This window comes from Pseudomonas mercuritolerans, from assembly GCF_025706525.1.
GTDB classification, from domain to species: domain Bacteria; phylum Pseudomonadota; class Gammaproteobacteria; order Pseudomonadales; family Pseudomonadaceae; genus Aquipseudomonas; species Aquipseudomonas mercuritolerans.
Genome location: NZ_JAMSHA010000002.1, coordinates 685067 through 799268 on the forward strand (window position 1 = coordinate 685067; position 114202 = coordinate 799268).

Annotated in this window: 104 protein-coding genes and 1 pseudogene (2 of these 105 cut by a window edge); 45 read left to right on the top strand and 60 right to left on the bottom strand. The window is 60.2% G+C overall.

From position 1 onward, the window contains the following. On the bottom strand, nucleotides 1-534 hold the 5' portion of the coding sequence (gene rsmG, locus ND528_RS07895; RefSeq protein ID WP_263470040.1) for a 16S rRNA (guanine(527)-N(7))-methyltransferase RsmG. Its footprint begins 111 nt before the window's first position; the window shows 534 of its 645 coding nt (coding positions 1-534); its start codon is at nucleotides 532-534; its stop codon lies beyond the left edge, outside the window. Beyond that, nucleotides 531-2429, bottom strand: a complete 1899-nt coding sequence (gene mnmG, locus ND528_RS07900; RefSeq protein ID WP_130900233.1) for a tRNA uridine-5-carboxymethylaminomethyl(34) synthesis enzyme MnmG — start codon at nucleotides 2427-2429, stop codon at nucleotides 531-533. Before mnmG ends, rsmG begins: the two co-directional genes overlap by 4 nt. 570 nt (nucleotides 2430-2999) lie before the next feature. Here mnmG and ND528_RS07905 point away from each other — a divergent pair. The 3 genes from ND528_RS07905 (at nucleotide 3000) to ND528_RS07915 (ending at nucleotide 7007) form a co-directional block, all read left to right on the top strand. Next, entirely contained in the window at nucleotides 3000-3506 is a 507-nt protein-coding gene (locus tag ND528_RS07905) for a sigma-70 family RNA polymerase sigma factor (RefSeq protein ID WP_263470041.1), read from the top strand. Further along, nucleotides 3506-4456: a FecR domain-containing protein gene (locus ND528_RS07910; RefSeq protein ID WP_263470095.1), complete on the top strand. Its 951-nt coding sequence runs from the start codon at nucleotides 3506-3508 to the stop codon at nucleotides 4454-4456. Before ND528_RS07905 ends, ND528_RS07910 begins: the two co-directional genes overlap by 1 nt. 115 nt (nucleotides 4457-4571) lie before the next feature. After that, on the top strand, nucleotides 4572-7007 hold the full coding sequence (locus ND528_RS07915; protein WP_263470042.1) for a TonB-dependent siderophore receptor: 2436 nt from the start codon (nucleotides 4572-4574) through the stop codon (nucleotides 7005-7007). 41 nt (nucleotides 7008-7048) lie between these two features. Here ND528_RS07915 and mnmE read toward each other — a convergent pair whose 3' ends face one another. From mnmE to rpmH, 5 genes are all read right to left on the bottom strand, one after another. Then, nucleotides 7049-8416, bottom strand: coding sequence for a tRNA uridine-5-carboxymethylaminomethyl(34) synthesis GTPase MnmE (gene mnmE / locus ND528_RS07920; protein ID WP_263470043.1), 1368 nt, complete (start codon nucleotides 8414-8416; stop codon nucleotides 7049-7051). An 81-nt stretch (nucleotides 8417-8497) separates the two neighbouring features. Further along, a complete protein-coding gene (yidC, locus tag ND528_RS07925; RefSeq protein WP_263470044.1) occupies nucleotides 8498-10177 on the bottom strand; it encodes a membrane protein insertase YidC in 1680 nt (559 codons plus the stop codon). A 2-nt stretch (nucleotides 10178-10179) separates the two neighbouring features. Continuing rightward, complete coding sequence (gene yidD / locus ND528_RS07930) at nucleotides 10180-10425, bottom strand: membrane protein insertion efficiency factor YidD (protein WP_027901580.1); 246 nt, start codon at nucleotides 10423-10425, stop codon at nucleotides 10180-10182. After that, a complete protein-coding gene (rnpA, locus tag ND528_RS07935) occupies nucleotides 10418-10819 on the bottom strand; it encodes a ribonuclease P protein component (RefSeq protein ID WP_024014946.1) in 402 nt (133 codons plus the stop codon). Before rnpA ends, yidD begins: the two co-directional genes overlap by 8 nt. Nucleotides 10820-10835: 16 nt before the next feature. Beyond that, nucleotides 10836-10970, bottom strand: a complete 135-nt coding sequence (rpmH, locus tag ND528_RS07940; RefSeq protein WP_003213577.1) for a 50S ribosomal protein L34 — start codon at nucleotides 10968-10970, stop codon at nucleotides 10836-10838. Nucleotides 10971-11536: 566 nt separating this feature from the next. Between rpmH and dnaA the strand changes: the two genes are divergently transcribed. The 4 genes from dnaA to gyrB are packed head-to-tail and all read left to right on the top strand — an operon-like array spanning nucleotide 11537 to nucleotide 17744. Beyond that, nucleotides 11537-13060 (top strand): chromosomal replication initiator protein DnaA, encoded by a 1524-nt coding sequence (dnaA, locus tag ND528_RS07945; RefSeq protein ID WP_130903171.1) that lies wholly within the window; start codon nucleotides 11537-11539, stop codon nucleotides 13058-13060. Nucleotides 13061-13099: 39 nt separating this feature from the next. Further along, a complete protein-coding gene (gene dnaN, locus ND528_RS07950) occupies nucleotides 13100-14203 on the top strand; it encodes a DNA polymerase III subunit beta (protein ID WP_016772390.1) in 1104 nt (367 codons plus the stop codon). A gap of 14 nt (nucleotides 14204-14217) precedes the next feature. Next, entirely contained in the window at nucleotides 14218-15321 is a 1104-nt protein-coding gene (gene recF / locus ND528_RS07955) for a DNA replication/repair protein RecF (RefSeq protein ID WP_016772389.1), read from the top strand. A gap of 5 nt (nucleotides 15322-15326) precedes the next feature. Beyond that, the gene (gene gyrB, locus ND528_RS07960; protein ID WP_024014948.1) at nucleotides 15327-17744 is read left to right on the top strand and encodes a DNA topoisomerase (ATP-hydrolyzing) subunit B; all 2418 of its coding nucleotides are present in this window, start codon (nucleotides 15327-15329) and stop codon (nucleotides 17742-17744) included. A gap of 72 nt (nucleotides 17745-17816) precedes the next feature. Here the strand turns inward: gyrB and ND528_RS07965 are convergent, their stop codons facing one another. Together ND528_RS07965 and ND528_RS07970 are read right to left on the bottom strand one after the other, a co-directional pair. Further along, a complete protein-coding gene (locus ND528_RS07965; protein WP_263470045.1) occupies nucleotides 17817-19103 on the bottom strand; it encodes a CgeB family protein in 1287 nt (428 codons plus the stop codon). Further along, nucleotides 19057-19776 carry a response regulator transcription factor gene (locus tag ND528_RS07970; protein WP_130911441.1) on the bottom strand — a complete coding sequence of 240 codons (720 nt, stop codon included), beginning with the start codon at nucleotides 19774-19776 and terminating at the stop codon, nucleotides 19057-19059. The genes ND528_RS07965 and ND528_RS07970 overlap by 47 nt, the downstream gene beginning before the upstream one ends. Nucleotides 19777-19940: 164 nt before the next feature. Between ND528_RS07970 and ND528_RS07975 the strand changes: the two genes are divergently transcribed. Beyond that, the gene (locus ND528_RS07975; RefSeq protein WP_263470046.1) at nucleotides 19941-21476 is read left to right on the top strand and encodes a sensor histidine kinase; all 1536 of its coding nucleotides are present in this window, start codon (nucleotides 19941-19943) and stop codon (nucleotides 21474-21476) included. A 170-nt stretch (nucleotides 21477-21646) separates the two neighbouring features. On the opposite strand, the gene ND528_RS07980 is transcribed toward ND528_RS07975, so the two are convergent. The 4 genes from ND528_RS07980 to glyQ all read right to left on the bottom strand — a co-directional run bounded on the left by ND528_RS07980 (nucleotide 21647) and on the right by glyQ (nucleotide 26059). After that, on the bottom strand, nucleotides 21647-22426 hold the full coding sequence (locus ND528_RS07980) for a lysophospholipid acyltransferase family protein (RefSeq protein ID WP_137214499.1): 780 nt from the start codon (nucleotides 22424-22426) through the stop codon (nucleotides 21647-21649). Nucleotides 22427-22510: 84 nt separating this feature from the next. Next, nucleotides 22511-23050: a D-glycero-beta-D-manno-heptose 1,7-bisphosphate 7-phosphatase gene (gene gmhB, locus ND528_RS07985; protein ID WP_263470047.1), complete on the bottom strand. Its 540-nt coding sequence runs from the start codon at nucleotides 23048-23050 to the stop codon at nucleotides 22511-22513. Nucleotides 23051-23054: 4 nt separating this feature from the next. Further along, nucleotides 23055-25109, bottom strand: a complete 2055-nt coding sequence (glyS, locus tag ND528_RS07990) for a glycine--tRNA ligase subunit beta (protein ID WP_263470048.1) — start codon at nucleotides 25107-25109, stop codon at nucleotides 23055-23057. Then, complete coding sequence (gene glyQ / locus ND528_RS07995) at nucleotides 25106-26059, bottom strand: glycine--tRNA ligase subunit alpha (protein WP_003187265.1); 954 nt, start codon at nucleotides 26057-26059, stop codon at nucleotides 25106-25108. The genes glyS and glyQ overlap by 4 nt, the downstream gene beginning before the upstream one ends. A gap of 81 nt (nucleotides 26060-26140) precedes the next feature. On the opposite strand from glyQ, the gene ND528_RS08000 reads away from it, so the two are divergent. Next, entirely contained in the window at nucleotides 26141-26698 is a 558-nt protein-coding gene (locus ND528_RS08000) for a DNA-3-methyladenine glycosylase I (RefSeq protein ID WP_125916983.1), read from the top strand. Nucleotides 26699-26739: 41 nt separating this feature from the next. Next, nucleotides 26740-27627, top strand: coding sequence for a lysophospholipid acyltransferase (locus ND528_RS08005; RefSeq protein ID WP_263470049.1), 888 nt, complete (start codon nucleotides 26740-26742; stop codon nucleotides 27625-27627). Between the two features lie 57 nt (nucleotides 27628-27684). On the opposite strand, the gene ND528_RS08010 is transcribed toward ND528_RS08005, so the two are convergent. The 5 genes from ND528_RS08010 to def form a co-directional block, all read right to left on the bottom strand. Continuing rightward, nucleotides 27685-27999 (bottom strand): tetratricopeptide repeat protein, encoded by a 315-nt coding sequence (locus ND528_RS08010; protein ID WP_263470050.1) that lies wholly within the window; start codon nucleotides 27997-27999, stop codon nucleotides 27685-27687. 149 nt (nucleotides 28000-28148) lie between these two features. Beyond that, a complete protein-coding gene (gene trkA, locus ND528_RS08015) occupies nucleotides 28149-29525 on the bottom strand; it encodes a Trk system potassium transporter TrkA (protein WP_016772381.1) in 1377 nt (458 codons plus the stop codon). 21 nt (nucleotides 29526-29546) lie between these two features. Then, the gene (gene rsmB, locus ND528_RS08020; RefSeq protein ID WP_263470051.1) at nucleotides 29547-30857 is read right to left on the bottom strand and encodes a 16S rRNA (cytosine(967)-C(5))-methyltransferase RsmB; all 1311 of its coding nucleotides are present in this window, start codon (nucleotides 30855-30857) and stop codon (nucleotides 29547-29549) included. Further along, nucleotides 30854-31813 carry a methionyl-tRNA formyltransferase gene (fmt, locus tag ND528_RS08025; protein ID WP_263470052.1) on the bottom strand — a complete coding sequence of 320 codons (960 nt, stop codon included), beginning with the start codon at nucleotides 31811-31813 and terminating at the stop codon, nucleotides 30854-30856. The genes rsmB and fmt overlap by 4 nt, the downstream gene beginning before the upstream one ends. 57 nt (nucleotides 31814-31870) lie before the next feature. Next, nucleotides 31871-32377, bottom strand: a complete 507-nt coding sequence (gene def / locus ND528_RS08030) for a peptide deformylase (protein ID WP_016772378.1) — start codon at nucleotides 32375-32377, stop codon at nucleotides 31871-31873. A gap of 159 nt (nucleotides 32378-32536) precedes the next feature. On the opposite strand from def, the gene ND528_RS08035 reads away from it, so the two are divergent. The 4 genes from ND528_RS08035 to ND528_RS08050 all read left to right on the top strand — a co-directional run bounded on the left by ND528_RS08035 (nucleotide 32537) and on the right by ND528_RS08050 (nucleotide 36288). Next, entirely contained in the window at nucleotides 32537-33562 is a 1026-nt protein-coding gene (locus tag ND528_RS08035) for a LysM peptidoglycan-binding domain-containing protein (protein WP_133335465.1), read from the top strand. An 84-nt stretch (nucleotides 33563-33646) separates the two neighbouring features. Continuing rightward, complete coding sequence (dprA, locus tag ND528_RS08040; protein ID WP_263470053.1) at nucleotides 33647-34744, top strand: DNA-processing protein DprA; 1098 nt, start codon at nucleotides 33647-33649, stop codon at nucleotides 34742-34744. A 55-nt stretch (nucleotides 34745-34799) separates the two neighbouring features. Next, complete coding sequence (locus ND528_RS08045) at nucleotides 34800-35357, top strand: L-threonylcarbamoyladenylate synthase (RefSeq protein WP_137214509.1); 558 nt, start codon at nucleotides 34800-34802, stop codon at nucleotides 35355-35357. A 163-nt stretch (nucleotides 35358-35520) separates the two neighbouring features. Beyond that, nucleotides 35521-36288, top strand: coding sequence for a hypothetical protein (locus tag ND528_RS08050; RefSeq protein WP_241662912.1), 768 nt, complete (start codon nucleotides 35521-35523; stop codon nucleotides 36286-36288). Nucleotides 36289-36467: 179 nt separating this feature from the next. On the opposite strand, the gene ND528_RS08055 is transcribed toward ND528_RS08050, so the two are convergent. Then, on the bottom strand, nucleotides 36468-37445 hold the full coding sequence (locus ND528_RS08055) for a quinone oxidoreductase family protein (protein ID WP_137214511.1): 978 nt from the start codon (nucleotides 37443-37445) through the stop codon (nucleotides 36468-36470). Nucleotides 37446-37595: 150 nt separating this feature from the next. Between ND528_RS08055 and hemF the strand changes: the two genes are divergently transcribed. Both hemF and aroE read left to right on the top strand, forming a co-directional pair. Continuing rightward, nucleotides 37596-38510 carry an oxygen-dependent coproporphyrinogen oxidase gene (gene hemF, locus ND528_RS08060; protein ID WP_263470054.1) on the top strand — a complete coding sequence of 305 codons (915 nt, stop codon included), beginning with the start codon at nucleotides 37596-37598 and terminating at the stop codon, nucleotides 38508-38510. Between the two features lie 9 nt (nucleotides 38511-38519). Continuing rightward, the gene (aroE, locus tag ND528_RS08065; RefSeq protein ID WP_263470055.1) at nucleotides 38520-39341 is read left to right on the top strand and encodes a shikimate dehydrogenase; all 822 of its coding nucleotides are present in this window, start codon (nucleotides 38520-38522) and stop codon (nucleotides 39339-39341) included. Between the two features lie 75 nt (nucleotides 39342-39416). Here the strand turns inward: aroE and ND528_RS08070 are convergent, their stop codons facing one another. From ND528_RS08070 to betC, 3 genes are all read right to left on the bottom strand, one after another. Then, entirely contained in the window at nucleotides 39417-40985 is a 1569-nt protein-coding gene (locus tag ND528_RS08070) for a SulP family inorganic anion transporter (protein WP_263470056.1), read from the bottom strand. Between the two features lie 256 nt (nucleotides 40986-41241). After that, nucleotides 41242-42162, bottom strand: coding sequence for a choline ABC transporter substrate-binding protein (choX, locus tag ND528_RS08075; protein WP_130910444.1), 921 nt, complete (start codon nucleotides 42160-42162; stop codon nucleotides 41242-41244). A gap of 16 nt (nucleotides 42163-42178) precedes the next feature. Next, nucleotides 42179-43693, bottom strand: coding sequence for a choline-sulfatase (gene betC / locus ND528_RS08080; protein ID WP_263470057.1), 1515 nt, complete (start codon nucleotides 43691-43693; stop codon nucleotides 42179-42181). 114 nt (nucleotides 43694-43807) lie between these two features. On the opposite strand from betC, the gene ND528_RS08085 reads away from it, so the two are divergent. Beyond that, nucleotides 43808-44758 carry a choline sulfate utilization transcriptional regulator gene (locus tag ND528_RS08085; RefSeq protein ID WP_263470058.1) on the top strand — a complete coding sequence of 317 codons (951 nt, stop codon included), beginning with the start codon at nucleotides 43808-43810 and terminating at the stop codon, nucleotides 44756-44758. A 23-nt stretch (nucleotides 44759-44781) separates the two neighbouring features. On the opposite strand, the gene ND528_RS08090 is transcribed toward ND528_RS08085, so the two are convergent. Beyond that, entirely contained in the window at nucleotides 44782-45447 is a 666-nt protein-coding gene (locus tag ND528_RS08090; RefSeq protein ID WP_016772367.1) for an NAD(P)-dependent oxidoreductase, read from the bottom strand. Between the two features lie 81 nt (nucleotides 45448-45528). Between ND528_RS08090 and ND528_RS08095 the strand changes: the two genes are divergently transcribed. Next, nucleotides 45529-45855, top strand: coding sequence for a DOPA 4,5-dioxygenase family protein (locus tag ND528_RS08095; protein ID WP_263470059.1), 327 nt, complete (start codon nucleotides 45529-45531; stop codon nucleotides 45853-45855). A gap of 28 nt (nucleotides 45856-45883) precedes the next feature. Here ND528_RS08095 and ND528_RS08100 read toward each other — a convergent pair. From ND528_RS08100 to ND528_RS08110, 3 genes and pseudogenes are all read right to left on the bottom strand, one after another. After that, nucleotides 45884-46042, bottom strand: a pseudogene (locus tag ND528_RS08100) (GFA family protein); the annotation flags it as partial. 33 nt (nucleotides 46043-46075) lie between these two features. Beyond that, nucleotides 46076-46582 (bottom strand): hypothetical protein, encoded by a 507-nt coding sequence (locus tag ND528_RS08105; protein WP_263470060.1) that lies wholly within the window; start codon nucleotides 46580-46582, stop codon nucleotides 46076-46078. After that, nucleotides 46579-47592 (bottom strand): AAA family ATPase, encoded by a 1014-nt coding sequence (locus ND528_RS08110; RefSeq protein WP_263470061.1) that lies wholly within the window; start codon nucleotides 47590-47592, stop codon nucleotides 46579-46581. The genes ND528_RS08105 and ND528_RS08110 overlap by 4 nt, the downstream gene beginning before the upstream one ends. Nucleotides 47593-48021: 429 nt before the next feature. Between ND528_RS08110 and ND528_RS08115 the strand changes: the two genes are divergently transcribed. The 9 genes from ND528_RS08115 (at nucleotide 48022) to ND528_RS08155 (ending at nucleotide 58550) form a co-directional block, all read left to right on the top strand. Next, entirely contained in the window at nucleotides 48022-49329 is a 1308-nt protein-coding gene (locus ND528_RS08115) for a CitMHS family transporter (RefSeq protein ID WP_263470062.1), read from the top strand. Between the two features lie 85 nt (nucleotides 49330-49414). Further along, nucleotides 49415-50182 carry a TerC family protein gene (locus tag ND528_RS08120; protein ID WP_071173939.1) on the top strand — a complete coding sequence of 256 codons (768 nt, stop codon included), beginning with the start codon at nucleotides 49415-49417 and terminating at the stop codon, nucleotides 50180-50182. 327 nt (nucleotides 50183-50509) lie between these two features. After that, on the top strand, nucleotides 50510-52168 hold the full coding sequence (locus ND528_RS08125; RefSeq protein WP_263470063.1) for a Na/Pi cotransporter family protein: 1659 nt from the start codon (nucleotides 50510-50512) through the stop codon (nucleotides 52166-52168). Between the two features lie 181 nt (nucleotides 52169-52349). After that, the gene (locus ND528_RS08130) at nucleotides 52350-53744 is read left to right on the top strand and encodes a M16 family metallopeptidase (RefSeq protein ID WP_263470064.1); all 1395 of its coding nucleotides are present in this window, start codon (nucleotides 52350-52352) and stop codon (nucleotides 53742-53744) included. A 211-nt stretch (nucleotides 53745-53955) separates the two neighbouring features. After that, nucleotides 53956-54984, top strand: a complete 1029-nt coding sequence (locus tag ND528_RS08135; RefSeq protein ID WP_024014974.1) for a DUF5924 family protein — start codon at nucleotides 53956-53958, stop codon at nucleotides 54982-54984. Nucleotides 54985-55038: 54 nt separating this feature from the next. Continuing rightward, on the top strand, nucleotides 55039-56187 hold the full coding sequence (locus ND528_RS08140; RefSeq protein ID WP_130910438.1) for an ABC transporter permease: 1149 nt from the start codon (nucleotides 55039-55041) through the stop codon (nucleotides 56185-56187). Continuing rightward, entirely contained in the window at nucleotides 56184-56987 is an 804-nt protein-coding gene (locus ND528_RS08145) for an ABC transporter ATP-binding protein (protein ID WP_016772360.1), read from the top strand. Before ND528_RS08140 ends, ND528_RS08145 begins: the two co-directional genes overlap by 4 nt. Nucleotide 56988: 1 nt before the next feature. Next, nucleotides 56989-57927 (top strand): MlaD family protein, encoded by a 939-nt coding sequence (locus ND528_RS08150; RefSeq protein WP_263470065.1) that lies wholly within the window; start codon nucleotides 56989-56991, stop codon nucleotides 57925-57927. After that, on the top strand, nucleotides 57924-58550 hold the full coding sequence (locus tag ND528_RS08155; protein WP_122692261.1) for an ABC-type transport auxiliary lipoprotein family protein: 627 nt from the start codon (nucleotides 57924-57926) through the stop codon (nucleotides 58548-58550). The genes ND528_RS08150 and ND528_RS08155 overlap by 4 nt, the downstream gene beginning before the upstream one ends. 115 nt (nucleotides 58551-58665) lie before the next feature. Here ND528_RS08155 and ND528_RS08160 read toward each other — a convergent pair whose 3' ends face one another. The 5 genes from ND528_RS08160 to ND528_RS08180 form a co-directional block, all read right to left on the bottom strand. Continuing rightward, nucleotides 58666-59895 carry a nucleoside recognition domain-containing protein gene (locus ND528_RS08160; protein ID WP_263470066.1) on the bottom strand — a complete coding sequence of 410 codons (1230 nt, stop codon included), beginning with the start codon at nucleotides 59893-59895 and terminating at the stop codon, nucleotides 58666-58668. A gap of 202 nt (nucleotides 59896-60097) precedes the next feature. Further along, nucleotides 60098-61429, bottom strand: a complete 1332-nt coding sequence (gltP, locus tag ND528_RS08165; RefSeq protein ID WP_197889884.1) for a glutamate/aspartate:proton symporter GltP — start codon at nucleotides 61427-61429, stop codon at nucleotides 60098-60100. A 715-nt stretch (nucleotides 61430-62144) separates the two neighbouring features. Continuing rightward, entirely contained in the window at nucleotides 62145-62609 is a 465-nt protein-coding gene (locus ND528_RS08170; protein ID WP_263470067.1) for an inhibitor of vertebrate lysozyme family protein, read from the bottom strand. Nucleotides 62610-62611: 2 nt separating this feature from the next. Then, on the bottom strand, nucleotides 62612-62776 hold the full coding sequence (locus tag ND528_RS08175) for a DUF1328 domain-containing protein (protein WP_003177151.1): 165 nt from the start codon (nucleotides 62774-62776) through the stop codon (nucleotides 62612-62614). Between the two features lie 74 nt (nucleotides 62777-62850). Beyond that, nucleotides 62851-63135 carry a hypothetical protein gene (locus tag ND528_RS08180; protein ID WP_024014979.1) on the bottom strand — a complete coding sequence of 95 codons (285 nt, stop codon included), beginning with the start codon at nucleotides 63133-63135 and terminating at the stop codon, nucleotides 62851-62853. Between the two features lie 428 nt (nucleotides 63136-63563). Between ND528_RS08180 and algB the strand changes: the two genes are divergently transcribed. Further along, nucleotides 63564-64910 carry a sigma-54-dependent response regulator transcription factor AlgB gene (gene algB / locus ND528_RS08185; RefSeq protein ID WP_024014980.1) on the top strand — a complete coding sequence of 449 codons (1347 nt, stop codon included), beginning with the start codon at nucleotides 63564-63566 and terminating at the stop codon, nucleotides 64908-64910. A 10-nt stretch (nucleotides 64911-64920) separates the two neighbouring features. Continuing rightward, entirely contained in the window at nucleotides 64921-66711 is a 1791-nt protein-coding gene (locus ND528_RS08190) for an ATP-binding protein (protein ID WP_071173949.1), read from the top strand. Here the strand turns inward: ND528_RS08190 and ND528_RS08195 are convergent. The 7 genes from ND528_RS08195 to ND528_RS08225 form a co-directional block, all read right to left on the bottom strand. Then, nucleotides 66708-68321: an EAL domain-containing protein gene (locus ND528_RS08195; RefSeq protein ID WP_263470068.1), complete on the bottom strand. Its 1614-nt coding sequence runs from the start codon at nucleotides 68319-68321 to the stop codon at nucleotides 66708-66710. The genes ND528_RS08190 and ND528_RS08195 overlap by 4 nt on opposite strands. 75 nt (nucleotides 68322-68396) lie before the next feature. Next, nucleotides 68397-69179 (bottom strand): N-acetylmuramoyl-L-alanine amidase, encoded by a 783-nt coding sequence (locus ND528_RS08200; RefSeq protein WP_137214532.1) that lies wholly within the window; start codon nucleotides 69177-69179, stop codon nucleotides 68397-68399. Between the two features lie 101 nt (nucleotides 69180-69280). Next, nucleotides 69281-71296, bottom strand: a complete 2016-nt coding sequence (locus ND528_RS08205) for a GGDEF domain-containing protein (RefSeq protein WP_263470069.1) — start codon at nucleotides 71294-71296, stop codon at nucleotides 69281-69283. Then, on the bottom strand, nucleotides 71293-72171 hold the full coding sequence (locus tag ND528_RS08210) for an endonuclease/exonuclease/phosphatase family protein (RefSeq protein WP_024014985.1): 879 nt from the start codon (nucleotides 72169-72171) through the stop codon (nucleotides 71293-71295). Before ND528_RS08210 ends, ND528_RS08205 begins: the two co-directional genes overlap by 4 nt. Before the next feature lie 14 nt (nucleotides 72172-72185). After that, nucleotides 72186-72827: a thiol:disulfide interchange protein DsbA/DsbL gene (locus ND528_RS08215; protein WP_137214536.1), complete on the bottom strand. Its 642-nt coding sequence runs from the start codon at nucleotides 72825-72827 to the stop codon at nucleotides 72186-72188. A 199-nt stretch (nucleotides 72828-73026) separates the two neighbouring features. Then, the gene (locus ND528_RS08220) at nucleotides 73027-73638 is read right to left on the bottom strand and encodes a c-type cytochrome (protein ID WP_122506337.1); all 612 of its coding nucleotides are present in this window, start codon (nucleotides 73636-73638) and stop codon (nucleotides 73027-73029) included. A gap of 30 nt (nucleotides 73639-73668) precedes the next feature. Next, a complete protein-coding gene (locus ND528_RS08225; RefSeq protein WP_016772347.1) occupies nucleotides 73669-73974 on the bottom strand; it encodes a c-type cytochrome in 306 nt (101 codons plus the stop codon). Between the two features lie 191 nt (nucleotides 73975-74165). On the opposite strand from ND528_RS08225, the gene yihA reads away from it, so the two are divergent. Continuing rightward, nucleotides 74166-74810: a ribosome biogenesis GTP-binding protein YihA/YsxC gene (gene yihA / locus ND528_RS08230; protein ID WP_263470070.1), complete on the top strand. Its 645-nt coding sequence runs from the start codon at nucleotides 74166-74168 to the stop codon at nucleotides 74808-74810. Nucleotides 74811-75223: 413 nt separating this feature from the next. On the opposite strand, the gene polA is transcribed toward yihA, so the two are convergent. Then, nucleotides 75224-78028 carry a DNA polymerase I gene (gene polA, locus ND528_RS08235; protein ID WP_263470071.1) on the bottom strand — a complete coding sequence of 935 codons (2805 nt, stop codon included), beginning with the start codon at nucleotides 78026-78028 and terminating at the stop codon, nucleotides 75224-75226. A gap of 74 nt (nucleotides 78029-78102) precedes the next feature. Here polA and ND528_RS08240 point away from each other — a divergent pair, with 74 nt between their 5' ends. Then, on the top strand, nucleotides 78103-78393 hold the full coding sequence (locus tag ND528_RS08240; protein ID WP_024014988.1) for a DUF2782 domain-containing protein: 291 nt from the start codon (nucleotides 78103-78105) through the stop codon (nucleotides 78391-78393). Nucleotides 78394-78451: 58 nt separating this feature from the next. Then, on the top strand, nucleotides 78452-79405 hold the full coding sequence (locus ND528_RS08245; protein WP_263470072.1) for a homoserine kinase: 954 nt from the start codon (nucleotides 78452-78454) through the stop codon (nucleotides 79403-79405). A gap of 128 nt (nucleotides 79406-79533) precedes the next feature. Here the strand turns inward: ND528_RS08245 and ND528_RS08250 are convergent, their stop codons facing one another. Next, complete coding sequence (locus tag ND528_RS08250; RefSeq protein ID WP_263470073.1) at nucleotides 79534-80454, bottom strand: zinc ABC transporter substrate-binding protein; 921 nt, start codon at nucleotides 80452-80454, stop codon at nucleotides 79534-79536. A gap of 66 nt (nucleotides 80455-80520) precedes the next feature. On the opposite strand from ND528_RS08250, the gene ND528_RS08255 reads away from it, so the two are divergent. From ND528_RS08255 to ND528_RS08270, 4 genes are read left to right on the top strand one after another with little or no spacing between them, the layout of a single operon-like run. Beyond that, nucleotides 80521-81003, top strand: coding sequence for a Fur family transcriptional regulator (locus ND528_RS08255; RefSeq protein ID WP_024014990.1), 483 nt, complete (start codon nucleotides 80521-80523; stop codon nucleotides 81001-81003). Beyond that, complete coding sequence (gene znuC, locus ND528_RS08260; RefSeq protein ID WP_101159662.1) at nucleotides 81003-81788, top strand: zinc ABC transporter ATP-binding protein ZnuC; 786 nt, start codon at nucleotides 81003-81005, stop codon at nucleotides 81786-81788. The genes ND528_RS08255 and znuC overlap by 1 nt, the downstream gene beginning before the upstream one ends. Next, the gene (gene znuB, locus ND528_RS08265) at nucleotides 81781-82569 is read left to right on the top strand and encodes a zinc ABC transporter permease subunit ZnuB (RefSeq protein ID WP_016772340.1); all 789 of its coding nucleotides are present in this window, start codon (nucleotides 81781-81783) and stop codon (nucleotides 82567-82569) included. The genes znuC and znuB overlap by 8 nt, the downstream gene beginning before the upstream one ends. Nucleotides 82570-82606: 37 nt before the next feature. Beyond that, nucleotides 82607-83320 carry a PA5502 family lipoprotein gene (locus ND528_RS08270; RefSeq protein ID WP_263470074.1) on the top strand — a complete coding sequence of 238 codons (714 nt, stop codon included), beginning with the start codon at nucleotides 82607-82609 and terminating at the stop codon, nucleotides 83318-83320. Between the two features lie 94 nt (nucleotides 83321-83414). Here ND528_RS08270 and katE read toward each other — a convergent pair whose 3' ends face one another. Then, complete coding sequence (gene katE, locus ND528_RS08275; protein WP_263470075.1) at nucleotides 83415-85556, bottom strand: catalase HPII; 2142 nt, start codon at nucleotides 85554-85556, stop codon at nucleotides 83415-83417. A gap of 262 nt (nucleotides 85557-85818) precedes the next feature. On the opposite strand from katE, the gene ND528_RS08280 reads away from it, so the two are divergent. From ND528_RS08280 to ND528_RS08290, 3 genes are all read left to right on the top strand, one after another. Continuing rightward, entirely contained in the window at nucleotides 85819-86826 is a 1008-nt protein-coding gene (locus tag ND528_RS08280; RefSeq protein WP_016772338.1) for a methionine ABC transporter ATP-binding protein, read from the top strand. Further along, on the top strand, nucleotides 86826-87500 hold the full coding sequence (locus ND528_RS08285; protein WP_016772337.1) for a methionine ABC transporter permease: 675 nt from the start codon (nucleotides 86826-86828) through the stop codon (nucleotides 87498-87500). The genes ND528_RS08280 and ND528_RS08285 overlap by 1 nt, the downstream gene beginning before the upstream one ends. Before the next feature lie 65 nt (nucleotides 87501-87565). Further along, on the top strand, nucleotides 87566-88336 hold the full coding sequence (locus ND528_RS08290; protein ID WP_130911862.1) for a MetQ/NlpA family ABC transporter substrate-binding protein: 771 nt from the start codon (nucleotides 87566-87568) through the stop codon (nucleotides 88334-88336). Nucleotides 88337-88589: 253 nt separating this feature from the next. Here the strand turns inward: ND528_RS08290 and ND528_RS08295 are convergent, their stop codons facing one another. Genes ND528_RS08295 through ND528_RS08315 form a run of 5 tightly spaced genes read right to left on the bottom strand, consistent with a single transcriptional unit; the run spans nucleotide 88590 to nucleotide 92498 of the window. Next, nucleotides 88590-89225 (bottom strand): SCO family protein, encoded by a 636-nt coding sequence (locus ND528_RS08295; protein ID WP_024014996.1) that lies wholly within the window; start codon nucleotides 89223-89225, stop codon nucleotides 88590-88592. After that, complete coding sequence (gene cyoE, locus ND528_RS08300) at nucleotides 89222-90121, bottom strand: heme o synthase (RefSeq protein ID WP_263470076.1); 900 nt, start codon at nucleotides 90119-90121, stop codon at nucleotides 89222-89224. Before cyoE ends, ND528_RS08295 begins: the two co-directional genes overlap by 4 nt. Further along, complete coding sequence (locus ND528_RS08305; protein WP_263470077.1) at nucleotides 90109-91188, bottom strand: COX15/CtaA family protein; 1080 nt, start codon at nucleotides 91186-91188, stop codon at nucleotides 90109-90111. Before ND528_RS08305 ends, cyoE begins: the two co-directional genes overlap by 13 nt. Before the next feature lie 10 nt (nucleotides 91189-91198). Continuing rightward, nucleotides 91199-91792, bottom strand: a complete 594-nt coding sequence (locus tag ND528_RS08310) for a hypothetical protein (RefSeq protein ID WP_056791251.1) — start codon at nucleotides 91790-91792, stop codon at nucleotides 91199-91201. Next, nucleotides 91758-92498: an SURF1 family protein gene (locus ND528_RS08315; protein ID WP_263470078.1), complete on the bottom strand. Its 741-nt coding sequence runs from the start codon at nucleotides 92496-92498 to the stop codon at nucleotides 91758-91760. Before ND528_RS08315 ends, ND528_RS08310 begins: the two co-directional genes overlap by 35 nt. 70 nt (nucleotides 92499-92568) lie before the next feature. On the opposite strand from ND528_RS08315, the gene ND528_RS08320 reads away from it, so the two are divergent. Then, nucleotides 92569-92772 (top strand): twin transmembrane helix small protein, encoded by a 204-nt coding sequence (locus ND528_RS08320; RefSeq protein WP_130911866.1) that lies wholly within the window; start codon nucleotides 92569-92571, stop codon nucleotides 92770-92772. A 90-nt stretch (nucleotides 92773-92862) separates the two neighbouring features. Here ND528_RS08320 and ND528_RS08325 read toward each other — a convergent pair whose 3' ends face one another. From ND528_RS08325 to coxB, 4 genes are all read right to left on the bottom strand, one after another. Next, nucleotides 92863-93750, bottom strand: a complete 888-nt coding sequence (locus ND528_RS08325; RefSeq protein ID WP_016772329.1) for a cytochrome c oxidase subunit 3 — start codon at nucleotides 93748-93750, stop codon at nucleotides 92863-92865. 25 nt (nucleotides 93751-93775) lie between these two features. After that, nucleotides 93776-94327: a cytochrome c oxidase assembly protein gene (locus tag ND528_RS08330; protein WP_071173968.1), complete on the bottom strand. Its 552-nt coding sequence runs from the start codon at nucleotides 94325-94327 to the stop codon at nucleotides 93776-93778. 126 nt (nucleotides 94328-94453) lie between these two features. After that, complete coding sequence (gene ctaD / locus ND528_RS08335) at nucleotides 94454-96040, bottom strand: cytochrome c oxidase subunit I (RefSeq protein ID WP_042609004.1); 1587 nt, start codon at nucleotides 96038-96040, stop codon at nucleotides 94454-94456. Nucleotides 96041-96122: 82 nt separating this feature from the next. Then, nucleotides 96123-97250 (bottom strand): cytochrome c oxidase subunit II, encoded by a 1128-nt coding sequence (gene coxB, locus ND528_RS08340; protein ID WP_016772326.1) that lies wholly within the window; start codon nucleotides 97248-97250, stop codon nucleotides 96123-96125. A 370-nt stretch (nucleotides 97251-97620) separates the two neighbouring features. Here coxB and ND528_RS08345 point away from each other — a divergent pair, with 370 nt between their 5' ends. Beyond that, nucleotides 97621-98271, top strand: coding sequence for a hypothetical protein (locus ND528_RS08345; protein WP_024015006.1), 651 nt, complete (start codon nucleotides 97621-97623; stop codon nucleotides 98269-98271). A gap of 136 nt (nucleotides 98272-98407) precedes the next feature. Here the strand turns inward: ND528_RS08345 and ND528_RS08350 are convergent, their stop codons facing one another. From ND528_RS08350 to ND528_RS08360, 3 genes are all read right to left on the bottom strand, one after another. Beyond that, a complete protein-coding gene (locus ND528_RS08350) occupies nucleotides 98408-99934 on the bottom strand; it encodes a SulP family inorganic anion transporter (protein ID WP_263470079.1) in 1527 nt (508 codons plus the stop codon). A gap of 90 nt (nucleotides 99935-100024) precedes the next feature. Next, nucleotides 100025-100753: a carbonic anhydrase gene (locus ND528_RS08355; protein ID WP_016772323.1), complete on the bottom strand. Its 729-nt coding sequence runs from the start codon at nucleotides 100751-100753 to the stop codon at nucleotides 100025-100027. Between the two features lie 237 nt (nucleotides 100754-100990). Next, on the bottom strand, nucleotides 100991-102049 hold the full coding sequence (locus tag ND528_RS08360; RefSeq protein WP_263470080.1) for a PA0069 family radical SAM protein: 1059 nt from the start codon (nucleotides 102047-102049) through the stop codon (nucleotides 100991-100993). Nucleotides 102050-102293: 244 nt separating this feature from the next. Between ND528_RS08360 and ND528_RS08365 the strand changes: the two genes are divergently transcribed. Beyond that, a complete protein-coding gene (locus ND528_RS08365; RefSeq protein WP_130911332.1) occupies nucleotides 102294-102596 on the top strand; it encodes a hypothetical protein in 303 nt (100 codons plus the stop codon). Nucleotides 102597-102665: 69 nt separating this feature from the next. On the opposite strand, the gene ND528_RS08370 is transcribed toward ND528_RS08365, so the two are convergent. The 3 genes from ND528_RS08370 to ND528_RS08380 are packed head-to-tail and all read right to left on the bottom strand — an operon-like array spanning nucleotide 102666 to nucleotide 106513. After that, on the bottom strand, nucleotides 102666-103967 hold the full coding sequence (locus ND528_RS08370; RefSeq protein WP_212617567.1) for a c-type cytochrome: 1302 nt from the start codon (nucleotides 103965-103967) through the stop codon (nucleotides 102666-102668). A 12-nt stretch (nucleotides 103968-103979) separates the two neighbouring features. Further along, nucleotides 103980-105764, bottom strand: a complete 1785-nt coding sequence (locus ND528_RS08375) for a GMC family oxidoreductase (RefSeq protein ID WP_263470081.1) — start codon at nucleotides 105762-105764, stop codon at nucleotides 103980-103982. Between the two features lie 2 nt (nucleotides 105765-105766). Next, nucleotides 105767-106513: a gluconate 2-dehydrogenase subunit 3 family protein gene (locus tag ND528_RS08380; protein WP_130911151.1), complete on the bottom strand. Its 747-nt coding sequence runs from the start codon at nucleotides 106511-106513 to the stop codon at nucleotides 105767-105769. Nucleotides 106514-106792: 279 nt separating this feature from the next. Here ND528_RS08380 and ND528_RS08385 point away from each other — a divergent pair, with 279 nt between their 5' ends. Next, the gene (locus ND528_RS08385) at nucleotides 106793-107440 is read left to right on the top strand and encodes a phosphatase domain-containing protein (RefSeq protein WP_212617570.1); all 648 of its coding nucleotides are present in this window, start codon (nucleotides 106793-106795) and stop codon (nucleotides 107438-107440) included. A gap of 5 nt (nucleotides 107441-107445) precedes the next feature. On the opposite strand, the gene ND528_RS08390 is transcribed toward ND528_RS08385, so the two are convergent. The 3 genes from ND528_RS08390 to prlC all read right to left on the bottom strand — a co-directional run bounded on the left by ND528_RS08390 (nucleotide 107446) and on the right by prlC (nucleotide 111924). Beyond that, entirely contained in the window at nucleotides 107446-109473 is a 2028-nt protein-coding gene (locus ND528_RS08390; protein ID WP_263470082.1) for a M3 family metallopeptidase, read from the bottom strand. 112 nt (nucleotides 109474-109585) lie between these two features. Next, on the bottom strand, nucleotides 109586-109876 hold the full coding sequence (locus ND528_RS08395; protein WP_137214575.1) for a YheV family putative zinc ribbon protein: 291 nt from the start codon (nucleotides 109874-109876) through the stop codon (nucleotides 109586-109588). Then, a complete protein-coding gene (prlC, locus tag ND528_RS08400; RefSeq protein WP_263470083.1) occupies nucleotides 109873-111924 on the bottom strand; it encodes an oligopeptidase A in 2052 nt (683 codons plus the stop codon). The genes ND528_RS08395 and prlC overlap by 4 nt, the downstream gene beginning before the upstream one ends. A gap of 89 nt (nucleotides 111925-112013) precedes the next feature. On the opposite strand from prlC, the gene ND528_RS08405 reads away from it, so the two are divergent. Next, on the top strand, nucleotides 112014-112559 hold the full coding sequence (locus tag ND528_RS08405; RefSeq protein ID WP_016772314.1) for a gamma carbonic anhydrase family protein: 546 nt from the start codon (nucleotides 112014-112016) through the stop codon (nucleotides 112557-112559). A 28-nt stretch (nucleotides 112560-112587) separates the two neighbouring features. Then, nucleotides 112588-113238 (top strand): HAD family hydrolase, encoded by a 651-nt coding sequence (locus ND528_RS08410; protein WP_263470084.1) that lies wholly within the window; start codon nucleotides 112588-112590, stop codon nucleotides 113236-113238. A gap of 99 nt (nucleotides 113239-113337) precedes the next feature. On the opposite strand, the gene ND528_RS08415 is transcribed toward ND528_RS08410, so the two are convergent. Continuing rightward, nucleotides 113338-114202: the 3' portion of an aminopeptidase gene (locus ND528_RS08415; protein WP_263470085.1), read on the bottom strand. Its footprint extends 212 nt past the window's final position; 865 of the gene's 1077 nt are visible here — the last part of the coding sequence; its start codon lies off the right edge, out of view — the gene reads right to left on this strand; its stop codon occupies nucleotides 113338-113340.

Here is a 114202-nt window from a genome sequence, read left to right on the forward strand (position 1 = left end):
GGCCGGATGAACGCCCTTCATTGCCAGCCAGCGTGTATCGGCATCGCCCAAGTGGCGAGTCCAGTTGGTGAAGTTTTCCATGCTGCTGAACGCCCGGGAAATGATCCCGTTGAATGGCTGCGCAGGCTGGAACGCTTCGACGCGACTGTGGATAACTTGCAGGTTATCCAGCTTCAGCTCCAGTTTGACCTGCGTCAGGAAGCGGGTTTTCTTGCCGTTGCTGTCCAGACAGGTCACTTGCGATTCCGGGTACAGGATCGCCAGCGGGATACCAGGCATGCCACCGCCACTGCCGACATCGAGCCAGCGACCGTTTTCGATAAACGGCATCACGCTGAGACTATCGAGCAAGTGCCGCGAAACCATTTCGTCTGGATCGCGCACGGCGGTCAGGTTGTAGGCCTGGTTCCATTTGATCAACAGGGCCAGATAACCCAGCAGCAATTCATGCTGGGTTTCTGTGAGATTGACACCGAGCTCGCGGGCTCCTGTGGATAACTCTTCGGCGTGTTGCGAAGTGACCTTGGCACTCAAGCGCTTTGCTCCAACTGACGGCCCGCGCCGCGTTTTTTCAAATGAATCATCAACAGCGAAATCGCTGCCGGGGTCACGCCCGGGATCCGCGAAGCCTGGCCCAGCGTTTCGGGACGTGTGGCGCCGAGTTTGCTCTGGATCTCCTTGGACAGACCGGAAATGTTGGTGTAATCGATATCCACAGGCAATTTCGTGTCTTCGCTGGCGCGCAGACGGGCGATTTCGTCCTGTTGGCGGTCGATGTAACCGGCGTATTTGGTCTTGATCTCAACCTGCTCGGCGACCTGCGGATCTTCCGCGCCCTGCCCGGTCACTTCGACCAGACCGGCGTAATCGATTTCCGGACGGCTTAACAGGTTGAGCAAGTTGTATTCGTGAGTCAGCGGCGTGCCGAACTTGTCAGCAATCGCATCGCCCTGCGGGGTATTCGGCCGAACCCAAGTGCTTTTCAGGCGCTGCTCTTCCAGTTCGATGCTTTCGCGCTTCTTGCAGAAGGCCGCCCAACGCGCGTCATCGACCAGACCGAGCTCGCGACCTTTTTCGGTCAGGCGCAGGTCGGCATTGTCTTCGCGCAGAATCAGGCGGTACTCGGCGCGGGAAGTGAACATGCGGTACGGCTCTTGGGTGCCGAGGGTGATCAGGTCGTCGACCAGAACGCCGATGTACGCTTCATCGCGGCGCGGACACCAGGCTTCTTTGCCCTTGGCACGCAGCGCAGCGTTGGCCCCGGCGAGCAGACCTTGAGCGCCGGCTTCTTCGTAACCGGTGGTGCCGTTGATCTGCCCGGCGAAGAACAGACCGCCGATGACTTTGGTTTCCAGGCTGTACTTCAGGTCGCGCGGATCGAAGTAGTCGTACTCGATCGCATAACCCGGACGCACGATGTGCGCGTTTTCCATGCCGCGGATCGATTGCACGATCTGCAACTGCACGTCGAACGGCAGGCTTGTGGATATTCCATTCGGATACAGCTCATGGGTGGTCAGACCTTCCGGTTCGATGAACACCTGATGGCTTTCCTTGTCGGCAAAGCGGTGGATCTTGTCTTCGATCGACGGGCAGTAGCGCGGGCCGACGCCTTCGATTTCACCGGCAGCCGAGTACATCGGCGAGCGATCGAGGTTCGCCGCGATGATTTCGTGGGTACGGGCGTTGGTGTGAGTGATCCAGCAACTGACCTGGCGCGGATGCTGTTCCTTGTTGCCCATGAACGACATCACCGGGATCGGCGTATCGCCCGGCTGCTCGGTCATCACCGAGAAATCCACAGACTTGCCATCGATACGCGGCGGCGTGCCGGTTTTCAGGCGCCCGACACGCAAGGGCAATTCACGCAAACGATGGGCGAGAGCAATCGACGGTGGATCGCCGGCGCGACCGCCGGAGAAATTCTGCAAACCAATGTGGATAAGTCCGCCGAGGAACGTACCGGTGGTCAACACCACCGAATCGGCGAAGAAGCGCAGACCCATCTGTGTAACCACACCACGGACTTGCTCCTGCTCGACGATCAGGTCGTCAGCAGCCTGTTGAAATATCCACAGGTTCGGCTGGTTTTCAAGAATTTCGCGGACAGCTGCCTTGTAAAGAATCCGGTCGGCTTGCGCACGGGTGGCCCGTACGGCCGGACCCTTGCGGCTGTTCAACACGCGAAACTGGATGCCGCCCTTATCGGTAGCCATGGCCATCGCGCCGCCGAGGGCATCGATTTCCTTGACCAGATGGCTTTTGCCGATGCCACCGATGGCCGGGTTGCAACTCATGGCACCGAGGGTTTCCACGTTATGCGTCAGCAACAGGGTCTTTGCCCCCATGCGTGCTGACGCCAGTGCTGCCTCGGTACCGGCATGACCGCCGCCGATGACGATCACTTCAAAACGGGAAGGGAAATCCACCACGCACCTCGTGCCTGCTTAAGTAGGTCATTCAGGAAATAGTTGAGCTCAGGTTTCTGGACCTGGTCGGCAAGTATAGGGACTTCGCCCTTTCTAAAGAACCCTTTGCACAAAATTTAACCAGCTGTGGAGAACTCGAGGTTAAAAGAATAAAAAAGAGAGAAATTTATAAAACCTTTGTTTTTATGTTTATTCTTACTGAGCCACGTTTCTGTGGATAGATCTCTATAAGCCCCATATTACGCTGTGTACAGAGTTTCAAAACCCTGTGCCCAGGTAACAATGAGGCCCTTGGATAACCGGTGTAAGCCTGTGGATTAAAGTGCTGCTTATCCACAGGGCAGGTTATATCCAGTTTTCAGGCCCTATTATCAACTGGCCTTAGCACCAGTTACTCACAGGGCTTAATCCACAGAAATTTGCTCGGAAGGCGTTTTCCAGGCGGAAAAAAAGCGCCAGCGAAGAATCGGTGACGCTTGGCAAGCCAGTGGCAGGAAGTGAAAAGGCTATTGTGAGACCACGTAGCAGAGGCTAATAATAGCCATTATCATTAACTGACCAGTTTCTCCCATGTCCCTACCCGCCCACACCGCTGCGATCGAGCAAATCTACGAGCAACACCACTCGTGGCTGTATGGCTGGCTCAAGGGCAAGCTGCACAACACCAGTGATGCAGCCGATGTGGCACATGACACGTTTTTGAGAATTCTCGCGGCGCGCAATGCCGCTCATATTCGCGAGCCGCGGGATTACCTGGCGACCATTGCGCGCGGGCTGGTCATTGATCGTTATAGACGCAGGGCCATTGAAAGCGCTTATCTGCAGGCCCTCGCAGCTCGGCCGCAAGCAACGGTCATCAGCGAAGAAGACAGAGCACTGATCATTGAAACCCTGATTTTTGTGGATAAGGCACTGGCCGGCCTGGGCGCGCGAACCCGGCAGATCTTCATGCTTTCGCAAGTCGAAGGACTGACTTATCAACAGATTGCCGGGCAATTGAAGGTTTCGCTGACCACGGTAAAGAAACACATGATTCGCGCCCTGACTGAATGCGCCCTGATCATGGCGCAACCATGATGGCCGCCGCTGCAGACCGTCAGGTATTCGAAACTGCAGCCAGCTGGTATGTGCAGTTTCAATCCCAACCACCGAGCCTTGCCGAACAAAAGGCCTGGCAGCTGTGGATAGACAGCGATCCAGCGCATCTGGCGGCGTGGAACCAGATGGAACAATTGCAGCGCCACCTCGGTACGCTGCCGCAGGATCTGAAACGACGTGCGCTCAATAGCGGCCAACAAAGACGCCAGGTACTCAAACTGCTGTTGCTCGCAGCGGGAACAGGTTTCGTTGGCTGGAACGTTCAACGACACACATCCCTGGGCAACGTCTGGGCCGACTATAAAACCGGTGTAGGTCAGCGTCGCACCATCAGCCTGGCCGATGGCAGCCAGATCCAGCTCAACACCGACTCGGCCATTGATGTCTCTTTCGACGCAGCACAACGCCTGATCCAACTGCGTGCCGGTGAAATCCTCGTCCAAACCGGCAAGGTTGGCGATCAGCGGCCGTTCTATGTGCAAACCCGTGACGGGCGGATCCATGCATTGGGCACCCGGTTCTCGGTGCATCAGATGCCGAACTCAACCCGGGTCGGCGTGCTGGAGGATCGAGTCAGCGTCCAACCTGCGCAGTCATCCACTGCTGCGCTCATCCTGAACGCAGGCGAAGGCGCGGATTTCGACAGTCGGCATATCGGCCTCAGGCATCCCTTCCAGTCATCAGAAGTGGCCTGGATCAACGGCCAGTTGATCGTACTCGATGCGCGCTTGGGCACTGTCCTCGAAGAGTTGGGCCGCTATCGCAGCGGTGTATTGCATTGTGATCGCAGCGCCCGGGATCTGCGGGTCTCCGGGACTTTCCGGCTCGATTCAACCGACGCAGTGCTGGCCAACCTTCAGGCTTCGTTGCCGATCAATGTGCGTTATTTCAGCCGTTACTGGGTGTCGATCAGCCACAGCGTTGACTGAAATATGGCCCGGGGAAAAATAATCGCAAACAGGGTTATCTTTTTTCGCCCTGGTCCGGCCCTACAGGTAATCGCGATCAACGCGGCTCTTCGCCACCTTCAGGGCTAATCCACACATGCGTCTTCCCACGTTCCGTCAGCGTTTTTCTCCTCATTGCATTGCCTACAGCTTATTGATGGCCAGCGCTGCGTCCTGTCTGGTGATCAGCAACAGCGCCTTCGCGGCGTCGACATCCCAGCGCTTCGCCATTGCCGCCGGCCCGCTGGATAGTGCCTTGAGCCAGTTCGCCGCTGCCGCCAATGTAATTCTGTCGTTCTCGCCGCAACAGACCAGCCGCCTGCGCAGTGCCGGGTTGAACGGTGACTACAGCGTCGAACAAGGATTCGCTCAACTGCTGCAAGGCTCGGGTTTACAGGCAGTGCCACAAGCACCCGGCAGTTACATTCTGCAGAACGTGCCCAACGGTGACTCCCTGGAACTGGCGCCGACCAACATCAATGCGCAGTTGGCCAGTCCGATGGACCTCGATTACGCCGCCGACGTCGGCTACAAGGCGCAAAACAGCCGGATCGGTACGAAAACCAGTACGCCGCTGTCGGAAACTCCGCGTTCGGTGTCTGTGGTGACCGGCCAGCGCATCAAGGATCAGAAATCCCAGACACTCACCGACGTACTCGGCTACGTGCCGGGGATCTTCGCCCCACCTTTTGCCGCCGGCGACAGCTTGGCTGGCGACCTGTTCTATATCCGTGGTTTCAACGCCACCGATTACGGCTACGGTTTGCTGCGCGATGGACTGCGCGTGCAGGGCAATCGCTATGACACCAGCACCGAGCCGTACGGACTTGAGCGGGTCGAGGTGTTCCGTGGCCCGTCTTCGCTGCTGTATGGCGAAAATGCGCCAGGCGGTCTGGTCAATCTGGTCAGCAAACGCCCGACCGCCGCGCCTCAGGGTGAAGTGCAACTGGGCTATGGCTCGAACAATCGCCGGCAAATCGGCGTAGATGTCTCCGGCCCGCTCAATGACAGCGGCAACGTTCTCGGACGCGTGGTGATGCTGGGGCGCAAATCCGATACCCAGACCGATCACGTGCCTGACGACCGTATTTATATCGCCCCTTCGCTGACCCTGAATTTCGACGATTTCAATACGCTGACGCTGCTGGCCAACTATCAGAAAGACCACACCAACATGGAGCTTGGCCTGCCGGCCGCCGGCACGTTGCTGAGCAATCCCAACGGCCAGCTATCCAAAGACACCATGCTCGGTGACCCGGACTGGAATACCTTCGAACGGGAAACCTGGAGCACCGGCTACGAGTTCAGCCACTCGTTCAACGATGACTGGCAGTTCCGCCAGAACTCGCGCTACATGCAGTCGCGCATCACCCGCCACGAAACCTGGCCGGGCAATCTGAACAACGCCGGTTTCGGCACGCGGTTGAACGTGACCGCCTACGATCGCTTCAACAAATCCATGGTGTATTCGCTGGATAACCAGCTGGAAGGCAAGTTCGAGGCAGGCGAGCTGGAAAACACCGTGCTGTTCGGCGCCAGCTACGATCGCACCTCGTTCAATCAGGACTGGAATGCCGGCGTTGTCGGGCCGATCAATGTGTATAACCCGGTCTACCTGCGTGATCCGACCACTCCGATCGCTGTGCAGAACACTTTGCTTGAGCAGCAGATGAAAGGTGTTTATGCACAGATCCAGAGCAAGTACGACAACTGGCTGTTTCTGCTCGGCGGTCGCCAGGACTGGGTCGACAGTGACTTCCGCGACAAGGTGGCCCGAGGCAGCAACATCAGCTCCGAGGACAAGAAGTTCACCTATCAGGGCGGCGTGATGTATCAGTTCGACACCGGCATGACGCCGTATGTCAGCTACTCCACGGCGTTCGTGCCGGTGCAGCAGATTTCCAACGCCGGAGCGCCGCTTGATCCGATCACCAGCAGCCAGTACGAAGTGGGTTTGAAGTACGAACCGATCGGCTGGGACACCGCGTTCACCGCTTCGGTATATGACCTGCGCAAGAAGGACGACACCTATTTCGATGCAACGACTTCGACCTATCGCCAAGTGGGTGAAAGCCGCGCCAAGGGCGTCGAGCTGGAACTAAACAGCAACCTGACGCAGAACCTCAATGTCACGGCGGCCTATACCTACACCGACGCGAAGATCACCAAGGATGCAGCGACATCGCTGGTTAAAGGCCATCAAATGACCGGCGTGCCCCGCAATCAGGCTTCGGTCTGGGCGAAATATCGCTTCCTCGATGGTGATCTGAAAGGTTTGTATGTGGCCGGTGGTGTGCGTTATTTCGACAGTGCGTTTGCCTACACCTCGCCTTCGTTATACGGAAAGCTGGATGCCGGCGACGTGACGTTGGTCGATGCGGCTGTTGGTTACCAGATTGATACACACTGGAGTGTCGATCTGAACGCGAAGAATCTGTTCGACAAGGAATATGTGTCGGGATGCAACGATGCCGGCCGTTGCTATTGGGGCGAAGATCGCACGCTGCTCGGTACGGTGTCCTATAACTGGTGAACAAAAAGGGGCTGTGGGTTAATTATCCACAGCCCCTTCTTTTATTTGCCGATGCAGAAGCTGGAGAAAATCCTCCCCAGCAAGTCATCTGAGCTGAATGCACCGGTAATTTCACCCAGTGAGTGCTGAGCCTGGCGCAAATCCTCGGCGAGCAATTCACCAGCCCCGGCCAAGGTCAGTTGCGCGCGGCCATGTTCCAGTGCCGCGCTGGCGTGGCGCAGTGCTTCCAGATGCCGACGACGTGCGCTGAAGCTGCTCTCCGACGTCTGCTCGTAACCCATGCAAGCCTTGAGGTGATCACGCAGCAGGTCAAGGCCTTCGGCGGACTTGGCGCTGAGACTGATGGTCACGTGGCCGTCGTCACTGGTTTCCAGAGAAACCGCTTCACCGGTCAGATCGGCTTTGTTCCGGATCAGGGTGACTTTCGCCGGATCCGGTCTAGACTCGAGGAATTCTGGCCACAAGGCAAAAGGATCCCGTGCCTCTGGTGCGGTCGCATCGACCACCAGTAAAACCCGATCCGCTTCACCAATGGCTTTCAATGCCCGTTCCACACCGATCTTTTCCACATGATCGTCTGTGTCCCGCAGGCCTGCTGTATCGACAACGTGCAACGGCATGCCGTCGATGTGGATATGTTCGCGCAGGATATCCCGCGTGGTGCCGGCGATTTCGGTAACGATGGCCGCTTCTCGACCAGCCAAGGCATTCAACAGGCTGGATTTACCGGCATTCGGCCGACCAGCTATTACCACGGTCATGCCATCGCGCAACAAAGCCCCCTGCCCGGCTTCGCGCAGTACTGTGGATAACTCGTCGCGGACTTTGTCGAGCATGCTCAGCACATGGCCATCGGCGAGGAAGTCGATTTCCTCTTCCGGGAAGTCGATCGCCGCTTCGACGTAGATGCGTAGACCAATCAATTGTTCGGTCAAGTTATGCACACGCTGGGAAAACGCACCCTGCAATGAACGCAGCGCATTGCGCGCAGCCTGTGCAGAACTGGCTTCGATCAAATCGGCGATTGCCTCGGCCTGGGCCAGATCGAGTTTGTCGTTGAGGAAAGCGCGCTCGCTGAATTCCCCCGGACGGGCCGGACGACAACCCAATTCCAAGCAACGCTTGAGCAACATGTCCAGCACGATCGGGCCACCGTGGCCCTGCAATTCCAGGACGTCTTCGCCGGTAAACGAGTTCGGCCCCGGAAAATACAGAGCCAGACCTTCATCCAGCACCTGCTGGTCGTCACTGAAAAACGGCCCGTAATGGGCGTATCGCGGTTTCAGTTCACGGCCGCTTATGGTTTTTGCCGCCACGCTGGCCAGCGGCCCGGAAATACGGACGATGCCCACACCGCCGCGCCCTTGAGCAGTGGCGACAGCGGCAATGGTTTCACGGGGTGTGCTCATAAAGCGGCATCCAGACAAAAGTGGCAGATAGCAAAACGCCCCACTAGGGGGCGTTTTGAGTGGTGTTATCCACAGTGCAAGTTACGCCTCGGCTTTTTTCGTCGCCGCTTCGATCTTACGCGTGATGTACCACTGTTGTGCAATCGACAGGCAGTTGTTCACAACCCAGTACAGCACCAGACCAGCAGGGAACCACAGGAAGAAGAAGGTGAAGATGATTGGCATCATTTTCATCACTTTCGCCTGCATAGGATCCGGAGGAGTCGGGTTCAACTGCTGCTGGATGAACATGGTTGCGCCCATGATGATCGGCAGAATGAAGAACGGATCCTTGATCGACAGGTCAGTGATCCACAGCATGAACGGCGCCTGGCGCATCTCCACGCTTTCCAGCAGAACCCAGTACAGCGACAGGAAGACCGGCATCTGCACGAGGATCGGCAAGCAGCCGCCCAGTGGATTGATCTTCTCTTTCTTGTACAGCTCCATCATGGCCTGCGACATTTTCTGCCGGTCATCGCCATGTTGCTCTTTCAGCGCAGCCAGTTTCGGAGCCACGGCACGCATGCGCGCCATCGATTTGTAGCTGGCGGCCGACAGCGGGAAGAAGATCCCTTTGATCAGCATGGTCAGGAAGATGATCGACCAGCCCCAGTTACCGACAATGGCGTGGATATGTTGCAGCAGCCAGAAGATCGGCTGGGCAATGAACCACAGAATGCCGTAGTCGACGGTCAGTTCCAGACCTGGGGACAACTCTTTCAGCACAGCCTGGCTTTTCGGACCGGCGTACAGCACAGCGCTGGTTTCAACTTTTGCACCTGGAGCAGCGGTCAGAGTAGGACCGGTGTAACCGATGATGTAGTTGCCTTTGCTGTCTTTACGGGTCTGGACGATGTTGTTTTCGCCCTTGGCCGGAATCCATGCGGTCACGAAGTAGTGCTGCAGCCAGGCAACCCAACCACCGGTGACGGTTTCCTTGAGCTGCGCCTTGTCCATGTCCTTCATCGACACTTTCTTGTACGGCTCGGAACTTGTCCACAGGGCAGCGCCCAGGTAAGTCGCGGTGCCGGTAGCAGTGGTCGACGACGGATCAGCGCTGGCGTCGCGCTTCAACTGGGCAAACATTGCGCCGTTCCAGGGCTGAGCGCTCTGGTTATCCACAATGTAGGAGACAGCGACGTCGTACAGGCCACGTTTCAGGGTGAAACGCTTGATGTAGTTGACGCCGTCCTTGCTGAATTTCAGGTCAACGACGAGTTGATCCTGACCGTCAGCCAGTTGGTAAACCTTCTTCTCCGAGGAATAAACCGGACGACCGGCCGGGTTTGCATCCGGGCCGTTGGTACCGATCAGACCGCTTTGCGCCAGATACACACGTTCGCCGCCGTTATCGAACAGCTGGAACGGCACATCAGGACGATCCTGACGACGTGGATACAGAGGCAGAGTCAGTTGCGCAACATCGCCACCCTGTGGATCGATCGCCAGATCGAGCACATCGGTCTTGACCTGAATCAGATCCTTGCTGGCGGCGACCGGCGTTTCGGCAGGTGCGCTGGTATCGCTGGCGGCGCGCGGAATATCGTCACTGGCGGCATTTGTGCCAGTGGCGGTGTCCGGCAAACCGGATGTAGTCGTACTGGAAGCAACATTCTGAGTCGGCAGGGCAGCCTGGCCATAATCCTGGTTCCATTTAAGAACCATGACGTAGGACACGATTGCCAGGGCGACGATCAGGATCATGCGTTTGATATCCATGATTACTCGGCCATCGAAGAAGAACGGGAGGTAGGGACAGGTGGAACCGGGTCATAACCACCGGGATTCCACGGATGACAGCGACCTAAACGACGAAAGGTCAGCCAGCCACCGCGCAGAAGGCCATGATTTTCAATGGCTTCATACGCGTAGCAGGAACAACTGGGGTAGAAGCGACAGTGGCTGGCCATTAAAGGACTAATGGCATAGCGATAAAACTGGATCGGAACGAGGGCCAGTTTACGCATCGGTACTGTCTACCCCTACAGTTTCGGTTTTGACTGCCGGAACGGGCTTGTTGCGTGCCAGACGCTTCCAGAGTTTGCCGAAATGCTGAATCAATTCGGGGTTTTCTACATCACCCAAACCTTTGCGCGCGACGATAACGATGTCCCAGCCGACCAGTGAATCCTGGTGCAGACGGAACGATTCGCGCATCAGACGTTTGAGGCGATTGCGCTCAACGGAGAGCTTTACGCTCTTTTTCCCGATAACCAGCCCGAGACGGGGGTGATCAAGATCGTTGTTGCGTGCAAGGAGCAGGAGATTTTTCCCCGGAACCTTGCCGGTAGGGGAGTCAAAGACTGCCTTGAAATGCCGGGGGGTAAGCAGACGCTTTTCCCGACTGAAGTCCTGACTCACCTCCAGTACCGGATTATCAAACTGCCAGACGCGCACGACCTTTGGCGCGACGACGCGACAGGACTGCGCGGCCGTTCTTGGTAGCCATGCGAGCACGGAAACCGTGGGTACGAGCGCGTTTGATAGTGCTTGGTTGGAAAGTACGTTTCATGTCGTGTTACCTGGTTCGTCCACAACGGGCCGGAATGGCCCCCGTTTTAAGAGACCGGGGATTCTAGAGAAAGCAAGCCTTCAGGTCAATTTCCAACCAGCGTTTCCTTATAAATAGATCCGGGCAGGTTTTGAGCTTGAAAGCCTGTCAGCCAGATATAGAAATAAAGAAGGGAATTATTTAAAGCTTTTCTGTAAAGCTTGTAAAAGCTAGACACGCCATCTTCTGTGGATAACTGCCATGGTGCCTTATTCCACGGGCTGTACAGAGAATGACAACTACGGTGGAAAACCGTGTTCAGCCTGTGCTGCGCTATCGGATAAGCTGTGCGTGGAATGGCCTGTTATCCACAGGCGTGTTATCCACCGGGTTTAGCCCCCAGTTGTCCAGTGGCCTCAGAGGCGTTTATCCACAGGGCTTATTCACATGCCGTTGGTCGCCTTTTAATGCGTTAAAGCGTTGATAAATGATGGTGACGAACCTACCTGCATGTGGATAAGTGAATCGCTCGCCGCTACAATGGCCGCTTGTTTTTGCCTCACCGGCTTTCAACTTAGGGGATATCCGTGTCAGTGGAACTTTGGCAGCAGTGCGTGGAGCTTTTGCGCGAAGAGCTGCCTGCCCAACAATTCAACACCTGGATCCGTCCACTACAGGTCGAAGCCGAAGGCGACGAGTTGCGCGTCTACGCACCGAATCGTTTCGTGTTGGACTGGGTCAACGAAAAGTACCTGGGCCGCGTCCTTGAACTGCTGGATGAGCACGGCAATGGCTCGACGCCGGCGCTGTCCTTGTTAATAGGCAGCAAACGCAGCTCGGCACCTCGTGCTGCACCCAATGCGCCGCTGGCGGCCGCGCAGGTTGCTCAGGCGCAGGCGAATAATGTGCCAGCGAGCAATCCGGCACCGACGCCAGCCCCTGCTCCGGCCAAACGTTCCACACAGAAGGCCGCTGAAGTCAGCGAAGAACCTTCCCGCGACAGCTTCGACCCGATGGCCGGCGCCGCTTCGCAGCAGGCCCCGGTTCGCGCGGAGCAGCGCACCGTGCAGGTAGAAGGTGCGCTCAAGCACACCAGTTACCTGAATCGCACGTTCACCTTCGAAAACTTCGTTGAAGGTAAATCCAACCAGCTCGCCCGTGCGGCGGCCTGGCAGGTGGCGGACAATCCCAAGCACGGTTACAACCCGCTCTTCCTTTATGGTGGCGTCGGCTTGGGTAAAACCCACTTGATGCACGCGGTGGGCAACCATCTATTAAAGAAGAATCCGAATGCCAAGGTCGTATACCTGCATTCCGAGCGCTTTGTGGCCGACATGGTCAAGGCGTTGCAACTGAACGCCATCAACGAATTCAAGCGTTTCTACCGTTCGGTGGACGCCTTGCTGATCGACGATATTCAGTTCTTCGCTCGCAAGGAGCGTTCCCAGGAAGAGTTTTTCCACACCTTCAACGCCCTGCTTGAAGGTGGTCAGCAGGTCATTCTCACCAGTGACCGCTACCCGAAAGAAATCGAAGGCCTTGAGGAGCGCCTCAAATCCCGCTTCGGCTGGGGCCTGACCGTTGCGGTCGAGCCGCCGGAGCTGGAAACCCGTGTGGCGATTTTGATGAAGAAGGCCGATCAGGCCAAAGTCGATCTGCCACATGACGCCGCATTCTTCATTGCCCAGCGTATCCGCTCCAACGTCCGCGAGTTGGAAGGTGCGCTGAAACGCGTGATCGCCCACTCGCACTTCATGGGTCGCGACATCACCATCGAGCTGATTCGTGAGTCCCTGAAAGACCTGTTGGCATTGCAGGACAAACTGGTCTCTGTGGATAACATTCAGCGCACCGTCGCCGAGTATTACAAGATCAAGATCTCCGACCTGCTGTCCAAGCGCCGTTCGCGCTCGGTGGCACGTCCGCGTCAGGTGGCCATGGCGCTGTCCAAGGAACTGACCAACCACAGCCTGCCGGAAATCGGCGACGTGTTTGGCGGCCGCGACCACACCACCGTGTTGCACGCTTGCCGCAAGATCAACGAACTTAAGGAATCCGACGCGGACATCCGCGAGGACTACAAGAACCTGCTGCGTACACTGACCACTTGATGAACACCAGCGCAGCTTATTAAGGCAAGGGACGAGACCATGCATTTCACCATTCAACGCGAAGCCCTGTTGAAACCCCTGCAACTGGTCGCAGGCGTCGTCGAGCGCCGACAGACCTTGCCGGTACTGTCCAACGTGCTGTTGGTCGTCGAAGGCCAGCAACTGTCGCTGACCGGTACCGACCTGGAAGTCGAGCTGGTCGGTCGTGTGCAACTCGAAGAGCCGGCCGAAACCGGTTCCATCACCGTGCCGGCGCGCAAGCTGATGGACATCTGCAAAAGCCTGCCCAACGACGCGCTGATCGATATCAAGGTCGACGAGCAGAAACTGGTGGTAAAGGCCGGTCGTAGCCGCTTCACCCTGTCGACGCTGCCGGCCAACGATTTCCCGACTGTTGAAGAAGGCCCGGGCTCGCTGACCTGCAGCCTGGAGCAAAGCAAACTGCGTCGCCTGATCGAACGCACCAGCTTCGCCATGGCCCAGCAGGACGTGCGTTACTACCTCAACGGCATGCTGCTGGAAGTTTCCGCTGGTGTGATCCGCGCCGTGGCCACCGACGGTCACCGTCTGGCGATGTGCTCGATGCAGGCCGATATCGGTCAGCCTGATCGTCATCAGGTAATCGTGCCGCGTAAAGGTATCCTCGAGCTGGCGCGTCTGCTCACCGAGCCGGACGGCAATGTCAGCATCGTCCTCGGCCAGCACCATATCCGCGCCACCACTGGCGAGTTCACTTTCACCTCGAAACTGGTCGACGGTAAATTCCCGGATTACGAGCGCGTACTGCCGAAAGGTGGCGACAAACTGGTACTCGGCGATCGTCAGGCATTGCGTGAAGCGTTCAGCCGTACCGCGATTCTGTCCAACGAGAAGTACCGCGGTATCCGTCTGCAACTGGCCAGCGGTCAGTTGAAGATCCAGGCCAACAACCCGGAGCAGGAAGAAGCTGAAGAAGAAGTGGGCGTTGAATACAACGGCGGCTCGCTGGAGATCGGTTTCAACGTCAGCTACCTGCTCGACGTGCTGGGCGTGATGACCACCGAGCAGGTTCGCCTGATCCTGTCCGACTCCAACAGCAGTGCGCTGGTGCAAGAATCCGACAATGACGATTCGGCTTACGTTGTCATGCCGATGCGTCTGTAATCAGCTGATCCTGAATGTCGTTAAGTCGTGTTTCGGTCACCGCGGTGCGTAATCTGCACCCGGTGACCTTCTCCCCCTCCCCCCGCATCAACATTCTTTACGGCGCCAACGGCAGCGGCAAAACCAGTGTTCTGGAAGCCATTCATCTGCTGGGGCTTGCCCGTTCGTTTCGCAGCACGCGGCTGTTGCCGGTCATTCAGTACGAACAGCTCGCCTGTACGGTATTTGGTCAGGTTGAGCTGGCTGAAGGCGGACACAGTGCGTTGGGGATTTCTCGCGACCGTCAGGGCGAGTTCCAGATTCGCATCGATGGCCAGAACGCCCGTAGCGCTGCGCAGCTGGCGGAGATCCTGCCGTTGCAGTTGATCAACCCGGACAGCTTCCGTCTGCTGGAAGGCGCGCCGAAGATTCGCCGGCAGTTTCTCGACTGGGGTGTGTTCCACGTTGAACCGCGTTTCATGGCCACTTGGCAGCGTTTGCAGAAGGCGCTGCGCCAGAGAAACTCCTGGCTGCGGCATGGTACACTTGACGCCGTTTCGCAAGCGGTTTGGGACAGGGAACTGTGCCAGGCCAGCGCTGAAATCGATGAATACCGCCGCGCTTACATCACAGCCTTGAAACCGGTCTTCGAACAGACCTTGAGCGAACTGGTTGAGCTCGAGGGTTTGACGCTCAGCTATTACCGAGGCTGGGACAAGGACCGCGAATTGAGCGCCGTACTCGCCGGTTCCGTGCAACGGGACCAGCAGATGGGGCACACCCAGGCCGGACCGCAACGAGCTGATTTGCGTCTCAGATTGGGCGCACACAATGCCGCGGACATCTTGTCCCGGGGTCAGCAGAAGCTTGTGGTCTGTGCACTACGGATTGCCCAAGGGCACCTGGTCAGCCAGGCCCGCCGCGGACAGTGTATTTATCTGGTGGATGACTTGCCGTCCGAGCTGGACGAGAGCCACCGTCGCGCGCTGTGCCGCTTGCTGGAAGACTTACGCTGCCAGGTGTTCATCACCTGTGTAGATCACGAATTACTGAGGGAAGGCTGGCAGACGGAAACGCCAGTCGCTTTGTTCCACGTGGAACAGGGCCGTATCACCCAGACCCACGACCATCGGGAGTGAAGGCATTGAGCGAAGAAAATACGTACGACTCAACGAGCATTAAAGTGCTGAAAGGCCTGGATGCCGTACGCAAACGTCCCGGTATGTACATTGGTGACACCGACGATGGCAGCGGTCTGCACCACATGGTGTTCGAGGTGGTCGACAACTCGATCGACGAAGCCCTCGCCGGCCATTGCGACGACATCAGCATCATCATCCACCCGGACGAATCCATCACCGTTAAAGACAACGGTCGTGGCATCCCGGTAGACGTGCATAAAGAGGAAGGCGTTTCCGCCGCTGAGGTCATCATGACCGTCCTCCACGCTGGCGGTAAGTTCGACGACAACTCCTACAAGGTTTCCGGCGGTCTGCACGGTGTAGGTGTTTCGGTAGTGAACGCACTGTCCGAAGAGCTGGTCCTGACCGTTCGCCGCAGTGGCAAGATCTGGGAACAGACCTACGTCCACGGTGTGCCTCAGGCACCGATGGCCATCGTTGGCGACAGCGAAACCACCGGCACCCAGATCCACTTCAAGGCGTCCAGCGAAACCTTCAAGAACATTCACTTCAGCTGGGACATCCTCGCCAAGCGCATTCGTGAACTGTCCTTCCTCAACTCCGGTGTCGGCATCGTCCTCAAGGACGAGCGCAGCGGCAAGGAAGAGCTGTTCAAGTACGAAGGCGGCCTGCGTGCGTTCGTTGAATACCTGAACACCAACAAGACTGCGGTCAATCAGGTGTTCCACTTCAACATTCAGCGTGAAGACGGCATCGGCGTGGAAATCGCCCTGCAGTGGAACGACAGCTTCAACGAGAACCTGTTGTGCTTCACCAACAACATCCCGCAGCGCGACGGCGGCACCCACCTGGTGGGCTTCCGCTCGGCACTGACGCGTAACCTGAACAACTACATCGAGCAGGAAGGTCTGGCGAAGAAGCACAAAGTCGCCACCACCGGTGACGATGCCCGTGAAGGCCTGACCGCGATCATCTCGGTGAAAGTACCGGATCCGAAGTTCAGCTCGCAGACCAAAGACAAGCTGGTGTCTTCCGAAGTTAAGACCGCGGTGGAACAGGAGATGGGCAAGTATTTCTCCGACTTCCTCCTGGAAAACCCCAACGAAGCCAAGCTGGTGGTCGGCAAAATGATCGACGCCGCCCGTGCCCGTGAAGCGGCGCGCAAGGCTCGTGAGATGACCCGCCGCAAAGGTGCACTGGACATCGCCGGCCTGCCGGGCAAACTCGCGGACTGCCAGGAAAAAGACCCGGCGCTGTCCGAACTGTACCTGGTGGAGGGTGACTCCGCGGGCGGTTCTGCCAAGCAGGGACGTAACCGCAAGACCCAGGCGATCCTGCCGTTGAAGGGCAAGATCCTCAACGTCGAGAAAGCCCGTTTCGACAAAATGATCTCTTCCCAGGAAGTGGGCACGCTGATCACTGCGCTGGGCTGCGGCATTGGGCGCGAAGAGTACAACATCGACAAGTTGCGCTATCACAACATCATCATCATGACCGATGCTGACGTCGACGGTTCGCACATCCGCACCCTGCTGCTGACCTTCTTTTTCCGTCAGCTGCCGGAGCTGATCGAGCGCGGCTACATCTACATTGCCCAGCCGCCGCTGTACAAGGTCAAGAAAGGCAAGCAAGAGCAATACATCAAAGACGACGACGCCATGGAAGAGTACATGACGCAGTCGGCCCTGGAAGATGCCAGCCTGCACCTGAACGAAGAAGCCCCGGGCATTTCCGGTGAAGCGCTGGAACGTCTGGTGAATGACTTCCGCATGGTCATGAAGACGCTCAAGCGTCTGTCGCGCCTGTACCCGCAGGAACTGACTGAGCACTTCATCTACCTGCCGGCCGTCAGCCTGGAAACCCTTGGCGACCACGCAGCGATGCAAGAGTGGCTGGCCCAGTACGAGGTCCGCCTGCGGACCAACGAGAAGTCCGGCCTGGTCTACAAGGCCAGCCTGCGCGAAGACCGTGAACGTGGCGTCTGGCTGCCAGAGGTCGAACTGATCTCCCACGGCCTGTCGAACTACGTCACCTTCAACCGCGACTTCTTCGGCAGCAACGACTACAAAACCGTGGTCACCCTGGGCGCGCAGCTGAGCACCCTGCTCGACGAAGGTGCGTACATCCAGCGTGGCGAGCGCAAGAAAGCCGTTACCGAGTTCAAGGAAGCCCTTGACTGGCTGATGGCCGAAAGCACCAAGCGCCACACTATCCAGCGATACAAGGGTCTGGGTGAAATGAACCCGGATCAGCTATGGGAAACCACCATGGATCCAAGCGTGCGGCGCATGCTGAAGGTCACCATCGAAGACGCCATCGGTGCAGACCAGATCTTCAACACCCTGATGGGTGATGCGGTCGAACCTCGCCGGGACTTCATCGAGAGCAACGCCTTGGCGGTTTCCAACCTGGATTTCTGATCCCTGTTGTTTGCCCGCCCATAAAAAACCCCGGCCAGTGCGCCGGGGTTTTTTATGTCGGAGGGAACGAGATCAGTGATACCAGCGGCTGAACGCCCCTGGCTCACCGCGCAGCTCACTCTGCACCGTGGACAGCATGTCGCTCATGCGCTGCACAAAGGTATGATTTTGCGCCAATGTTGCCCGCCCGTGCCGGGCAATCGCCCTGCGCTCTTCATCGTGCTCAAGGTAATAGCCGCAAATTTCGATCAGATCCTGAGTGTCGCGATAGATCACCAGATCTTTGCCATCGGTGAACAGCTTGTGCAGGTCATCCTTATCGTTGCTGACAAGGAAGCCGCCGCAGCTGAGCACATCAAACACGCGCATCGGCAGGCCAGATTCCACGAACGAGCGGATGATGTTGAGGTTGATTTTCGAGCGCTGGAAAATCCCCGGCATCTCTGCGAAGTGGTCGGCATGTCCGACGTAGCTGCGGACTTGGGCTTGCCATTCATTATTGCCATACACGGCAACCCTGAAGCGTTCTTCAAGCTGTTGAATAATGTCGATGCGTTCTTGCCACGAATGCTCTCTGCCCAGCAGGTAAGCCAGCTTCTGCGCCACCGAAAGATAGTGATCGCCCACCAGCGGGTAGCTCGACTCTTGCTTGATCGTGCCGATAAGCTCTTCGCCCAACTGCGCCGACAGGTTCAAGAAACCCTCGGGTTGATCTAGCAAGTCGATCAGCCGCTGACACCGCTCGCCGGTCTGCGGCGAAAGGTGCGGCAACATCGAAGTCCGGTATTCGGTACGGGTCAGGTTGGCGACAAAACTGATGTCGTTTCCAAAAGACGAATCCTGCGAGAAACAATCGATCTGATCAATGCGCTCCAGGTTGGCAGCGACCGGCAGATGATAGACCTGCCGAACCCCGCTCTGCCTCAACCCGCGCGCAACTGACGCGTCATAGATGAAAGTAAAGCTGTGTGAATGATTGATCGCTTTGTCATAGATCGGATAGCACGGGGTATCGATCACCCAGGCCAGATAAGGAATTCTCAGCAGTTCGCAGACTTCACTGATGTACTGATTGAAGTTGATGGTGAGCACGTAGTCGGGCCGCATGCTCATCAGAGCCATGACGTTATCTTCATTCAGCGCCACAGGTGTCACGCGCAAACCCAAGGTCTGCAAAGCCTCGGCACAGTCACCCGAGATAACGCTGGCCTCGAACACCACGATGGAGGCAGCAGCTTTCGATTGTTCGTGATAAGCAGTCAATTCCCTGAGACCCTTTTTCATCGTTAGATAATCTTTCGATTGTCGTGGCTCAGTCGCCCCCTGTCGCCACACTCTCCAACCGATACCCATATCCATAAATCGTCAGCAACTGCCAACCGCGATCCGCCGTCAGCCCCAGCTTGTTGCGCAGCCGGTAGATGTGCGTATCCAGTGGTCGCGAGGATGTCGTCTCCTCGTTCGGCCAGAAGCGCTCATACAAATAGTCCCGCGACAGCGGCCGACCCAGATTGCTGAACAGACATCGCGCCAGGCGGTATTCGCGCTCAGTCATGAGGATCGGTTTGCCTTCACGGGTGACGGTCAGTTCGGCGTCGTCGAAAACCAGATCGTGAAACGTCTGCACTTCACCCGCTGCGCTGCGCGGCTGGCTATGCCGACGCAATACCGCTGCCACCCGCGCCTTCAACTCATTGGGGCGAAACGGCTTGCTGACATAGTCATCGGCACCGGCGTTCAGGGCTTGAACGATATCGCTCTCGCCATCGCGGCTGGTGAGCATGATTGCGGCGGGTGGCGCGTCCATGTGTTCGCGGGTCCAGCGTAGCAGTGCCAAGCCGGTCAGGTCCGGTAGTTGCCAGTCGAGGATCAGCAGGTCGAAAGTCTCCCGGCGCAACTGGCGCAACAAGTCTTCGCCGCGCTCGAAGCTGTGCAGTGACCACGGCTGTTCGCCAGCTTCGGCCATTTGCTCCAGGGTTTGCTCGACCCGGCGCAGTTCGGCGGGTTCGTCGTCCAGAATGGCAACGCGCATCGGCGGTGTTCCTTGTCGCTGGGGCTGGGATGTCGACAATAGCGACTCCTCGGCCGCGATGAAAGAAGCGGCCCGTCGCTGGCCGACGTCCGCTATGATTCCTCGGGTCTACGCTTCAGACCCGAGACCTATGAAACCATTCCCGCTGCCCTGCCCTTTGCCTTATGCGTAATCCTCAACGTCGACGTGAAAGTCGTGAGCCGAGCCAGGTCCAGCGTCTGTTCCGCCGGCTGGTGCGCGAGTGGTTGTGGATAAGTCTAGTGCTGTTGCCACTGACTGCCTTGTTGTCTTATCGCGCCCAGATCAATTTGCACAATCCGTCGCCGGCGCTCGGCGCGCTGCTGTCGGTGGCAATGGTCGCCTGTGTGCTGGGATTATTGCTGTGGCGACCGCGCTGGGCGCTGTGGGTCACCCTGATCGGTATGGCCTGTACGCTGATTGCCAGCGCCCTGCTCGCCGAGATCCGCTACTGGTGGTCGCCCACATCTGCCGCGCTGGGCATGTTGTTCGGTTACCTGATCTGGAACTGGCGGCGCCTGAGTGTGGTGCTGACCTATTTCGGCTGGGAGCTGGCGCGTCTGGACAGTGAACCGAAAGTCTTCCCGGAACGACGCCGGACTCGTTTCACCGGTGCCGACCAGTTGCAAGGCCAGATCATGGCGCTCGAACAAGCCATGAGCCGTACCCGCGATACCCGGCGCTTCATTGCCGATGGCCTGGAATACCTGCCGGTGGCGACGCTGATCAGTGATCCGCAGGGCAAGATTCTGCTGGGCAATCGCAAGGCGCGCGAGTTGTTCGAGGATCCGCTGGTGGGCGACGACGTACTCGATCAACTGGCACGGCTCGGCTATCCGGAGTTGTCCACAACGCCGCGACCGCCGCTGGCCACGCTGGCGCTGCTGGAATTTCGCGATCACAAGGAGCGCAGCCTGCGCCTGGAAAGAGCAGCGCTGCTGCCGGTCGACGGCGATACGCCGATCGGTTGGCTGCTCAGCCTGACGGATTTGAGTGCCGAGCGTGCGGCCGAGGAGCAGCGCGGCGTTCTGCTGCGCTTTCTCTCCCATGACCTGCGCGCGCCACATTCGGCGATTCTCGCCCTGCTGGATGTACATCGTCATCAGGCGGGCGCTGATGCGCCGTTGTTCGAGCAGATTGAGCGTCAGGTGCGCCGAGCGCTGGATCTGACCGATGGTTTCGCCTTGTTGGCGCGGGCTGAGTCCGAGACCTACCAGTTCCGCCCGACATTGTTCGCGATGCTGGTATTGGACGTCCTCGATCAGGCCCTGCCCATCGCTCAGCAGAAACATATCGAACTATTGAATCAAGTCGATGAAGAATGCCAGGAGCGTCTGCTTCTGGCCGATCAGGGATTGCTGACGCGCGCCCTGTTCAACCTGCTGGAGAACGCGATCAAGTACAGCCCGGCAGACACCACTGTGCAACTAAAGGTCAGTTGTCACGGACAGTGGCTGCGCTGCGAATTGACCGATCAGGGCAAGGGGATTTCTGCCGATGAATTGCCTGACCTGTTCAGCCAGTATCGGCGTTTCTCCTCCGCTCAGGGCATCGACGGCGTGGGCCTGGGTTTGTCGATGGTCAAGGCTGTGATCGACCATCATGGCGGGACGATCGAATGTCATAGCGTGGTCGATACCGGAACCACATTCCGCATCGAGTTGCCGCTGATTGCTGAATGAAAAAGGGGCACAAAAAAACCGGCTATAACGGCCGGCTTTTTTACATCCGAATAAAACTTATGCACGGATTTCGTTCAACTCATCGATTAATAAATATTGATTAAAATCAACAAGTTAAAAAACAATTACGGTCTTTTGAAGCAAAAGCGTACACAGGTTATCCACAAAATTCAGACAGCCAGTTGGTCACTCGCGGCCGGTGCCTGTGGCGCCGGTGGCAGCGAGCCCATTTCGCGCTGGGTTTTCTCGTTCCACGCCTGCACACGGTCATTCAGATCAGCGATGGCGCGCGGCCCACTGCCTTCGGCATACATCGGTTCGCCAATGACCACGGTGATCACTCCGGACTGTTTACCCCAGCCGATTTTCGGCCAGAATTTGCCGGCATTGTGTGCAATCGGCAGCACCGGAAGCGCCGCATTCACAGCCAATGCGCTGCCACTGCGAGAGAACTTCCCAACGGTGCCGTACGGGACTCGTGTCCCTTCCGGAAAAATCAGCACCCAGACGTTGTCCTTGAGCAGCTCATCGCCTTTGGCCGCGACCTGTTTGAGCGCGGCTTTCGGGTTGTCGCGGTCAATGGCGATCGGGCGCAGCATGGCCATGGCCCAGCCGAAGAACGGCACGTAGAGCAATTCGCGCTTGAGCACTTGGCTCAATGGCGAGAAATAAGCGGAGAGGAAGAACGTCTCCCATGTGCTCTGGTGGTTCGATTGAATCACGCAGGGCCGGTCCGGCACGTTCTCCGCGCCTTTGATTTCGTAGCGGATGCCGAGGAAAACCTTGGTCAGCCACAGGGCGCAACGGCACCAGTACACGTTGATGAAACGATAGCGCGCCTTGAAGGACAGAAACGGCGCGATGAAAAAGCTCAGGCTGCACCACAGCAACGCTGTTGTGCCCAGCAGCAGATAAAAAACAAAGATTCTGAAGGCCCGCAGTATCGACATGGCGACGGTTACCGTTACGGGGCAATGCCCCGACTGTTCAAGCGCACTCCCGAGCAATCCCTGGCCAGGAAATTCAGAAGTACTCTAGTTGTGGATAAGTTCTGCGGCAATCGCCGCCAGATCGTCAAAAATCAGAGTGCCAACCGGCAGGGTTTTGCCCTGAGTCTTCTCGCCTTTCCCGGTCTTCACCAAAACTGGCTGTGAATCGACGGCTTTGGCGGCCTCCAGGTCACCAAGGCTGTCGCCGACGAACCAGACGTTGGTCAACGGCACCGTGTAATGCTCGGCAATGGTTTTCAACATTCCTGGTTTCGGTTTGCGGCAATCGCAACCCTCATCCGGGCCATGCGGGCAATACACGATCAAGCCAACTTCACCGCCCTGCTCCGCGACCAGCTCGCGCAGGCGCGCGTGCATGGCCTCGAGGGTGGCGAGGTCGTAATAGCCGCGAGAAATGCCCGACTGGTTGGTGGCCACCGCCACCGTCCAGCCGGCCTTGCTCAACTGCGCAATCGCTTCGATCGAGCCGGGCAGCGGAATCCACTCCTCCACCGACTTGATGTAGGCGTCGGAGTCGTAATTGATCACGCCGTCACGATCGAGAATCAGCAGTTTCAACAGCAATCCCTCAACCCAGCAGCGAAATGTCGGCAACACCGAGGAACAGCCCACGCAGACGCGCCAGCAGCGCGTAACGGTTGGCCCGCACATTGGCATCGTCGGCATTGACCATCACTGCGTCGAAAAACGCATCGACCGGCTCGCGCAGGGCCGCCAGGCGCGCCAGTGATTCGTTGTACTGCCGCGCCGCGGCCATTGGCTGCACCGCCTGATCCGCTTGCTGGATTGCCGAATACAGCGAGAACTCGTTGGCGTTGTCGAAATACTTGGCCTCGACCACGGTCGGTACCGAGCATTCGACTTTGCTCAACAGGTTCGACACACGCTTGTTCACCGCCGCCAGCGCTGCCGCTTCCGGCAGTTTGCGGAAGGCCTGAACCGCCTGCACACGCTGGTCGAAGTCCAGCGCCGAGCCCGGCTTGAGGGCACGGACCGACAGGTAAGTGGCGACGTCGACGCCTTCGTCTTCATAACGCGCACGCAGGCGGTCGAAGATAAATTCCAGCACGGCTTCGTTGAGACCGGCAGCCTTGACCTTGCCGCCGAACGCATTCACCGCGAAAGCCACGGCGTCGTTCAGGTCCAGATCCAGTTGTTTCTCGATCAGGATACGCAGCACGCCCAGTGCCGCACGGCGCAGGGCATACGGGTCTTTGCTGCCGGTTGGCAGCATGCCGATACCGAAGATGCCGACCAGAGTGTCGAGCTTGTCGGCGATGGCGACGGCTGCACCGGTCAGGGTCGCTGGCAATTCGGCACCGGCACCGCGTGGCATGTACTGCTCGTTCAGTGCCAGCGCGACATCCTGTGGCTCGCCGTCATTGAGGGCGTAGTAGTAACCGGCGACACCTTGCATCTCCGGGAACTCGCCGACCATTTCGGTGGCCAGGTCGCACTTCGACAGCAGGCCTGCGCGGGCTGCCCACGAGGCGTTGCCGCCGATGCGTGCGGCGATGTACGCGGCCAGTTTCGATACGCGCTCGGCCTTGTCGTAGACGCTGCCGAGTTTTTCCTGGAACACCACGTTCTGCAGGCGCAGGTTGAACTCTTCGAGCTTCTGCTTCTTGTCCTGCTTGAAGAAGAACTCGGCGTCGGTCAGGCGTGGGCGCACCACTTTCTCGTTACCGGCGATGATCTGCTGCGGGTCTTTGCTTTCGATGTTGGCCACAGTGATGAAGCGTGGCAGCAACTTGCCGTCGGCATCCAGCAGGCAGAAGTACTTCTGGTTGTCCTGCATGGTGGTGATCAGCGCTTCCTGCGGCACGTCGAGGAAGCGTTCCTCGAACGAGCACACCAGCGGCACCGGCCATTCGACCAGCGCGGTCACTTCGTCAAGCAGCGCCGGCGGCACAATCGCCGTGCCTTCCTGACGCGTGGCCAGTTCTTCGGTGCGCTTGCTGATGATCTCGCGACGCTCGTTGGCATCGGCCAATACGTACGCGGCACGCAGGTCGGCGAGGTAGCTCGACGGCGAACCGATGCGCACGCTCTCAGGGTGATGGAAACGGTGACCACGGGAATCACGGCCAGCCTTCTGCGCGAGGATCGTGCAGTCGATGACCTGGTCACCGAGCAGCATCACCAGCCACTGGGTCGGACGCACGAATTCTTCCTTGCGTGCCCCCCAACGCATGCGTTTCGGAATCGGCAGGTCGTTCAGCGAATCTTCGACGATGGTCGGCAGCAGGCTCGCGGTCGGCTTGCCGGCGATGTTTTGGCTGTAGCGCAGTTTCGGACCGCTCTGGTCGATTTCGCTTAGCTCGACGCCGCACTTCTTGGCGAAGCCCAGAGCGGCCTGAGTCGGATTGCCATCAGCGTCGAACGCGGCCTGACGTGGCGGGCCATCGAGGTTGATGCTGCGATCCGGCTGCTGAGAGGCCAGCGCAGTGATCAGCACGGCCAGACGACGCGGTGCGGCATACACGGTTTTGCTTTCGTAGCTCAGGCCGGCGGCTTGCAGGCCCTTGTCGATACCGGCGAGGAACGCATCAGCCAAAGTGTTCAGGGCTTTGGGTGGCAGTTCTTCGGTGCCCAGTTCAACCAGAAAATCTTGCGCACTCATTGTGCAGCCTCCAGCTTGGCCAGTACTTCGTCACGCAGATCCGGGGTCGCCATCGGGAAGCCCAGCTTGGCGCGTGCCAGCAGGTAGGCTTGCGCAACGGAACGCGCCAGGGTGCGCACGCGCAGAATGTATTGCTGACGCGCGGTCACCGAGATCGCCCGGCGCGCATCCAGCAGGTTGAAGGTGTGCGACGCCTTCAGCACCATTTCGTAGCTCGGCAACGGCAGCGGCTGGTCGAGTTCGATCAGGCGCTTGGCTTCGCTTTCATAGAAGTCGAACAGCTCGAACAGTTTGTCGACGTTGGCGTGTTCGAAGTTGTAGGTGGACTGCTCCACTTCGTTCTGGTGGAACACATCGCCATAGGTGACTTTGCCGAACGGGCCGTCAGCCCAGACCAGGTCGTAGACCGAATCGACGCCTTGCAGGTACATCGCCAGACGCTCGAGACCGTAGGTGATCTCGCCGGTCACCGGGTAGCACTCAATGCCGCCCGCTTGCTGGAAGTAGGTGAACTGGGTGACTTCCATGCCATTGAGCCAGACTTCCCAGCCCAGACCCCAGGCGCCGAGGGTCGGCGATTCCCAGTTGTCTTCGACGAAGCGGATGTCGTGCACCAGCGGGTCGAGGCCGACATGCTTGAGCGAGCCCAGATACAGCTCCTGGAAGTTGTCCGGGTTCGGCTTCAGGACTACCTGGAACTGGTAGTAGTGCTGCAGACGGTTCGGGTTTTCGCCGTAACGGCCGTCAGTCGGACGGCGGCTTGGCTGCACGTAAGCGGCGTTCCAGGTTTCCGGGCCGATGGCGCGCAGGAAGGTCGCGGTGTGGAAAGTGCCGGCGCCTACTTCCATATCGTAGGGCTGAAGTACCACACAACCTTGCTCGGCCCAGTATTGCTGGAGCGCGAGGATCAAGTCTTGGAAGGTACGCACGGCTGGCGTAGGCTGGCTCACGAAATTCACCTGTTTCTTGGGCTGCGATTTAAAGAGCGGGAGTATACCCGATTCGTTGCTGCGCACGCCCCCTGGAGCCTTATGCCACGCTGCTTTTGGTGTACCGAAGATCCGCTGTACATGGCTTATCACGATCAGGAGTGGGGCACGCCGCTGCGCGATGCGCAGGGTTTGTTCGAGTTGCTTTTGCTCGAAGGGTTCCAGGCCGGGCTGTCGTGGATCACGGTGTTGCGCAAACGTGAGCGCTATCGCGAGGTGCTGTTCGGCTTTGACGTGCAGCGCGTGGCGCAGATGAGCGATGCCGAAATCGACGAGCTCATGCTCGACCCGGGCATCATCCGCAATCGCCTCAAACTCAATGCTGCGCGGCGCAATGCTCAGGCCTGGCTGGCGCTGGAAGATCCGGTGGCGTTGCTCTGGTCGTTTGTTGGCGAGCAACCGATCATCAATCATTTCAAGGATCGCAGCGAAGTCCCGGCGATCACCCCCGAAGCGCTGGCGATGAGCAAGGCGCTGAAAAAAGCCGGCTTCACCTTCGTCGGTCCGACCATTTGCTACGCGCTGATGCAGGCCTCGGGCATGGTCATGGACCACACCCAGGATTGCGACCGCTACGCGCAGCTCGCCAACGCCGGTTAGAATGCGCGCCTCGCGCACAGCACAAAGATCAGGAGTGACCTGTGGAAAAGTTTAAAGGCGCCTTGCTGGTAGGCGCTCTGCGGCTGTTTGCCCTGCTGCCATGGCGAGCCGTGCAGGCCGTGGGTTCGGCGATCGGCTGGATCATGTGGAAAACCCCCAACCGTTCCCGCGACGTGTTGCGGATCAACCTCGCCAAGTGTTTTCCCCAGATGGATGCGGCCGAACGTGAGCGTCTGGTCGGTCAGAGTCTGAAGGACATCGGCAAGTCGCTGACCGAAAGCGCCTGCGCGTGGATCTGGCCGGCGCAGCGCTCGATCGATCTGGTCCGTGAAGTCGAAGGCCTCGATGTGCTCAAGGATGCGCTGGCCTCGGGCAAAGGCGTGGTCGGCATCACCAGCCACCTCGGCAACTGGGAAGTGCTCAACCACTTCTATTGCAGCCAGTGCAAACCGATCATTTTCTACCGTCCGCCGAAGCTCAAGGCAGTGGATGAATTGCTGCGCAAACAGCGCGTGCAGCTGGGCAACAAGGTCGCAGCGTCGACCAAGGAAGGCATTCTCAGCGTCATCAAGGAAGTGCGTAAGGGCGGTGCTGTGGGCATCCCCGCCGACCCGGAACCGGCCGAATCCGCCGGGATTTTCGTGCCGTTCTTCGCCACTCAGGCGCTGACCAGCAAATTCGTGCCGAACATGCTGGCCGGCGGCAAAGCGGTCGGTGTGTTCCTGCATGCCCTGCGCCTGCCTGACGGCTCGGGCTACAAAGTCATTCTCGAAGCCGCGCCCGAAGCGATGTACAGCACCGATACCGCAGAGTCCTGCGCGGCGATGAGCAAGGTAGTGGAACGTTATGTTGCGGCGTATCCGAGCCAGTACATGTGGAGCATGAAACGCTTCAAGAAGCGTCCGCCGGGCGAGGCGCGCTGGTACTGAGCAACTTCGATGGGGTGACGCTTGATGCAGACGGGCTCGCCTTGCTCAATCGGTAGCTCAAGGCGCCTGCCGCTCGAGCTTTTTCAGGAATACCGTCATCTCCTTCTCGGCCTGTTTGTCACCGTGGGCGCAGGCCGCTTCCAGGCCCTGTTCCCAGGCCTGACGCGCAGCGGCGTGATCGCCCAGCGCCAGCTGCGCCTTGCCCAGCAGCTTCCACGCTGCCGAGTATTTCGGATCGAAAGCGACACAACGCTGAAAATGCTCGGCAGCCTTGGCGTTGTCACCCAAGTCCAGATAACCCTTGCCCAGACCGAAGCGCAGCAGAGCGTTATCCACACGCTTGGCGAGCATTTTTTCCAGGGATTCGAGCATTGGCGGATTCCTTTCTATTGTTCGTCAGAGAACCAGCGAGTCTGTCAGACCGCTTTCGCGAGCAGGCTCGCTCCCACAGTTGGAATGCATTCCACTGTGGGAGCGAGCCTGCTCGCGAAGGGGCAATTACGGGCAACGTTGTTTTCAGGTCAGAAAAAGCTCAACCCCACATGAAACAGCTTCTCCACATCGCGAATATGCTTTTTATCCACAAGGAACAGAATCACGTGGTCGCCCGCTTCGATCACCGTGTCGTCGTGGGCGATGATCACTTTCTCATTGCGGATCACCGCGCCGATGGTGGTGCCAGGCGGCAGGCCGATCTTTTCGATTGGCTTGCCGATCACCTTGCTGGATTTCGCATCACCGTGGGCAATCGCCTCGATCGCTTCCGCCGCGCCGCGCCGCAGTGAGTGCACGCTGACGATATCGCCGCGACGCACGTGGGCGAGCAAGGTGCCGATGGTCGCCAGTTGCGGGCTGATGGCGATATCGATGTCGCCGCCCTGGATCAGATCGACGTAGGCCGGGTTGTTGATGATCGTCATGACCTTCTTCGCCCCCAGCCGTTTGGCCAGCAGCGACGACATGATGTTGGCTTCGTCATCGTTGGTCAGGGCGAGGAAGATATCGGCGTCGGCGATGTTCTCTTCCAGCAGCAGATCGCGGTCCGAGGCACTGCCCTGCAACACTACGGTACTGTCGAGGGTGTCGGAGAGGTAGCGGCAACGCGCCGGGCTCATCTCGATGATCTTCACCTGATAACGGCTTTCGATGGCCTCGGCCAGACGCTCGCCGATCTGCCCGCCGCCGGCGATGACAATGCGTTTGTAGGTTTCGTCGAGGCGGCGCATTTCGCTCATCACCGCGCGAATGTCCTCACGGGCGGCGATGAAGAACACCTCGTCATCGGCCTCGATCACCGTGTCGCCCTGGGGCAGGATCGGCCGATCACGGCGGAAGATCGCCGCGACGCGGGTTTCGACGTTCGGCATGTGCTCGCGCAACTGGCGCAGTTGCTGGCCCACCAGCGGCCCGCCGTAGTAGGCGCGCACCGCTACCAGTTGCGCCGCGCCTTCGGCGAAGTCGATCACCTGCAACGCGCCGGGGTGCTGGATCAGGCGCTTGATGTAATTGGTCACGACCTGCTCGGGACTGATCAGCACGTCGACCGGAATCGCTTCGTTCTGGAACAGCTGTTCCTCGCGATTGAGGTACGACGCTTCGCGCACCCGGGCGATTTTGGTCGGCGTGTGGAACAGCGTGTGGGCGACCTGGCAGGCGACCATGTTGGTTTCGTCGCTGTTGGTCACCGCGACCAGCATGTCGGCGTCGTCGGCACCGGCCTGACGTAGCACCGACGGCAGCGAGCCCCGGCCCTGCACGGTGCGGATGTCGAGGCGGTCGCCGAGGTCGCGCAGGCGCTCGCCATCGGTGTCGACCACAGTGATGTCGTTGGCCTCGCTGGCCAGATGTTCGGCCAGCGAACCGCCGACCTGTCCCGCACCGAGGATGATGATTTTCATCCAGTCACTCCATGAATCCGTTTAGCCGCGCGCGGCGGCGATCTTGATCAGCTTGGCGTAGTAGAAGCCGTCATGCCCGCCCTGCTGGGCCAGCAACTGGCGACCATGGGGCTGCTTGATGCCGGCCGCGGTGGCCAGATCGAGTTCCCGCGCGCCGGGGGTGCGTTCGAGAAACGCAGCGATGACTTCGGTGTTCTCGGTCGGCAGCGTCGAGCAGGTGGCGTAGAGCAGGATGCCGCCGACTTCAAGGGTTTTCCACATGGCGTCGAGCAGTTCGCCTTGCAATTGCGCGAGGGCGACGATGTCGTCCGGCTGGCGGGTCAGCTTGATGTCCGGATGGCGGCGGATCACGCCGGTGGCCGAGCATGGCGCATCGAGCAGGATGCGCTGGAACGGTTTGCCGTCCCACCATTTGTCGATATCGCGACCGTCGGCGGCGATCAACTCAGCGTTGAGGCCGAGGCGCTCAAGGTTTTCCTTCACGCGCACCAGACGCTTGGCCTCCAGATCCACCGCCACCACCCCGGCCAGGGCCGGTTCGGCTTCAAGGATGTGGCAGGTCTTGCCGCCGGGGGCGCAGCAGGCGTCGAGCACCCGCTGCCCCGGGGCCAGATCAAGCAAGTCGGCGGCCAGTTGCGCGGCTTCGTCCTGCACGCTGATCCAGCCTTCGGCGAAACCCGGCAGGCTGCGCACGTCGGCAGCAGCTTCGAGGACGATGCCGTCGCGGCTGTAAACGCACGGTGTCGCGGCGATCCCGGCTTCGCCCAGCAACGCAAGATAAGCATCGCGGCTGTGATGACGGCGGTTGACCCGCAGGATCATTGGCGGATGCGCGTTATTCGCTGCGCAGATCGCTTCCCACTGCTCGGGCCAGAAGGCCTTCAGGGATTTTTGCAGCCAGCGCGGGTGAGCAGTGCGCACCACCGGGTCGCGTTCCAGTTCGGCGAAGATCGTCTCGCTTTCGCGCTGGGCATTGCGCAGCACCGCGTTGAGCAGACCTTTGGCCCAAGGCTTTTTCAGCTTGTCTGCGCAGCCGACGGTTTCGCCGATGGCGGCGTGAGCCGGCACGCGGGTGTAGAGCAATTGATACAGACCAACCAGCAGCAACGCCTCGACATCAGCGTCGGCGGCCTTGAACGGTTTCTGCAGGAGTTTTTCCGCCAGTGCAGACAGGCGTGGCTGCCAGCGTGCGGTGCCGAAGGCCAGGTCCTGAGTGAAACCGCGATCGCGATCCTCGACCTTGTCCAGTTGCGTCGGCAGGGAGCTGTTCAGCGAGGCTTTGCCGCTGAGTACGGCAGCGAGTGCCTTGGCGGCGGCCAGACGCGGATTCATTGCGCATCCACCGCTGCGCCGAGGACGCTGCCGACGGCGAATTTCTCGCGGCGGCTGTTGAACAGGTCGCTGAAGTTCAGCGCCTTGCCGCCTGGCAATTGCAGGCGGGTCAGGCACAGCGCTTGGGCACCGCAGGCGACGATCAGCCCGTCCTTGCTGGCGCTGAGGATTTCACCTGGGGCGCCATTGCCTTCGGCCACTGTCGCGGCCAGCACTTTCAACGCTTCGCCATTGAGCGTGCTGTGGGTGATCGGCCATGGATTGAAGGCGCGGACCAGACGTTCCAGCTCCAGCGCCGGACGGTTCCAGTCGATGCGTGCTTCGTCTTTGTTGAGTTTGTGTGCGTAGGTTGCGAGTTCGTCATTCTGCACCTCACCTTGCAGGGTGCCGGCAGCCAGACCGGCAATCGCCTGCACCACAGCGGGCGGACCCATCTCGGCGAGGCGATCATGCAGGGTGCCGCCGGTATCTTCAGCGCTTATCGGCGTGACGACCTTGAGCAGCATCGGCCCGGTATCCAGCCCGGCCTCCATGCGCATCACGGTTACACCGCTTTCGGCATCGCCGTGTTCGACCGCGCGCTGGATCGGCGCCGCACCGCGCCAGCGCGGGAGCAGCGATGCATGGCTGTTGATGCAGCCCAGACGCGGAATATCCAGCACCGCTTGCGGCAGGATCAAACCGTAGGCGACCACCACCATCAGATCAGGCTTCAGCGCGGCCAGCTCTGCCTGGGCGTCGGCATTGCGCAAGGTCGGCGGCTGCAACACCGGGATATTATTTTCCAACGCTAACTGTTTGACCGGGCTCGGCATGAGTTTTTGCCCGCGGCCGGCCGGGCGATCCGGCTGGGTGTAGACCGCGACGATCTCGTACGGGCTGCTCAGCAGGGCCTTGAGGTGTTCGGCGGCAAATTCCGGGGTACCGGCAAAAACAATGCGCAGTGGCTCAGTCATGAAAGGCGTCTCATAAAAAGAAAAAGGCTTGCCGCAGCAAGCCTTTGAAGAGGGGCATCAAGCGTTCTGGCGGTGCAGCTTTTCCAGCTTCTTCTTGATCCGGTCGCGTTTGAGCGTGGACAGGTAATCGACGAACAATTTGCCGTTGAGGTGGTCGCATTCGTGCTGGATGCACACCGCGAGCAGGCCTTCGGCGATCAGCTCATAGGGCTTGCCGTCGCGGTCCAGCGCCTTGATTTTGACCTTCTGCGGGCGGTCGACGTTTTCGTAGAAGCCCGGTACCGAGAGACAGCCTTCCTGATACTGGTCCATCTCGTCGGTCAGCGGTTCGAACTCGGGGTTGATGAACACCCGTGGCTCGGTGCGGTCTTCGGACAGGTCCATCACGACGATACGTTTGTGCACGTTGACCTGGGTCGCGGCGAGGCCGATGCCCGGCGCTTCATACATTGTTTCAAACATGTCGTCGACCAACTGACGCACTTCGTCGTCCACTACAGCCACTGGTTTGGCGATAGTGCGCAGACGCGGGTCCGGAAATTCGAGGATGTTTAAAATGGCCATAGGCTTCGATTGCTGCACACGTTGAGTAAAGTCGGGTCGATGGCCTGGCGGGTCCGAAGATGCAGGCTACCGTTGTGAAGCGTAGCTTCTGAAAAACAGAAGCGAGCCACGGGGGCTCTGACGATTCACGCGAATGCACATGATAAAGGGATTCACTGCATGAGGAAAACACTACTCGCCCTGCTGCTTCTGGCTTCGGCCGGCGCCGCACAAGGGCAAGTGCAACTCAGGGATGGTTTTCCACAGCAATACACGGTGGTTTCCGGGGACACGCTCTGGGACATTTCCGGCAAATACCTGCGCGAGCCGTGGCAATGGCCACAATTGTGGCGGGCCAACCCGCAGATCGAAAACCCCAACCTGATCTATCCCGGCGACACGCTGACGCTGAGCTACGTCAACGGCCAGCCGCAACTGACCGTCCATCGTGGCGAGTCGCGCGGCACGATCAAGCTCTCGCCACGGATTCGCACCAGCCCGGTGGCCGAGGCGATTCCGAGCATTCCGCTGAAATCGATCAACAGCTTTCTGCTGAGCAACCGCATCGTCGACAAGGCCGAAGACTTCGACAAGGCGCCGTACATCGTCGCCGGCGATGCCGAACGGGTGCTCAGCGGTACCGGTGATCGCATTTTCGCCCGCGGCCATTTCGATCCTGAGCAACCGGTGTACGGCATCTTCCGCCAGGGCAAGGTCTACACCGACCCGCAGACCAAGGAATTCCTCGGCATCAACGCCGACGATATCGGCGGCGGCGAGGTTGTTGCCACCGAAGGCGACGTCGCCACCCTCGCCCTGCAGCGCACCACTCAGGAGGTACGGCTCGGTGACCGCTTGTTCGGCGGTGAAGAACGTTCGATCAATTCGACGTTCATGCCCAGCGCGCCGAAGCGTTCCATCGACGGCGTGATCATCGACGTGCCGCGCGGCGTCACGCAGATCGGTGTGATGGATGTGGTCACCCTGAACAAGGGCAAACGCGACGGTCTGGCCGAAGGCAATGTTCTGGCGGTGATGAAAACCGGCGAAACGGTGCGTGACCGGATCACTGGCCAGCCGCTGAAGATTCCCGACGAACGCGCCGGCCTGCTGATGGTGTTCCGCACCTACGACAAGCTCAGTTACGGCTTGGTGCTCAACGCGTCTCGCTCGCTGGCGGTGCTCGACAAGGTGCGAAATCCGTAAGCTTGCTTAACAAGTTACCAACAGAGTTATCCACAGCTTGTTCCGAATGGTTCGGAGCATCGAACGATCAAGGATGATCCATTCATGTTGTCTGTCAGTACGGCCATTTCCCTGGCGGAACTGGAAGCGCGTCTGCGCCTGCACCGCATGCCGGATATCGGTCCCAAGCGTTTTGCCAAGTTGCTCGAAGCCTTCGGCTCGGCGTCCAAAGCCCTCAGCGCGCCGGCCAGTGCCTGGCGCTCACTCGGGTTGCCGGCGGCCTGTGCCGAAGCACGGCGTTGTCCGACGGTGCGCGACGGCGCCAGCCACGCAATGCGCTGGCTAGAGCGTCCCGATCAACATTTGCTGATGTGGGACCAAGCGGATTACCCGGCGTTGCTGGCGCAAATTGCCGATCCGCCGCCGCTGTTGTTTGTTGCCGGCGATCCTTCGATTCTGGAAAAACCGCAACTGGCGATGGTCGGCAGCCGCCGCGCTTCGCGCCCGGGCATGGATACGGCGGCGGCGTTTTCCCGCAGTCTGGCCGGGGCCGGTTTTGTCATCAACAGTGGTCTGGCGCTGGGCATCGATGCCGCTGCCCATCAGGCTGCTCTGGATGTTGGCGGCTTGACCGTGGGTGTGCTCGGCACGGGCCTGGAAAATTTTTATCCACAACGCAATAAACGCCTGGCTGAGGCAATGATTGCCTCAGGAAGCGCGGTGCTTTCCGAGTTTCCGCTGGACGCCGGGCCGAGCCCGAGCAACTTCCCCCGGCGCAACCGCATCATCAGCGGTTTGTCCCTCGGCGTGCTGGTGGTCGAGGCCAGCGTTGCCAGCGGTTCGTTGATCACCGCGCGGCTGGCAGCCGAACAGGGCCGCGAGGTTTATGCCATTCCGGGCTCGATCCATCACCCCGGCGCGCGCGGTTGTCACCAGTTGATTCGCGACGGGGCGGTGCTGGTGGAGACTATCGAACACATCCTCGAAGCCCTGCGCGGCTGGCAGCAGCCGTTGTTATCCACAGCGGCGGCGCAGGCCGATCACCCGTTGCTGGCGCTGCTGCACGCGGCGCCGCACACCAGCGAGGCCTTGGCCGCGAGCTGTGGCTGGGCGTTGCCGAAAGTGCTGGCAACGTTGACCGAGCTGGAAATCGAAGGCCGTGCGGTATGCGAAAACGGTCGCTGGCTGGCGCGGTCGAGCTAGGTTTTACGATGAAGATCGGTAAACTGCGCGAAACCTGTTTGTGGAGAGTTTTTTCATGGTCAACAGTTGGCGTGTGCAACAAGCCGCGCGTGAAGTTCGCGCCGGCGCGGTGATTGCCTATCCAACCGAAGCCGTTTGGGGGCTGGGTTGCGACCCGTGGAACGAAGACGCAGTGGACCGCTTGCTGGCGATCAAGAATCGCTCGGTGAGCAAGGGGCTGATCCTAGTCGCCGACAACATCCGTCAGTTCGATTTCCTCTTCGAGGACTTCCCGCAGGACTGGATCGACCGCATGGCCAGTACCTGGCCGGGGCCGAACACCTGGCTGGTGCCGCACCAGAATCTGTTACCGGAATGGGTCACAGGCGTGCATGACACCGTGGCGCTGCGGGTCAGCGATCACCCGCAGGTGCGCGACCTGTGCTCGCTGGTCGGGCCGCTGATTTCGACATCGGCCAACCCACAGGGGCGACCGCCGGCGCGCACGCGTTTGCGCATCGAGCAGTATTTTCGTGGGCAGGTCGATCTGGTGCTCGGCGGCAGCCTTGGCGGGCGCAAGAATCCCAGCGTGATCCGCGACCTGGCGAGCGGTGACGTCATTCGTCCTGACTGACACCAATTCTTTTGTGTTTTGTGCGCACTCCTCGGCGGTATCGGCGAGGAGTTTTGCACATGCCTGCAATTATTTCTGCAGCTGTTTCAAGCCTGTCTGTTGCAATTGTTCTTGCATGCGTCAGACGAATCTTTGAGTCTGAAATATCTGTAAGTTTTCCCACGTGATTATCAGAACGCGTGCAGTGGCGAGATTTCCAAAAGCATCCATTCTTTCAATGTGCTTGAAGCAACTTCGAAATATTAATGGCTGCGGAGAAGTAATGGATATTACGGATTTACACCTCAAGGATTATCTGCAGGGCTTTCAGGAGACACTCAAGAATCAACAGGCCGACTATCGTGTGGCCATTCTTGAGGCAGGATCGGATGCCGGGGAATTTGAACGCTTCATCAATCGGCAGTTTCGCCTGCGATTGCAGCATTACATGCTCACCTCCAGAGCCCGGGCGCTGGAAACCCGCTTGGCGATCACCTCGCGCAGCACGCACTTTCTGTTGTATCAGCGTGATCAGCTTATTGCGGTGCTGCGGGCAACCCCGGCGCCCTTCGAATGGGCTTCACTGGCGCAGCATCATGTGTCTCCCACTGTGGCATTGGCGCGCCACGTCGAGTTCAGCCGCCTGATCACCCATTCCCAGCAGCACCGGCCGGTGTCGGTCAATGGTCTGCTTGCCACCGCTGCGGAATGGGCGATTGATCGTGGATATCAGGGAGTGACGGCCTTGTGCAGATCGCCACAGCGGCAACTGTATCAGCGCTTCGGCCTGACCCCGATCGCTTCGCAGGCAATGCATATCGAGCAACGTGCCCGTGGCGATTATTGGCTGTTGTCTGCCGAGTGGCGACAAATCCTCATGGCCCTGGATCAGCCGGTAAACATGAACGCGCATCAGCCGGAGTATCGTGATGTTTTTAACCGTCAGTATTGATCCGCCAGTGATTGAAGAGTGGGCTGAGAAATGGCTCGTATATGAATCGAAGAAGTTGCGCAGGAAGTTTGCCGGTCGCAGGCCTGCGGCGAAGAAACTTCACCGCAAGATGTACTTGATATAGCCACAAGAACCTCGGCGAACTCATGGAAGAGTTCGCCGAGTATCAACTTGAGGCGTTATGGCAGCAGAATTGTGGAACCGGTCGTGCGCCGTGCCGACAGTTCGGTTTGTGCTTTCGCCGCATCCGCCAGTGCATGGCGCTGGCTGATGTCGACCTTCAGTTTGCCACTGATGATCATCTCGAACAGCTCGTCGGCCATGCGCTGCAGGTTCTCGGCGTTGTTGGCGTAGGTCGCCAGCGTAGGCCGGGTGACGTAGAGCGAACCCTTGGCGGCGAGAATGCCCAGATTGACGCCATCTACCGCGCCCGAAGCATTGCCGAAACTCACGACCAGGCCCCGTGGTGCGACGCTGTCCAGGGATGTGAGCCAAGTGTCCTTGCCGACGCCGTCATACACCACCGGGACTTTCTTGCCGTCAGTCAGCGCCAGCACGCGCTCGGCAACGTTTTCATGGCTGTAGTCGATGGTCGCCCAGGCGCCGTTCGCCTTGGCCAGTTCTGCTTTTTCCTTCGAGCTGACGGTGCCGATCAGCTTCACGCCCAGCGCTTTGGTCCATTGGCAGGCCAGCGAGCCGACGCCACCGGCTGCGGCGTGGAACAGAATGGTTTCGCCGCCCTGCAGTTGGTAGGTCTGGCGCAGCAGGTATTGCACGGTCAGGCCCTTGAGCATGACCCCGGCGGCGGTTTCGAAACTGATTTCATCGGGCAGGTGCACCAGATTGTCCTGCGGCAGCACATGCAACTGGCTGTAGGCGCCGAGCGGGCCGCTGCCGTATGCCACGCGATCGCCAACCTTGAACCGGGTGACGTCGCTGCCCACCGCTTCGACCGTGCCGGCGCCTTCCGAACCCAGGCCGGACGGCAACGCCGGTGGCGCGTAGAGGCCGCTGCGGTAATAGGTGTCGATGAAATTCAGGCCGATCGCCTGGTTGGCCACGCGCACCTGATTCGGCCCGGGCGCAGCGGGTTCGTAGTCAACATATTCGAGCACTTCGGGACCGCCGTGGGCGCGGAACTGGATACGCTTTGCCATCTGCCTGCTCTCCTTGGGTCGTTGCTAAGCCCTCTATCCAACTCCCCTGCTTGATCTTCGTCAACTGCGGCGCGCCGGTCTGCGATGGTATGCTACGCGCCCATTTGCGCCGCCCGCCTGCCCGGGCGCCGCCCGATTCAAGGTGAAGCCATGACGACCCGCACCGACGCCGTAAAGGCCTATCTGCTCGATCTGCAAGACCGCATCTGCGCTGCACTGGAAACCGAAGACGGCGGCAAATGCTTCGTCGAAGACGCCTGGGCCCGGCCGGCGGGCGGTGGCGGGCGCACCCGCGTGCTGGACAACGGCACGCTGATCGAAAAGGGCGGCGTCAATTTTTCCCACGTGTTCGGCAGCGGCCTGCCGCCCTCGGCCAGCGCCCATCGGCCGGAACTGGCCGGGCGTGGCTTCGAGGCGCTCGGCGTGTCGCTGGTGATCCACCCGCACAACCCGCATGTGCCGACCTCCCACGCCAACGTGCGTTTTTTCATTGCTGAAAAAGAAGGCGAAGAACCGGTCTGGTGGTTCGGCGGCGGTTTCGACCTGACCCCTTACTACGGCGTTGAAGAAGACTGCATTCATTGGCACCGCGTCGCCGAGCAAGCCTGTGCGCCGTTCGGTGCGGACGTCTATCCGCGCTACAAGGCCTGGTGCGACACCTACTTCCACATCAAGCATCGCCATGAGCCGCGCGGCATTGGCGGTCTGTTCTTCGATGATCTGAACGAGTGGGATTTCGACACGAGCTTCGCCTTCATGCGCGCCATCGGCGATGCCTATATCGAGGCCTACCTGCCGATCGTGCAGCGGCGCAAGAACGACGCCTTCACCGCTCAGCAGCGCGAATTCCAGGAATTTCGCCGTGGCCGCTACGTCGAATTCAACCTGGTTTACGACCGTGGCACGCTGTTCGGCCTGCAGTCGGGTGGCCGTACCGAATCGATTCTGATGTCGCTGCCGCCGCAAGTGCGCTGGGGTTATGACTGGAAGGCCGAGCCGGGCAGCGCAGAAGCGCGCCTGACCGAGTACTTCCTGCAGGATCGCGACTGGCTGGCCGAGGCCTGAGGACGGGTGATGGATCGTTATGTCGTTTTTGGTAACCCGATCGGCCACAGCAAGTCGCCGATGATTCACCAGTTGTTCGCCGAACAGACCGGCCAGCGCCTCGATTACAGCACGCTGCTCGCGCCGCTGGAGGATTTTGCCGGCTGCGCCACGGCGTTCTTTCGCGAAGGGCGCGGCGCCAACGTGACAGTGCCGTTCAAGGAAGACGCGTACCGTCTGGCCAACAGCCTGACCGCCCGCGCGCAGCGCGCCGGTGCTGTGAACACCTTGAGCAAACTGGACGATGGTTCACTGCTCGGCGACAACACCGATGGCGCGGGCCTGGTCCGCGATCTGACGGTGAATGCCGGTTTCAGCCTGACCGGCAAGCGCATCCTTTTGCTCGGTGCTGGAGGCGCGGTGCGCGGGGCACTGGAGCCTTTGCTGGCGGAGAAACCGGCCTCGGTGATCATCGCCAATCGCACGGTGGACAAGGCTGAGCTGCTGGCGGAATTGTTCGGCGATCTGGGGCCGGTGTCGGCCAGTGGTTTCGACTGGCTGCGCGAGCCGGTGGACGTGATCATCAACGCCACCTCCGCCAGCCTGACCGGCGACGTGCCGCCAATTGCACCAAGCCTGATCGAGCCGGGTCAGACCCTGTGCTACGACATGATGTACGGCAAGGAACCGACCGCGTTCTGCCGCTGGGCCACTGAGCACGGCGCGGCGCTGGCGATGGATGGTCTGGGCATGCTCGCCGAGCAGGCGGCCGAGGCGTTCCTGCTGTGGCGCGGCGTACGCCCGGATACCGCGCCGGTACTCGCCGAGCTGCGCCGCCAGCTAGCCCTTTAACTTTTGCTCCCACATTGAAATGCGATCAATGTGGGAGCGAGCCTGCTCGCGAATCGCATCACCACCAATGTCAGCTCAATCCTCAAACCTGATCGGGCACTTCTCCGCCCCCTCCAGCTTCCTCAGTTCCTCCACCACTGGCGGCCGCGCCCGGCGCAAGGTCAGGCTGCGACCCTGGCCCAGCAGGCGTCGCGCTTCCTGATGCAGCATCTCTACCCCTGAATAATCGATGAAGTTGATCTGCTGTGCCTCGATCACCACCCGCGCGCCATGCAGGCGTTGCAGGCGCACTTGCAGGTAATGGCTGGCGCCGAAGAAGATCGAACCACCCACGCGCAACACATCGTCGTCACCGTCGCGCCAATGCTGCACCCGTGGTTGCGAGGTGCGCTTGAGGTAAAAGAACAACGACGCCAGCACCCCGGCGTAAATCGCCGTCTGCAATTCCAGCAGCAAGGTCGCGAGACAGGTCAGGGCCATGACCACGAACTCGGCACGGCTGACTCGCAGCAAAGCGCGAATGCCCCGGTGATCGACCAGACCCCAGGCAATCAACAGGATGCTGCCGGCCATGGCGGGGATCGGAATGTGCGCGATCAGCCCGGCGCCGAACACCGCGAACAGCGCCACCCAGAGCGCCGAAAATACCCCGGCCAGCGGCGAGCAGGCACCCGCCTCATAACTCAATCCCGAGCGGGTAAACGATCCGGCGGACAGCGACCCGGAAAAGAACGCACCGACGATGTTCGACAGACCCTGTGCGCGGACTTCCTGATTGGCGTCGAGCAACTGTTGCGAGCGCGCCGATATCGAACGGGCGATCGACAGACTGGTGACCAGCCCGAGCATGCCCACCGCCACGGCGCTCGGCAGCAGGCGCAGGATCACCTCCAGATCCAGCGGCAAGGCGCTCAGCGGCGGCAGGCGTCCGACGAAAGCGCTGACCAGATGCACGTGACCAAACATCGCCGGCCAGATCCACACCAGCAGACTGGCCAGCACCAGCGTGAGCAACAGCGTCGGCCAGCGCGGCAGGAGTTTTTTCAGGGCCACACCGACGATTACCGTGGCGACGCCAAGGATCAGCGAAGGTTTATCCACAGCCCCCAGATGTCGCAGCAGATCCATCAGGCTGGCGAGCGCGGTGGTGTTGGCCGGCAACTCCAGGCCGAGCAAGTTGGGCAACTGCCCGATGGCGATGACCACCGCAGCACCGAGGGTGAAGCCGAGCACCACCGAATGCGAAACGAAATTCACCAGTGCGCCAAAGCGCAGCAAGCCGAGCAACCACTGGAAAATCCCGGCGAGGAACGTCAGCAGCAGGATCAGGGTGATGTAGTCCTCAGACGCAGGCACGGCGAGCGGGCTGACGCTGGCGTACAGCACGATGGAAATCGCCGCCGTCGGGCCGCAGATCAGATGCCATGACGAACCCCACAGGCAGGCGATCAACACCGGGATGATCGCCGCATAGAGTCCGTATTCCGGTGGCAGCCCGGCAATCAGTGCGTAGGCAATCGACTGGGGTAAGGCGAGAATCGCACCGCTGAGGCCGACGATCAGGTCCCGCCCGACGCTGGCACGGGTTTGCCGTGGCAGCCAGCTCAGGAAAGGAAAAAGTGAATGGCGGCTGGGTAGGGCCATGGGTCCTCGCGGTTGGGGTTTTGTTCAAGGTTATCAGGGTGTCAGGTGTAAAAGCCCCTCACCCTAGCCCTCTCCCTGAGGGAGAGGGGACTGACCGAGCTGTTTGTTGAAGATTCACCGACCTGCGATTTCGGCGTTGAACGCAAGTTTTGATTCAACAGCGATCGGCTCCCTTTCCCCCTCGCCCCCTTGGGGGAGAGGGCTGGGGTGAGGGGGCAAAAATCTCCAGCCGAACGCTATCCCAGCAACCGTGAGATCAAAGCTTGGCCTTCACCGCCACCAACGCATCCTTGCCATCCACGGTCTTCACCCCATCCAGCCACTTGTCCAGCACCGCCGGATTCGCCTTGATCCATGCCTTCGCTGCTTCGGCATTGCTGATTTTCTTGTTCACCACCTCGGCCATGATGCTGTTCTCCATGTCCTGGGTGAACGCCAGATTGGTCAGCAACTTGCCCACATTCGGGCAGGCCTCGGCGTAGCCCTTGCGGGTCAGAGTGAAGACGTTGCCGGTGTCGCCGAAGTATTTTTCGCCGCCCTTGAGGTAACGCATTTTCAGCTGCACGTTCATCGGGTGTGGGGTCCAGCCGAGGAAGGTGACGAATTTCTGTTTCTTCACCGCCCGCGACACTTCGGCGAGCATCGCCTGTTCGCTGGACTCGATCAGCTTCCACTGACCCATGTTGAAGTCATTCTTCTTGATGATCTCCTGCAACGAAATGTTCGCCGGCGCGCCTGATCCGATGCCGTAGATCTTCTTGTCGAACTTGTCGGCGAATTTGTTCAGGTCGGCAAAATCATGCACACCCGCCTCCCAGACATAGTCGGGGACGGCGAGGGTGAATTCGGTGCCTTCGAGATTTTTCGCCAGTTGCGTCACATCACCGGTGGCGACGAACTTGTCGTAGAAGCCCTGCTGCGCCGGCATCCAGTTGCCGAGAAACACGTCAACCTGACCATCCTTCAATCCGCCAAAGGTGATCGGCACCGCAAGGGTGTCGACCTTGGCCTTGTAGCCCATGCCGTCGAGCAGAAATCCGGTGATGGCATTGGTCGCGGCGATGTCGCTCCAGCCCGGATCGGCCATTTTCACGGTTTCGCAACTTTGCTCGGCGAAGGCCGAGGCGCTGCTCAATGCGATCAGGCCAACGGTGACAGCTGTGGATAACTTGCGCATGGACTTCCCCTTAACGTTATTGGTTTTGGCAGGGTTGTGGATAACGGGCCTTGCGCTCCAGATCATCAAGGTCGATGTGGTTGCGCATGTACTGCTGACTGGCATCGACCAGCGGCTGGTGGTCCCAGCTCTTCAGCTTGCCGATGGTTAACGCATTGGCGACGAAACGGCGTCGGCGCTGGCTGGCCAGTACGTCCCGGTGGATCGCCGGAATGTCCCACTTGGCCCGCGCTTCAGCGAGAAAATCGTCGAACAGCTGACGATGTTGCGGCGATTGGCTCAGCTCCTCCTCTTCGCGCGGATCGTTATCCACATCGAAGAGTAGGCACGGGTCGCTTTCGCTGTAGATAAATTTGTAGGCGCCCCGGCGGATCATCATCAGCGGGCTGACAGTGCCTTCGGCCATGTATTCGCCGAACACCTCGTCATGCCCGCCCTGCCCTTGCAGGTGCGGCAGCAAGGAACGGCCGTCCAGTGGCAGGCCCGGCTCAAGCGTGCCACCGGCCAGATCCACGAACGTCGGCAGCAAGTCGGCGGTGGAAACCGCGGCGCTGACCCGGCCCGCCTCGAATTGTCCCGGTGCGCTGATCAGCAGCGGCACCCGCGCGGCCATCTCGAACCAGTGCATTTTGTACCAGAGGCCCTTCTCGCCGAGCATGTCGCCATGGTCACCGGAGAAGACGATGATTGTGTCATCGATCAGCCCGGTTTCCTCAAGGGTTTGCAGCAGTTTGCCGACATTGGCGTCGATATAGCTGCAAGCACCGAAGTAGGCGCGACGGGCATCGCGGATCTTATCCACAGGCAGCGGCTTGTCCCACAGGTCGTAAACCTTGAGCAGACGTTGCGAGTGTGGATCGAGTTGGTCCTGGTTCAAGGCTGTAGGCAACGGGATATCGGCATCGTCATACAGATCCCAGAAAGCCTTGGGAATCGTGTACGGATCGTGCGGGTGGGTCATCGACACGGTCAGGCAGAACGGCTGGTCGCCGTCCTCGCGGATGTGATCGAACAGGTATTGCTGCGCCTTGAACACCACCTCTTCGTCGAAATCCAGCTGATTGGTGCGCACGCACGGCCCGGCTTGCAGCACGGAAGACATATTGTGATACCAGCTCGGCCGCACGTCCGGCTCGTCCCAGTTCACCGCCCAACCGTAATCGGCCGGGTAGATGTCGCTGGTCAGGCGTTCTTCATAACCGTGCAACTGATCCGGCCCGCAGAAATGCATCTTGCCCGACAGCGCGGTGCGGTAGCCGAGACGCCGCAGGTAATGCGCGTAAGTTGGAATGTCGGCGGGGAAATCGGCCGCGTTGTCGTAGGCGCCGATCTTGCTCGGCAACTGCCCACTGACCAGGGTGAAGCGCGACGGCGCGCATAGCGGGCTGTTGCAATAGGCAGCATCGAACACCACGCCTTGGGCGGCGAGGCGGGACAGATTCGGCAGTTTGATCGGCGATGGGCCGTAGAACGGCAACATTGGCGCGGCCATTTGATCGGCCATGATGAAAAGAATGTTCTTGCGCTTCATGTGATCGCGGCATTCCATGTTGAATATTTATGCGAGAGTGCTGTGATCGAGGATGGATCCCATGCCTCCTTCGGTAAAGCCCGCGCCCGACAATGACTAGGATAAGCACAGCTTATGTATGACGCCCTCGGTGACCTGTCCCTAGATCTGCTGCGCGCTTTTGAAGCGGCGGCCCGCCATCGCAGTTTTACCGCTGCTGCGGTCGAACTTGGCACCACGCAGCCGGCGATCAGCCAGCAGATGAAACGTTTGGAAGAACAGCTCGGCACACGGCTGTTCGATCGGATCTACCGCGGCATCGAATTGACCGAGGTGGGCAGCCTGCTTTTCCAGCAAGTAACCCTCGGTTTGCAGAATATCGACGCAGGATTAAGCGCAATCAGCACTCAGCAGCAACATGAAGTGCTGCAAGTGGCCACGGATTTTGCTTTCGCCGCTTATTGGCTGATGCCGCGCCTGCATCGCTTCCATGAGGCCAATCCGCACATTGATGTCAGCCTGGTCACCAGCGAGCGCAACCACAACATGCTGCGCACCGACATCGACGTGGCGATCCTGTTTGGCGATGGTCGATTCAAGCAGGGCGAGAGCCACTGGTTGTTCAGCGAAGAAGTATTCCCGGTGTGCAGTCCGCTGCTGCTCAAGGAGCGTTCATTGCCGTTGCCCGCTCAGGCCCTGCTGGAATTTCCGCTGCTACACCTGCGCGGCGAAAACAGCAGCAACTGGTTCGACTGGAGCGGGCTGTTCCGTCAACTTGGCCTCACTACACCGCCGGCGCCGGGGCAGTTGCGCTTCGACAATTACACTCTGTTGATTCAAGCGGCGATTGGCGGACAAGGCGTGGCGATCGGTTGGCGTCACCTTGTGGATAACTTGCTGGTGCAGGGTTTGCTGTGCCGGCCTCTGGCCGAAACTACTCTGTCGCGGCTGGGGTATTACGTGGTGTTGCCGCAACGCAAGCGTCGGGGTGCGTTGATTCAACTGTTCGTTGACTGGTTGATGGCCGAGCAGGCCAGCAGTGCGGAATCGTTGAACGGGTTGGCGTTGCCTTCTATTGCGGTATGAAGAGCAAAAGATCGGACGATCTTTTACGAATCAGAAGCCGCCACAAAATTCACATGCTGCCCCACATGCAGATTCAACCGCAGCTCATCGGCGATGCCCACCGCGACACGGTTCAGGCGCTCCAGCGGTTCGGCCAGCCCCGGTTCGAGATTGCCGCCCACCTGACTGAAGTGCTCGATGGTCAACCCGGCAACGCCATGGGGCGCATTGACCAGGGTCCAGCGCAGTGAGCTGCTTTGTACCGCCTCGAGGATTTCTTCGGCAGCGTGACGTTGCAGGCGCTCGTCATTTTCTGGCTCGTCGAGCACACCGAAGTTGCCGACCAGAAACAGGCGCGGCACGCTGGCCAGTTGCAAACCTTCGACCAAGGCGTCGACTGCCAGCACTTGTTCCACCGGCCCCAGCGTCACCGAGCGCTCAACGTGGTCGCTGCTGAACGGCAACCCCGGAGCGTCCAGCAGGCAGATCACCGCCGAGCTTCCGGCGACGCTTTGATTGACCCGCTCGGCATCGAACAGATCGCCGGTCTTGGTGCGCAACCCCGGACGCGGCGCAAGTGCGGTGAGATCGTCGAGAATGGCGATGACTTCGTGTTGCCGACGGAGCAATTCAGCCATCAATGCACCGCCCAGGCTGGCCATGGCACCATAAAGCACCACTTTGACCACTGGGGTCTCGGCATTTTTCATGGCTGTTTTCCTTATATTTGTCCTGTATGACCTGTGACGGTGGAAACAGCCAAGGGTTCGAACCGATTGAGAGGCGACACGATGCAAGGGATCAAGGGCTATCACGCCCATGTCTATTTCGACGCACTAACCATCGACCAGGCGCGGGCCTTGTGCGAACAGGCCGCGCAGTTGTTTGCGTTGAAAATGGGCCGCGTGCACGAACGCCCGGTAGGGCCGCACCCCGACTGGAGCTGCCAACTGGCTTTCGGCCCCGAGCTGATCGGCGAGGTGCTGCCGTGGCTGGCGCTCAACCGCAAAGGCCTGGTGGTGTTCCTGCATCCGGACACTGGCGATGACTTGCTCGACCACACCGAACACGCGATCTGGATGGGCGTGGTGCGGCCGCTGGATCTGTCGGTGTTTTAATCGAGGGTTTCTTTGGCTTCGCCCGGCGCGTCCCGGCCAGCCATTGGAGGCCCGCCGCTGGCACGATGATCCAACTGGTGATGATGCCGCCGCTGCCCTTGCGGCAGGTCGAGTAGTGACAGTGACCGATGTCCTGCAAAACTGCGCTGAAGTGATAGCGGATGTGTCCGTAGTGACAGCCACCTGTCTACAAACCGGTCATAGCGATGTCAACGTCGTGTCAGGCAATCAGTTTTAGTTCGCGAGCCTTTTCGTCATTGATGACAACTACCGATGTGGGACTAAACCCCATGGTCTTCACCAGTCCCCTCATTTCTCTACTCAAAGACTCCTGTAACGGCGGAATCCATTCTTTTCGAAAGTTACGGATCACCAATACGCACTTTACCGGGCATTTGCCTAGATCTAAGCTCTGGAATTCCAGTGGTAGAGATTCATCCGGATCGTCATGTCGTTTCAAGCAAGCAGCGAACGTCAACTGCACCGAGTTCGTAAGTTTCTGGCGGATTTCCTCGACGTAGATCGCATGCTCTCGTGGCGCACTTGATTTTGCCTCTATAAACCATGCCGCCAGAGTGTTGTTTGTCGCATCTCGTAGAACCACAAACTCACAGACCTTCAATCCTTTGCCGAGGTTAGTGAAAAGCTGACTTTTTTCAATGGGGAAACATTTGTCTTTGGAATAAGGGCCAAAGCTCATTCCGGATTCTTGGATTGAAATAGTCATCCCAGCGCCAACTCCACTTCTTCCTCGTAGAGACGAATCGATTCATCGACAATCGGATTGTTCGGCATGCCCTTCAGGAGGTCATCGTCTAACCAATCTCCCGCGATGTTTGACAAAACCGGAATAGACATTTGTCGTTTTTGAGCTGCGAGATAAAGAGCCTTGATAACAAAGTACGAATGGCTTGCGATAAAGAACTGAATGCCACTGTCGGCAAGCGTTACGATAATCTCGATTAGTTTGGTAATTGCGATCGGATGCAGGGCTGATTCGGGCTCGTCAATGAAAACCACCGAGTCTTTAGTCAGGTAGCGATTGCCCAGCAAGGTGTCGAGAATCGCTATTTTCTTGATGCCTTCAGCTGTTGAGCCAATCTGGAATTTTTGATTTTGCTTTCTGAATTGCCAGCGATTCGTACGAGAATCAAAAATTACCTTACCGCCGAACATTTCCTCTAGGCTGGTTCGTGCCTTTACAAAATGCGTGTGGTTATTTCCTTTTGTTGGCAAAAGACGTAATGCCTTAGCCAGATCGTAATAGGTATCATCGAAACCGAAGTCTTTGTCGACATCGCGACTCTTCAAAATAATGTGTTGAAGCGACAACACTTCTTTAGGAGGGAGAAAGATTGAATTGCTGGCTCGTGGTGGGACGTGGCTTTCTAGGGAGGCGATGTTCTTCGCTGTGTCTTTACCAAAGCCGTAACGGAATTCGCGTCCATCCACTTTGACCTTGCAAGAAAGAGGAGCGTCCGCGCCTTTTGATACCAGATCGCCAATTTTTTCTGTCTGGAAGGTCCAGTAAAGTTTGTCGGTCAAGATATCAGCCGCGGATCGCTGGTCGTTCCCGCGCTGGTACTCTTCAATCGTCCGCATCGTGCAGTACAGCGCTTTGAGCAAAAAGGTTTTGCCAGCGCTGTTTGCTCCGATAATCAAATTCAGATTTGAGAGCTTGCTCCAACGAATTTTCTGTAACGGACCAAAATTGTCTAATTCAACGCTGTTGAGCATTGGTTGGAGCTCCTCTCAAACTTTGCAGTGGGCGCAAGCCTAGCACTGAGACTCCGTTCCATACAGTGATGAGCGCGACCCTTCAGAAACTAAAGAATGGTCTTACGGCACATTTCTCCCTTTTGACTTCTCCGGAGAGGGACATTGATCGAACCTCTTGTCCGACCGTTCTACAGCGAAAGGTAGCTGAAAGCTTCCCCGATTAGGATCGCCCCACTCCCGGCAACAGACCGGTTGGCTCAAGACCTGCGCTTTTGCGCAGGCCCGGCCCAATTAACAACAACAATGGTGATTCTGATGTCTTCTGCAACCCGCCGTTTCTCCCGCTTCCTGCTGCTCACTCCGCCCGTACGCCTCGCGCCTGCCGTTCTGCGCTGATCCCGCCCGATCCGCTCATTCCATTAGCCGCGCTACGCCTGGAGTATTCCCATGCTGACTTTCCTTGGCTTCGCCATGGTCATCACGTTCATGTTCCTGATCATGACCAAGCGCCTGTCCGCGCTGATCGCCCTGATCATCATCCCGATCCTGTTCGCCCTGTTCGGCGGTTTCGCGCCGAAAATCGGCCCGATGATGCTCGAAGGCATCACTAAACTGGCGCCGACCGGCGTGATGTTGATGTTCGCCATTCTGTATTTCGCCCTGATGATCGACTCCGGCCTGTTCGACCCGGCCGTGCGCAAAATTCTCAAACTGGTCAAGGGCGACCCGTTGAAAGTTTCGGTCGGCACCGCCGTTCTGGCGCTCGTCGTTTCCCTCGATGGTGACGGCGCGACCACTTACATGATCTGTGTGGCCGCCATGCTGCCGCTGTACAGCCGCATCGGCATGAGCCCGCGAATCATGGCCGGTCTGATCATTCTCGCCGGTGGCGTGATGAACATGACCCCGTGGGGCGGCCCGACCGCCCGCGCGGCGAGTGCCCTGCATGTCGACCCGTCGGACATTTTCGTACCAATGATCCCGGCCATGGCCGCCGGTGTCGTGGCGATCCTGGTGATTGCCTACTTCTACGGCAAGCGTGAACGCGCCCGCCTCGGTGAACTGCACTTGGTCGGCGACGAGATCGATCACAGTGAAATCAGCGTCTCGCAATTCCCAGACGCACGCCGTCCGAAACTGATCTGGTTCAACGCCGCATTGACCTTTGGCCTGATGTGCACGCTGATCGGCGGCCTGTTGCCGCTGCCGGTGCTGTTCATGGTGGCGTTCAGTATTGCCATGATCGTCAACTACCCGTGCCTGCAAATGCAGAAGGATCGCGTCGCCGCGCATTCCGGCAGCGTGCTGGCAGTGGTCGGGCTGATCTTTGCGGCCGGTATCTTCACCGGTATCCTGTCGGGCACCGGCATGGTCGATGCGATGTCGAAGAGCCTGTTGGCGGTGATTCCGGATTTCCTCGGCCCGTACCTGGCGGTGATTACGGCGCTGGTGAGCATGCCGTTCACCTTCTTCATGTCCAACGACGCTTTCTACTATGGCGTGTTGCCGGTGCTGGCCGAAGCGGCCAGCCACTATGGAATCACTGCGGTGGAAATGGCCCGTGCCTCGATTGTCGGCCAGCCCGTCCACTTGCTGAGCCCGTTGGTGCCGTCGACCTATCTGTTGGTGGCGCTGGCCGGCATCGATTTCGGTGATCACCAGCGTTTTACCCTGAAATGGGCGATCCTGGTGTGTATCTGCATTTTGATTGCTGCACTGCTGTTGGGGACTTTCCCGGTGTTCAGCACTCTATAAGCCCAAGACTCACCGTTACGGGTCCCGGCTTCGCGGTTTGAAGCCCGGACCTTTTTCGGTTCAACAATTGCTCAAAGGAATACACATGGATTGGCTGACCAACCCCGAAATCTGGGTTGCCTTCTTTACCCTGACCGCCCTGGAAATCGTCCTCGGTATCGATAACATCATCATGATTTCGATCCTGGTCAGCCGCATGCCCAAACACATGCAGCAGCGCACGCGGATCTTCGGTCTTGGCTTGGCCATGATCACGCGGATCCTGTTGCTGCTGTCGATCACCTGGGTCATGCGCCTCACTGCCGATCTTTTCGAAGTGTTCGGCCAGGGCATCTCCGGTCGCGACCTGATCCTGTTCTTCGGTGGCCTGTTCCTGCTGTGGAAAAGCTCGCAGGAGATGTACCACGCGCTGGAAGGCGAAGACGAAAGCGACGACGCGCCATCGGGCAAGGGTGGCAATTTCCTCTACACCATCATCCAGATCGCGATCATCGATATCGTCTTCTCGCTGGACTCGGTGATCACCGCCGTCGGCATGGTCTCCCACGTTCCGGTCATGGTCGCGGCGATCGTCGTGGCAGTGCTGGTGATGATGCTGGCGTCGGGCAAGATCAGCGAATTCATCGACAAGCACCCGTCGCTGAAAATGCTCGCCCTGTCCTTCCTGCTGGTGGTCGGTACCGTGCTGATCGCCGAATCGTTCGACGTGCACGTGCCAAAAGGCTACGTCTACTTCGCCATGGCGTTCTCGCTGGCGGTTGAGGCTATCAACATCAAACTGCGCGGCGCGATGGCCAAGAAGAGACAGCAACAGGATCCGGTGAAACTGCGCAAGGATGTTCCGGGCCAATAACCCGGTAGTCCCGGCAGCACGCTACACCCCTGTGGGAGCGAGCCTGCTCGCGAAGATGGAGTGCCAGTCGACAACCATGTTGGCTGGCCCACCGCTTTCGCGAGCAGGCTCGCTCCCACAGTTGTTTTGGGCAACAGAGGGAAAACGTATCGGATTCGGTGAGTGGATGCATTTGTTTTGATGACACTTTTGTTTCAATCCACGCTTTAGCTGTGCAATGCTGGCGCCGAGACCGTTCGCCAACTACAGCTTAAGTATCAAGAAGGTAGAAACCGCGCGGTGCCGTCCACTTGCCCCTCTGGGGCGCTGCTACTACAGGGGGTCTGCATGCTCACCCTGCTCAATCTGCTGTCCGCCGTCGCCCTGTTGATCTGGGGCACGCACATCGTCCGAACCGGCATCCTGCGGGTTTATGGCACCAATCTGCGACATGTCATCGGCCAGAACATGTCGAGGAAATGGCTGGCGTTCATCGCCGGTATTCTCGTCACCGCCATGGTGCAGAGCAGCAACGCTACGGCGATGCTGGTCACTTCGTTTGTCGGGCAGGGTCTGATGGCGCTGACCCCGGCGCTGGCGACCATGCTCGGCGCAGACGTCGGTACCGCGTTGATGGCGCGGGTGCTGACCCTCGATCTGTCGTGGCTGTCGCCGCTGCTGATTTTCCTCGGGGTGATTTTCTTTCTGTCGCGCAAACAGACGCGGCTCGGGCAGATGGGCCGGGTGTCCATTGGTCTCGGGCTGATCATTCTCGCCCTGCAATTGATCGTCGAGGCCGCCGCGCCGATTACGCACGCGCAAGGGGTGAAGGTGATTTTCGCCTCGCTGACCGGCGACATTTTGCTCGACGCCCTGGTCGGCGCGTTGTTTGCGATGATTTCCTACTCCAGCCTCGCCGCCGTGCTGCTCACCGCCACGCTGGCCGGGGCTGCGGTGATCAGCCTGCCGGTGGCAATCGGTCTGGTGATCGGCGCCAACATCGGCAGCGGCATTCTCGCCTTCATGAGCACCAGCATGCAGAACGCCGCCGGCCGCCAGGTGGCGCTGGGCAGTCTGCTGTACAAACTGATCGGCCTGCTGCTGATCATCCCGGTGCTCGACCCGCTGGTGCACTGGATCGACAGCCTCGATTTCAGCCCGCAGGAAATGGTCATCGGCTTCCACCTGCTCTACAACACCGCGCGCTGCCTGATCCTGCTGCCCAGCGTCGGGCCGATGGCGCGGCTCTGTGCGTGGCTGCTGCCGGAGCGGCCGGAGGTCAACGGCACCGCCAAACCGCGCCATCTCGACCCGACCGCGCTGGTCACGCCGAGCCTGGCGCTGGCCAATGCCGCGCGGGAAACCCTGCGCATGGGCGATCTGCTCGACAACATGCTCGACGCCTCTCTCGATGTGCTGCGCGGCAAGCAGACCGCCGTCACTCAGGAGATGCGCCGACTGACCGACGACGTCGAGGCCCTGTACAGCGCGATCAAGCTGTATCTGGCGCAGATGCCCCGCGAGGATCTCGGCGAGCAGGACAGTCGGCGCTGGGCCGAGATCATCGAACTGGCGATCAACCTGAAACTCGCCGCCGACCTGATCGAGCGCATGCTGCGCAAGATCCAGCAGCAGAAGACCTCGCAGCGGCGTTCGTTTTCCGAAGAAGGCCTGGAAGACCTCGCCGGGCTGCAGCAGCAACTGATTGCCAACCTGCGCCTGGGCCTGTCGGTGTTTCTCAGCGGCGACCGCGAGAGCGCGCGGCAGTTGCTGCGCGAGAAACGCCGCTTTCGCGCGCAGGAACGGCGTCTGGCCCATGCGCATGTCAGCCGTTTGCAACGCAAGATCGTGCAGAGTCTGGAGACCAGTTCGCTGCATCTGGAATTGATTGCCGACATGAAACGGCTCAATTCGCTGTTCTGCAGCAGCGCCTATGTCGTGCTGGAAACTGCGGACACCGGCGCGCTGGCGGTGGATGACATGGCCGACATTACGCATTCGCCTTGAACGTCTGGGGCTGGGGTCAGTCAGTTACAGTGGTTCAGCCGCAAGATCTTCGCGAGCAGGCTCGCTCCCACAGGGGAATGTATTTCAATTGTGGGAGCGACGGTGCGACGATTCGACCTGCTCGCGAATAGCGGCCTGAATAGCGACACGGATCTCCAAATCAGCCGTATGGAAGCCTGTTATGCGTTGCCTGTTGTTCGCCTGTCTGTTGCTCGGTTCCCTGCCCGCCTTTGCCCTGGATCGGTTTCAGGTCGAAGGCTATGCGCTGCCCAACGGTTTGCAACTGATGCTCAAGCCCGGCACCGAACGCGGGCATGTGGCGATCCGGCTGGTGGTCGGCGTTGGCCTCGATGACTTCGATTGCGACGAAAAAGAGCTGCCGCATTTGCTCGAACACCTGCTGTTCAGCGGTATCGACGCCACCGGCGAAGGCGGTCTGGAAGAACGCATGCAGGCGCTGGGCGGGGACTGGAATGCGTTCACCAGCAATGCCGACACCACGTTCGTCATCGAGGCCCCGGCGAAAAACCAGCGCAAGGTGCTCGACCTGCTGCTCGCGCTGTTGACCCAGACACGCATCGACGACAACGCAATCAACGCCGCCAAACGCGTGGTCGAGCGAGAGGACGGCGGGCATTACACCAAGCTGCAACGTTTCCTCGACCGTCAGGACCTCGGTCATACCGCGAGCAATCAACTGGCTGTCGAGCTGGGACTGAAATGCCCGCAGCGTGCCGAAGTCGGCCATCTGACCCAAGAGCAATTGGAGAAGGTGCGCAAAGCCTGGTACGCGCCGAACAATATGACCCTGATCGTCGTGGGCGAACTCGACAAACTGCTGCCGGCCTATCTCGAGCGTACCTGGGGTCAGCTGGAGCCGGTCGAGCCCACCGAACACCGCGCGTTGCCGAACATCCGCACCAGCGCTGCCCATCAACGTACCCTTACCCGTGGCTTTATCGGCGACAGCGCCAAGCTGCACTGGCTGGTGCCGGAACCGGTGCTCGACGATCAGTACGACCAGACGTTCGATATTCTCAAGGATTACCTCGACTGGGCGCTGTACCGGCAGATTCGTCTCAACCATGGCTTGTCGTACGGGCCGTGGGCCGAGCGCGAAGTGTTCGGCGGTGTCGGCTTCATGAGCCTCAACGCGGACCTGGATCGCGATGACGTCGACGAAGCCATCCAGGTACTCGATGACCTCAAAGCCGACCTGCTGAAAAACGGCCTCGACCCGAGCACTTTCGCCCGCATCAAACAAGCCGCCATTGCTCACCAGGCCTGGGCCGTGCAGGGCAACAGCGCGCTGGCGGACTATTACTGGAGCGCGCTGGCCGACTATCAGGATGGCCGCTTTGCCAATCCCGCGCGGGAGCTGCAGGGGGTGACGCTGGAAGCGGCGAACAAGGCGATGCGCGAGCTGTTGCTGCAGCCGGGGTATATCCGCATCGAGAAGCCGTTGATCAGTGATGATCAGGTGTTGTGGCTGGTCGCTGGTGGAATCGGGTTGTTGCTGCTGATCGTGATCGGCTGGCGCCTGCATCGCCGCCACAAAATTGCTGGAAGCCATTAACCCTGTGATGAGTGAGCACTTGTGGCGAGGGGATTTATTCCCGATGGGCTGCGCAGCAGCCCCAATAAGGGCAGCTCGGTATAGCCAGACAAAATTCGCTTGCAGGATCTACGACGGCGGCGCCGCCGGTCGGGGATAAATCCCCTCGCCACAGGGGGCATGCGGCGTTAACCTTTCCGGGATTTTCCCCATATCGTCGTGAACCGCCAAAATGCCGAAACTGACCCTCCTTATCCAGCGCCTTCTCGAGCTGATGAAGCGCTACCCCGGGTTGATCGCGGCGGGTGGTTTCATTTCCGGGGTCGGCAGTTTCATCCTCGTCGATCGCCAACAGGGGCTGGCCAGCTGGATCACGGTGATCATGCTGCTCAGCTGGATCTGGCTGATGCTGGAAAACACCCTGACCGGGCTGTTCACGCGGATCTTCAAGCGCGAGATTCCCCAGCCGCTGCTGCGCTACGCGACGCAGATGATCCATCAGGAAAGCCTGTTTTTCGTTCTGCCGTTCTTCTTCATCACCACCACGTGGAACAGCGGCCAGTTTGTCTTTACGGGGCTGCTCAGCGTTGCTGCACTGATCTCTATCGTCGATCCGCTGTACTACAAATGGCTGGCGCCACGGCGCTGGGCGTTTCTCGCGCTGCACACCCTGACCCTGTTCGCCGCCCTGCTCACTGCGTTGCCGGTGATCATGCACCTGACCACCGCGCAGAGTTTCAAATGGGCGCTGGGGATTGCCGTGCTGCTGTCGTTCCCGAGCCTGGCGTCGATCTTCCCGATCCGCACGGTGCGCAACGCCTTGGCGATTCTGTTCATCACAGTCGGCATCGGCGGTGTCGGTTGGGCGCTGCGTTCGTGGGTGCCACCGGCAACGCTGTGGATGACCGACGTAGCGATCAGCACGCAGCTGCAGGATCGCACCCCCGGCGCCAGTCTCGATACCGTCAGCGCCGAGCAGATCCGCAGCGGCGGGCTCTACGCCTACACCGCAATCAACGCACCGCGCGGACTCGATGAGCGGATCTATCACGTGTGGACCTTCAACGGCAAAGAGGTCGACCGCATCGCCCTCGACATCCATGGCGGGCGCAAGGAAGGCTACCGGGCGTGGACGCACAAACAGAATTTCCCCGGCAACCCGGCGGGCAAGTGGCAGGTGCGGGTGCTGACCGAGGACGGTCAGTTGATCGGCGTGCTGCGCTTCGCTATCACCGACAGCACACCGGCCAAAGAAAAGTAATCCGGTTCGTGCTATTACGTAGGATCTCGTAACGGCCGTACAAGCACGGAGCTTATGACCAGCAGCCCAACCCCCGGCAGTGCCCACCTGGACACCGCGTTCAGCCCTGCCCGCCTGCGGGTCAGCGGCGACTGGACGCTCGCCCATTACACCGCGCTCAAGCACCTGAGCGAAAAGCTCCATGGCCAGTACGACGCCAATACTCCGATAGACCTCAACGACCTCGGTGCCCTCGACACCGCTGGCGCATCGTTGCTGGTCGAGCTGCTCGGTTCCGAACGCTTGGGCAAAACCGCCGAACACCCCGATTGCACCCTTTCAACTGCCGACCGCGCCTTGCTGCAAACCGTGTACTGCTCGCTGAGTGATTTCTGCGTGCCGATCAAGGAGCCGGAGGTCAGCGTCAGCGTGCAACTGCTGACGCGCATCGGCCGCGCAGTGGATACGGTGTGGAAAGACACGATGCAGCTGCTTGGCTTCGTCGGCCTGATTCTCGAAGTCATCGCCCGTGGTCTGTTGCGGCCCAAGCGCTGGCGCATTACACCGATGATCGCGCACATCGAGCAGACCGGTCTCGACGCCGCGCCGATCGTGGCCCTGCTGACGTTTCTGGTCGGCGCGGTGGTGGCGTTTCTCGGCGCCACAGTGCTGGCCAGTTTCGGCGCGACGATTTTTACCGTGGACCTGGTCGGCTTCTCGTTCCTGCGCGAATTCGGCGTGTTGCTCACGGCGATCCTGATGGCCGGGCGCACCGCCAGTGCCTTCACCGCGCAGATCGGCTCGATGAAGGCCAACGAAGAAATCGACGCGATCCGCACACTCGGCCTCGACCCCATCGAGTTGCTGGTAGTGCCGCGCGTGCTGGCGCTGCTGGTGGCGCTGCCGATGCTGACGTTCCTGGCGATGCTCTCGGGGATTGTTGGCGGCGGCGTGGTCTGCGCAGTGTCGCTGGACATCTCGCCGGCGATGTTCCTCTCGCTGCTGCAATCGGACATCGGCATTCAGCATTTTCTGGTCGGCTTGGTGAAGGCACCGATCTTCGCCTTCCTGATCGCGGCGATCGGTTGCCTGGAAGGCTTCAAGGTCAGCGGCAGCGCCGAATCGGTCGGCGCGCACACCACCTCCAGCGTGGTCCAGTCGATTTTCGTGGTGATCGTGCTTGATGCGGTGGCCGCGCTGTTTTTCATGGAGATGGGCTGGTGAGTCGTCTACCCCGGGCGCCCTCGGAGGCGGTGATCGAAGTCCGTGGCCTGTGCAATCGCTTCGGCCCGCAGAGCGTGCACGAGAACCTTGATCTGGACGTGTACAAGGGCGAAATCCTCGCCGTGGTCGGTGGCTCCGGCACCGGCAAATCGGTGTTGCTGCGCAGCATCGTCGGGCTGAATCGGCCCAGCGAGGGCATGGTCAAGGTCTTCGGCCAGAACCTGCCGAATCTGCCCGAGCATGAACGCTCATTGATCGAAAGGCGCTTTGGTGTGTTGTTTCAGAAAGGCGCGCTGTTTTCCTCGCTGACCGTGACCGAGAATGTCGCCCTGCCCCTTATCGAACACGCCGGCCTCAGCCGTCACGACGCCGAGCATCTGGCGGCGGTGAAACTGGCGCTGGCCGGGCTGCCGTTGTCGGCGGCGGACAAATACCCGGCGTCGCTGTCCGGCGGCATGATCAAGCGTGCGGCGCTGGCGCGGGCCTTGGCGCTGGATCCGGACATTCTGTTTCTCGACGAACCCACCGCCGGCCTAGATCCGATCGGCGCGGCGCAGTTCGATCAGTTGATCCTGACCCTGCGTGATGCGTTGGGTCTGAGTGTGTTCCTGGTCACCCACGATCTCGACACGCTGTACACCATCACCGATCGCGTGGCGGTGCTGGCGCAAAAGAAAGTGCTGGTTGCCGGCCCTATCGACGACGTCTCTGAAACCGCCGACGCGTGGATTCACGAATACTTCCACGGCCCGCGCGGCCGCTCGGCGCTGGACGCCGCCAAACAGCTCAACGAGGTCTGATATGGAAACCCGAGCCCATCATGTGTTGATCGGCCTGTTCACGGTGATCGTCGTGGCCGGCGCCCTGCTCTTCGGCCTGTTTCTGGCCAAATCCAGCGTCGACACTGAGTTCAAGGATTACGAAGTGGTGTTCAACGAGGCGGTCAGCGGTCTGTCCAAGGGCAGCTCGGTGCAATACAGCGGGATCAAGGTCGGTGACGTGGTCAGCCTGCGCCTCGACCCGCAGGACCCGCGCCGGGTGCTGGCGCGGATTCGTCTGGCGGGCGACACGCCGGTCAAGGAAGACACCCAGGCCAAACTGGCGCTGACCGGGATCACCGGCACCTCGATCATTCAGCTCAGCGGCGGCACACCCGAGAGCCCGAAACTGCGCGGGCATGACGGCAAGCTGCCGACGCTGATCGCCTCGCCCTCGCCTATTTCGCGTCTGCTCAATGACAGCAGCGACTTGATGACCGGCATCAGCGCCCTGCTGCAAAACGCCAACCACATGTTCTCCGCGGAAAACGTTGAGCGCGTGAGCAAGACCCTCGCCCATCTGGAACAGACCACCGGTACCATCAACGACCAGCGCGGCGACATCAAACAAGTGATGCAGCAACTGGCGACCGTCGGCAAACAGGCCGGCAGCATGCTCGAGCAGACCTCACTGCTGATGCGCAACGCCAACGGCCTCCTCAACGATCAGGGCAAACAGGCCCTGGGCAGCGCCGAGCAGGCGATGAAGTCGCTGGAGCAAAGCAGCGTGACCATCAACGGTTTGCTCAGCAAAAACCAGAATTCCCTGGATAACGGCATGCAGGGCCTCAACGGCCTGGCCCCGGCGATTCGCGAACTGCGCGAGACGCTGACCTCGCTGCGCGCTATTTCCCAACGCCTCGAGGCCAACCCCAGCGGCTACCTGCTGGGCAGCGACAAGAACAAGGAATTCACCCCATGAAGCTGACTCGAATCGCCCTGCTCGGCGCTGGCCTGACCCTGATCGGTGCTTGCTCGATCTTGCCCAAGTCGGAACCCTCGGACGTCTACCGCCTGCCCGCCGCCCAAGCGCCCGCCTCGGCCAGCCCGGCGGCGACGCAGTCGTGGTCGCTGCGCTTGAATAAGTTGCAGGCCAGCGAAGCGCTGAACCGGCCGAGCATTGCCGTGATTCCGCAGGGCGATGTGATCAGCTCCTACAAGGGCTCGCGCTGGAGCGATCCGGCGCCGGTGCTGCTGCGCAATCGCCTGCTCGATGGATTCCAGCGTGACGGCAGAGTGACGCTGCTGAGCACCGACGACAGCAACTTCCAGGCGGATTTGGAGCTGGGCGGCAGTTTGCAGGCGTTTCAGACCGAATATCAGGGCACCCAGGCCGGCGTCGTGGTGCGGGTCGATGCGTTGCTGGTGCGTGGTTACGACCAGCGCATCCTCGCCAGCCGCCGTTTTGAAGAGCGCCAGCCGTTGAATGATGTGCAGGTGCCAGCGGTGGTCGCCGGGTTTGGCCAGGCCAGTGATCGCCTCACGGCCAAGGTTGTGGCATGGGCCGTAGAGCAAGGGCAGAAACTGGCCCCGCAACCGCGCTGACACACCACAATCCCTGTGGGAGCGAGCCTGCTCGCGAAAGCGGTTTATCAGTCACTTAAGCGTTGACTGACACTCCGACTTCGCGAGCAGGCTCGCTCCCACATGGGAATTTTGCTCAGCCGAAGAACCAGTAGCAGACAGCGATAGCGCCGACCACACCAGCGAACTCCGCCAGCAACGCACACCCCACCGCGTGCCGCGCGCGCTGAATGCCCACCGCGCCGAAGTACACCGCCAGCACATAGAACGTGGTTTCGGTACTGCCTTGCACCGTCGCCGCGACCAGCGCCGGGAAGCTGTCGACGCCGGAAGTCTGCATGGTCTCGATGAGCATCGCCCGTGCGGCGCTGCCGGAGAACGGTTTGACCATCGCCGTCGGCAGCGCATCGACGAAGCGCGTGTCCCAACCGGCCCACTCGACCAGATGCCGAATACCGTCCAGGCCGAAATCCAGCGCACCAGACGCGCGCAATACGCCAACCGCACAGAGCATTGCCACCAGATATGGCAGCAGGTTTTTCGCCACATCGAAGCCTTCTTTCGCGCCTTCGACGAACGCCTCGTACACCTTGACCTTGCGCATTGCGCCGATCAGCAGGAACAGCATGATCAAGCCGAACAGCGTGAGATTGCCGAGGATCGACGACAATCCCGCCAGCGCCGTTGCAGATAGTGTGCCGAGCAGGGCCATGAAGCCGCCGAGAATCAGTGCGCCGGGCAGCAGATAGGCGAGCACCACCGGGTCCCAGATGCGCAGGCGTTGCATGAAAGCTACGGAGAGGAAACCGACGATAGTCGAGCAACTGGTCGCCAGCAGAATCGGCAGGAACACCAGCGTCGGATCCGGCGCGCCTTGCTGGGCGCGGTACATGAAGATGGTCACGGGCAGCAGGGTTAGCGACGAGGCGTTGAGCACCAGAAAGAGGATCTGCGCGTTGCTGGCGATGGTGGCGCTGGGATTGAGCTCCTGCAACGCTTTCATGGCTTTCAGGCCAATCGGCGTGGCGGCGTTGTCCAGGCCGAGGCCGTTGGCGGCGAAATTCAGCGTGATCAGGCCGAGGGCAGGGTGGCCGGGCGGGACTTCCGGCATCAGCCGCAGAAACAGCGGGCCGAGGACCTTGGCCAGCCATTCGACGATCCCGGCCTTTTCGGCGATGCGCAGAAAGCCCAGCCACAAGGTGAGGGTGCCGAACAGCAGGACCATGACTTCGACCGAGAGCTTGGCCATGGCGAAAATGCTTTCCACCATCGCCGCGAAGATCCCGGCGTTGCCGCCGATCAGCCACTGCGCCAGCGCCGACACGGCTGCCACGATGAAGAAGCCAAGCCACAGGCCATTAAGCATCAGTCAAATCCCCCGAAGAATGCGGCGAATGATAGCGGGGTCGCCAGAAACGACAAACCCCGGATTGCTCCGGGGTTCGTTGGTGGGGCGTGCATCAATCACTGTGGGAGCGAGCCTGCTCGCGAAGAGGCCGGCACATTCAACATCTCTGTAGATTGATACACCGTCTTCGCGAGCAGGCTCGCTCCCACAGGGTTTTGCATCAGTTCTTGGAAATCTCGCCAGCCGGCAGTTTTTCCTTGCTGCGCCAGTGCGGCAGGGAGTTCCAGTAGCGCTCGCCCTTGGCGTCGTCGTACATGCCTTCCCAGCGCGCGATAACCAGCACCGCCAGGGCGTTACCGATCACGTTCAGTGCGGTACGCGCCATGTCCATGATGCGGTCGACACCAGCGATGAACGCCAGGCCTTCCAGCGGAATACCCACGCTGCCCAGAGTGGCCAGCAGCACTACGAAGGACACACCCGGTACGCCGGCGATGCCTTTGGAGGTGACCATCAGCGTCAACACCAGCAGCAGTTGCTGGCTGATCGACAGGTCGATGCCGTACAGCTGGGCAATGAAGATCGCCGCGATCGACTGGTACAGGGTCGAGCCGTCGAGGTTGAACGAGTAACCGGTCGGTACCACGAAGCTGCAGATGGCTTTCGGCGCGCCGTAGGCTTCCATCTTCTCGATGACACGTGGCAGCACGGTTTCCGAGGAAGCGGTGGAGTAGGCCAGCACCAGCTCATCCTTGAAGATGCGCATCAGCTTGAGCACCGAGAAGCCGAACAGCTTGGCGATCAGGCCCAGCACGACGAAGGCGAAGAAGGCGATGGCGACGTAAACCAGGATCACCAGTTTCGCCAGCGGCAGCAGCGAGGCGAAGCCGAAGTTGGCCACGGTCACCGCGATCAGGGCGAACACGCCGATAGGGGCGTAGTTCATGATCATGTGGGTGACTTTGAACATGCTTTCCGAAACGCCCTGGAACATCTTCACCAGCGGCTCGCGCAGGTCCGACTGCAGGCTCGACAGGCCGAGACCGAACAGCACGGAGAAGAAGATGATCGGCAGCATTTCGCCGCGAGCCATGGCCGCGAAGATGTTCGACGGGATCAGGTTGAGGATGGTTTCGATGAACGCATGTTCATGCTGCACTTCGGCGGCGGTCGCCTGGTACTTCGAGATGTCGACCGTGCCCAGAGTGCTCATGTCGATGCCGGTGCCCGGATGGAACACGTTGGCCAGCACCAGGCCGACGACGATGGCGATGGTGGTGACGATCTCGAAATAGATGATGGTCTTCAGGCCGATACGCCCGAGCTTCTTGGCGTCGCCGACGCCGGCGATACCGACGATCAGCGAGGAGATGACGATCGGGATCACGATCATCTTGATCAGACGGATAAAGATATCGCCTGCCGGTTGCAGGACGTTGCTGATCCACCAGGCCTTTTCGGCACTGAAGTGGTTGAGCAACGCACCAATTGCAATCCCCAGAACCAGACCGATGAGGATCTGCCAGGCGAGGCTGATTTTTGCCTTCTTCATTATCTTTACCCTTACTTGCGTTTGACTCAGGCACATGCAGGAACTGGAACGCTCATCAGCGGAAAAGTCTGTGCATCTGCCTCCGTATAAGGTGCCCCGAAGCGCGTGTTTACGGCTCTTCGGCAGGCGAAAAAAGGCGCAACTATTCCGATGCAAGGTGGCGCCGTCTAATGCCGTAAACGCCTACCCTATGCCTAATCGGCATGAGCTTTTTCATTTGAAACTGGCGTCCCAAGCGGTTCGATTGTGACATTTGTGCCGGCATAAGCGCCGTGAACCGGCCATTACAGCGTGACCTGGTTAAATTTTGCACAGGCAAAACCGGCGGAAATTTCCGGAAAAAGTCTGAATCGCAAGACTAGAAGTCACACGGAACGAGCGCGATCTTTGTCGATATACGGTCGCCAGGAAACACCACGAAATGTTTTCCTCGCAGTGTCGACGATTGAAAAAAGGAATTTGGCGTGCTGGATCAATGTTTTAGCTGATTCAAAGCCCAGCGCAGATTCGTCAGACCACCGGGTCGACGAACCTGCGGCGCAGCTTTTACCCTGACCCGGCCCTTGCGCAGGTACTCCCTGTACCCGTAGGTCACTCCGACCCTGTATCAGTCAGAACGTCCCGGCCCCCTGGTCATGCACCGACCCTCATCGGGCGGTGCAATGGAAAGCAGCGGGGCGCTGCTTTCGTGTTCGAAATCTTTGCGCGTCCTGCATCAGTACCACTTCGGATCTTTCTTCAGGGTTTCCATCAGCAGATCCTGCATGCCCTGATCGGGTTTGCCGAAGAAGCGATAAGTCGCGTGTCGCGTCGGCGACTTGTCCTGCGGCAGACCTTCCGGCACATCGACCAGCATGGCGTAGGCGTCATCCTTGTCGAAGCTGAAGGCAACGATCAAGCGGTGATTCAGGCACTTGTCCTGACTCTCGCAGAGCGGCCCGACCAGATACTTGTCGCCATCTTCCGTAACGGCATGCATCTGTTGTTCGGAGGTTCCTGACAGGTTGATCACCCATTCCGGGACGCGCTCTTCCTTTTTGATCACGCCTTCCCAGGTTTCACGGTACTGCGCGTCGGAGGCGAGCAGTTCGTTGACCCGGGTCTGGCCGTCATTGGCCGCCATGGCCATGGCACTGCCGCCCAGAAGCAGGGCGGCGGCCAATGTCTTGAGACCGATCATCGTTAACCTCGGCCGCGACGGCCAAAGAAGAAGGAAGCGATGAACATCACCAGGAACACGACAAAGAGAATCTTGGCGATACCCGTGGCGGTGCCCGCGATACCACCGAAGCCCAGAACGGCGGCGATGATGGCAATGATCAAGAATGTAATTGCCCAGCTCAACATGGTGATTCTCCTTACTTCTCTATTTAGGGGTGTTTCCGGTTTCCGGCGCTACGCGCCCGAATGTGTTCAACGGCTTAGAAAACCCAGCGCTCTTCCCGTGGCAATTGATCCAACGGTTGCGCCTGGTCGACATCGATCATGTGCATCGAAGCGTTTTCAGCCTGGCTGCTGCTCACGGCACTGAAGTGCGTTTGAGTGCTGTGCTGCATCGAAATCAGTGGCTCGGGCTTACGGCTGTTTTCCCAGCTCATGTACTGCTGGCAGACGATCAGGGTGATCAGCAACGCCAGTACACCGAACAGACCTTGCTGGATCTGCAGTGGCGAAATACGTACTTGGGCGGCGATTGGGCGAGTCATCCTGTGTTCCTCACGCTTGTTCTGTTGGGGCAGTGCTGTTCTGCCCGGGCTGAGTGAGGTATTGCAGCCTGCATGCCAGTTTTTTCATCTGTGAAAAAATCAATTAAAACAATGAGTTATGCGTGGTTGAGAAATTTCCTAAGACGCATCCTGCACGATGGCTCTTCTGCGGTCGTGCGCAATGCACGATTATTTCGTGGGAAATTTCGATGATATGGAATTGCTACCGGTACGCAGATGTCAGAAGAGGATGCAGGATCTGCCCTGCAAAACGCAGAATGTCTTAAAACTCAACGAAATCAATGAATTGGCCGTTATGGCAGTAGAGAGCTACCCTCCTATGGCTGGTATCGTTCAGAATCAACCATGCAACTTGCCCGATTTTTCCGGGACTAACCCAAGACTAATCACTATGGAGCGTAGGAAAAATGGAATCTGCCACTGAGCAACAAGGCCGCATTCTGCTGGTGGACGATGAATCCGCCATCCTGCGTACGTTTCGTTATTGCCTCGAAGACGAAGGCTATACGGTAGCCACCGCCAATAGCGCAGCCCAGGCCGATGCTTTGCTGCAACGTCAGGTCTTCGATCTGTGCTTCCTTGATTTGCGCCTGGGCGAGGACAACGGTCTCGACGTCCTCGCGCAAATGCGCATTCAGGCGCCGTGGATGCGCGTAGTGATTGTCACTGCTCATTCAGCAGTCGACACCGCGGTTGACGCCATCCAGGCCGGTGCCGCCGATTATCTGGTCAAGCCGTGCAGCCCTGATCAACTGCGCCTGGCCACCGCCAAGCAGCTGGAAGTGCGCCAGCTCTCCGCGCGCCTTGAAGCGCTGGAAGGCGAGATCCGCAAACCGAAAGACGGTCTCGATTCCCACAGCCCGGCGATGAAAGTCGTGCTGGAAACCGCACGGCAGGTCGCAAGCACCGACGCCAACATTCTTATCCTTGGCGAGTCCGGTACGGGTAAAGGTGAACTGGCCCGTGCGATCCACGGCTGGAGCAAGCGCGAGAAGAAATCCTGCGTGACCATCAACTGCCCGTCGCTGACTGCCGAGCTGATGGAAAGCGAGCTGTTCGGCCATAGCCGTGGCGCGTTCACCGGCGCCAGCGAGAGTACTTTGGGTCGGGTCAACCAGGCGGACGGCGGTACGCTGTTTCTCGACGAGATCGGCGACTTTCCGCTGACTTTGCAACCCAAGTTGCTGCGCTTCATCCAGGACAAGGAATACGAGCGGGTCGGCGATCCGGTCACTCGCCGTGCCGATGTGCGCATCCTCGCCGCCACCAACCTCAACCTCGAAGACATGGTCCGCGACGGACGCTTCCGCGAAGATCTGCTCTATCGCCTCAACGTCATTACCCTGCATCTGCCGCCATTGCGCGAGCGCGCCGAAGACATCCTGACCCTCGCCGATCGCTTCCTTGCACGTTTCGTCAAAGAGTACGCACGCCCAGCGCGCGGCTTCAGCGATGAGGCGCGCGAAGCACTGCTCGGTTATCGCTGGCCGGGCAATATCCGCGAACTGCGCAACGTGGTCGAGCGGGCCAGCATCATCTGCCCGCAGGAACGCGTGGAAATCAGCCACCTGGGCATGGCCGAACAACCGGCCAACAATGCGCCACGGGTCGGCGCGGCACTGAGCCTGGACGAGCTGGAGAAAGCGCACATCGGCGCGGTGCTGGCCACCGCCGGCACTCTGGATCAAGCGGCGAAAACCCTCGGCATCGACGCCTCGACCCTGTATCGCAAACGCAAGCAGTACAACCTGTGAGCACTGCGCGATGAAACTGGCGATCAAGCTGCGCACGCGCCTGTTCCTGAGCATTTCTGCGTTGATCACCGTGGCCTTGCTCGGGCTCTTGCTCGGGCTGGTCAGCGTGATGCAGATGGCCGGGTCACAGGAAGCGCTGGTGCGCAGCAACTTCGTCACCCTGGATCTGGGCCTCAAGCTGCGCCAGACCCTCGGTGATCAATTGATCATCATGCTCGCCGAAAAACCCGATCCCGTTGCGTTCGAAGCGTCCAAGCAGCACTACTTCGAGTTGCTCGACCAAGGCATCGCCCAGCAGCCGGAGGGCGATGACCAGCCTTACGGTTTCCGCCAGGCCAAGGCCGACTACCTGAACTTCCTCGCCTCATTCGACGTGACCGCCGAAGCGGCGAAGAACGCGAGCACCAGCGCGGATTTCCGCGAGCGCTTCAACATTCTGCGTAATGGCCTGATTGCTGAGCACAAACATGCGCTGGAAACCATTAACGCGGTCCAGCACGCTGCCCGTGAACGCGCGTTGCTGATTGCCGGGCTGCTTGGCCTGGTCGGGCTGGCGGTACTGATCATCGGTTTCGTCACCGCCCAGGGCATCGCCCGACGCTTCGGCGCGCCGATCGAAGCGCTGGCCAAGGCTGCCGACAACATCGGCCAGGGCAACTATGACGTGACCCTGCCGATTTCCACGGCCATGGAAGTCAACCTGCTGTCGCGACGCTTCGGCCTGATGGCCGAGGCGTTGCGCGAACACCAGGCGATGAATGTCGACGAACTGTTGGCCGGTCAGCAGCGCTTGCAAGCGGTGCTCGACAGTATCGACGACGGTTTGTTGATGATTGACCGCCAGGGTCAGCTCGAACACCTCAACCCGGTGGCTCAGCGCCAGTTGGGCTGGGAAGACGATCGACTGGGCCAAGGCTTGGGCACCGCACTTGGGCGCCCGGAGCTGGATGCGCAACTGCAATTGGTCCTGCGCGGCGGCACGCTGGAGCGTGCGCCGGAAGATCTGAGTATCGAAGTCGATGGCGAATCGCGCCTGCTGACCTACAGCCTGACGCCGGTCAGTCATACCCAGGGGCATATTCTCGGCGCGGTGATGGTGCTGCACGACGTCACCGAGCAACGCGCGTTCGAGCGCGTGCGCAGTGAGTTTGTCTTGCGCGCTTCCCATGAACTGCGCACGCCGGTCACAGGCATGCACATGGCCTTCGGGCTGTTTCGCGAGCGGGCGAAATTCCCGGCTGAATCGCGCGAAGCCGACCTGCTGGATACGGTCAACGAAGAAATGCAGCGCCTGATGCAATTGATCAACGACTTGCTGAATTTCTCGCGCTACCAGAACGGTCTACAGAAACTCACCTTGGCGCCATGTTCCATTGAGGACCTGCTGGAGCAGGCGCAACTGCGCTTTGCCGACGTGGCTGCGGCCAAAGGTGTGGCGCTGAACGTCGAGATTCAAGGCCCGCTGCCGAGGTTGCAGGCTGATCAGGCGCAACTCGATCGGGTCCTCGACAATCTGATCGACAACGCCTTGCGCCATACCGCCCGCGACGGGCAGATACGTCTGCAGGCGCGCCGGCATGGCGAGCGGGTCATCATCAGCGTCGAAGACAATGGTGAAGGCATCGCCTACGGCCAGCAGGGGCGGATTTTCGAGCCGTTCGTGCAGGTCGGGCGCAAAAAGGGTGGCGCCGGGCTCGGCCTGGCACTGTGCAAGGAAATCGTCCAGTTGCACGGCGGGCGGATGGGCGTTTATTCGCGGCCGGGGCAGGGCACCCAGTTCTACATGGCGCTGGCCGTTTAGGCTTCGTCGTCCATACGCCGCGCGGCGAGGCGCCTGCCGCGGGTGATCAGTTCGATGAACTGCACGGCGCTCAGTGCGTGGGCGAACAGCCAGCCCTGACCGAACTTGACCCCCTCACTGCTGAGCAGTGCGGCTTGGGATTCCAGCTCGATGCCTTCGGCAATCACTTTCAGGTCCAGCGCCTGCGCCATGTGAATGATGTGCGGAGCGACGCCGCTGCTCGCCGCGTCATGGCCGAGCGCATCGATAAACGCCTTATCGATTTTCAAACAGTCCACCGGCAAGGTCTGCAGATAGGCGAGGCTGCAATAGCCGGTGCCGAAATCATCGATCAGCACCTGATGACCAACGTCTCGCAAGGCTTGCAGGTTCTCCCGCGCCACCACCACATCGATCAGCCCACGCTCGGTGACTTCGAAGGCAATCTGCCGCGCGGCGACACGGTGCAGCGCCAGCAGGCGCGCCATGACCTGGCCGATGCGCGGCACCATGACATCGCAGGCCGCGAGGTTCACCGAGATATACAGCTGCGGGTTGGCGCGCAGTAACTGGCCCAGTTGTTCGAGCAGACGCTGCAAGACGAAGTCGGTCATCTGCCGGATCTGCCCGGTGTTCTCCGCCATGGGAATGAACAGGTCGGGGCTGGTCAGCGTGCCGTCCGGGCGCCGCCAGCGCAGCAGCGCTTCGGCGCCGACGCAGTTGCGGCTGTCGAGATCGAAGATCGGCTGATACAGCACCTGCAACTCGCCCCGGCGGATCGCCCCGTGCAGCTCGGCATCCAGCGACTGGCGCTGACGCACCAGTAGCAAGGTCAGAAAGCCGACAACGGCCCCGGCGATCAGGCACACCGGCAACAGCCACCACCACACCGCCGGGACGTGCATGCCCGTGCGCGGCGTGATCAGCACCAATTGATATTCCGGGTTGTCGGTGGGCATGCGGTAGATCAGCCGCGTTTGCGTGACTTGCAGCGCATTAGGGCTCTTCGGTGGCCAGGGTTCGGTCGGTGGCCAGGTCTGTGCTGTGCCGAGCACCGGAATCGCGCGAGTGCCGTGATCGAGCACCACCAGCAGGCTGCTGCCTGGCGACAGATCGACCATGTCGGTTAAATGTCCACGCGAGGTAGCGACACGAAAATTGCCGCGACCGAGCATCAGCGCCGCGCGGTTTTCATCGGGTTCGGTGGTGGTGTTCAGCCAATAGCTGTAGGTCGGGCCCTGAATGTCCGGCGCGCGCACCAACGACAGACCTTCCTGGCGCGGACGGTTGGAGCAGAACCGCGAAGCGTCCATATATGCGGCTTCGTAGACGAAGCGGTAGTTGAAGGTGACTTGCTGCAAAGTCGCGATCATTTCTTCGTCGCAGCCGCGCAAGGGCTGGGCTTCAAGGTCGTCGAGACTTTCGCGCAACTGGCCGAACAATTGTTCGAGGCGCGCGAGGAAGCGCTCGCCTTGGGCGTTCATTTCCTGGCTCTCGCGCATTTCCATCTGGCGCATCGCCGCGAACATACCGCCGGCAATCAGCAGGCTGGCGCTGAGGACAGCCGCGATCATCGCCAAAAAAACAGGGCGATAAAACCAGCTACGCAGCGTCTCTCGGGTCGCAGCCATCAGGGATTTTCCGAAGAATTACCATGAGTTATAGCTGCTGATTGCGATTTCGCCCTGACCGTCGGGCGGGCGTCATTATTTTGTCTGATTGAGAACCAGAAGAAGTGCTGCGGTTTGCGCATCCGGCGTGCCGTCAAAGCGGGCAGGGCGGTAATGCATCTGGAACGCGGCGAGGACGTGGCGCGTGGCGACGTCCAGCTCGCCGGTCTGCGGTGTGTCGTAACCCAGGCGCGCGAGTTGCGCCTGGAACCAGCCGATCTCCGGCAACGGGTTGCTGTTGAAAACCGCCTGCTGACGCGCCACTGCTTGCTCGTTCGGCCACAGGCCAAGGCCTTCGGCGGCGAGACGTTTCCAGGGGAACAGTGGCCCCGGGTCAAGCTTGCGCAACGGCGCGATGTCGCTGTGACCGATGATGTGCCGCGGGCTGATGCCGTTGCGCTTGCTGATGTCCTTGAGCAGGGTGATCAACGACTGGATCTGCGCTTCGCTGTACGGATACCACAGGCGCCCGGTCGGTGTGTCCTTGTAGCCGGGATTGACGATTTCGATGCCGATGGAACTGGAGTTGAGCCAGGTGCGGCCCTGCCACTGACTTTCGCCGGCGTGCCAGGCGCGCTGGTTTTCGTCCATCAGCTTGTAGATCGTGCCGCTTTTGTCATCGCCGATCAGGTAATGGCTGCTCACGTCGCCATGGGTCAGCAATTGCAGCGAGCGCTCCAGAGACGCCGAGGTGTAATGCACCACAACGAACTGGATGCGGCTGTCGTAATTGGCCGAAGGGTGGCTGGTGTCATAGCGCGGACCGCTGGCGCAACCAGCGAGGACGAGCAGCGAGGCAACAAGGGCGAGGACTTTCATGGCAGAGGACGATACGCTGAAAACGATAATGCAACAGTGTAACGTACGGATTTGCTCAGAGTCCGCCAGCGGGCGGATTTAAACAAAATGGAACAATTGCCTTAGCCGAGCTCGACTCGGTTGCGCCCGGCGTTTTTTGCTCGGTACAGCGCCTGATCGGCTCTTTTCAGCACCAGATCGCTGTGTTCTCCCACCCGGAATGACGCGAGTCCCATGGAAATGGTGATAGTCACTCGCTCGCCCTTGAAATGAAACGGGCAGGCTTCGATCGCCGCGCGCAGGGTTTCCAGCAGTTTCGCGCCCACCGCTGGTGGCGTCGCCGGCAGCAACAGCACGAACTCCTCACCGCCGAAACGGGCGATGAAATCCGAGCCGCGCAGGCGTTTGCGCAATACCGTGGCGATGATCTTCAGCACTTTGTCGCCGGCCAGATGGCCATAGCTGTCGTTGATCCGCTTGAAGTGATCGAGGTCGAGCATGGCCAGGCTGAGGGTGTTGCCGTGCTGCTGCCATTGCTGGATTTCATGCTCCAGGCGTTCGCTCCACGCCGCGCGGTTGGGCAGGCCGGTCAAAGGATCGATCAGGGCTTTCTGCCGCTGCTCTTCAAGGTGTTCACGGAAGCCCATGGCTTCCTGCTCCATATGCGCCACGCGCTCCGACAGGCTCTTCAACCTTGCGGCGACTTCCTGCTCGCGGGCGTCGCGCTGCTTCTGGTGCTGGTCCATCGTTCCCAGCAGGCCTTCCAGATGATTCTCCAGCACATGCTTGAGGTCATCGAGGTCCGCCGCTTGCTGGACGCTGCTCTGCAAGCCGTCGACCTGCTCGCGAATCTGCGTGTCCATGGCCCGCGCCGCCGAGCTATTGTCGGCATGCCCTTCGCTGGCCGCTTGCAGGTTGCTCTGAAACGCTTCGAGGCGTTCGTTGAGTTGTTGCAGATAGGCTTCGAATTCGTGCTGACCGCTGTCGGTAATCGCCAGCATCAAAGTCGCGAGATCGTCGAGGATCGGCAACAGTTCGTACCAGTTCAGCCCGTGTTTGAGCCGCTCGCGCATGGCTTCGGCTTGCGGCCGGTGGCGCTCGGGCAGGGTCAGGTCGTCGAGGAGACCGATCAGCGTGTCTTCGATATGTCTGGCCACGGAGCTGTAGGACGGCTCCGGAGAATCCGGCAGCGCGAAGAGGATGTCGTGCTCCGACTGCTCCGGGTCGATGGCGGCCAAGGCCTGAGCAATCGGTTCGGGCAGGGGCAGGCTATCGAGAATCAGCGGCGACGGATCGCCGGGGTGGATCAGTTCATCGGGGTTAAACGCCTCGGTTGCTGGCGCAGCGACGGTCATCTCGGTGTCAGGGGCTGGTTCAACCTGCACTGGCTCGGCTTCAACGACGACCACAGGCGCAGCGAACGCAACGACTTGCGGCTCATCAGGCGGTGTCTGGGCGGGCGTTTCGATGACGGTCTCGGGCGCTGCGATCGTTGGCTCCGCGTTGGCCACCGGTGCCGATTGCGCAGGCTCCGGTTCAGGTTGCCGGGCTTCGACCGGTTGCGGCACTGATGTTGCTGGTATGTCGGCCGCCGGTGCAGCAGCTTCCTCACCGTCACGGCTGCCAAACAAACGCTGCAACAGCCCCGGCCGGCCCGGCTCGGCCGGCGTCTCCAACTGACTCAAGGCCTTGCCCTGCAAGCCACTGAGTTCGCTCAACAGCAGCGGCATTTCCCGTGCCTGACCGACGCGACTGTCCAGTTGTTTGGCGAATTTCTTCAGCGGTTGCGCGACTTCGCGTGGCAATGGCAAGGCCTGCAACTGGGTGACCAGCGCGGTCAGCGCGGTGCTGACCTGATCGATGCGGGTCTCACGGCGCTGCTCGGAGTCGAGCACGGCTTTTTCCAGACGCGGCAGCAGGGCGGCGAGGCCGGCGTCCATGTCATCGGTACGCACGACTTCGCGCATTTCCTTCATGCACTGATCGACGACCTTGTCGGTGCCCTCGGCCGCCAGCGTGCTGCGCACCAGACCGCGCCGCAGCAGGTCGAGTCGCGCGGCCCAGCGGCGTTCGAGCTTGTCCTGCTGTTCGATGCTCTTGAGGTACTTCTCTTTCCAGCGCTGGGCGTCGTCGCTCATTCACAGGTTCCGCGAGGGGCAGGGCTCAACGCGGGCAATGCGTCGGCCGTGAGCGAACCCGGCAGACGAATTTCCACCGCGACCGGCAGGTGATCGGAAATGGGCTGGGCCAGCACCTCGACCTTTTCCAGGGTCAGGGTCGGGCTGAGCAGAATATGATCAAGGCAACGCTGTGGGCGCCAGCTGGGGAAGGTCGCTTCCACCTGCGGGGCCAGCAGGCCGAGATCGCGTAATGGCGAGTGTTCGAGCAGGTCGCTGGCATGGGTATTCATGTCGCCCATCAGCACCTGATGCTTGTAGCCGCTGATCAAGTCACGAATGTAGGCCAGTTGCAGGCTGCGCGTCCGTGCGCCGAGGGCCAGGTGCATCATCACCACCACCAGTGCCTCCGGACCTTCGCCGAAGCGCAGCAGGATCGCGCCGCGACCTTTCGGGCCGGGCAGCGGGTGATCCTCGATCGCCCACGGCTTCAGGCGACTGAGCACGCCATTGCTGTGCTGGGCCAGTCGACCGAGGTTGCGATTGAGTTGTTGATACCAGTAGGGAAAGGCGCCGAGGTGGGCCAGATGTTCGACCTGATTGACGTAGCCCGAACGCAGGCTGCCGCCATCGGCTTCCTGCAGCGCGACCAGATCGAAGTCGCCGAGCAGGTCACCGATCTTCTGCAGATTGCCGGAACGCCCGGTGTGCGGCAGCAGATGCTGCCAGCTGCGGGTCAGGTAATGCCGATAGCGCTCGGTGCTGATGCCGACCTGGATGTTGAAACTGAGCAAGCGCAGACGCTGGTCTGCGGGCAGGCCCGTAGACGCCAGGTGATGTTCGTTGACCTGCGGATCATGCAGGCCAACGATGCGTTCGGACTTCCAGCGGCGCATGGCGAATGCCGCGCTTAGTTGGCAGCAGCCTTGTTCGCCGCTCGCTCTTTGGCGACCAGATCGTCAGCCAGCTTCAATGCTTGCTCGGCACCACCGGCAGAGCCGATGTCGAAGCGGTATTTACCATTGACGATCATGGTTGGCACGCCAGTGATTTCGTACTTCTTCGCCAGCTCACGGGCCTTGACGATCTGGCCTTTGATAGCGAACGAGTCGAAGGTGGCGAGGAACTTGTCCTTGTCCACGCCTTGAGTGGCGAGGAAGTCAGCCATGTCGTTCTTGTCGGTGAGCTTCTTGTGTTCTTTCTGGATCGCGTTGAATACCGCAGCGTGAACCTTGTGCTCGACACCCATGGCTTCCAGAGTCAGGAACATCTGGCCGTGAGCGTCCCATGGGCCGCCGAACATGGCGGGGATGCGTACGAAATTGACGTCGGACGGCAGTTTTTCAACCCATGGATTGATCACGGGTTCAAAGGCGTAGCAATGCGGGCAGCCGTACCAGAACAGCTCGACCACTTCGATCTTGCCAGGCACTGCAACCGGGACCGGGTTGGCCAGTTCGACATACGGGGCGGCAGGGGCTTCAGCGGCCTGGGCGGTCACGCCGAACAGGCTGGCAGCGACGAGGGCGGCGCTGATGATCAGATTACGCATGCTTTACTCCTGAACAATTTGGGTCGCCTCGCTCGACCTGTTGCGACACAGATCCTGGCGGGCATGAGTGCTGTAGTGTAACGGCAGCGGCCACAAAAAAGGGCGGCCGAAGCCACCCTTTTTATACTTGCTGCGAAGGATTAATCGAGCGTTAACGTGGCCGGCGCTGCGCGTCTCGTTCAGCCCTCGATTCAGGGCCTCAGTGCAGGCCCTGGATGTAGCTGGAAACCGCAGCGATGTCTTCGTCGCTCAGCTTGCGTGCGATGGTGCGCATGGTCATCGCGTCGCCGTCGTTGGCGCGACCGCCTTCTTCCTTGCGGAAATCGGTCAGTTGCTTGGCGATGTATTGCGCATGCTGGCCACCCAGATGGGGGAAGCCTGCTGCAGCATTGCCGGCGCCGTTCGGCGAATGGCAGCCGGTGCAGGCTGGCAGACCTTTTTCCAGATTGCCGCCACGGAACAGCGCTTCACCGCGAGCGACGATCTTCGGATCGGCGGCGCCGACGCTGCCTTTCTGACTGGCGAAGTACGCGGCGATGTCGGCCAGATCCTGGTCATTCAGGTTGGTCAGCAGCCCGGTCATTTCCAGCACCACGCGCTTGCCCGATTTGATGTCGTGCAATTGCTTGTCGAGGTAGCGTTCACCTTGACCGGCCAGTTTCGGAAAGTTTGGCGCCATGCTGTTGCCGTCCGGGCCATGGCAGGCTCCGCACACGGCAGCTTTGGCCTGGCCTGCTGCGGCATCGCCGGCAGCATGGGCGACACCTGAAATTCCCACGGTCAACAGCAGACTCACGATCAATTTGTTCATCAGCTAATCCAACTACGGCTAAGGGTTAAGTTATGGACCGGGCTTACTCTCGCTCATCCAAAGGATGATGGCCTGGTAATCCTCGGCACTGCAGTCCATGCACAAACCACGCGGCGGCATCGCCTTGAAACCCTGGGTCACGTGTTGCACCAGCGTCCCCATACCTTTCGCCAACCTCGGCGTCCAAGCTTCCTGATCGCCTCTTGCGGGCGCCATGGGTAGTTGGCCGGAATGACAGGCACCACAAACACGGTTGTACACAGCTTCCGGATCCTGTGTAGCCTGTGCGCTGTAAAGCGGCATCAAGACTCCGGCAGCCAGCAGCCATTTCGTCATAAAACGACCTTTTCAGGGTTGAGAGCGTTCTGCGTTCTAATGCGCAATCAAAGTCTGTCGCTCTCGTGAACTTCATCCTTCGCTGGGACAAAGCACACACAAAATCTGCGGCATTATATACTGGCGTCACTGAAACGGAAGCGACACCGCGTTCCGCGCCCAATCCCGGCGCCGCCCACATCGGAAATCCCATGCAACTCAAGAATCCCATCCTCGGCCTGTGCCAACAGTCCACGTTCATGCTCAGTGCCGCCAAAGTCGATCAATGCCCAGACGACGAAGGCTTCGAAGTGGCGTTTGCCGGTCGTTCCAACGCTGGCAAATCCAGCGCGCTGAACACCCTGACCCACGCCAGCCTGGCGCGCACCTCGAAAACTCCGGGTCGCACACAGCTGTTGAACTTCTTCAAGCTAGACGAAGATCGCCGTCTGGTCGACCTGCCGGGCTACGGTTATGCAAAAGTACCGATCCCGCTCAAGCAACACTGGCAGCGCCACCTCGAGGCTTACCTCGGTGGTCGGGAGAGTCTGAAAGGTCTGATTCTGATGATGGACATCCGCCATCCGATGACCGACTTCGACCTGCTGATGCTCGACTGGGCCGTCGCCGCCGGCATGCCGATGCACATCCTGCTGACCAAGGCCGACAAGCTCACCTACGGCGCAGCCAAGAACACCCTGCTGAAAGTACAGTCGGAAATCCGCAAAGGCTGGGGCGACTCGATCACCATCCAGTTGTTCTCCGCACCAAAACGCATGGGCCTGGAAGAGGCCTACACTGTACTGGCCAACTGGATGGAACTGGCAGACAAAAACACCGAGGCCGCTGCCGAGTAAATTCAGAATGGGGAAAATTGGTTGTAGTGTGGCCAGGCAAGGCGAAAGTAGGGCTAAAAAGCGGAGTTTAGGGAACCTAAATGAGCATTTTTAGCGATGCTTTTAACGCAGCATGGCCGCGCTACAGCCGATTTTTGGGCAAAAAAAGCCCCGGACTTCATTGGGGAGGGAGAAGTTCCGGGGTTCAAGTTCCGAACCGCTAGGGCGGGGTTCAGATATCTGCCAACACTTAACACAACATAGGAGCATCGAAGGGCTTCACCAGCCATTCAGTACCTCTGAGTGTTCCGCCGGCAGATTAGTTCAGATTTTTTTCAAAAAGCTTTGGAATAGCCTAAAGCGTTTTTCGATCTAAGCCGGATTTCGGCCGTTGCCGCGACGGCAGGTCGCGGCAACGCTTGAGCAAAAATGACTCAGTGCGCCTCATCCCAGTTGTTGCCCACGCCAACTTCCACCAGCAGCGGCACATCCAGTTTCGCCGCTTCGCTCATGTGCGTACGAATTTCGGCGCTGACCTGCTCGACCAGATCCTCGCGAACCTCCAGCACCAGTTCGTCGTGCACTTGCAGGATGACCCGCGCGTCCAGACCCGACGTCGCCAGCCAGTTATCCACCGCCACCATGGCTTTCTTGATGATGTCCGCTGCCGTGCCCTGCATCGGCGCGTTGATCGCCGTGCGTTCTGCTGCAGCGCGTTCCTGCGGCTTGTTCGAGTTGATCTCCGGTAGGTAGAGGCGACGGCCGAAGAAAGTTTCGACGTAACCCTGATCCGCCGCCTGCGCGCGGGTGCGCTCCATGTATTCGCGCACGCCTGGATAACGAGCGAAGTAAGTGTCGATGTAAGCCTTGGCGGTCTTGGTGTCGACGCCGATGTCCTTGCCGAGCTTCTGCGCGCCCATGCCGTAGATCAGACCGAAGTTGATCGCCTTGGCGCTGCGGCGCTGGTCGGAGGTCACTTGATCAAGCTCGACCTTGAATACTTCGGCAGCGGTTGCAGTGTGCACGTCGAGGTTGTTGCGGAAGGCGTTCATCAGGCCTTCATCGCGGGACAGGTGCGCCATGATCCGCAGTTCGATCTGCGAATAGTCCGCCGCCAGCAGTTTGTAGGCTTTGGGTGCGACGAACGCCTGACGAATGCGTCGGCCTTCGGCGGTGCGCACCGGAATGTTCTGCAGGTTCGGATCACTGGAGGAGAGGCGCCCGGTCGAGGCCACAGCCTGGTGATACGAGGTGTGGATGCGCCCGGTGCGCGGGTTGATCTGCTCCGGCAGGCGATCGGTGTAGGTGCTTTTCAACTTGCTCATCGAGCGGTGCTCCATCAGCACCTTCGGCAAGCGGTGATCGTCTTCGGCGAGTTTCGCCAAAACTTCTTCAGCGGTGGACGGCTGGCCTTTGGCAGTTTTCTTCAACACCGGCAGGCCGAGCTTTTCATAAAGAATCACGCCCAGCTGCTTCGGCGAGCCGAGGTTGAATTCTTCCCCGGCGATTTCGAAGGCTTCACGCTCCAGCGCGACCATTTTGTTGCCCAGCTCAATGCTCTGAATGCCCAGCAACTCGGCATCGACGAACGCACCCTGGCGTTCGATGCGCGCCAGCACTGGCACCAGCGGGATCTCAATGTCGGTCAGCACGCTGGCCAAGCTCGGAATCGCGCTGAGCTTGTCGAACAGGGTCTGGTGCAGGCGCAGGGTGATGTCGGCGTCTTCGGCGGCGTAGGGCCCGGCCTGTTCCAAGGCGATCTGGTCGAAGGTCAGCTGCTTGGCACCTTTGCCGGCGATGTCTTGGAAACTGACTGTGGTGTGGTCGAGGTACTTCTGCGCGAGGCTGTCCATGTCGTGACGGGTCGCGGTGGAGTTGAGCACGTAGGACTCGAGCATCGTGTCGAAGGCAATGCCGCGCACGCTGATGCCTTCACTCTGATCGCCGCCAATGGCGCAGTTGGCCAGAATGTTCATGTCGAACTTGGCGTGCTGGCCGACCTTGAGTTTGTTCGGGTCTTCCAGAATCGGCTTGAGTGCGCGCAGCACGGTGTCGCGATCCAGCTGCTCCGGCACGCCGATGTAGGAATGGGTCAGCGGGATGTACGCGGCTTCGTTGGCCTGTACGGCGAACGACAGGCCAACCAGTTGCGCCTGCTGCGCGTCGATGCCGGTGGTTTCGGTGTCGAAGGCGATCAGCCTGGCGTTGCGCAGTTTTTCCAGCCAGACGTCGAAGCGGGCCTGATCGAGGATGGTTTCGTATGCGGCCTCGACAGGAGCAACAGGTGCCTCGGCTTGCGGGGCGCTGAACAGATCGCCCGCCGGCGCAGGTTCGGCCGCCGCGCTCAGTTCCAGACGCTTGGCATCGCGATCCAGATCATTGAGCCAGCTCTTGAATTCCAGCAGGGTGTACAGCTCGTAGAGTTTGGCCGGGTCTTCCTGGCCCATTTGCAGATCGTCGAGGCCGATATCCAGCGGCACGTCGACCTTGATGGTCGCCAGTTGATAGGACAGGAAAGCCATCTCCCGGTGCTCTTCGAGCTTGGCCGGCAAGGTTTTTGCGCCACGGATCGGCAGGCTCGGCACGATGTCGAGGTTGGCGTACAGCTCGGTCAGACCACCGTTGACGCCGACCAGCAGGCCGGACGCCGTCTTCGGGCCGATGCCCGGCACGCCCGGAATGTTGTCGGACGAATCGCCCATCAGCGCCAGATAATCGATGATCTGCTCCGGTGCGACGCCAAATTTCTCCTTAACGCCCTCCACATCCATCGAGCTACCGGACATGGTGTTGACCAAGGTAATGTGGCCATCGACCAGTTGCGCCATGTCCTTGTCACCGGTGGAGATGATCACCGGGCGATCGGCGGCCGCGCTGCTGCGGGCGAGGGTGCCGATCACATCGTCGGCCTCGACGCCGTCGACGCACAGCAGCGGGAAGCCGAGGGCGATCACGCTCTGGTGCAGCGGCTCGATCTGCACGCGCATGTCATCGGGCATGCTTGGCCGGTTGGCCTTGTATTCGGCGTACATCTCATCGCGAAATGTCCCGCCCTTGGCGTCGAACACTACGGCGAAGGGGCTGTCCGGGTACTGCTTGCGCAGACTCTTGAGCATGTTCAGCACGCCTTTGACCGCACCGGTCGGCAGGCCTTTGGACGTGGTCAGTGGTGGCAGTGCATGAAAGGCGCGGTACAGGTAAGACGAACCGTCCACCAGGACGAGGGGGGCTTGGCTCATGAGCAGGATCAACCTTTTCGGCGGGTCCGGGGCTAGAATAGCGGGACCGTTGACGACAAAGGGACAAGGTTATCATGCGTACGTTAAATCGCTTGCTGCTGGTCGGGTTGATCGCTGTCTCACCACTGGCCGCGATGGCGGCGGATGATGCGCCGGGCGGCGACCCCGAGGTCACCATTCGCACGGAGGGGGACAAAACCATTCAGGAGTACAGCCGGAATGGCTTCGTCTATGCGATCAAGGTCACGCCCAAGAAGGGCAAACCGTATTTCCTGGTGCGCGCCGATGGTTCGGACGCCAATTACATCAGATCCGACCAGCCGGATATGCTGATTCCGTCGTGGGAAATCTTTACCTGGAAGTAAGCTTCCCGATTTTTAATCGGCGTCGCCTGACTGCGGCGCCAAAACTGAGCAGTTTTCAATGTCTGTGTTCACTCCCCTGGCTCGGCCCGAGCTGGAAACCTTTCTCGCCCCTTATGGGCTCGGCCGTCTGCTTGATTTCCAGGGGATCGCCGCAGGCAGCGAAAACACCAATTTCTTCATCAGCCTGGAGCAGGGCGAGTTTGTCCTGACCCTGGTCGAGCGCGGCCCGGTGCAGGAGATGCCGTTCTTCATCGACCTGCTCGATGTGCTGCACGAAGCCGAACTGCCGGTGCCTTACGCCCTGCGCACCACCGACGGCTTGGCCCTGCGTGAGCTCAAAGGCAAACCGGCGCTGCTGCAACCGCGCCTGTCCGGCAAGCACATCAAGGTCGCCAACGCCCAGCACTGCGCCCAGGTCGGCGAGTTGCAGGCGCATCTGCACCTGGCGACCCAGGGCGAGCGCATGATCAAGCGCAAGACCGATCGTGGGCTGGACTGGATGCTGGAGGAGGGCACTGAATTTCTCTCGCACCTGAGCGATGAGCCGCGTGCCTTGCTGCAAAAGGCGCTGGATGAGATCGCCGAGCGCAAAGACAACATCCTCGCGCTGCCTCGGGCGAACATTCACGCCGACCTGTTCCGCGACAATGCGATGTTCGAAGGCACTCACCTGACCGGGCTGATCGACTTCTACAACGCCTGCTCGGGGCCGATGCTGTACGACGTGGCGATCGCGTTGAATGACTGGTGTTCGGACGAGGAGGGCGTGATCGATGGCCCGCGTGCGCGTGCGTTTCTCGGTGCCTATGCGGCGCTGCGGCCGTTCACGGCGGCGGAGGCTGAGCTCTGGCCAACGATGTTGCGTGTGGCCTGTGTGCGGTTCTGGCTGTCACGCTTGATCGCCGCCGAGCAGTTCGCCGGGCAGGATGTGTTGATTCACGATCCGCAGGAATTCGAGCAGCGCCTGGCGCAGCGGCAGAAGGTCAATACACCATTGCCCTTCGCCCTCTGAGTAGATTCGCCAAGCAAACATGAACCTGTGGGAGCGAGCCTGCTCGCGAAGGCGGCGGCCCGTTCAGCATTTTTGCTGACTGACCCACCGCTTTCGCGAGCAGGCTCGCTCCCACAGGGTTTGTGTTGTTACAACGATTCTAGGCATCCGGCCAGATCATTGCCGAGTTTTTCCAGGACCTGCTCATATCCCTGAGCGGTCGCCGGCGTATAACCACCCAGCGCATCCAGCTCGGCCAGTTTCACTGGCAAACCGGCCACCAGTGTTTCTGCCAGGCGCGGACGCAACGGTGGCTCGCTGAACACACAGGTCTTGCCCGTTTCCTGCAAGCGCTTGCGCATCGCCGCCACGTGCTGGGCGCCGGGCTGGACTTCGGCGGCTACCGCGAACACCCCGGCGTGCTTCAGGCCGTAAGCGTCTTCGAAATAATCAAATGCTTCATGAAAGACGAAGTACGGCTTGCCTTCGACATTGGCCAGACGCGTCTTCAAGCGCAGATCCAGCGCATCCAGACGTGCATCGAAGGTTTTGGCATTGCTCTGATAACGCTGGGCATTGGCCGGGTCGGCGGCGCTGAGGTCGGCGGCCATTTTGTCGGCGATCACCCGCGCATTGACCGGTGACAGCCACAAATGTGCATCCAGCGAGCCGGGGCGATGATCGTGATCATGCTCGTTGGCTTCTTCGGCACGGGAATGGTTGTCCGCGCCGAAATGCCTCAGCTTCAGCCCCGGCAGATCCTGCACCGCAACGCTCGGCAGGCTGCGACCGCCGAGCACGCGCGGCAGGAAACCTTCCATGTCCGGGCCGATCCAGTAGAGCAGATCGACCGACTGCACCTTCCGTACGTCGGACGGGCGCAGGGCGTAATTGTGCGGCGAGGCACCCGGTGGCAGCAGCACCTCGGGAATCGCCACGCCGTCCTGCACGGCAGCGGCAATCAACTGCAACGGTTTGATGCTGGTGAGCACTTTGACCTCGGCCTGAGCCGTACCGATCAGCAGAAAACTGGCAACAAAAGCCACAAAAACAGAAAAAAGTCGGGACACGATGACCACTCAAGGAAGCGAGAACGGGTAACATAATAACGTCTCCAGCAAATCTCGTCGCCGCTCATGCCTATTACACCGATTGCCAGCCGTCCCCACGACCACTCCCATTGCGTGCACAGCGCTTTGTCCGAGGCCGATACCTTGTGCGCGCAAAAGGGCTTGCGTCTGACTGCCCTGCGCCGCCGCGTGCTGGAACTGGTCTGGCAAAGCCACAAGCCGCTGGGTGCCTACGACATCCTCGCTGTGCTCAGCGAACAGGACGGCCGCCGCGCCGCGCCGCCAACGGTGTACCGCGCGCTGGATTTCCTGCTGGAAAACGGCTTGGTTCATCGCATTTCGTCGCTCAACGCCTTCGTTGGCTGTGTACACCCGGAACACGCGCATCAGGGCCAGTTCCTGATCTGTCGCGAGTGCCACGCCGCTATCGAACTTGAGCAAAAAGTGATCAGCGACGCGATCATCAGCAGCGCCAAAGACGTCGGTTTCATCGTCGAAGCGCAGACCGTCGAAGTGGTTGGCCTGTGCGCCGGTTGCCAGGGGGCCTGATGAGCAATGCGCTGATCCGTCTGGAACAGGTCGCCGTCACGTTTGCCGGGCAGACCGTGCTGGACAACATTGAGCTGAGCGTCGAGCCAGGGCAGATCGTCACCCTGATCGGCCCCAACGGCGCCGGCAAGACCACGCTGGTACGCGCCGTGCTCGGGCTGTTGAAGCCAAACAGCGGCAGCGTCTGGCGCAAACCGAAGCTGCGCGTCGGTTACATGCCGCAGAAACTGCATGTCGACCCGACCCTGCCGCTGTCAGTGCTGCGCTTCCTGCGCCTGGTGCCCGGCGTCGACCGACCTCGCGCCTTGGCCGCGTTGAAGGAAGTCGGCGCTGAACACGTAATCGACAGCCCGGTGCAGAGCGTTTCCGGCGGCGAAATGCAGCGCGTGCTGCTGGCTCGGGCGCTGCTGCGCGAGCCGGAGTTGCTGGTACTCGACGAGCCGGTGCAGGGCGTCGACGTCGCCGGGCAGGCCGAGTTGTACAGCCTGATTACCCGGCTGCGCGACCGCCACGGTTGCGGCGTGCTGATGGTGTCGCACGATTTGCATCTGGTGATGAGCACCACCGATCAGGTGGTCTGCCTCAACCGCCACGTCTGCTGCTCCGGGCATCCCGAGCAGGTCAGCGGCGATCCGGCATTCGTCGAGCTGTTCGGCAAGAATGCGCCGAGTCTGGCGATCTATCACCACCATCACGACCACGCCCACGACCTGCACGGTTCGGTGGTCAAAGGCCCGCTCGGCGGGCAACCTCATGTTCATGGAGACGGCTGCAAGCATGGCTGATTTTCTGTTGTATGCCCTGCTTGCAGGTCTGGCCCTGGCGCTGGTGGCAGGGCCGCTCGGTTCGTTTGTGGTGTGGCGGCGCATGGCCTATTTCGGCGACACCCTGTCTCACGCCGCGTTGCTTGGCGTGGCACTGGGGTTTTTGCTGGACGTCAGCCCGACGGTGGCGGTGACGGTCGGTTGCCTGCTGCTGGCGGTGCTCTTGGTGACGCTGCAACAGCGTCAGCCGCTGGCGTCCGACACGCTGTTGGGAATTCTTGCACCGAGCACGCTCTCTCTCGGCCTGGTGGTACTAAGCTTCATGCATGAAGTGCGGATCGACCTGATGGCCTATCTGTTTGGCGACTTGCTGGCGATCAGTCCGAGCGACCTGGCGTGGATTCTCGGCGGCACTGCGGCGGTGCTGGTGTTGCTGGTGACGCTGTGGCGGCCGCTCCTGGCGGTCACCGTGCACGAAGAACTGGCGCGGGTCGAAGGCTTGCCGGTTGCGGGTTTGCGCTTGGCGCTGATGCTGTTGATCGCGGTGGTGATCGCCGTGGCAATGAAAATCGTCGGGGTGCTGCTGATCACTTCGCTGCTGATCATCCCTGCGGCTGCGGCACAGCGTCACGCCCGTTCGCCGGAGCAGATGGCGCTGGGCGCGAGCCTGCTGGGCATGCTCGCGGTGTGCGGCGGGCTGGCGTTGTCGTGGTTCAAGGACACCCCGGCGGGGCCGTCGATCGTGGTGACGGCAGCCGCGCTGTTTCTGTTGAGTTTTGTTCTGCCCCGTCGTGGGGTGTAGACTTGGCCGCTTTTTGCGCAATTAGAGAGTCGCAGGAATGAAGCCGTTCGCCTCCCGTTATCTGCTCCTTGTCGCATTTTCAGTGCTGCTGGGCGCCTGCCAAAGCACGCCGCCGGTGGCTGAAGTCCCGGATGCGCGGGCTACGGCCATCGCACAGCTGGAGCAAAGCCTGGCCAGCAGCGAACTGGCCACCGCCGAAGACCAGTTGGCCGCGTTGCAGGCCGCAACCCCCAATGATCAATCCCTTGAGCAATACCAGCGGCAGCTGGCCGAGGCGTACCTGCGCCGCAGCCAGATCGTCCTGCAGAAAGGCGATGTCAACGCTGCCGCCACCGCGCTCAGCCGCGCCCGTGCTCTGATGCCCAAGGCGCCCGCGCTGACCGGCGGCGTCAACGGCGCGATCACCGAAGCGCGCAAGGCCGAGCTGGAAAAGGCTGAAGCGGCGTTATTGGCTGCCGAAGCCCGGCCGAAAGCCAAGGTGATCGACCCGACTGCCGAGAGCACCACGGTTGCGTTGAACATCGGTGATATTCACAAGCTGCAACGACAACTCGACGCCATCGCCGCCGATGTGGTGAATTACGAATGCGCCGTCAGTATTCAGGCACCGCGCACCGCGGATTACCCGTGGCTGGCGACGTTGTTGAGCAAGCGAGTAAAGAAGCTTGATCCTGATTTTGATTTGCTGATCGAAAAGCAGATCTTGCGCACAGTGCCGGCGCAGATGGTTTTAAGCCCGCGCAAGCCATAAAACGCATCGCGAGCAGGCTCGCTCCCACAGGTGCAACAGCGTACCTGTGGGAGCGAGCCTGCTCGCGAAAACGTCCTCTCAGCCAATAAAGATCTTAAGCCGGAATCGCCTTGGCCCTAGGCTCCCGCGCCCAGACCCGATGCTCGCCAATCGCGGCGAAGAACGGCTTGGTCAACGCCCCCACATCCGCGCCCTGCAACAACCCCGCATCCGCATCGAGCTTCAGCAAGTCCTGCAATTGTTTGGCCTCGCCGTGCAGCGCGATCGCCTTCAGGTGCTTATAGGCCTCCAGCAGATAATGCAGCGCCACGCCGTCGCCGCTCAACGCGGTAATCGACGCAGCGCCACCCGGCACGAATACCGCGTCGAAAGCGATCGACGGCATGCCTTCCATCGACGCATCCACCGGCAATGCCTTGCCATCAGCGGTTTTCACTGGCGCCGAGGTCGGCCCGAGCAGTTTTGCGTGAGCGCCTTCGGCTTCCAGCGCTTTCTTCATCGCATCGATGGCTGCAGCGTCAACACCATTGGCAGCAAGGATCGCCACCTTGCGCGTCTTGATATTGCCTGGCAGCAGGTTGGCCTGGCTCAGCGCTGGCGATTGCTCCAGCGAGGTCTTGCGCACTTCGACCGTGCCTTTGGCTGGCGCCGGCAAACCAAGGTTTTCCGCCACGCGTTTGGCCAGGGTCAGGTCGATATTGGCAAGGATCTCGTTCACTTCACGGGCACGAATGAACTCACGCTCGACCTTGCCCAGCTCGAAGCTGTAGGCAGCGATGATGTGTTCTTTCTCGTGGTCGCTCATGCTGTTGAAGAACAAGCGGGCCTGGGAGAAGTGATCGCTGAACGACTCGCTGCGCTGACGGATCTTCGCTGCGTCGATGCGTTCTGGATAGCTCTCGAAACCACCGTCCTGTGCCGCTGGCGGGGTTTCTTTTGGCCAGCCGCCGTCGATCGAGTTCGGCTCATAAGAGGCGCGACCCTTGTCGATGGTGGTGCGGTGCTGCGCGTCGCGCTGGCCGTTGTGGAACGGCGCCACCGGGCGGTTGATCGGCAACTCATGGAAGTTCGGCCCGCCGAGTCGGCTGATCTGCGTGTCGGTGTAGGAAAACAGCCGACCTTGCAGCAGCGGGTCATTGGAGAAGTCGATGCCTGGCACGATGTGGCCAGGGCAGAAAGCGACCTGCTCGGTTTCCGCGAAGAAGTTGTCCGGGTTGCGGTTCAGGGTCATTTTGCCCAGCGGCGTAATCGGAACGATTTCTTCGGGGATGATCTTGGTCGGGTCGAGGATGTCGAAGTCGAAGTCGTGTTCGTTCTCTTCTTCGACGATCTGCACGCCCAGTTCCCATTCCGGGTAGTCGCCCATTTCGATCGCTTCCCACAGGTCGCGACGATGGTAGTCGGTGTCTTTACCTGCGAGCTTCTGCGCCTCGTCCCACACCAGCGAGCAGGTGCCGGCGGTAGGGCGCCAGTGGAATTTGACGAAGCGCGATTTGCCCTCGGCGTTGATCAGGCGGAAGGTGTGCACGCCGAAGCCCTGCATGCTGCGCAGGCTTTTCGGGATCGCCCGGTCGGACATCGCCCAGATGACCATGTGCGCCGATTCCGGCACCAGCGAGACGAAGTCCCAGAACGTATCGTGAGCCGAGCCGCCGGTGGGGATTTCGTTGTGCGGCTCGGGTTTCACCGCGTGGACGAAGTCCGGGAACTTGATCGCGTCCTGAATGAAGAACACCGGCATGTTGTTGCCGACCAGGTCGAAGTTGCCTTCATCAGTAAAGAATTTCACCGCAAAGCCGCGCACGTCACGCACGGTATCGCCGGAACCCCTTGGCCCCTGCACCGTGGAAAAGCGCACGAACACTGGGGTTTTCTTGCCCGGATCCTGTAGGAAACCGGCCTTGGTCAGCGCTGCATGGTTCTCGTAGGTCTGAAAGAAACCATGCGCGCCAGTGCCGCGAGCATGGACGATGCGCTCCGGAATGCGCTCATGGTCAAAGTGCGTGATCTTTTCACGCATGATGAAGTCTTCCAGCAGCGACGGCCCGCGCGGCCCGGCTTTGAGGGTGTTCTGGTTGTCGGCGATCTTCACGCCCTGATTGGTGCGCAGTGCCTGACCGGTGGCGTCCGAACGGAATTCTTCCAGGCTGTCGAGCTTGGCGTTGGTGTTGGCGCGATCCGGGGTATCGGTCCCGGCCATTTCGCTTTTATCGGGTGAAGGCTTTTTGATGCTCATCAGACGTAAACTCCTCGTTTGGCCCCGGATGCCTTCCGCAGACCCTTGAGTGATTCCCGGGCACGGCACCCAGGGTTTCAAGTCGCTTAAGTAGTGACTGATGAGCGTTTCAGCCGTTCCGTTTATCTGACCTTTGATCGCGTTATTGCCAAATCGAAGGATAATTGCGAAATAAATGCTAAGAACCTCTATACGGACAGGCTAAAATGCGCGCCCGGCTAACCGCTGATCCTTTTCCAACGCGCCCCACAAGGTTCGCTACGTGATCGAGTTTCAAAACGTCCACAAGACTTACCGCGTTGCCGGTAAGGATATTCCCGCGCTGCACCCGACCAGTCTCGCCATCGAGAACGGTCAGGTGTTCGGCCTGATTGGCCATTCCGGTGCGGGCAAAAGTACCCTGCTGCGTCTGATCAATCGCCTGGAAGATTCCAGTGGCGGCAAGATCATCGTCGACGGCGAAGAAGTCACCGCACTGGACGCCAACGGCCTGCGTCGTTTCCGCCAGCAGGTCGGGATGATCTTCCAGCACTTCAATCTGCTCGCCTCCAAGACTGTCGCCGACAACGTCGCTTTGCCGCTGACCCTGGCCGGTGAGTTGTCGAGCAGCGAAATCAACCAACGCGTGGCCGAGTTGCTGGCGCGGGTCGGTTTGTCCGACCACGCGAAAAAGTACCCGGCGCAATTGTCCGGCGGTCAGAAGCAACGCGTCGGCATTGCCCGTGCGCTGGCGACCAAGCCGAAGATTCTGCTGTGCGACGAGGCCACCAGCGCCCTCGACCCGCAGACCACGGCATCGGTCCTGCAACTGCTGGCCGAAATCAATCGCGAACTGAAACTGACCATCGTCCTGATCACCCACGAAATGGACGTGATCCGTCGCGTCTGCGATCAGGTCGCGGTGATGGACGCCGGTGTGATCGTCGAGCAGGGGCCGGTGGCCGATGTGTTCCTGCATCCGCAGCACCCGACCACCAAGCGTTTCGTCCAGGAAAGCGAGCAGATCGACGAGAGCGAGCAGCGTGACGATTTCGCCCACGTGCCCGGGCGCATCGTGCGTCTGACCTTCCAGGGCGAAGCGACCTATGCGCCGTTGCTCGGTACCGTCGCCCGGGAAACCGGCGTCGACTACAGCATCCTCGCCGGTCGCATTGACCGCATCAAAGACATTCCGTACGGGCAACTGACCCTCGCTGTCACCGGTGGCGACATGGAGGCGGCGTTTGCCCGCTTCACCGCCGCTGACGTTCACATGGAGGTGTTGCGCTAATGGCTGACCTGATGAGTTTCTTCGCCAATATCGACTGGTACGAAATCTGGCTGGCGACTGGCGACACCATGCTGATGCTCGGCGGTTCGCTGCTGTTCACCGTGCTGCTCGGCCTGCCGCTGGGCGTGCTGCTGTTTCTCTGCAGCCCGCGTCAATTGCTGGAAAACCGTGGCCTCTACGCGGTGCTGTCGCTGGTGGTGAACATCTTGCGTTCGCTGCCGTTCATCATCCTGCTGATCGTGATGATCCCGTTCACCGTGCTGATCACCGGCACCTCGCTGGGTGTGGCCGGGGCGATCCCGCCGCTGGTGGTCGGTGCTACGCCGTTCTTCGCGCGTCTGGTGGAAACCGCGCTGCGCGAAGTCGATCGCGGCATTATCGAAGCGACCCAGTCGATGGGCGCGACCACGCGGCAGATCATCATGAACGCCTTGCTGCCGGAAGCCCGTCCGGGCATCTTCGCAGCGATTACGGTGACAGCGATTACACTGGTGTCCTACACGGCGATGGCCGGTGTGGTCGGCGCCGGTGGTCTGGGTGACCTGGCGATCCGTTTCGGCTACCAGCGTTTCCAGACCGACGTAATGATCGTCACCGTGGTGCTGCTGTTGATTCTGGTGCAAGTGCTGCAAATGGTTGGCGACCGCCTGGTCGTGCATTTCTCGCGCAAATAACGGGTTTCGATCATCTAGAGAGGCGCTGGCCAAGATGGCGGGCGCCCTGAACAGGAGTTAGCTGAATGAAAAAACTGATCGCTGCTTTCGCTGCCGTCGCTGCGTTTTCGGCCCACGCCGAGACCCTGACCGTTGCCGCCACCCCGGTGCCGCACGCGGAAATCCTCGAGTTCGTCAAACCGGCCCTGGCCAAAGAAGGCGTGGATCTGAAGGTCAAGGTCTTCACCGACTACATCCAGCCGAACGTACAGGTAGCGGAGAAGCGTCTGGACGCCAACTTCTTCCAGCACCAGCCGTACCTCGATGAGTTCAACAAGGCCAAGGGCACCAGCCTCGTCGCCGTGACCGGCGTGCACTTGGAGCCGCTGGGCGCTTATTCGAGCAAGCTCAAGGATCTGAAAGACCTGCCAGGCGGCGCCAACGTGGTGATCCCGAACGACGCCACCAACGGCGGCCGTGCGCTGTTGCTGCTGGACAAGGCTGGCGTGATCAAGCTCAAGGATTCGAAAAACATCCTGTCGACCCTCAAAGACATCGAGCAAAACCCGAAAGACCTGAAGTTCCGTGAACTGGAAGCCGCGACCATCCCGCGCGTGCTGACCCAGGTCGATCTGGCGCTGATCAACACCAACTATGCGCTGGAAGCCAAGCTCGATCCGTCCAAGGATGCGCTGGTGATCGAAGGCAACGACTCGCCATACGTGAACATCCTCGTGTCCCGCGCGGACAACAAGGACAGCGACGCGATGAAGAAACTCGCGGCTGCGCTGCACAGCCCGGAAGTGAAGAAATTCATTACCGAGAAGTACAAAGGCGCGGTGTTGCCGGCGTTCTGATTCAGGTTGCTGCAATGAAAAAGGGGACGCCAATGGCGTCCCCTTTTTTGTGTCTGGTGCCTGGCTTGCGACCTGCCTTGAAGCTTCCCCTCACCCCAGCCCTCTCCCGAGGGAGAGGGGGCCGACCTTCAAGCTTTTCGAGCCTGAGTTCGACTCACAATTGCAGGTCGGCGCAATTCGAATAAACACCTCGGTCAGTCCCCTCTCCCTCTGGGAGAGGGTTAGGGTGAGGGGCTTTTTAGCTTTTGAACTGTCAATTGCGCTCAAGCATCGCCGGCAACTGCGCCACCAGCTTGGCATTGTTCAACGGCGCGCGGATAAACCCGCGCTGTGTGCCGTCCGGGCCGATCACGGCGAGATTGCCGCTGTGATCCACGGTGTAGTTCGGCTTGCTGGTATCGGCGGGAATGAACGGAATGCTCACCGCGTTCGCGACCTTCTGCAGCTCCTCGATAGATGAAGGCGTCAGGCCAATGAACTGCGGATCGAAGTAGCCCAGGTACTGCTTCAACTGCTTCGGCGTATCGCGGTTGGGGTCAACGCTGACCAGCACGATCTGCAATTTATCCACAGCCTCTTTCGGCAGCTCGCTCTTGATCTGACGCAGTTGCGCCAGGGTGGTCGGGCAGATGTCCGGGCAGAAGGTGTAGCCGAAGAACAACAGACTCCACTTGCCTTTCAACTCGTCGATGGCAACTGGTTTGCCGTCCTGATCGGTCATGGTCACGTCCGGCAGGTTGCGGCTCTGCGGCAGCAGGATAATGCCGGCGTCGATCAGCGCAGTCGGATCGCCCTGGCCTTTGCCGTTCAGCACTTTATTCACGGTAAGCCCGAGGATCAGCGCGATCACGGCGACGAGGATGAAGACGGTTTTCTGGGTTCGGGTCATAGGTTCAACAGTAAGTAGTGGTCTACGAGCAGGGCGATGAACAACAGGAACAAGTACCAGATAGAGTACTTGAAGGTGTTGATCGCCGCGTGCGGCCGACTGCCACGGTACAACACCACGGCCCATTGCAGAAACCTCGCGCCCAACGCCAGCGCGCAGACCAGATACAGCACGCCGCTCATGTGAATCACGTACGGCAGCAGACTCACCGCCAGCAACGCAAAGGTGTAGAGCAGAATGTGCACTTTGGTGTAGTGCTCGCCATGGGTCACCGGCAGCATCGGAATGTCGGCCTTGGCGTATTCCTCCTTGCGATGAATCGCCAGCGCCCAGAAATGCGGCGGGGTCCAGGCGAAGATGATCAGCACCAGCAACAGCGGTTCGGCGCTGACATGGCCGGTGGCAGCGGTCCAGCCGAGCAGCGGTGGCGCGGCGCCAGCGAGGCCGCCGATGACGATGTTCTGCGGCGTCGCGCGTTTGAGGAAACCAGTGTAGATCACGGCGTAACCGAGCAGTGATGCGAGAGTCAGCCACGCGGTCAATTGATTGGTGAACGTCAGCAGCAGCGCCTGGCCGAGCAATGCCAGCACCAGGGCGAAGGTCAACGCCGCCGCAGGTGAAACCCGGCCTTCGGCCAGCGGCCGTTTGTGCGTGCGCGCCATTACCGCATCGATGCGCCGATCGACCACATGATTGACCGCCGCCGCGCCGCCGGCGCACAAGGCAATGCCCAGATTGCCAAACACCAGCACTGTCCACGGCACGCCGGCGCGGGTAGCGAGGAACATGCCGACCAGCGAGGTGATCAGCATCAGCACCACGACTTTCGGCTTGGTCAGCTCCAGATAATCGCGCCACAGCGCTTGCGCCGCACGCTGGCCAATCAGACTCGCCATGGCGTTTCTCCTTTCAATGCGATAGGCGCGACGACAGGTTTGTGCGCACTCAAGCGCCAGCGCGCCAGCACCGGTTGGCTCACCCGCAGCAGGCTGGTGCGCGCGTGATAATTGACCAGCACCAGCGTCAGTAACAGCGCCGCGCCGCCAGCGTTATGCGCGACGGCCACTGGTAGCGGTAGATGAAACAGCACGTTGCTGATGCCAAGGGTGATCTGCGCGGCGAGGGCGATCAGCAGCAACCCGGCCAGTCGGGTCATGCCTACCGCTTTCAACTGCCAGGCCAGACCGAGCAGTACGACCGTCACCAGCAAAGCGCCGATGCGGTGAGTCAGGTGAATCGCCGTGCGCGCATCGCTATCGAGTTGTCCGCCGAGATAATTCGGGCCGATGTGCTGGGTCAGGTGAAAACCGTTGGCGAAGTCCGCCTGCGGCAGCCATTGGCCGTGGCAGGTGGGGAAGTCGATGCAGGCCACCGCTGCGTAGTTGGAACTGACCCAGCCGCCCAAGGCGATCTGGCCGATCACCAGCAGCAGGCCCGCCGTCGCCCAGTATTGCAGGCGCTTGGGTACGGTCAGCGCCGGCAGCACGCCGGACAACCTCAGCGTCAGCAGGAACAGCAGACTCAACGTGGCAAAGCCGCCGAGCAAATGCCCGGTGACCACTTGCGGCCAGAGCTTGAGCGTCACCGTCCACATACCGAACGCCGCTTGGGCGATGACCACCGCCAGCAGAAACAGCGGCAGTTTCACCGGCTGGCCCGGATGGCGCCGGTTTACCCAGGCGCGCCCGGCCAAAACTGAAATCAGCAAGCCGAGGGTGCCGGCGAAGTAGCGGTGGATCATCTCGTTCCAGCCCTTGTGCGCCTCCACTGGCGCGTCAGGGAAATGCAGTTCGGCATGGGCCAGTTGCGCCTCGCTGTTCGGCACGCTGATAAAGCCGTAGCAGCCTGGCCAGTCCGGGCAGCCGAGGCCAGCGTGGGTCAGGCGGGTGTAGGCGCCGAGCAGCACCACAATCAGTGCCAGCAGGGTGGCAAACAGCGCGAGGCGAAATCCAGGTTTGGCCATGACGATGCCCTTATCCGATGTTCGACAGTTTCAGCAGATGCCGCAGGTCGTTGAGCAGATCCTTGCCCTTCACATTCGGCTCGTAACGCAGCACCAGATTGCCGTGCGGGTCGACGATCCACAGCTGCGGCACGGCTTTGTCGCCGGTGGTTCTGGCGAATACCCCGGCATCCAGCGGATAGCGCTGCAGCTGCGGATATTCACGGTCGAGTTTGGCGGCATAATCGGCGCTCAGTGGTTGCGCGGCGGCGAGGGCGTGGCTGGCGCGCCCGGCTTCGCGGCCGAGGCTGATCTGGATCTGCCGGGCCAGATAAACCAGTTGCTGACAATCGACTGCGCAGTCCTTTGGCGCCGTGACCAGAATCTGCCAGCGCTGCTCATCGGCCTGCACGCCGAGGTCGGCCCGAGTCTGGCCGTTACCGATCAGCTCGCCGTGATAGCTGCGTCCTTCCGGCACCCAGAACTGCAATTTGTACATGCCGGTGGCGAGCAGCATCGGCCCGACGACGCCAAGGACGATCAGCAACAACTGAATGCGCCCGCGCCGGCGGCTGGGAACGGGTTTGGCCTCAGACATGCTGGGTGGATTCATGGCGCTTCCCATGGCGTTTCTCCTTTGCGTTGTGCCAGCCGAAATAGAGGTAGAGCCCGAGCAACGCCGTGGCCATGGCGAACCATTGCACGGCATAGCCGAGGTGTTTTTCCGGGCCCATCGCGACCACCGGCCAATCGGTCTGGTAGCTGGCCGGGGCGGGTTCGGCGCGCAGCTCAAAGGCGAAACCGTCCCGCTCCAGGGTTTGCCACAATTTGCCCGGCTCGACGGCGGTAATGGTTTGCGGCCAGACATGGCTGACCGGATCGGCGTGCAACTGGAACGTTGCGCCGGGGGCGACATAGACCCAGGCGTCGAGCGTCAGCGCCTCGGCCGGTGTCGTGAATTGCGGCGGCACGCGCCGATCGGGCCATGGCAGCCAGCCGCGATTGACCAGCAGCCAGAGGCCGCTGCGTTGGTCCTGAAACGGTTGCAGCAATTCGACGCCGACCTTGCCGCCACGCTGGCGGTTGTCCAGCAACAGCGTGTGGGCGGGGTCGAACTGGCCGTGCAGGCGCACGCGGCGGTAAGCCGGGTCGGCGCTGGCGAGCAGTTCACTGCTGGCCAGCGGTTCGGCCACGCGACGTTCAGCGTAACTGGCCAGCAGCGCGGTTTTCTCCGCCCCCCGGCCCAGTTGCCAGAAGCCCAGCGCAACCATCAGCGGCAGCAACAGCGCCACCACGACAGTGGGAATCACGCCCGGGCGAAAGCGCTTCATGGGCGCGCCGTAAAGTCAGTGATCGCGATCGCTATACTCATTTTCATCGCCTGTCCCCCGGAGTCTTGCCATGTTCAAAGCAGCGATCGTCCTGATGCTGATTGCCACGGTCGTCAGCCTGTTCAGCGGCCTGTTTTTCCTGGTCAAGGACGACAGCAGCTCCAATCGGCTGGTCATCGCCTTGAGTGTTCGGGTGGCACTGGCCGTGATCACCGTCGGCCTGATGGCCTGGGGTTTCTACAGCGGCCAGTTGGTGTCCCATGCGCCGTGGTAGACGCGAGCGGCAAGCTTCAAGCGGCAAGCTACAAGTTAGAGGCCATCCCGCTTTGACTTGAAGCTTGCAGCTCGCCACTTGCAGCTGTTTTCAGAGCACATAGACGAAGAAGAACAAGCCGATCCACACCACGTCGACGAAGTGCCAGTACCAGCTCGCCGCTTCGAAACCGAACTGGTGCTCGTTGTCGAAGTGGCCCTTCATGATGCGCATCAGCATCACGAACAGGATGATCGTGCCGATGGTCACGTGGGCGCCGTGGAACCCGGTGAGCATGAAGAACGTCGCGCCGTAAATGCCCGAGCCGAGGGTCAGCCCCAGCTCTTGGTAGGCGTGGATGTATTCCTCGGCCTGGAAACCGAGGAACGCGATGCCCAGCAGCACGGTGATCGCCAGCCATAGTTTCAGCGCGCCGCGATGGCCTTTCTTCAGTGCATGGTGGGCGATAGTGATGGTCACGCTGGAGCTGACCAGCAGAATCGTGTTGAGCAGCGGCAGGCCCCAAGGGCTGATGACATCCTTGGGCGGTGGGAACAGTTTCGGGTCGGGGTTGTTCAGCAACGGCCAGACATATTCGAAGTTCGGCCAGAGCATTTCCGACAGGCCCTTGCTGCCTTCGCCGGCCAGCCCGGGTGCCGACACGACGCGGATATAGAACAGCGCGCCGAAGAAGGCGACGAAGAACATCACCTCGGAAAAGATGAACCAGCTCATGCCCCAGCGGAACGAACGGTCCAGTTGTGGGCTGTACAACCCCGCGCGACTCTCCTTGATCACCGCACCGAACCAGCCGAACAACATGTACGCCAGCAGCAGGCCGCCGACGAAAAAGATCAGCGGGCCGTGGGAATCCGGGCGTGCGGCCTTGAGATCGTTGAACCAGGTGGCGAGGCCGTAGACGGTGACGAACATCCCGAGCGTGGCGATGATCGGCCATTTGCTCTGGGCCGGGACGTAATAATGCTCATGAGTTGCCATTTATTGTTCTCCTTATCGGCCACGCTCAACCGCCAGTGTTAACAGCCACCGGCGGATGTCGGGCGGTGATATCGAACAGCGTGTAGGACAGCGTCAGGTGCTTCACTTCCTTGGGCATGTCGCGGTCAACGATGAAACGCACCGGCATTTCGATCTGTTCACCGGGCTGCAGCACCTGCTGGGTAAAACAAAAGCATTCGGTCTTGTGGAAAAACGCTGCGGCGTTGCTCGGCGCGATGCTCGGCACCGCTTGCGCGCTCATCGGCTTGTCGGTGGGATTGCGCGCGATGAACACCATCTCGTTGACCGCACCGGGATTGGCGGTCAGCTCGTCGTGTTTAGGGTAAAAGTCCCATGGCATGTCGGCGGTGTTGGTCGAGAGAAACTGCACGCGCACCTGGCGCGAGGTGTCGACCACTTGCTCGCCTGAGTACTGGCTGCCGGTCTTGCCGTTGATGCCGAAGGCTTTGCACATCACGTCGTAGATCGGCACCAGGGCGAAACCGAAGACGAACATCGCCACCACCACTAGCAGCAGACGGGTGACGAGTTTCTTCAGCGAGATCGAGTCAGCCATGATTTTCAGCCTCCACATGAACCCTTGTGGGAGCGAGCCTGCTCGCGAAGCAGACGCCGCGGTGCTTCAGACACACCGCGTCAGCGTTCTTCGCGAGCAGGCTCGCTCCCACAAAGAACTCCATGTTCATTTCACTTCCGGCGGCGTGGTGAAGGTGTGATACGGCGCTGGCGACGGCACGCTCCACTCCAGCCCTTCGGCGCCGTCCCATGGTTTGGCCGGGGCCGGTTCGCCACCACGGATGGTCTTGATGACGATGAACAGGAAGAAGATCTGCGTGGCGCCGAACATGAATGCGCCGATCGACGAGACCATGTTGAAATCGGCGAACTGCAGGTTGTAGTCCGGAATCCGCCGTGGCATCCCCGCAAGACCCACGAAGTGCATCGGGAAGAAGGTCAGGTTCATGCCGACGAACGACAGCCAGAAGTGCAGCTTGCCAAGGGTTTCGTCGTACATGTGCCCGGTCCACTTCGGCAGCCAGTAATAGGCCGAGGCGAAGATGCCGAAGATCGCCCCGGGCACCAGCACATAGTGGAAGTGCGCGACCACGAAGTAGGTGTCCTGATACTGGAAGTCCGCCGGGGCGATCGCCAGCATCAGCCCGGAGAAACCGCCAATCGAGAACAGGATGACGAACGCCACCGCAAACAGCATCGGCGTCTCGAAGGTCATCGAGCCTTGCCACATGGTGCTCGCCCAGTTGAACACTTTCACACCCGTCGGCACGGCGATCAGCATGGTCGCGTACATGAAGAACAATTCGCCCACCAGCGGAATGCCGACCACGAACATGTGGTGCGCCCAGACGATGAACGACAGGAACGCGATGCTCGCCGTGGCGTAGACCATCGAGGTGTAGCCGAACAGCGGCTTGCGCGCGAAGGTCGGGATGATCTGGCTGACCGCGCCGAACGCCGGCAGGATCATGATGTACACCTCGGGGTGGCCGAAGAACCAGAACACATGCTGGAACAGCACCGGGTCACCCCCGCCGGCAGCGCTGAAGAAACTGGTGCCGAAGTGGATGTCCATGAGCATCATCGTCACGCAGCCGGCGAGCACCGGCATCACTGCGATCAGCAGAAACGCGGTGATCAGCCAGGTCCAGACGAACAGCGGCATTTTCATCAGGGTCATGCCGGGGGCGCGCAGGTTGAGGATGGTCGCGACCACGTTGATCGCGCCCATGATCGAACTGATGCCCATCAAGTGGATGGCGAAGATAAAGAACGTCACGCTTTCCGGTGCGTAGGTCGTCGATAGCGGCGCATAAAAGGTCCAGCCGAAATTCGGTCCGCCACCCGGGGTGAACAGTGTCGAGACCAGCAGCAGAAACGCCGCCGGCAACAGCCAGAAGCTGAAGTTGTTCATCCGGGGCAGGGCCATGTCCGGCGCGCCGACCATCAACGGAATCATCCAGTTGGCGAGACCGACGAATGCCGGCATCACCGCACCGAACACCATGACCAGACCGTGCATGGTGGTCATCTGGTTGAAGAATTCCGGCTGGACGATCTGCAGGCCGGGCTGGAACAGCTCGGCGCGAATGACCATGGCGAACGAGCCGCCGAGCAGGAACATGCAGAAGGCAAACCACAGGTACAGCGTGCCGATGTCCTTGTGGTTGGTGGTCAGCACCCAGCGCATCAGGCCTTTGGCGGGGCCGTGGGCGTGGTCGGCGTGACCGTGGTCATCGATGACAGCGCTCATGGCCGGTCTCCTTTACGAAAGTGGACGGGGCAGGCCGGGGCTCGCTGCCCCGACCGGTTCACTGAATACGCAATTGACCGGTTCATTTGCTTTCCGCCTGTTTCAGCTCCAGCACTTCTTTTGGCGTGACCATGTCGCCCTTGTTGTTGCCCCAGGCGTTACGTTCGTAAGTCACGACCGCTGCGATATCGACTTCCGACAGCTGTTTGCCGAACGCCGCCATGGCGGTGCCGGGTTTGCCGTGGTAGACGATGCTCAGGTGATCCTTGATCGGCCCGGTGGCGATTTTCGAGCCCTTGAGCGCCGGGAACATCGGCGGCAGGCCCTGGCCTTCAGCCTGGTGACAGGCCACGCAAGTGGTGTGGTAAACCTTGTCGCCGCGCTCCTTGAGCTCGTCGAGGGTCCATTCCTTGCTGGTCAGTTCTTTGAGCTGTGCGGCTTCGGCCTTGCGCTCGGCGAGCCATTTTTCGTAGTCGGCCTGTTCCTTGACCTCGACTACGATCGGCATGAAACCGTGATCCTTGCCGCACAATTCGGCGCACTGGCCACGGTAGAGACCGGGTTTGTCGATGCGTGTCCAGGCCTCGTTGACGAACCCGGGAATCGCATCGCGCTTGACCGCAAATGCCGGCACCCACCAAGAGTGAATGACATCAGCCGAGGTCACCAGAAAGCGCACCTTGGCGCCGATCGGCAGCACCAGCGGCTTGTCGACTTCGAGCAAGTAATGCTCGCCCTTGGCTTCTTTGTTGTGAATCTGTTCGGCGGGGGTGGCCAGGTTGCTGAAGAACTCGACGTCCTGGCCCAGGTATTTGTAGTGCCACTTCCACTGATAACCGGTGATCTGGATATCGATGTCCGGCTCGCTGGTGTCGTACATCTTGATCAGCGTTGCGGTGGCGGGCACGGCCATGGCTACCAGGATCAGCAGCGGCACGATGGTCCACATGATCTCGACGCCGGTGCTTTCGTGGAATTTGGCCGCGACCTGGCCGGTAGAGCGGCGGTGCACCATCATCGACCAGAACATGGCGCCGAAGACGATGATCCCGATCACCACACAGATCCAGAAAATGGTCATGTGCAGGTCGAATACTGCGTGACTGATTTCAGTCGCTCCAGGCGCCATATTCACAGTCCATGCCGCGTTGGCCGGGCTGAAAATCGACCACAACAGGAGGCCCATCCAGACATGTGGATGTCGCATCATTGCGGGTTCCCCTTATCGTTCTTGTTATCCCGCCGGCGTATCGCCTGCGGCAAGGGAGCGGCTGCATCAGACTACGAACTTGAATCGCCGGGCCTTGCTGCGGGTGCAGTCGGGCGTCATCAGCTAACTCCATTCATTGGCGAGTATAGACAGCGCCCGGGATTTGCAACCCGGACACGTAAATGAGCTGAAACAACCGGCGCTTGCGTTCAAGTGCCCGAATGGAGAAGGATGCAGACGAGTGGTGGCAAATGGATATAACGCAGCTGCATCAAGGATGAAATAATTATGACAAATGCGTCTTAGCGTTTTTCGTAAGCCAGCTAAGTTATGTCTTCCCTATTTCATTGCCTTGTTTCCTGGAGTTTTCATGAACACCGCCGCATTGCGCGAGCAGATCCAAAAAGCCCAACAGCACGAAAAAGACACCGGCCTGCTGACCCGTCAGCTGGAAAGCAAGCTGCCTCACCTGCACCCGGCGATCCAGTTGCCGGAAGCCGACGCCCAAGGCGTGCTGACGCGTTTTGTTGCCGCCTACATCGATGAAGTACCGGACCTGCTGGATGCAGCCAATGAAGTCGCCAGGGAAGCGGGAATCGAATCGCAGATCAAACCGGTGCTGAAAATCGCCGAGCAGTATTTCCTCCAGCCGCCGGCGATCATGGCCGGGCACGTCGGCCTGGACAGCCTGCTCGACGAAGCCTATCTGGCACACCGCTTTGTCGAAGAGGTCAACGACCTGTACATCAAGCACTTCGGCCAGCCATTGATCCCCTTGGACATGACGGTCGCCAACCTGATTGCTCACCAATTGATCGGTGAGGAATTTGCCAACCAACTGGACGAAGCGGTGCATCACGCGATCGACGAGATGCTCAACGAAGAGAGTTTTGCTTTGGAGTCGGTCGAAGCCTATCGCGAGAAACTCAGTAGCCCGGACACTGGCGCGGCGTGGAAACGCTGGCCGTGCATGAGCCGCCGGTTGGGTGTGGGGCTTGAGCTGGATCAGCCTGCCGCGTAACCCTCATACACCATAGATGCAATGTGGGAGCGAGCCTGCTCGCGAATGCGGTCGATCATTCAACATCTCTGTTGGCTGATACACCGCTTTCGCGAGCAGGCTCGCTCCCACAGGGTTTGTGTTCACAATGGATTATCTAGCCGGCCGCACCAATCCCGGTATTGGTCCGAACCCGGCCTTCCAGCCTGCGTTTCAACCCGCGCGATTCGATCAACAGCTTCGAACCCTTCGCCGCGTTCGCCCGGCCCCATTCCTCAAGCAACTCCAGACACGAATGGTCGATGTAGCTCAGGTTGTTCAGCGGCACATGCACCGTCGTGCCGTGGGGAATGCTGCCCAGCACCTGCGTCAGCGCCGGCACTTTCAGGAACGTCGCCGCGCCGACCAGACGCAATTCCATTTCGCCGTCCTGCGGCAGGTCGATCAGGCTGATCTTCAGGCGCGAAGCCTTGAACGCCAGCTTCAACATGGTCAGGCCGAAACCGATCAGCACACCGGTGAGCAGATCAGTGAAGATGATCGCCAGCGCCGTCGCGGCATAGGTGAACATCGGCATGCGTCCATAACGACCCAGACCACGGAAGGCTTTCAGGTCGACCAGTTTGAAGCCGGTATACACCAGCACCCCCGCCAGACTCGCCACCGGAATGCTTTGCAGCACGCTCGACAGCAACAGCACGAATGCCAGCAGCCACAGGCCATGGAAAATCGTCGAGTAGCGTGTGGTCGCACCGGCCTGAACGTTGGCCGAACTGCGCACGATCACTCCGGTCATCGGCAGCGCGCCGACCAGACCGCAGAGCATGTTGCCGACACCTTGCGCCGACAGTTCACGGTCGAAATCCGAACGCACGCCGCTGTGCATGCGATCCACCGCCGCAGCGGATAGCAGGGTTTCGGCGCTGGCGATAAATGCGACGGCGAACGCGGCAATCAGCAGCGTCGGGTCGGCCAGATTCATCAGGTCGGCTGGCTTGAGCCAATCGATCGCCTCGGCCAGATTCGCCGGTACCTCGACGCGCTTGACCTGCAACGCCAGAATCAGGCTCGCCACCGTCGCCAGACCCACACCGAGCAATGCGCCGGGAATGAAGCGCAGCGAATGCGGGCGGAATTTTTCCCACAGCCACATCACCGCAATCGTCGACAGACCGAGCAGACCCGCCTGCCAGCCGAACGACGGCAAGGCTTGCGCTACGGCCGCCGGGAACGCCGTGAGGTTGTCGAGCCCGGAAGGCTGCGGCTTGGCATCGAGCATCACATGGATTTGCGAGAGCACAATCAACACGCCAATGCCCGCGAGCATGCCGTAGACCACCGCTGGCGCCGTGACGCGAAACCAGCAGCCAAGCTTCAGGCGCCCGGCGACCAGTTGCAGAAATCCGGCGAGCAGCAGGATCGGCCCGAGCATCTCCACGCCATGCTGGCGCACCAGTTCGAAAACCAGCACCGCCAGACCCGCCGCCGGACCGCTGACCTGCAATGGCGAACCCGCCAGCCAACCGACCACCAGACCGCCGATGATGCCGGTGATCAGACCTTTGGCCGGCGGTAGCCCTGAGGCAATCGCGATACCCATGCACAGCGGCAGGGCGACCAGAAACACAACCACGGAAGCCAGCAGCTCCCGTGGCAACACAGCTTTCAATTGAGCCGCACGCATGGCGATTCTCCCGAAGTTTTCTTCAGGCGTGGCGAGGCCGGGCCGCTGAATCAGCGGCCGGCGTCATACCACACAGATTGTTGGGAAGATTTAGAAGCGCGCTTTGGGCGTCGCCACAGGAATCGGATGGCTGCCGTCGAGAGGCAGGAAACGACCCTGGTCCGCGTCGTAAGCTTTGATTTCGCTGGTTTCGATGTTGTAGACCCAGCCATGGATGAACAGATGACCGTTCGCCATGCGCGAGGCTACCGAAGGATGGGTACGCAAGTGCTGCAGTTGGGCGATGACGTTTTCCTCGGTGAGGATCGGCATGCTGTCTTTTTCGTCGGTGCAGTTGCAGTTGTCGTGCACCATGGTTTTCGCGACTTCAGCGTGGCGCAGCCAGGCTTTGACCGTCGGCATTTTTTCCAGGCTGTCGGGGTTGAGTACCGCGCGCATGGCGCCGCAATCGGAGTGGCCGCAAATGATGATGTGCTGCACGCCCAGCGCCAGTACCGCGTACTCGATAGCGGTGGAGACGCCGCCGTTCATCTGACCGTAGGGCGGCACCACATTGCCGACGTTACGGGTGACGAACAGATCGCCCGGCGAGCTCTGGGTAATCAGCTCGGGAACGATGCGCGAGTCGGCGCAGGTGATGAACATCGCCTTGGGCGCCTGGGCGGTGGCGAGCTTCTTGAACAGTTCTTCCTGCTGCGGAAAAACATCATGATGAAAGCGTAAAAAGCCATCAACGATCTGTCGCAGTGCTGCATCGGCGGATTGTGCTTCAGGGCTTTGCGCCGAGGCAGCCAACGACTGTTTATCCTTGTCACTCATGATTCATCCTCTTGTGCGGATTCAGGGAGTCTTCCCCGGTATTCCGGTATGAAGCCAGTGGCTGTTTAAACCATCCGGGTCATCCCGACCCGTCAGTCACTCGATGAACAAGGTAGCCGCCGAAACTTAACTGAAACTGAATGAAACGCTCTAGAACGTGTGTTCCAGGTCACAAAAAACGTGACTGGCGTGTTTCGGCGGAAGGATTCCAACCCGTCAACCCAAAGCCAATTGTCGCTAAATCAACGACATCTGGCGACCCGGCGGACAGAAGGCCGAGCAGTCGAGGTTATAGCCCTCGCGTTTGTTCAGGCCAAGTTTTTTGATGGCCTTGGCAAATCTTTGTGCGAGCAGGTCGGCAAACGGCCCCTCACCACGCATCCGCGCGCCGAATCGGCTGTCGTAGAGTTCACCGCCGCGACTCTGGCGGATCAGACTCAGCACATGCGCGGCACGTTGCGGATAGTGCGCCTGCAACCACTCCTCGAACAGCGGCGCAACTTCCAGCGGCAGGCGCAACATCATGTAGGCGGCGCTCTGCGCACCGGCAGCGTGAGCCTCGGTGAGCAGGCTTTCGATTTCGCTGTCGTTGATCATCGGAATCATTGGTGAACACAGCACGCCGACCGGAATGCCTGCTTCGCGCATCACCCGAATCGCGCGCAGGCGTGCCTTGGGCGCAGCGGCGCGCGGTTCGAGGATGCGTTTGAGTTCATCATCCAGCGTGGTCAGGCTGATCATCACCGCCACCAACCGTTGCTGCGCCAACTCGGTCAGCAAATCGAGATCGCGCAGAATCAGCGAACCTTTGGTGACGATGGTTACCGGATGTCGGTAGCGCAGCAGCACTTCCAGGGTCTGTCGGGTGATCTGGTATTCGCGCTCGATCGGCTGATACGGGTCGGTGTTGGAACCGAGATTGATCGGCGCGCATTGATAGCCGGGTTTGCTCAGCTGTTCTTCAAGGACCTGGGCGGCATTGGTCTTGGCGATCAGGCGGGTTTCGAAATCGAGGCCCGGTGACATGTCCCAATAGGCGTGGCTGGGCCGTGCGTAGCAATAGATGCAGCCGTGTTCGCAGCCGCGATAGGGATTTATCGAACGGTCGAAGGGCAGATCCGGCGAGGTGTTGCGGCTGATGATCGATTTGGCCTTCTCGATGATCACTTCGGTGTTTTGCGTCTGCGGTACTTCCTGATACCAGCCATCGTCCTCGGCCACTGAACGACTCGGCGCAAAGCGGTTGTGCGGGTTGGTTGCGGTGCCGCGACCGCGGGGCGGGACTGGAGTGATCATCGAACGAACCTCTACTCTGTATATGCATACAGTATCCGAGGCTGTGCGCTGTTATCCAGTACCGTTCAGCGATGCTAAGGAAATTGGCGGTGCCGCTCGTGGATAAAGTTGTTCGTTAGATGATCCTTGCTGATAAACGACAATCGAAGACACAGATGCGCAATTGCTCAACACAGATCCGCTATATAGGCTCTGGAACTTCCGGCAACAGACTCCGGCCAACTAATTAAAAGGATTTGATTGAATGTCTTATTTGAATCAACGCGGTGTTTTCCTGCAAATGATGCGGCCCAGCATCACCGACTCCAATACCATTGTTTCGCTGCAGCTGGCGCGCAAGGAACTGGGCTGGGATGCAGAACAACAGCTGGCGTCCGAGGCTCTGGTCGATTCCATCTATGTCGTAGCGGTATCGGCCGACAAGGGCAAAACCTTCACTATTCGCACCAACAAGAAAGATGTCGACGGTGACGGCGATATTGATAGTGATGACAAGGCGAAGTTGATCGCACTGGCCAAAGCTTATGTGGCTATCATTAATCCGTAAGCAGAAGTAATCGCCACAACTTCATAAATAAAACCCCCTGCATCAATACATCATGCAGGGGTTTTATTTTCAGTTGTGTTGAGTGACCTGGCCGAGATCATCGCCGGAGGTGCTTTGCATGTCTTCGCTGCGCAGATGCGCAACCTCTTTGGCACTGACCGGCGCGCCCTTGTTGCCCCAGCTGCCACGGATGAAACTCACCACGTCCGCGACTTCCTGATCCGACAGGCGCCAGGCGAAACCGGGCATGGTGAAGGTCGATGGCGCTGCGTGCGTCGCCGGCAAGGTTCCGCCCTTGAGCACGATGTGAATCAGCGAGGTCGGATCCTCCGTCTGCAGCACCGGATTGCCCGCCAGCGCCGGGAACACCCGGGTGTAGCCATGGCCGTCGGTGCGGTGGCAGGCTGCGCAGTTGTCGATGTACACCGACGCGCCGCGTTGGCTGTCGTCACCGTTCCACAGCGCGTTGGCCACTTTCTCGTCGTACTGATGCGGCTGATCCGCCGGGTCATTGGCCGGCAGTGATTTGAGATAACGGGCAATCGCGGTGAGGTCGGCGTCGCTCATGTATTGCATGCTGTGGGTGACCACATCACTCATGCCGCCGAATACTGCGCTGCGATCACTGCGCCCGGTCTTGAGAAACTGCACCAGTTGTTCTTCGCTCCAGCTGCCGAGGCCATCCTTGTGATCGCCGCGCAGGCTCTTGGCGATCCAGCCTTCCAGCGGCGCACTGCCAGCGAGAAATTCGCTGCCGTCCGCCGCGCTCAGGGATTTTTCCTGCATGGTCAGCGCACGCGGGGTGTGACAGGCGCCGCAGTGGCCGAGGCCTTCGACCAGATATGCGCCACGATCGATCACCGGATCGGCCGATGTGGCCTGGTAATCCTCGACCTTCGGTGCGAACAGCCAGCGCCAGCCCATCAGCGGCCAGCGCATGCTCAACGGCCAGGGAATGTCGCTGGCCTTGTTCTCCTGCGCCACCGGTTCGACGCCGTGCATGAAGTAGGCGTACAGCGCTTGCATGTCGGCCTGGTTGACCCGCGCGTAGGACGGGTAAGGCATCGCCGGGTACAACGTGCTGCCGTTTCTGGCCACACCGTGGCGCACGGCCTGATCGAAGTCCTCGAAGCTGTAATCGCCCAGGCCGGTTTTATCCGGGGTGATGTTGGTCGAGTAGATCGTGCCGATCGGTGTTTCCATCGGCAGCCCGCCGGCGAACGGCTTGCCGCCCTTGGCGGTGTGACAGGCCACGCAGTCACCGGCGCGGGCAAGGTATTCACCTTGCTTGATCAGATTTTGATCAATATCGGCCGCATAAATTGCAGTGCTGCCGAGCAGGGCGAGGGTGGCGATAACGAAATTTTTCATGGTCATCGCTCCTTAAGCCTGCACCAGCGGGCCGGGGTTTTTCAGGTACTGCTCGCGGATGGCTTTGGCCGACCAGTAGGTCAGCGCCGCCACCAGCCCGGTCGGGTTGTAGCCCAGGCCCTGCGGGAACGCCGACGCGCCCGGAACGAACACGTTGTGCACATCCCAGCTCTGCAAATAGCGGTTCAGTGCGCTGGTCTTCGGATCGGTGCCCATGATTGCGCCACCGTTGAGGTGGGTGGTCTGGTACGAAGCGGTGTTGAAGTGGTCGCCGACCTGCTTGCTGATCACCGCAATGGCTTTCGGGCCCATGGCTTGGGCGATCTTGCCCATTTTCTCGACCATGAAGCGGTTCATCCTGATGTCGTTTTCCTGCCAGTCGAAAGTCATGCGCAGCAGCGGCAGGCCGTAGGCGTCGCGGTACACCGGATCGAGATCGAGGTAGTTGCCACGGTAGGATTGATGCGCGCCGTGGGCGTCCATCGACACCTGGTGGGTGTAGTAATCGGCGGTGGCGCGTTTCCACGCGCTGCCCCACGCCGGAGTGCCCGGCGGGTTGGAAGTACCGGCAATCGGTCGACTGCCGGCCTGGTTGACCCACATCGGCGAACCGCCGACGAAGCCGTGCGGGCCGTGGTCGAAGTTGTCGGCGTTGAAATCGTCCACCGCCACGCCGTTGCCGCCAGCGCCGATGAAGTTGTTGGTGTGGGTGTCCTTGTCGAAGAAGGCCTTGATAGTGGCCATGTTCTGGTAGGCGAAGTTACGCCCGACCACGCCGTCGCCGCTGATCGGATCGTAGGGTTTGCCGATCCCGGACAGCAGCATCAGACGCACGTTGTGCAACTGGAATGCGCCGAGAATCACCAGATCCGCCGGCTGCTCGATCTCGCGGCCCTGGCCGTCGATATAGATGACGCCGGTGGCTTTGGACTTGCTGCTGTCGAGGTTGACCCGCAGCACATGGGAGTTGGGCCGCAACTCGAAATTCGGCAGAGGCTTGAGCGCCGGCAGAATGTTCACGTTCGGCGAGGCCTTGGAATACATGTAGCAGACGTAGCCGCTGCAGAACCCGCAGAAATTGCACGGACCCATCTGTGCGCCGTAGGGATTGGTGTACGGCCCAGAGGTATTTGCCGAAGGCAGGTTGTAGGGTTTGTAACCGACCTCTGTAGCCGCTTTACCAAACAGCTGTGCGGATACGGTGTTCTTCTGCGCTTGAAGCGGGAACGGGTTGGATCGATCTGCCGCGTATGGGTTGCCGCCCTTGCCCTGACCGACCAATTGGCCCTTCACCGTCCAGGCCTGGCCGGAGGTGCCGAAGACTTTTTCCGCGAAGTCGAAAAACGGTTCCAGCTCTTCATAGCTGACGCCGAAATCCTGGATGGTCATGTCCTTGGGGATGAAGCTTTTGCCGTAGCGTTCTTCGTAATGGCTGCGCATACGCAATTCGATCGGGTCGACACGAAAGTGCACGCCCGACCAATGCAGCCCGGCGCCGCCGACGCCGTTCCCCGGCAGGAACGCGCCCAACTGGCGGTTGGGCAGGGCGATGTCGTTGACGCTGTGGCGAATGGTCACCGTCTCTTTGGAGATGTCCTGAAAGAGCTTTTTCCGCACGCTGTAGGTGAGTTCGTCGATCACCTGCGGATAGTTGCCGTCGGGGTAGGTGTCCTGCATCGGCCCGCGCTCCAGCGCCAGCACGTTCAGACCCGCTTCGGTCAGCTCTTTGGCCATGATGGCGCCCGTCCAGCCGAAACCGACGATGACTGCATCAACCTTCTTCATTACCGTTGCCATGCTTACGCCCTCTCGCCGCGAATCGACACTGCCGGGAAGGGGTATTGCTCGTTGCGTTCCACCCAATCCATGAAATCGGCGCGGGCGCCGGGGAAACCGATCATGGTCCAGCCGACCATGCCTTTATTGCCACCGTGGATCGGGTCGCAGAAGAAACCTTCCTTGGTGTTTTGCAGCAGCAGATTGAAAAAGATCTTCGCCGGCACCGCATCGAACTGCGGTTTGCCGGCTTCGAGTTGCTTGAGCAAATCGTCTCGGGTAGCGCTGTCTTGCTCGGCAAATGTTTTACCGCTCAGACCTTTTACCCACTGATCCGTGGCGGCGATGCCGAGGCGATAGATGTCTTTGGGCACCAGTTTGCTCTGCCAGCCCATCTCCGGCGCAGCGTCGGCATTGAACGGGCCTTGCATGTACCAAAGGGCACCGGCGGCGTACGGGGTGTTCATCTGGCGGTCGATGTATTCCGGTACGCCGGCTTCAAGCGCGCCCGGGCCTTGCGCGTCGTTGGGGATCAACTGGGCGACGGCGGCATTGATGAATGCCCATTCTTCAGCGGTGAAAAAGCTCGGCTGATACTCACCGGCGCCAGCAGCGGCCGGTTTTGGCGCGGCAGGCGCCGGTGCGCTTTCAGGTGCGGCTTGCAGCACGCTGCTGCCCAGGCCGGTACCGGCAAGCGTGACCACCGGAATCAGGGTCAGGGATTTGCGCAAGAACTCACGCCGCGGGTTGTCTCGATCTTGATCAGACATGTGGGCACCTCATCAGGCATAGAAATCAGCCGCTTCTGCGAGCAGCTCGAGGAATTTTGCGTCGCGACGATCGGGAACTGGCCTGCTGAAAGCCGTCCCGTCTGCAACATCATGTGACAAATGGTAGCAGGCTAAGCATCAAGAAAAACCGTTCGCACGGAAAAAAGCTCGGCGAGGCGACGATTCACGTTTCTTTGACGGCCGGCTCACGGCGCATTGACCGCCTGGCGGCGAAGCTGCAACTCCTTCAATGAAGATTGCCGAATCGGTCAGCCCAGCATGTCTCGAATGCGCTTTTTCCCCGCTTTGTGTTTTTCGCTTGTCGCGCTGTTGCATGGCATTGCCGCCCGAGCTGCCGACACCACGCCATCTCGCCCGGCCGAGTGGGCGCAGCCGGTCGAGGCGCAGTTCAACCTGTTCCGCATGTCACCGACGCTGTATCGCAGCGCCTTGCCCAGTCGCAGTGCGGTGCCGCTGTTGAATGATCTGCATGTCGTCACCGTAATCAACTTCCTGCCTGACGCTGATAGCGACTGGCTCTCCGCGCCGGGCATCAAGCAAGTGCAGCTGCCGTATCGCACCAACCACGTCGACGACAGCGATGTGCTCAAGGCTCTGCGCGCGATTCAGTCCGCCGAGGCCAATGGCCCGGTGCTGATGCACTGCAAGCACGGCTCTGACCGCACCGGACTGATGGCAGCCATGTACCGGGTGGTGGTGCAGGGCTGGAGCAAAGAGCAGGCGCTCAAGGAAATGACCGAGGGCGGCTTTGGTGACAGCCAGCACTTTCACGACAGCGTGCGCTACGTGATGCAAGCCGACGTCGACCGCTTGCACGAAGCCTTGATCAATGGCGAATGCAGCACCAGTGCATTCGCCATGTGTTCGATGAAGAGCTGGTTCGACTCGGCCCACGTCCAGCGTTGATCAGCTCAATCGGCTGGCGCAGGAAAAAGCGCGCTGTCGATCGGTTTTCCGAGAAAGGCTTGCAGTGCGGCGGGCAGTGCCTGCCTGTCCCCCGCCAACAAGTGTTCGCGCAGGTCCCGGCCCGTCTGCTCATTGAACAGGCCTTCACGTTCGAAACGTTTGAACGCCTCGCTCGCCAGCACACCGGACCATTTGTAGGCGTACAGCGACGCCTCGTAACCGGTGACCAGATAATCGCAGCTGTTGGCGAAGCGGCAGTAGGTCGGGATGGACAGGTGCGCGAACTCGCCTTGCACATCCTCGACCACTTGTTGAACAGTGCGCCCGTCGCCATGACAGCGGTGCAGTTCGAAGTCGAACAGCGCGCTCAGCAACAGTATCGCCGTCTCCCGGCTGCGCTGGACGTCGGTGGTGGAAAACGCGGCAGTGGCCTGTGCTTCGGACAGGCGCTCACCAGTCTGGTGATGGGTACCCAGCCAACGCAGAAATTGCCCGGATAACGCCCATTGCTCGAACAGTTGCCCGACAAACTCGGCCGCGTCGCGGCTCAAGTGCGAGATACCGGACAGATTGTAGTGCGGCGAACGCGTCAGCACGTGATGCAGGCAATGGCCGAATTCGTGCAGCAGTACGCGTAAATCGTCATGTCCAAGCAGGTCCGGATGCCCGATCGCGGCGGCCGTGAAATTGCAATGCAGCGTGGCAATCGGCAGCGCTGGTCGGCCTTCGGCATTGATCCGTCGATTGCGCAGCACGCCGGTCCAGGCGAAGTCGGTGCCCGCCTCGTGATGGAAGGGATCGATGTAGATGAAGCCAATCGGTTGATCATGCTCGCTGATTTCCCACAGGCGAACGTTGTCGTGGAAGTGCTCCTGGCGGGAATTTTCGCTGATGCTGATGCCGAACATGTGCTCGCTGAAGCGACGCAAACTTTGCAGAGTGGCGTTCAGCGGGAAGAACTGGCGCAGGTCCTGCACCCCGCCGCCCACCTGCTTGAGGCGTAATTGCTCGGCGAGGAAGTTGTGATCCCACGCTTCTATCCGTTCAATGCCCTGCTGGCGGGCAGAGGCTTGCAGATCATCGGTTTCGCGCGCCAGCGCCGCTGCATTGAGGGCGATCTGCTGACGCAGAAAACGGCGGACCTGATCGGTATCCACAGCCATGCGGTCGTGCAGCCGCAGATGGGCAAAGTTGTCGAAACCCAGGAGCCGGGCTTTCGCATGACGCGCGGCCAGGAGCTTTTCCAGTACCGGTCCGTTGTCGAAACGGCCGGCGTAAGGCCCCTGATCCGAGGCGCGGGTGCACCAGGCTTTGAAGCATTCCTCGCGCAGACCGCGGTGCTGTGCCCGCTTCATGATCTGGTCGTAAGTGTTTTGATCCAGTGTCAGGCGCCAGCCGGACAGGCCGGCCTTTTTGCCGTTGGCAGCCAGATTCGCCTGTGTTTGCGCGGGCAGTCCCGCGAGCAGCGCGATATCGTCGATGTCTTTGTTCCAGGCGGCGTTGACTGCTTTGAGGTTGCTCTGAAAGCGTTTTTCCAGCAGATCGATTTCGCCATTCAAGCGCGCCAGTTCGTCGCGTTGCGCAATTGGCAATTCGCCCCCCGCCAGCTGAAACCTGCGCAGGAACTTTGTCAGCGAGGCTTTGCGTGAATCACTGAAGCTGGCGGCAACCGGACTCTGCGCCAATCGTTGATAAACCTGGAGCAGTCGTCGATTGGCAGCTTTCGCAGTTCTGTAACGTTGCGCGGCGTGGGTACTCAGGGCTTCCTGGGACAACCACTCGGGATCATCGGAATGACTGACCGAGAGGGATTCAATGACTGCCATGGTTTCAGCCAGACGCGCGTCGGCTTCATCGACAGCGATGACCACATCGTCCCAGTTGGGGTGGTCGACCTGAGTGGCGATGACGTTTTCGATGATCAGCAAGTTGTCGGCAACGATGCGCTCGACCGCGGGGAGCAAATGCTCGGCGCGTATCGCCGACCAGGGCGGCAACTGCCAATGTTGTAAAAGTGGATTGGTGTGGGGCATGACGTCTTCCGTGAGAGAGGGCTGGATTGGTCAGCCTAATCAGGAAGCGCAGGGCGAGGTGGTAGATGATTACCGCCACCTGCCGACGATCATCGGCAGGTGGCGGTAGCTGTCATTGTTGTTCGTCAGGCTTTTTCTTCAACTTCGGATTGGGGAAGAATTGCACCGCCTGGACCTTCTTGTCGGCGGCAGGTTTCAGCGCGCTGGTATTGACCCGCGTGCCCAGCTCTTTGGGCACCGACAGGCCCTGCTCGTTGAGGGTGTCGGAGTAGCCACAGGCCACGCATTCGCGGTGCGGCACGCCATCCTCGTTCCACATCATCAACTTGTCCGGCTCGCTGCACGCCGGGCAGACCGCCCCGGCGATAAAGCGCTTCTTGGTGATCACAGGGCCTTCGCTCATGCTGCCGCGTCCTCACTCAGACCGCTGTGGCGCAACAGCGCGTCGATCGATGGCTCACGGCCACGGAAGTCGACGAACAGCACCATCGGCGCCTGCGAGCCGCCGCGCGCCAGAATCGCCTCGCGGAACGCCCGACCGGTGTCGGCGTTGAGCACGCCGTCTTCCTCGAATTTCGAGAAGGCGTCGGCGGACAGCACTTCAGCCCACTTGTAGCTGTAGTAACCCGCCGCGTAGCCGCCGGCGAAGATGTGCGCAAAGCTGTTGGGAAAGCGGTTATAGGCCGGGGGACGCATCACCGACACCTCGTCACGCACGCCCTCGAGTACCTGCGCCACGCTGCGGCCATCGCCGTGGGTGGCGTGCAGTTCGAAGTCGAACAGCGAAAACTCCAGCTGACGCACCATCATCAGGCCGGACTGGAAGTTCTTCGCCGCGAGCATTTTTTCCAGCAGGTCCTGCGGCAGTGGCTCGCCGGTCTCGTAGTGGCCGGAAATCAGCGCCAGGCCTTCCGGCTCCCAGCACCAGTTTTCCATGAACTGGCTTGGCAGCTCGACCGCGTCCCAGGCCACGCCATTGATGCCGGATACGCCAGCGTGCTCGACGCGGGTCAGCAGGTGATGCAGGCCATGGCCGAACTCGTGGAACAAAGTGGTCACTTCATCGTGGGTCAGCAGCGCAGGCTTGCCGCTGTCGGCCGGGGTGAAGTTGCACACCAGATTGGCCACCGGGCTCTGCAATACACCATCGACGGTGCGGCGACGGTCGCGGGCGCCGTCCATCCAGGCGCCGCCACGCTTGTTGGCGCGGGCATACAGGTCGAAGAAGAAGCGGCCGACGTGCTGGCCGTTTTCCTTGATCTCGAACAGGCGTACGTCCGGGTGCCAGGTGTCGAAGCCTTTCTGCTCGGCGATCTCGATGCCGTACAAACGCTGGACGATGGCGAACAGGCCGCTGAGGACTTTATCGATCGGGAAGTAGGCGCGCAGGGTTTCCTGAGCGACGCTGTAACGCTGCTCGCGGAGTTTTTCGCCGTAGAAACCGCTGTCCCAGCTTTGCAGATCGGCGCAGCCCTGTTCGGCGGCGTAAGCGCGCAGCTGTTGCAGATCCTGAGCGGCGAACGGCTTGCTGCGTTGGGCCAGATCGCGCAGGAAGCTCAGCACCTGATCGCTGGATTCGGCCATTTTCGTCGCCAGACTCAGTTCGGCGAAACTGGCGAAGCCCAGCAGTCGGGCCAGTTCCTGACGCAGGTCGAGGATCTCTTCCATCACCGGGCCGTTGTCGTTCTGGCCAGCATTCGGGCCTTGGTCCGAGGCGCGGGTGCAGTAGGCGGCGTAGACTTCTTCACGCAGCGCGCGGTCTTGCGCGTAAGTCATCACCGCGTAATAGCTCGGGAATTCCAGAGTGATCAGCCAGCCTTCGAGGCCCTTGGCCTGGGCGGCGGCAGCCATTTGCGCCTTGGCCGAATCGGTCAGGCCGGCGAGGGCGGCTTCGTCGGTGATGTGCTTGGTCCACGCCTGAGTGGCGTCGAGCAATTGATTGGAGAAGCGGCTGCCGAGCTCGGACAGCTTGCTCTGCACTTCGGCGTAACGTTTCTGCTCGGCTTCCGGCAGATCGATACCCGACAGACGGAAATCGCGCAGGGCGTGTTCCAGAATGGTCTTTTGCGCGACGTCGAAACTGGCAGCTTCCGGACTGTTGGCCAACGCTTCATACGCCTGGAACAGTTCGCGGTTCTGGCCCATTTCGGTGGAGTAGGCGCTCAGGGCCGGCAGGCACGACTCGTAGGCTTCACGCAGTTCGGCACTGTTGCACACGGCGTTAAGATGGCTGACCGGGCTCCACGCCGCACCGAGACGATCGTTGAGTTCGTCCATCGCCAGCACCAGACCGGCCCAGGTCGGGTTCTTGCCCTGGGTCTTGAGGATTTCGGCGATGGCGGCGCGGTTGTCCGCGAGAATGGTTTCGATGGCGGGCAGGACGTGTTCGGCACGGATCGTGGAGAACGGCGGCAGGTCGTAGGACTGCAAAAGAGGGTTGTTCACGCTCACGGTTGGCACCTTGGCTGGAAGAAACATGCGCCCATCTTAATTACAATCGACACTCACCGCAGCTATCGGCGACAGAGAGAGAACTAATCGTGTCCCTTCGCAAATACCAGAATCACACCCCCCGCCTGAGCAACGGCGCATTCGTCGACGGTTCGGCGGTGGTGATCGGCGACGTCGAAATTGGCGCAGACAGCTCGGTCTGGCCGCTGACGGTGATCCGTGGCGACATGCACCGCATCCGCATCGGTGCGCGCACCAGCGTGCAGGATGGCTGTGTGTTGCACATTACCCACGCCGGGCCGTTCAACCCGGACGGTTTTCCCTTGCTGATCGGCGATGACGTGACCATCGCCCACAAGGTCATGCTGCACGGCTGCACCGTTGGCAGCCGCGTGTTGATCGGCATGGGCAGCATCGTCATGGACGGTGCCGTGGTGGAAGACGATGTGATCATCGGCGCCGGCAGCCTGGTGCCGCCGGGCAAGCGCCTGCAGAGCGGCTTCCTGTATGTCGGCAGCCCGGTCAAGCAAGTGCGCCCGCTGACCGACAAGGAAAACGCCTTCTTTACGTACAGCGCGGCGAACTACGTCAAGCTCAAGGACCTGCATCTGGCCGAAGGCTACGACCAGCTCTGAATCGCCCTACACCTGCTCGGGAATTTCCATGCATTACCAGACCGTACTGTTCGACCTCGATGGCACCCTGACCGACCCGCGTGAGGGCATTACCCGCTCAATTCAATTTGCTCTGGCCAATCTCGGCATCGACGAACCGGACCTGAGCAAACTGGAACACTTCATCGGCCCGCCGCTGCTGCAAGCGTTCATGCAGTTCTACGACTTCGACGAGGCCAGGGCCTGGGAAGCAGTAAATTTCTATCGCGAGCGCTTCAAGGTTACCGGCCTCTACGAAAACCGAGTATTCGACGGGGTGACGCCGTTGCTGGAAACCTTGAGCGGGCAGGGGCGGCGGTTGTACATCGCCACCTCCAAGCCGTGGGTGTTCGCCCGAGAGATCGCCCGGCACTTCGACTTCGCCCGCCACTTCAAGGTGATCTACGGCAGCGAGCTGGACGGCACGCGAACCAACAAAGTTGAGCTGATTGCGCACTTGCTTGAGGAAGAACGCCTGGACCCGGCACAGACCCTGATGATCGGCGATCGCAAGCACGACCTGATCGGCGCGCGCAGCAATGGTCTCGATGCAGCGGCGGTGGGCTATGGGTTTGGCAGTTTTGAAGAGTTGAATGCCGAGGCGCCGGCTTATCACTTTGAAACCTTGGACGAGTTGCATCAGGCGTTTTTGCAGCGCTGATGAAATAGCCTTCGCGAGCAGGCTCGCTCCCACATTGGATCTCGCTGCCTCTGTGGGAGCGAGCCTGCTCGCGAAAGGGCCGTTATGCCTCCGAGTTCCTTAGGACTGGGCCAGCGCTTCCAGCGCCGCCTTACGCTCATCAACCGGCAACCGTCCCAACCGCTCGACCTCGGCATAAAACCTCAGCCAATCCCCATCCATCTGCCTGAACACCGCCGCAAACGCCGGCACCCACTGGTCATACAGCCCGAACGGCAACAACCGCGCGTTGTTCAGCGGCGCATTGACCCAGGCGTCATAGCGTTTGTCCCCGGCCCACTGAGTGTCGCGCATTAGCCGATACTCCCGGCGCAAGCGCTCGAATTCCGCCGCTTTGCGCTCTCGCATCTGCTCGGCGGACAGCGGCTGCGCATAGAGCTTCTCCAGTCGTGAGCGCGTGTCGAGTACCAGACCGATGAACTGGTCACGCTGCTTGAGCCTGGCATCCGACTCCGCCGGCAGGCCCCGAGATGCGCGCCACTGCCGCGTGCCTTCCTGCTCGACGAAGGTGGCGAATGACTCGTTGAACTCGGTGTCGTCCTTCACATAGAACTTCTGGTGCGCCAGTTCATGAAAGATCAGCGTGGCCAGTCGTTCGTCGCCCCAGCCCATCATCGAATTGAGGATCGGGTCATTGAACCAGCCAAGCGTCGAGTACGCCTCGACCCCGCCGATCGACACGTCCATGCCCTGCAGACGTTGAAGCGCCGCTTCGCCACGGGCGGCGCTCTGGCTGTAGTAGCCGCGATAGGCCACGCAGCCGGCAATCGGGAAGCAGTGATTCTGCGGGGTGAGGGAAAACGCTGCGGTGGCGAACACGTTCCACACCACGAACGGCCGGCCGATGTCGGCGTAGAGACGATAGCTTTGGTTGTCCGGCAGGTGCAGATGCTCGCTGGCGAACGTGCGGGCCTTTTGTGATTGA

Excerpts from the sequence above, each read along its gene's own strand:
- ND528_RS08305 (WP_263470077.1), bottom strand. The coding sequence starts at position 91,188 with ATGGCCAAACCTGGATTTCGCCTCGCGCTGTTTGCCACCCTGCTGGCA.
- rsmB (WP_263470051.1), bottom strand. The coding sequence starts at position 30,857 with ATGAATCCGCGTCTGGCCGCCGCCAAGGCACTCGCTGCCGTACTCAGC.
- betC (WP_263470057.1), bottom strand. The coding sequence starts at position 43,693 with ATGAAGCGCAAGAACATTCTTTTCATCATGGCCGATCAAATGGCCGCG.
- ND528_RS08370 (WP_212617567.1), bottom strand. The coding sequence starts at position 103,967 with ATGAAAAATTTCGTTATCGCCACCCTCGCCCTGCTCGGCAGCACTGCA.
- ND528_RS08410 (WP_263470084.1), top strand. The coding sequence starts at position 112,588 with ATGCATTACCAGACCGTACTGTTCGACCTCGATGGCACCCTGACCGAC.
- mnmE (WP_263470043.1), bottom strand. The coding sequence starts at position 8,416 with ATGAGCACACCCCGTGAAACCATTGCCGCTGTCGCCACTGCTCAAGGG.
- ND528_RS08120 (WP_071173939.1), top strand. The coding sequence starts at position 49,415 with ATGGATTGGCTGACCAACCCCGAAATCTGGGTTGCCTTCTTTACCCTG.
- ND528_RS08225 (WP_016772347.1), bottom strand. The coding sequence starts at position 73,974 with ATGACGAAATGGCTGCTGGCTGCCGGAGTCTTGATGCCGCTTTACAGC.
- ND528_RS08285 (WP_016772337.1), top strand. The coding sequence starts at position 86,826 with ATGGCTGACCTGATGAGTTTCTTCGCCAATATCGACTGGTACGAAATC.
- ND528_RS07975 (WP_263470046.1), top strand. The coding sequence starts at position 19,941 with ATGCGTAATCCTCAACGTCGACGTGAAAGTCGTGAGCCGAGCCAGGTC.
- ND528_RS08010 (WP_263470050.1), bottom strand. The coding sequence starts at position 27,999 with ATGCTCGAATCCCTGGAAAAAATGCTCGCCAAGCGTGTGGATAACGCT.
- ND528_RS08330 (WP_071173968.1), bottom strand. The coding sequence starts at position 94,327 with ATGGCTGACTCGATCTCGCTGAAGAAACTCGTCACCCGTCTGCTGCTA.
- ND528_RS08095 (WP_263470059.1), top strand. The coding sequence starts at position 45,529 with ATGCAAGGGATCAAGGGCTATCACGCCCATGTCTATTTCGACGCACTA.
- coxB (WP_016772326.1), bottom strand. The coding sequence starts at position 97,250 with ATGATGCGACATCCACATGTCTGGATGGGCCTCCTGTTGTGGTCGATT.
- ND528_RS08215 (WP_137214536.1), bottom strand. The coding sequence starts at position 72,827 with ATGCGTAATCTGATCATCAGCGCCGCCCTCGTCGCTGCCAGCCTGTTC.
- ND528_RS08395 (WP_137214575.1), bottom strand. The coding sequence starts at position 109,876 with ATGAGCGAAGGCCCTGTGATCACCAAGAAGCGCTTTATCGCCGGGGCG.
- ND528_RS08325 (WP_016772329.1), bottom strand. The coding sequence starts at position 93,750 with ATGGCAACTCATGAGCATTATTACGTCCCGGCCCAGAGCAAATGGCCG.
- ND528_RS08375 (WP_263470081.1), bottom strand. The coding sequence starts at position 105,764 with ATGGCAACGGTAATGAAGAAGGTTGATGCAGTCATCGTCGGTTTCGGC.
- znuC (WP_101159662.1), top strand. The coding sequence starts at position 81,003 with ATGAGCAATGCGCTGATCCGTCTGGAACAGGTCGCCGTCACGTTTGCC.
- dnaN (WP_016772390.1), top strand. The coding sequence starts at position 13,100 with ATGCATTTCACCATTCAACGCGAAGCCCTGTTGAAACCCCTGCAACTG.
- ND528_RS07905 (WP_263470041.1), top strand. The coding sequence starts at position 3,000 with ATGTCCCTACCCGCCCACACCGCTGCGATCGAGCAAATCTACGAGCAA.
- yihA (WP_263470070.1), top strand. The coding sequence starts at position 74,166 with ATGCAACTCAAGAATCCCATCCTCGGCCTGTGCCAACAGTCCACGTTC.
- ND528_RS08205 (WP_263470069.1), bottom strand. The coding sequence starts at position 71,296 with ATGAGCGACGACGCCCAGCGCTGGAAAGAGAAGTACCTCAAGAGCATC.
- ND528_RS08240 (WP_024014988.1), top strand. The coding sequence starts at position 78,103 with ATGCGTACGTTAAATCGCTTGCTGCTGGTCGGGTTGATCGCTGTCTCA.
- ND528_RS08290 (WP_130911862.1), top strand. The coding sequence starts at position 87,566 with ATGAAAAAACTGATCGCTGCTTTCGCTGCCGTCGCTGCGTTTTCGGCC.
- yidD (WP_027901580.1), bottom strand. The coding sequence starts at position 10,425 with ATGCGTAAACTGGCCCTCGTTCCGATCCAGTTTTATCGCTATGCCATT.
- ND528_RS08360 (WP_263470080.1), bottom strand. The coding sequence starts at position 102,049 with ATGATCACTCCAGTCCCGCCCCGCGGTCGCGGCACCGCAACCAACCCG.
- ND528_RS08125 (WP_263470063.1), top strand. The coding sequence starts at position 50,510 with ATGCTCACCCTGCTCAATCTGCTGTCCGCCGTCGCCCTGTTGATCTGG.
- choX (WP_130910444.1), bottom strand. The coding sequence starts at position 42,162 with ATGCGCAAGTTATCCACAGCTGTCACCGTTGGCCTGATCGCATTGAGC.
- ND528_RS08315 (WP_263470078.1), bottom strand. The coding sequence starts at position 92,498 with ATGAAGCGCTTTCGCCCGGGCGTGATTCCCACTGTCGTGGTGGCGCTG.
- gltP (WP_197889884.1), bottom strand. The coding sequence starts at position 61,429 with ATGAAGAAGGCAAAAATCAGCCTCGCCTGGCAGATCCTCATCGGTCTG.
- rpmH (WP_003213577.1), bottom strand. The coding sequence starts at position 10,970 with ATGAAACGTACTTTCCAACCAAGCACTATCAAACGCGCTCGTACCCAC.
- ND528_RS08155 (WP_122692261.1), top strand. The coding sequence starts at position 57,924 with ATGAAGCTGACTCGAATCGCCCTGCTCGGCGCTGGCCTGACCCTGATC.
- ND528_RS08035 (WP_133335465.1), top strand. The coding sequence starts at position 32,537 with ATGAGGAAAACACTACTCGCCCTGCTGCTTCTGGCTTCGGCCGGCGCC.
- ND528_RS08055 (WP_137214511.1), bottom strand. The coding sequence starts at position 37,445 with ATGGCAAAGCGTATCCAGTTCCGCGCCCACGGCGGTCCCGAAGTGCTC.
- ND528_RS08380 (WP_130911151.1), bottom strand. The coding sequence starts at position 106,513 with ATGTCTGATCAAGATCGAGACAACCCGCGGCGTGAGTTCTTGCGCAAA.
- ND528_RS08385 (WP_212617570.1), top strand. The coding sequence starts at position 106,793 with ATGTCTCGAATGCGCTTTTTCCCCGCTTTGTGTTTTTCGCTTGTCGCG.
- ND528_RS08000 (WP_125916983.1), top strand. The coding sequence starts at position 26,141 with ATGCCACGCTGCTTTTGGTGTACCGAAGATCCGCTGTACATGGCTTAT.
- ctaD (WP_042609004.1), bottom strand. The coding sequence starts at position 96,040 with ATGAGCGCTGTCATCGATGACCACGGTCACGCCGACCACGCCCACGGC.
- trkA (WP_016772381.1), bottom strand. The coding sequence starts at position 29,525 with ATGAAAATCATCATCCTCGGTGCGGGACAGGTCGGCGGTTCGCTGGCC.
- ND528_RS08190 (WP_071173949.1), top strand. The coding sequence starts at position 64,921 with ATGAAACTGGCGATCAAGCTGCGCACGCGCCTGTTCCTGAGCATTTCT.
- recF (WP_016772389.1), top strand. The coding sequence starts at position 14,218 with ATGTCGTTAAGTCGTGTTTCGGTCACCGCGGTGCGTAATCTGCACCCG.
- ND528_RS08270 (WP_263470074.1), top strand. The coding sequence starts at position 82,607 with ATGAAGCCGTTCGCCTCCCGTTATCTGCTCCTTGTCGCATTTTCAGTG.
- yidC (WP_263470044.1), bottom strand. The coding sequence starts at position 10,177 with ATGGATATCAAACGCATGATCCTGATCGTCGCCCTGGCAATCGTGTCC.
- ND528_RS08310 (WP_056791251.1), bottom strand. The coding sequence starts at position 91,792 with ATGGGAAGCGCCATGAATCCACCCAGCATGTCTGAGGCCAAACCCGTT.
- aroE (WP_263470055.1), top strand. The coding sequence starts at position 38,520 with ATGGATCGTTATGTCGTTTTTGGTAACCCGATCGGCCACAGCAAGTCG.
- ND528_RS08175 (WP_003177151.1), bottom strand. The coding sequence starts at position 62,776 with ATGTTGAGCTGGGCAATTACATTCTTGATCATTGCCATCATCGCCGCC.
- ND528_RS08135 (WP_024014974.1), top strand. The coding sequence starts at position 53,956 with ATGCCGAAACTGACCCTCCTTATCCAGCGCCTTCTCGAGCTGATGAAG.
- ND528_RS08150 (WP_263470065.1), top strand. The coding sequence starts at position 56,989 with ATGGAAACCCGAGCCCATCATGTGTTGATCGGCCTGTTCACGGTGATC.
- ND528_RS08105 (WP_263470060.1), bottom strand. The coding sequence starts at position 46,582 with ATGACTATTTCAATCCAAGAATCCGGAATGAGCTTTGGCCCTTATTCC.
- cyoE (WP_263470076.1), bottom strand. The coding sequence starts at position 90,121 with ATGGCGAGTCTGATTGGCCAGCGTGCGGCGCAAGCGCTGTGGCGCGAT.
- ND528_RS08045 (WP_137214509.1), top strand. The coding sequence starts at position 34,800 with ATGGTCAACAGTTGGCGTGTGCAACAAGCCGCGCGTGAAGTTCGCGCC.
- ND528_RS08130 (WP_263470064.1), top strand. The coding sequence starts at position 52,350 with ATGCGTTGCCTGTTGTTCGCCTGTCTGTTGCTCGGTTCCCTGCCCGCC.
- ND528_RS07965 (WP_263470045.1), bottom strand. The coding sequence starts at position 19,103 with ATGGATATGGGTATCGGTTGGAGAGTGTGGCGACAGGGGGCGACTGAG.
- def (WP_016772378.1), bottom strand. The coding sequence starts at position 32,377 with ATGGCCATTTTAAACATCCTCGAATTTCCGGACCCGCGTCTGCGCACT.
- ND528_RS08115 (WP_263470062.1), top strand. The coding sequence starts at position 48,022 with ATGCTGACTTTCCTTGGCTTCGCCATGGTCATCACGTTCATGTTCCTG.
- algB (WP_024014980.1), top strand. The coding sequence starts at position 63,564 with ATGGAATCTGCCACTGAGCAACAAGGCCGCATTCTGCTGGTGGACGAT.
- ND528_RS07980 (WP_137214499.1), bottom strand. The coding sequence starts at position 22,426 with ATGTCGATACTGCGGGCCTTCAGAATCTTTGTTTTTTATCTGCTGCTG.
- glyS (WP_263470048.1), bottom strand. The coding sequence starts at position 25,109 with ATGAGTGCGCAAGATTTTCTGGTTGAACTGGGCACCGAAGAACTGCCA.
- ND528_RS08255 (WP_024014990.1), top strand. The coding sequence starts at position 80,521 with ATGCCTATTACACCGATTGCCAGCCGTCCCCACGACCACTCCCATTGC.
- ND528_RS08390 (WP_263470082.1), bottom strand. The coding sequence starts at position 109,473 with ATGCCCCACACCAATCCACTTTTACAACATTGGCAGTTGCCGCCCTGG.
- dprA (WP_263470053.1), top strand. The coding sequence starts at position 33,647 with ATGTTGTCTGTCAGTACGGCCATTTCCCTGGCGGAACTGGAAGCGCGT.
- ND528_RS08245 (WP_263470072.1), top strand. The coding sequence starts at position 78,452 with ATGTCTGTGTTCACTCCCCTGGCTCGGCCCGAGCTGGAAACCTTTCTC.
- ND528_RS07915 (WP_263470042.1), top strand. The coding sequence starts at position 4,572 with ATGCGTCTTCCCACGTTCCGTCAGCGTTTTTCTCCTCATTGCATTGCC.
- ND528_RS08070 (WP_263470056.1), bottom strand. The coding sequence starts at position 40,985 with ATGGCCCTACCCAGCCGCCATTCACTTTTTCCTTTCCTGAGCTGGCTG.
- ND528_RS08220 (WP_122506337.1), bottom strand. The coding sequence starts at position 73,638 with ATGAACAAATTGATCGTGAGTCTGCTGTTGACCGTGGGAATTTCAGGT.
- ND528_RS07970 (WP_130911441.1), bottom strand. The coding sequence starts at position 19,776 with ATGCGCGTTGCCATTCTGGACGACGAACCCGCCGAACTGCGCCGGGTC.
- ND528_RS08085 (WP_263470058.1), top strand. The coding sequence starts at position 43,808 with ATGTATGACGCCCTCGGTGACCTGTCCCTAGATCTGCTGCGCGCTTTT.
- ND528_RS08140 (WP_130910438.1), top strand. The coding sequence starts at position 55,039 with ATGACCAGCAGCCCAACCCCCGGCAGTGCCCACCTGGACACCGCGTTC.
- ND528_RS08090 (WP_016772367.1), bottom strand. The coding sequence starts at position 45,447 with ATGAAAAATGCCGAGACCCCAGTGGTCAAAGTGGTGCTTTATGGTGCC.
- ND528_RS08195 (WP_263470068.1), bottom strand. The coding sequence starts at position 68,321 with ATGGCTGCGACCCGAGAGACGCTGCGTAGCTGGTTTTATCGCCCTGTT.
- hemF (WP_263470054.1), top strand. The coding sequence starts at position 37,596 with ATGACGACCCGCACCGACGCCGTAAAGGCCTATCTGCTCGATCTGCAA.
- ND528_RS08160 (WP_263470066.1), bottom strand. The coding sequence starts at position 59,895 with ATGCTTAATGGCCTGTGGCTTGGCTTCTTCATCGTGGCAGCCGTGTCG.
- ND528_RS08365 (WP_130911332.1), top strand. The coding sequence starts at position 102,294 with ATGTCTTATTTGAATCAACGCGGTGTTTTCCTGCAAATGATGCGGCCC.
- ND528_RS08320 (WP_130911866.1), top strand. The coding sequence starts at position 92,569 with ATGTTCAAAGCAGCGATCGTCCTGATGCTGATTGCCACGGTCGTCAGC.
- ND528_RS08200 (WP_137214532.1), bottom strand. The coding sequence starts at position 69,179 with ATGAAAGTCCTCGCCCTTGTTGCCTCGCTGCTCGTCCTCGCTGGTTGC.
- ND528_RS08180 (WP_024014979.1), bottom strand. The coding sequence starts at position 63,135 with ATGACTCGCCCAATCGCCGCCCAAGTACGTATTTCGCCACTGCAGATC.
- ND528_RS08210 (WP_024014985.1), bottom strand. The coding sequence starts at position 72,171 with ATGCGCCGCTGGAAGTCCGAACGCATCGTTGGCCTGCATGATCCGCAG.
- ND528_RS08110 (WP_263470061.1), bottom strand. The coding sequence starts at position 47,592 with ATGCTCAACAGCGTTGAATTAGACAATTTTGGTCCGTTACAGAAAATT.
- ND528_RS08295 (WP_024014996.1), bottom strand. The coding sequence starts at position 89,225 with ATGACCCGAACCCAGAAAACCGTCTTCATCCTCGTCGCCGTGATCGCG.
- ND528_RS08355 (WP_016772323.1), bottom strand. The coding sequence starts at position 100,753 with ATGAGTGACAAGGATAAACAGTCGTTGGCTGCCTCGGCGCAAAGCCCT.
- polA (WP_263470071.1), bottom strand. The coding sequence starts at position 78,028 with ATGAGCCAAGCCCCCCTCGTCCTGGTGGACGGTTCGTCTTACCTGTAC.
- fmt (WP_263470052.1), bottom strand. The coding sequence starts at position 31,813 with ATGACTGAGCCACTGCGCATTGTTTTTGCCGGTACCCCGGAATTTGCC.
- ND528_RS08350 (WP_263470079.1), bottom strand. The coding sequence starts at position 99,934 with ATGCGTGCGGCTCAATTGAAAGCTGTGTTGCCACGGGAGCTGCTGGCT.
- katE (WP_263470075.1), bottom strand. The coding sequence starts at position 85,556 with ATGAGCATCAAAAAGCCTTCACCCGATAAAAGCGAAATGGCCGGGACC.
- ND528_RS08345 (WP_024015006.1), top strand. The coding sequence starts at position 97,621 with ATGAACACCGCCGCATTGCGCGAGCAGATCCAAAAAGCCCAACAGCAC.
- ND528_RS08170 (WP_263470067.1), bottom strand. The coding sequence starts at position 62,609 with ATGATCGGTCTCAAGACATTGGCCGCCGCCCTGCTTCTGGGCGGCAGT.
- znuB (WP_016772340.1), top strand. The coding sequence starts at position 81,781 with ATGGCTGATTTTCTGTTGTATGCCCTGCTTGCAGGTCTGGCCCTGGCG.
- ND528_RS07910 (WP_263470095.1), top strand. The coding sequence starts at position 3,506 with ATGGCCGCCGCTGCAGACCGTCAGGTATTCGAAACTGCAGCCAGCTGG.